Source organism: Pseudomonas sp. 05N433 (assembly GCF_056396925.1).
This window is the reverse complement of the sequence record NZ_JBFTML010000003.1, coordinates 57,672-150,956: the sequence shown is the minus strand read 5'-3', so window position 1 is coordinate 150,956 and position 93,285 is coordinate 57,672. Positions and strand designations below refer to the sequence as shown.

74 protein-coding genes and 1 pseudogene (1 of these 75 cut by a window edge) are annotated in these 93,285 nt (G+C 60.8%); 32 read left to right on the top strand and 43 right to left on the bottom strand.

All coding sequences use genetic code 11. The features are described 5' to 3' along the window. Positions 1-144: 144 nt before the first annotated feature. Positions 145-2,142 (bottom strand): alpha-1,4-glucan--maltose-1-phosphate maltosyltransferase, encoded by a 1,998-nt coding sequence (locus AC1DIS_RS02280; RefSeq protein WP_477743007.1) that lies wholly within the window; start codon positions 2,140-2,142, stop codon positions 145-147. A 278-nt stretch (positions 2,143-2,420) separates the two neighbouring features. Between AC1DIS_RS02280 and AC1DIS_RS02275 the strand changes: the two genes are divergently transcribed. The 3 genes from AC1DIS_RS02275 (at position 2,421) to mapR (ending at position 5,880) form a co-directional block, all read left to right on the top strand. After that, complete coding sequence (locus AC1DIS_RS02275; protein WP_018926132.1) at positions 2,421-2,654, top strand: DUF3203 family protein; 234 nt, start codon at positions 2,421-2,423, stop codon at positions 2,652-2,654. 195 nt (positions 2,655-2,849) lie between these two features. Further along, positions 2,850-4,280 carry a cytochrome c oxidase accessory protein CcoG gene (gene ccoG / locus AC1DIS_RS02270; protein WP_477743006.1) on the top strand — a complete coding sequence of 477 codons (1,431 nt, stop codon included), beginning with the start codon at positions 2,850-2,852 and terminating at the stop codon, positions 4,278-4,280. 190 nt (positions 4,281-4,470) lie between these two features. Next, entirely contained in the window at positions 4,471-5,880 is a 1,410-nt protein-coding gene (gene mapR, locus AC1DIS_RS02265) for a GntR family transcriptional regulator MpaR (protein WP_018926134.1), read from the top strand. Positions 5,881-5,955: 75 nt separating this feature from the next. Here the strand turns inward: mapR and AC1DIS_RS02260 are convergent, their stop codons facing one another. From AC1DIS_RS02260 to AC1DIS_RS02225, 8 genes and pseudogenes are all read right to left on the bottom strand, one after another. After that, positions 5,956-6,702 carry an SDR family oxidoreductase gene (locus AC1DIS_RS02260; protein ID WP_018926135.1) on the bottom strand — a complete coding sequence of 249 codons (747 nt, stop codon included), beginning with the start codon at positions 6,700-6,702 and terminating at the stop codon, positions 5,956-5,958. A 268-nt stretch (positions 6,703-6,970) separates the two neighbouring features. Further along, positions 6,971-9,052: a putative bifunctional diguanylate cyclase/phosphodiesterase gene (locus AC1DIS_RS02255; protein WP_477780739.1), complete on the bottom strand. Its 2,082-nt coding sequence runs from the start codon at positions 9,050-9,052 to the stop codon at positions 6,971-6,973. A 259-nt stretch (positions 9,053-9,311) separates the two neighbouring features. Beyond that, entirely contained in the window at positions 9,312-10,793 is a 1,482-nt protein-coding gene (locus tag AC1DIS_RS02250) for an efflux transporter outer membrane subunit (RefSeq protein ID WP_018926137.1), read from the bottom strand. Beyond that, positions 10,790-13,897, bottom strand: a complete 3,108-nt coding sequence (locus tag AC1DIS_RS02245; protein WP_477780738.1) for an efflux RND transporter permease subunit — start codon at positions 13,895-13,897, stop codon at positions 10,790-10,792. The genes AC1DIS_RS02250 and AC1DIS_RS02245 overlap by 4 nt, the downstream gene beginning before the upstream one ends. Continuing rightward, positions 13,894-16,998 carry an MdtB/MuxB family multidrug efflux RND transporter permease subunit gene (locus tag AC1DIS_RS02240; protein ID WP_477743003.1) on the bottom strand — a complete coding sequence of 1,035 codons (3,105 nt, stop codon included), beginning with the start codon at positions 16,996-16,998 and terminating at the stop codon, positions 13,894-13,896. Before AC1DIS_RS02240 ends, AC1DIS_RS02245 begins: the two co-directional genes overlap by 4 nt. Continuing rightward, positions 16,995-18,311: an MdtA/MuxA family multidrug efflux RND transporter periplasmic adaptor subunit gene (locus AC1DIS_RS02235; protein WP_477780737.1), complete on the bottom strand. Its 1,317-nt coding sequence runs from the start codon at positions 18,309-18,311 to the stop codon at positions 16,995-16,997. The genes AC1DIS_RS02240 and AC1DIS_RS02235 overlap by 4 nt, the downstream gene beginning before the upstream one ends. A gap of 166 nt (positions 18,312-18,477) precedes the next feature. Beyond that, positions 18,478-18,978 carry a thiol peroxidase gene (gene tpx / locus AC1DIS_RS02230; RefSeq protein ID WP_018926141.1) on the bottom strand — a complete coding sequence of 167 codons (501 nt, stop codon included), beginning with the start codon at positions 18,976-18,978 and terminating at the stop codon, positions 18,478-18,480. Positions 18,979-19,127: 149 nt separating this feature from the next. Then, positions 19,128-19,424: pseudogene (locus AC1DIS_RS02225) on the bottom strand (polyketide cyclase); the annotation flags it as partial. Between the two features lie 181 nt (positions 19,425-19,605). On the opposite strand from AC1DIS_RS02225, the gene AC1DIS_RS02220 reads away from it, so the two are divergent. After that, a complete protein-coding gene (locus tag AC1DIS_RS02220) occupies positions 19,606-20,031 on the top strand; it encodes a YciI family protein (RefSeq protein ID WP_192350688.1) in 426 nt (141 codons plus the stop codon). A 258-nt stretch (positions 20,032-20,289) separates the two neighbouring features. Beyond that, positions 20,290-20,427 (top strand): hypothetical protein, encoded by a 138-nt coding sequence (locus AC1DIS_RS02215; RefSeq protein ID WP_018926144.1) that lies wholly within the window; start codon positions 20,290-20,292, stop codon positions 20,425-20,427. A gap of 59 nt (positions 20,428-20,486) precedes the next feature. On the opposite strand, the gene AC1DIS_RS02210 is transcribed toward AC1DIS_RS02215, so the two are convergent. From AC1DIS_RS02210 to AC1DIS_RS02195, 4 genes are all read right to left on the bottom strand, one after another. Next, the gene (locus AC1DIS_RS02210; RefSeq protein WP_019650018.1) at positions 20,487-21,158 is read right to left on the bottom strand and encodes a DUF3313 domain-containing protein; all 672 of its coding nucleotides are present in this window, start codon (positions 21,156-21,158) and stop codon (positions 20,487-20,489) included. A 120-nt stretch (positions 21,159-21,278) separates the two neighbouring features. Further along, positions 21,279-22,247 (bottom strand): hypothetical protein, encoded by a 969-nt coding sequence (locus tag AC1DIS_RS02205; protein WP_477780736.1) that lies wholly within the window; start codon positions 22,245-22,247, stop codon positions 21,279-21,281. Between the two features lie 86 nt (positions 22,248-22,333). Next, a complete protein-coding gene (locus AC1DIS_RS02200; protein ID WP_018926147.1) occupies positions 22,334-22,828 on the bottom strand; it encodes a DUF934 domain-containing protein in 495 nt (164 codons plus the stop codon). Then, positions 22,825-24,498 (bottom strand): nitrite/sulfite reductase, encoded by a 1,674-nt coding sequence (locus AC1DIS_RS02195; protein WP_477743001.1) that lies wholly within the window; start codon positions 24,496-24,498, stop codon positions 22,825-22,827. The genes AC1DIS_RS02200 and AC1DIS_RS02195 overlap by 4 nt, the downstream gene beginning before the upstream one ends. Before the next feature lie 264 nt (positions 24,499-24,762). Here AC1DIS_RS02195 and ccoN point away from each other — a divergent pair, with 264 nt between their 5' ends. Both ccoN and AC1DIS_RS02185 read left to right on the top strand, forming a co-directional pair. After that, positions 24,763-26,190 (top strand): cytochrome-c oxidase, cbb3-type subunit I, encoded by a 1,428-nt coding sequence (gene ccoN / locus AC1DIS_RS02190; RefSeq protein ID WP_477780735.1) that lies wholly within the window; start codon positions 24,763-24,765, stop codon positions 26,188-26,190. Positions 26,191-26,205: 15 nt separating this feature from the next. Next, positions 26,206-26,427 (top strand): hypothetical protein, encoded by a 222-nt coding sequence (locus AC1DIS_RS02185; RefSeq protein WP_064618182.1) that lies wholly within the window; start codon positions 26,206-26,208, stop codon positions 26,425-26,427. 81 nt (positions 26,428-26,508) lie between these two features. Here the strand turns inward: AC1DIS_RS02185 and AC1DIS_RS02180 are convergent, their stop codons facing one another. Continuing rightward, a complete protein-coding gene (locus AC1DIS_RS02180; protein ID WP_064618184.1) occupies positions 26,509-27,003 on the bottom strand; it encodes a hypothetical protein in 495 nt (164 codons plus the stop codon). A gap of 70 nt (positions 27,004-27,073) precedes the next feature. Then, complete coding sequence (locus tag AC1DIS_RS02175) at positions 27,074-27,850, bottom strand: helix-turn-helix domain-containing protein (protein WP_477742999.1); 777 nt, start codon at positions 27,848-27,850, stop codon at positions 27,074-27,076. Between the two features lie 78 nt (positions 27,851-27,928). Here AC1DIS_RS02175 and AC1DIS_RS02170 point away from each other — a divergent pair, with 78 nt between their 5' ends. Then, the gene (locus AC1DIS_RS02170; protein WP_064618188.1) at positions 27,929-28,621 is read left to right on the top strand and encodes an aspartate/glutamate racemase family protein; all 693 of its coding nucleotides are present in this window, start codon (positions 27,929-27,931) and stop codon (positions 28,619-28,621) included. Between the two features lies 1 nt (position 28,622). Here the strand turns inward: AC1DIS_RS02170 and AC1DIS_RS02165 are convergent, their stop codons facing one another. From AC1DIS_RS02165 to AC1DIS_RS02155, 3 genes are all read right to left on the bottom strand, one after another. Continuing rightward, positions 28,623-29,141 carry a GNAT family N-acetyltransferase gene (locus tag AC1DIS_RS02165; RefSeq protein ID WP_018926154.1) on the bottom strand — a complete coding sequence of 173 codons (519 nt, stop codon included), beginning with the start codon at positions 29,139-29,141 and terminating at the stop codon, positions 28,623-28,625. Between the two features lie 106 nt (positions 29,142-29,247). After that, the gene (locus tag AC1DIS_RS02160; RefSeq protein WP_436275417.1) at positions 29,248-30,234 is read right to left on the bottom strand and encodes a LysR substrate-binding domain-containing protein; all 987 of its coding nucleotides are present in this window, start codon (positions 30,232-30,234) and stop codon (positions 29,248-29,250) included. A 92-nt stretch (positions 30,235-30,326) separates the two neighbouring features. Continuing rightward, a complete protein-coding gene (locus AC1DIS_RS02155; protein WP_086946137.1) occupies positions 30,327-30,767 on the bottom strand; it encodes a carboxymuconolactone decarboxylase family protein in 441 nt (146 codons plus the stop codon). A gap of 207 nt (positions 30,768-30,974) precedes the next feature. Between AC1DIS_RS02155 and pdxR the strand changes: the two genes are divergently transcribed. From pdxR to AC1DIS_RS02140, 3 genes are all read left to right on the top strand, one after another. Then, positions 30,975-32,408 carry a MocR-like pyridoxine biosynthesis transcription factor PdxR gene (gene pdxR / locus AC1DIS_RS02150; protein ID WP_018926157.1) on the top strand — a complete coding sequence of 478 codons (1,434 nt, stop codon included), beginning with the start codon at positions 30,975-30,977 and terminating at the stop codon, positions 32,406-32,408. A 123-nt stretch (positions 32,409-32,531) separates the two neighbouring features. Then, positions 32,532-32,825 (top strand): putative quinol monooxygenase, encoded by a 294-nt coding sequence (locus AC1DIS_RS02145; protein ID WP_018926158.1) that lies wholly within the window; start codon positions 32,532-32,534, stop codon positions 32,823-32,825. Positions 32,826-33,110: 285 nt separating this feature from the next. Continuing rightward, complete coding sequence (locus tag AC1DIS_RS02140; RefSeq protein WP_018926159.1) at positions 33,111-33,530, top strand: cupin domain-containing protein; 420 nt, start codon at positions 33,111-33,113, stop codon at positions 33,528-33,530. Positions 33,531-33,631: 101 nt separating this feature from the next. On the opposite strand, the gene AC1DIS_RS02135 is transcribed toward AC1DIS_RS02140, so the two are convergent. After that, on the bottom strand, positions 33,632-38,539 hold the full coding sequence (locus AC1DIS_RS02135) for an NAD-glutamate dehydrogenase (protein ID WP_018926160.1): 4,908 nt from the start codon (positions 38,537-38,539) through the stop codon (positions 33,632-33,634). On the opposite strand from AC1DIS_RS02135, the gene AC1DIS_RS02130 reads away from it, so the two are divergent. From AC1DIS_RS02130 to AC1DIS_RS02080, 11 genes are all read left to right on the top strand, one after another. Next, entirely contained in the window at positions 38,514-38,933 is a 420-nt protein-coding gene (locus AC1DIS_RS02130) for a hypothetical protein (RefSeq protein WP_140393602.1), read from the top strand. The genes AC1DIS_RS02135 and AC1DIS_RS02130 overlap by 26 nt on opposite strands. Positions 38,934-39,054: 121 nt before the next feature. Continuing rightward, complete coding sequence (locus AC1DIS_RS02125) at positions 39,055-39,408, top strand: hypothetical protein (RefSeq protein ID WP_018926161.1); 354 nt, start codon at positions 39,055-39,057, stop codon at positions 39,406-39,408. A gap of 247 nt (positions 39,409-39,655) precedes the next feature. Next, positions 39,656-40,615, top strand: a complete 960-nt coding sequence (locus AC1DIS_RS02120; RefSeq protein WP_007941298.1) for an AAA family ATPase — start codon at positions 39,656-39,658, stop codon at positions 40,613-40,615. Between the two features lie 5 nt (positions 40,616-40,620). Next, positions 40,621-41,565, top strand: coding sequence for a DUF58 domain-containing protein (locus AC1DIS_RS02115; RefSeq protein ID WP_018926162.1), 945 nt, complete (start codon positions 40,621-40,623; stop codon positions 41,563-41,565). Continuing rightward, positions 41,562-42,056: a DUF4381 domain-containing protein gene (locus AC1DIS_RS02110; RefSeq protein ID WP_019579298.1), complete on the top strand. Its 495-nt coding sequence runs from the start codon at positions 41,562-41,564 to the stop codon at positions 42,054-42,056. The genes AC1DIS_RS02115 and AC1DIS_RS02110 overlap by 4 nt, the downstream gene beginning before the upstream one ends. Next, a complete protein-coding gene (locus AC1DIS_RS02105; RefSeq protein WP_064618194.1) occupies positions 42,049-43,143 on the top strand; it encodes a vWA domain-containing protein in 1,095 nt (364 codons plus the stop codon). The genes AC1DIS_RS02110 and AC1DIS_RS02105 overlap by 8 nt, the downstream gene beginning before the upstream one ends. Continuing rightward, positions 43,140-44,876 (top strand): vWA domain-containing protein, encoded by a 1,737-nt coding sequence (locus AC1DIS_RS02100; RefSeq protein ID WP_477742997.1) that lies wholly within the window; start codon positions 43,140-43,142, stop codon positions 44,874-44,876. Before AC1DIS_RS02105 ends, AC1DIS_RS02100 begins: the two co-directional genes overlap by 4 nt. Beyond that, positions 44,873-46,513: a BatD family protein gene (locus AC1DIS_RS02095; RefSeq protein WP_477742996.1), complete on the top strand. Its 1,641-nt coding sequence runs from the start codon at positions 44,873-44,875 to the stop codon at positions 46,511-46,513. Before AC1DIS_RS02100 ends, AC1DIS_RS02095 begins: the two co-directional genes overlap by 4 nt. 274 nt (positions 46,514-46,787) lie before the next feature. Beyond that, positions 46,788-48,032 carry an exonuclease SbcCD subunit D C-terminal domain-containing protein gene (locus tag AC1DIS_RS02090; RefSeq protein ID WP_477742995.1) on the top strand — a complete coding sequence of 415 codons (1,245 nt, stop codon included), beginning with the start codon at positions 46,788-46,790 and terminating at the stop codon, positions 48,030-48,032. Beyond that, the gene (locus AC1DIS_RS02085) at positions 48,029-51,670 is read left to right on the top strand and encodes an AAA family ATPase (RefSeq protein WP_477742994.1); all 3,642 of its coding nucleotides are present in this window, start codon (positions 48,029-48,031) and stop codon (positions 51,668-51,670) included. Before AC1DIS_RS02090 ends, AC1DIS_RS02085 begins: the two co-directional genes overlap by 4 nt. Continuing rightward, positions 51,667-52,272: a glutathione S-transferase gene (locus tag AC1DIS_RS02080; protein ID WP_477742993.1), complete on the top strand. Its 606-nt coding sequence runs from the start codon at positions 51,667-51,669 to the stop codon at positions 52,270-52,272. Before AC1DIS_RS02085 ends, AC1DIS_RS02080 begins: the two co-directional genes overlap by 4 nt. A gap of 161 nt (positions 52,273-52,433) precedes the next feature. On the opposite strand, the gene AC1DIS_RS02075 is transcribed toward AC1DIS_RS02080, so the two are convergent. From AC1DIS_RS02075 to AC1DIS_RS02035, 9 genes are all read right to left on the bottom strand, one after another. After that, complete coding sequence (locus tag AC1DIS_RS02075) at positions 52,434-52,691, bottom strand: hypothetical protein (RefSeq protein ID WP_018926169.1); 258 nt, start codon at positions 52,689-52,691, stop codon at positions 52,434-52,436. After that, the gene (locus AC1DIS_RS02070; RefSeq protein WP_018926170.1) at positions 52,688-52,900 is read right to left on the bottom strand and encodes a hypothetical protein; all 213 of its coding nucleotides are present in this window, start codon (positions 52,898-52,900) and stop codon (positions 52,688-52,690) included. Before AC1DIS_RS02070 ends, AC1DIS_RS02075 begins: the two co-directional genes overlap by 4 nt. Positions 52,901-53,015: 115 nt before the next feature. Next, positions 53,016-53,141: a hypothetical protein gene (locus tag AC1DIS_RS02065; protein WP_007901166.1), complete on the bottom strand. Its 126-nt coding sequence runs from the start codon at positions 53,139-53,141 to the stop codon at positions 53,016-53,018. 205 nt (positions 53,142-53,346) lie between these two features. Continuing rightward, the gene (locus AC1DIS_RS02060) at positions 53,347-53,526 is read right to left on the bottom strand and encodes a hypothetical protein (protein ID WP_018926171.1); all 180 of its coding nucleotides are present in this window, start codon (positions 53,524-53,526) and stop codon (positions 53,347-53,349) included. 155 nt (positions 53,527-53,681) lie between these two features. Then, on the bottom strand, positions 53,682-54,851 hold the full coding sequence (locus AC1DIS_RS02055) for a lactonase family protein (protein ID WP_086946148.1): 1,170 nt from the start codon (positions 54,849-54,851) through the stop codon (positions 53,682-53,684). Then, the gene (locus tag AC1DIS_RS02050; protein WP_018926173.1) at positions 54,844-55,140 is read right to left on the bottom strand and encodes a DUF5629 family protein; all 297 of its coding nucleotides are present in this window, start codon (positions 55,138-55,140) and stop codon (positions 54,844-54,846) included. Before AC1DIS_RS02050 ends, AC1DIS_RS02055 begins: the two co-directional genes overlap by 8 nt. A gap of 186 nt (positions 55,141-55,326) precedes the next feature. Further along, positions 55,327-56,907 carry an aldehyde dehydrogenase (NADP(+)) gene (locus tag AC1DIS_RS02045; RefSeq protein WP_477742992.1) on the bottom strand — a complete coding sequence of 527 codons (1,581 nt, stop codon included), beginning with the start codon at positions 56,905-56,907 and terminating at the stop codon, positions 55,327-55,329. A 10-nt stretch (positions 56,908-56,917) separates the two neighbouring features. Beyond that, on the bottom strand, positions 56,918-57,910 hold the full coding sequence (araD1, locus tag AC1DIS_RS02040; RefSeq protein WP_018926175.1) for an AraD1 family protein: 993 nt from the start codon (positions 57,908-57,910) through the stop codon (positions 56,918-56,920). Between the two features lie 43 nt (positions 57,911-57,953). Then, entirely contained in the window at positions 57,954-59,276 is a 1,323-nt protein-coding gene (locus AC1DIS_RS02035; protein WP_018926176.1) for an MFS transporter, read from the bottom strand. A gap of 193 nt (positions 59,277-59,469) precedes the next feature. Between AC1DIS_RS02035 and AC1DIS_RS02030 the strand changes: the two genes are divergently transcribed. The 3 genes from AC1DIS_RS02030 (at position 59,470) to AC1DIS_RS02020 (ending at position 66,908) form a co-directional block, all read left to right on the top strand. After that, on the top strand, positions 59,470-61,206 hold the full coding sequence (locus tag AC1DIS_RS02030; protein ID WP_018926177.1) for an IlvD/Edd family dehydratase: 1,737 nt from the start codon (positions 59,470-59,472) through the stop codon (positions 61,204-61,206). A 122-nt stretch (positions 61,207-61,328) separates the two neighbouring features. Next, the gene (locus AC1DIS_RS02025) at positions 61,329-62,048 is read left to right on the top strand and encodes a FadR/GntR family transcriptional regulator (protein WP_018926179.1); all 720 of its coding nucleotides are present in this window, start codon (positions 61,329-61,331) and stop codon (positions 62,046-62,048) included. 144 nt (positions 62,049-62,192) lie between these two features. Continuing rightward, positions 62,193-66,908, top strand: a complete 4,716-nt coding sequence (locus tag AC1DIS_RS02020) for a dermonecrotic toxin domain-containing protein (protein WP_477780734.1) — start codon at positions 62,193-62,195, stop codon at positions 66,906-66,908. 111 nt (positions 66,909-67,019) lie between these two features. On the opposite strand, the gene AC1DIS_RS02015 is transcribed toward AC1DIS_RS02020, so the two are convergent. The 8 genes from AC1DIS_RS02015 to AC1DIS_RS01980 form a co-directional block, all read right to left on the bottom strand. After that, positions 67,020-69,404 (bottom strand): efflux RND transporter permease subunit, encoded by a 2,385-nt coding sequence (locus AC1DIS_RS02015; RefSeq protein WP_086946152.1) that lies wholly within the window; start codon positions 69,402-69,404, stop codon positions 67,020-67,022. Positions 69,405-69,432: 28 nt separating this feature from the next. Next, positions 69,433-70,500: a WD40/YVTN/BNR-like repeat-containing protein gene (locus tag AC1DIS_RS02010; RefSeq protein WP_477742990.1), complete on the bottom strand. Its 1,068-nt coding sequence runs from the start codon at positions 70,498-70,500 to the stop codon at positions 69,433-69,435. 1,020 nt (positions 70,501-71,520) lie between these two features. Further along, on the bottom strand, positions 71,521-74,178 hold the full coding sequence (gene pepN / locus AC1DIS_RS02005; RefSeq protein ID WP_477780733.1) for an aminopeptidase N: 2,658 nt from the start codon (positions 74,176-74,178) through the stop codon (positions 71,521-71,523). A 10-nt stretch (positions 74,179-74,188) separates the two neighbouring features. Further along, positions 74,189-75,019, bottom strand: a complete 831-nt coding sequence (locus AC1DIS_RS02000) for a DUF2797 domain-containing protein (protein ID WP_018929611.1) — start codon at positions 75,017-75,019, stop codon at positions 74,189-74,191. Further along, entirely contained in the window at positions 75,016-75,276 is a 261-nt protein-coding gene (locus AC1DIS_RS01995; protein ID WP_007937782.1) for a YeaC family protein, read from the bottom strand. Before AC1DIS_RS01995 ends, AC1DIS_RS02000 begins: the two co-directional genes overlap by 4 nt. A 31-nt stretch (positions 75,277-75,307) precedes the next feature. Then, the gene (locus AC1DIS_RS01990) at positions 75,308-76,177 is read right to left on the bottom strand and encodes a rhomboid family intramembrane serine protease (protein WP_018929612.1); all 870 of its coding nucleotides are present in this window, start codon (positions 76,175-76,177) and stop codon (positions 75,308-75,310) included. Next, positions 76,174-77,148, bottom strand: a complete 975-nt coding sequence (locus AC1DIS_RS01985) for a metallophosphoesterase (protein WP_172901237.1) — start codon at positions 77,146-77,148, stop codon at positions 76,174-76,176. Before AC1DIS_RS01985 ends, AC1DIS_RS01990 begins: the two co-directional genes overlap by 4 nt. Beyond that, positions 77,145-78,035, bottom strand: coding sequence for an NAD(+) kinase (locus tag AC1DIS_RS01980; protein ID WP_007906781.1), 891 nt, complete (start codon positions 78,033-78,035; stop codon positions 77,145-77,147). The genes AC1DIS_RS01985 and AC1DIS_RS01980 overlap by 4 nt, the downstream gene beginning before the upstream one ends. Before the next feature lie 123 nt (positions 78,036-78,158). Here AC1DIS_RS01980 and AC1DIS_RS01975 point away from each other — a divergent pair, with 123 nt between their 5' ends. Further along, positions 78,159-79,109, top strand: a complete 951-nt coding sequence (locus AC1DIS_RS01975) for a DUF1853 family protein (RefSeq protein ID WP_086946064.1) — start codon at positions 78,159-78,161, stop codon at positions 79,107-79,109. A 22-nt stretch (positions 79,110-79,131) separates the two neighbouring features. Here AC1DIS_RS01975 and AC1DIS_RS01970 read toward each other — a convergent pair whose 3' ends face one another. Together AC1DIS_RS01970 and AC1DIS_RS01965 are read right to left on the bottom strand one after the other, a co-directional pair. Beyond that, a complete protein-coding gene (locus AC1DIS_RS01970) occupies positions 79,132-80,415 on the bottom strand; it encodes an arsenic transporter (protein WP_018929615.1) in 1,284 nt (427 codons plus the stop codon). A 144-nt stretch (positions 80,416-80,559) separates the two neighbouring features. Next, positions 80,560-81,120, bottom strand: coding sequence for an NADPH-dependent FMN reductase (locus tag AC1DIS_RS01965; RefSeq protein ID WP_086946062.1), 561 nt, complete (start codon positions 81,118-81,120; stop codon positions 80,560-80,562). Between the two features lie 184 nt (positions 81,121-81,304). On the opposite strand from AC1DIS_RS01965, the gene AC1DIS_RS01960 reads away from it, so the two are divergent. Both AC1DIS_RS01960 and AC1DIS_RS01955 read left to right on the top strand, forming a co-directional pair. Further along, positions 81,305-81,541, top strand: coding sequence for a hypothetical protein (locus tag AC1DIS_RS01960; RefSeq protein ID WP_018929617.1), 237 nt, complete (start codon positions 81,305-81,307; stop codon positions 81,539-81,541). A gap of 88 nt (positions 81,542-81,629) precedes the next feature. Further along, complete coding sequence (locus tag AC1DIS_RS01955; RefSeq protein ID WP_064618218.1) at positions 81,630-82,523, top strand: LysR substrate-binding domain-containing protein; 894 nt, start codon at positions 81,630-81,632, stop codon at positions 82,521-82,523. Here the strand turns inward: AC1DIS_RS01955 and AC1DIS_RS01950 are convergent. From AC1DIS_RS01950 to AC1DIS_RS01930, 5 genes are all read right to left on the bottom strand, one after another. Then, positions 82,489-83,103, bottom strand: a complete 615-nt coding sequence (locus AC1DIS_RS01950; protein WP_477742988.1) for a GNAT family N-acetyltransferase — start codon at positions 83,101-83,103, stop codon at positions 82,489-82,491. The two genes, AC1DIS_RS01955 and AC1DIS_RS01950, sit on opposite strands and share 35 nt — an antisense overlap. A 14-nt stretch (positions 83,104-83,117) precedes the next feature. Further along, positions 83,118-85,373 (bottom strand): Orn/Lys/Arg family decarboxylase, encoded by a 2,256-nt coding sequence (locus tag AC1DIS_RS01945; protein ID WP_477742987.1) that lies wholly within the window; start codon positions 85,371-85,373, stop codon positions 83,118-83,120. Between the two features lie 292 nt (positions 85,374-85,665). Beyond that, entirely contained in the window at positions 85,666-86,424 is a 759-nt protein-coding gene (gene dnaQ / locus AC1DIS_RS01940; protein ID WP_007937771.1) for a DNA polymerase III subunit epsilon, read from the bottom strand. 91 nt (positions 86,425-86,515) lie between these two features. Beyond that, a complete protein-coding gene (gene rnhA / locus AC1DIS_RS01935) occupies positions 86,516-86,968 on the bottom strand; it encodes a ribonuclease HI (RefSeq protein ID WP_003180633.1) in 453 nt (150 codons plus the stop codon). A 93-nt stretch (positions 86,969-87,061) separates the two neighbouring features. Beyond that, entirely contained in the window at positions 87,062-87,820 is a 759-nt protein-coding gene (locus AC1DIS_RS01930) for a methyltransferase domain-containing protein (protein WP_018929621.1), read from the bottom strand. A gap of 65 nt (positions 87,821-87,885) precedes the next feature. Between AC1DIS_RS01930 and gloB the strand changes: the two genes are divergently transcribed. The 4 genes from gloB to AC1DIS_RS01910 form a co-directional block, all read left to right on the top strand. Then, positions 87,886-88,653 (top strand): hydroxyacylglutathione hydrolase, encoded by a 768-nt coding sequence (gloB, locus tag AC1DIS_RS01925; RefSeq protein WP_477742986.1) that lies wholly within the window; start codon positions 87,886-87,888, stop codon positions 88,651-88,653. Between the two features lie 99 nt (positions 88,654-88,752). Continuing rightward, complete coding sequence (locus AC1DIS_RS01920) at positions 88,753-90,207, top strand: transglycosylase SLT domain-containing protein (RefSeq protein WP_019579327.1); 1,455 nt, start codon at positions 88,753-88,755, stop codon at positions 90,205-90,207. A gap of 287 nt (positions 90,208-90,494) precedes the next feature. After that, complete coding sequence (locus AC1DIS_RS01915) at positions 90,495-92,327, top strand: extracellular solute-binding protein (protein ID WP_064618223.1); 1,833 nt, start codon at positions 90,495-90,497, stop codon at positions 92,325-92,327. Next, on the top strand, positions 92,324-93,285 hold the 5' portion of the coding sequence (locus AC1DIS_RS01910) for an extracellular solute-binding protein (protein WP_477742984.1). 880 nt of this gene lie beyond the right edge of the window; only the first 962 of its 1,842 coding nucleotides appear in the window; the start codon lies at positions 92,324-92,326; the stop codon falls past the right edge of the window. The genes AC1DIS_RS01915 and AC1DIS_RS01910 overlap by 4 nt, the downstream gene beginning before the upstream one ends.

Below are 93,285 nucleotides of genomic sequence, written 5' to 3'. Positions count from 1 at the left end.
GACCTGTGGCGAGGGAGCTTGCTCCCGCTCGGCTGCGAAGCAGTCGTAAAACCTGCAAATGAGGTGTGACTGACATATTGTCTGGGGCCGCTGCGCGACCCAGCGGGAGCAAGCTCCCTCGCCACAAAAGCCCCCTCGCCACAGTCAAGAAGCGGTGATCCGCCAAATCCCGAACGGCAGATGCCACGGTTCGATCCGCATGAACTGGTACTTGCCGTGCCAGGTCCAGCGGTGACCGTTCATCAAGTCTTCGCCTTGGGTGCTGGCATCGTCGGGCAGGCCCATTTCCCACAGCGGCAATTCAAAATTCGCTTCCTGGGCGTTATTCGGATCGAGGCTGACGGCCACCAGAATGAAATTGCCGCCATCCTCACTGCGCTTGCCGAAATACAGAATGTTGTCGTTCCAGGCGTTGTAGACCTTCAGGCCCAGATGCGTGTGCAGCGCCGGGTTCTGCCGGCGGATGCGGTTGAGCTGGGCGATTTCGGCAATGATGTTGCCCGGCGCGTTGAAGTCCCGCGGGCGGATCTCGTACTTCTCGGAATTGAGGTACTCCTCCTTGCCCGGCACCGGCGCCGCTTCACACAGCTCGAAGCCCGAATACATGCCCCATAACCCGGAACCCATGGTCGCAAGCGCCGCGCGAATCAGAAAACCGGGGCGCCCGGAGTCATGCAGGAATGCCGGGTTGATGTCCGGCGTATTGACGAAAAAATTCGGCCGGTAGCATTCACGCCATGGCGACTCGTTGAGTTCGGTGAAATAAGTCGCCAGTTCGGTCTTGGTGTTGCGCCAGGTGAAATAGGTGTAGCTCTGGGAGTAACCGACCTTGCCCAGGCGCGCCATCATCGCCGGCGTGGTAAAGGCTTCCGCCAGAAAAATCACCTCGGGGTACAGCGCCCGCACATCGGCGATCAACCACTGCCAGAACGGCAACGGTTTGGTGTGGGGGTTATCAACGCGAAACAGCTTCACGCCCTCTTCGACCCATCCCACCACGATGTCCCGCAATTCAACCCACAGGCTGGGAATCGCATCCACGGCATAGAAATCGACGTTGACGATGTCCTGATATTTCTTCGGCGGGTTCTCGGCGTATTTGATCGTGCCGTCCGGGCGCCAGTTGAACCAGCCCGGATGCTCTTTGAGCCAAGGGTGATCCTGGGAACACTGAATCGCAAAGTCGAGGGCCACTTCCAGCCCATGTTCGGCGGCCGCCGCGACGAGCCGGCGAAAGTCTTCGCGGCTGCCCAGTTCCGAGTGAATCGCCTCATGCCCGCCTTCTTCGCTGCCGATGGCGTAAGGACTGCCCGGGTCGTCGGGGCCGGCGGTCAACGAGTTGTTCGGGCCTTTGCGATAGCTGCGGCCGATCGGGTGGATCGGCGTGAAGTACAGCACGTCGAAGCCCATGTCCTGAATCATCGCTAGCCGCGTATGCACGTCATTAAAGGTGCCATGACGGGCCGGATCATCCGTGATCGAGCGTGGGAACAATTCATACCAACTGGCGAACTGCGCCAACTCCCGCTCCACGTCCACCGGAAATTCAGGACTCAGGCTCACGAAGGGACGATGATCGGCCTGGGCCATCAAGTCCGCGCTGCGTTGGTGCAGAAACAAGGCAACCTGCTCGGTTTCGAGCAGACCGGACAACTCATGGTGCAACGCCGCCAGCTGCTCGCTGAGGAGGCCTTCACTGCGTTCCGCTGCCTGCTTGACGTGCAGGCGCCCTTCCTGCAATTCCAGGCTGACCGACATGCAGGCCCCGTGCTTCTTTTTCAGCTCATAACAAAAACTGGCGTACTGATCGATCCAGGCTTCGATACAGAACGCATAGCGGCCCTGCTTCTTGACACGGAACTGGCCCTGCCAGCCGTTATTGCCCAACTCGACCATCACCTCGCTTTGCCAGGTGTCGTCGCCTTCGGCACGCCAACGGATGCGCACGGCCAGTTTGTCATGACCGTCGGCAAACACTTTGCTGGTCACCACCACGTCCTGATCGACCACGGCTTTAACGGCAAATTGCCCGCCATCGAGGGTCGGCATGGTGTTTTCGATCACGATACGCGGCAGCAGCAACGCCTGGGACAGCGGTATATGCGGGTTGTAGCTTAGTTCTGTGGGTTTTTCAGCGGTCATCGAGCATCTCTCCTTACGCCCCAAGGACGCTCTTGTGCCTGGTCATCACTCACACGAAGCGATCTGCCCCGAGATGAACTCAAGGGTATGAACACACATAAGTTCCGAGCCACAGGCGCCGGCAAAGTTCAGAGGGATTTGCCAGGTCCTTCGAGGAATCAATCCCCTGGGCACGGGTCAACCAACTTAAGCATGACTCACGCCATCTATCGGTTGCACAGAACAATCACCGGCAAATGCGCCCTAACACTTAATGAATCCGCAAAAAGGCCTCCTCCATGACCGTGCGCATCGACAACCAGACCTGCTTCTTCATCACCGAAAACGGCGAAGAAATTCGCCTTTGCCCTGATATCACCATAATCACTGACGAGGAAAAATCCATGTCGGCAGTGGAACTCGACGGCCAGCGCTTCTACATCACCGAAGCAGAAGCCGACGCATTGACCGTAGCAGGTGCTGTGGACGGTCGCCGGCATTTGAAGGCCACGAACAGTGATTCGGTGATTTGACTGACCGGCATCAACACAACCCACCAGCGCCTGACCTAGGTACTTGCAGCCCGCCCTTGCGGGTGCATCAAGTTGTCGCAGGCGGGTGTGGGCAGCCCATCTGATCCGCCTTTTATTGCGCTAGGTGAGTCTGTTATGCAAACAGATCGCTGGTCATAGTGCTCAGGCCTGATGGAGGCTGATGAGCGAAAGACCATGAGCGATAGAATCCCCGTCCGAACCGTTGAACCTGCCTCGTTTATAAAAAACAATGAGCCTTCGCGTCCAAAGATGAAGGCCAAGTCCAGTGACAACCTGATCCACACCCGCAGCTTCACCGGCCTGTTCCGCACCCTGCGCATGAGCGGCGCGGGGTTTCTGTTTCTACTTTTCTTCGGCACGGTGTGGCTGAACTGGGGCGGCCGCCAGGCGGTGCTCTGGGATCTGTCCGAAAGCAAATTCCACATCTTCGGCGCGACCTTCTGGCCGCAGGACTTCATCCTGCTGTCGGCGCTGCTGATCATCGCCGCCTTCGGTTTGTTTGCGATCACCGTGTTCGCAGGCCGGGTCTGGTGCGGTTACACCTGCCCGCAGAGCTCCTGGACCTGGATCTTCATGTGGTGCGAGAAGATCACCGAAGGCGAGCGCAACCAGCGGATCAAGCTGCAAGCCGCGCCCTGGGGCCTGAACAAACTGCTCCGTCGCTCGGCCAAACACACCTTGTGGCTGGCGATCAGCCTGCTCACCGGCCTGACCTTTGTCGGCTACTTCACACCGATCCGGCCCCTGGCCGAAGAGCTGCTGACTTTGCAAATCGGCGGTGTCAGCCTGTTCTGGGTGCTGTTTTTCACCGGTGCCACTTACATCAACGCCGGCTGGCTACGTGAAGCCGTGTGCATGCACATGTGTCCATACGCACGGTTCCAGAGCGTGATGTTCGACAAGGACACCCTGACCATTTCCTACGACGTGGCTCGCGGCGAAAACCGTGGCCCGCGCAAACGTGAAGTGAAACCCGCCGAGGTCGGCCTGGGTGATTGCATCGACTGTCAGGTGTGCGTCCAGGTTTGCCCGACCGGCATCGACATCCGCGATGGCTTGCAGATGGAATGCATCGGTTGCGCCGCGTGCATCGACGCCTGCGATTCGATCATGGACAAAATGGGCTACGCCCGAGGGCTGATCAGCTACACCTCGGAGCATCAATTGCAGGGTGGCAAGACCCACCTGCTGCGCCCGCGCCTGATCGGTTACACCGCGGTGCTGCTGGTGATGATCGGCGCCTTCGCCCTGGCCTTGGTGGAGCGGCCGATGGTGTCGCTGGACGTGAGCAAGGACCGTGGCCTGTTCCGCGAGAACAGTGAAGGTCAGATCGAAAACATCTACAGCCTGAAGGTCATCAACAAGACCCAGCAACGTCAGGAGTACCGTCTGACACTGGTCGACGACGACGGCTTCCAGTTGCAAGGCAAGACCGAACTGAGCCTGGCCGCCGGGGAGATTGTCGATGTGCCGGTGTCGGTGGCGATGACCACGGAACGGCCGAGCAGCAGCTCGCAGACGATCGGCTTCAAGATTGTCGACAGCAATGAGCCGGACATCTATAGCGTGGCCAAGAGCCGGTTTGTTGCACCGATGAACCGTTGAGTCTTTAAGATGCAATCCTTTGTCCTGTGGCGAGGGGGCTTGCCCCCGTTGGGTCGCGAAGCGGCCCCCTACATTATTCAGATATATCGAGCAGTCTGGTTTTACGACTGCTGCGCAGCCGAACGGGGCGATGCGGCGTTCCGACAAGCCCCCTCGCCACAAAATGCACAATTCACTAACCGGGCACTCGATGAAACGCTACGAAAAATTCGCCGACGACATCGCTGAACTGATCCGCTCCGGCGTTCTTGGCCCCGGCCATCGGGTGCCGTCGGTGCGCTACGCCAGCCAGACCTACGGCGTCAGCCCGTCCACGGTGTTCCAGGCCTATTACCTGCTCGAACGTCGCGGCCTGATCCGCGCGCGACCGCGTTCCGGCTACTTCGTCAATGCGCATGCACCAAGCCCGTTCTCGGAGCCGGTGATCAGCAGCCAGGTCAACGAGTCCACCGAAGTCGACGTCAGCGAACTGGTGTTCTCAGTGCTGGACTCGATCAAGGACCCCACCACCGTGCCCTTCGGCTCGGCCTTCCCCAGCCCCACGCTGTTCCCGCTGCAGCGCTTGTCCCGCTCGCTGGCCAGTGCTTCCCGGGAGATGGACCCGCGCATGGTGGTCACCGACATGTCGCCGGGCAACCCGCAACTGCGTCGGCAAATCGCCCTGCGCTACATGGTCGGCGGGCTGATGCTGCCGATGGAGGAACTGCTGATCACCAACGGTGCGCTGGAAGCGCTGAACCTGTGCCTGCAAGCCGTCACCGAGCCTGGCGATCTGGTGGCCATCGAAGCCCCGGCCTTTTACGCCAGCCTGCAAGTGCTGGAACGGCTGAAGCTCAAAGCCGTGGAAATCCCCGTCCACCCGCGAGACGGCATCGACCTCGGCGTACTCGCCCAGACCCTGGAACGGCACCCGATCAAGGCCTGTTGGTGCATGACCAGTTTCCAGAACCCCATGGGCGCGACCATGCCCGAGGCGAAGAAACAGGAACTGGTGGAGTTGTTGCGCAGCCATCAGGTGCCGCTGATCGAGGATGACGTTTACGCCGAGCTCTATTACGGCCAACAGGCGCCGAAACCGGCCAAGGCGTTCGACACCGAAGGGCTGGTGATGCATTGCGGTTCGTTCGCCAAGAGCCTGGCCCCCGGCTACCGCATCGGCTGGGTCGCCGCCGGGCGCTATGCGCAGAAAATCGAACGGCTGAAGCTCATGACCTCGCTATGCGCCTCGATGCCCGCCCAGGCGGCCATCGCCGATTACCTGCAACACGGCGGCTACGATCGGCACCTGCGCAAGCTGCGTTACGCCCTGGAAGAACAGCAAAGTGCCATGCTCGCCGCCATCGCCCGCTACTTCCCGGCCCAAACCCGCGTCAGCCAACCGGCCGGCGGTTACTTCCTGTGGCTGGAACTGCCGCCGCAGATGGATTCGTTGAAGTTGTTTCAGATGGCACTGGCGCAGGGGATCAGCATTGCGCCGGGGCCGATTTTTTCACCGACTCAGCGGTTCAGGAATTGTATTCGGTTGAATTACGGCAGCCCGTGGACCGAGGATTCGGAGAAGGCGATGGAGACGTTGGGGCGGATTGTCAGGTCCTTTTAACAGCAAAAGATCGCGGCGCCCACAGGCGCGTGGGAGCTGCCGAAGGCTGCGATCTTTTGATCTTGCTTCTGATCTTTACCGCCCACCACCAAGATCGACGAAAGTCCCGGTCGCATACGACGCCTTATCCGACAACAACCACACAATCGCCTCCGCCACTTCATCCGGCCGCCCACCGCGGGCCATCGGAATCGCCGATTCCAGCTTGCTGACCCGGTCCGGATCGCCGCTCAATGCATGGAAATCGGTGTAGATGTAACCCGGACGCACCGCATTGACGCGAATCCCCTCGCCCGCCACTTCCTTGGACAGGCCGATGGTGAATGTGTCCAGCGCCCCCTTGGACGCGGCGTAATCCACGTACTCGTTGGGTGAACCCAAACGCGAGGCGACCGAGGAGACGTTGACGATGCTGCCGCCCTGCCCGCCGTGTTTGGGCGACATGCGCAAAATCGCGTGTTTGGCGCAGAGGATCGGCGCCAGGACGTTGGTCTTGAGGATTTTCAGAATGCGGAATTCCGACATTTCGTCGATCCGCGACTTTTGTCCGACGGTGCCGGCGTTGTTCACCAGCGCCGTGACCCGGCCCAGTTCGGTGTCCACCCGATGAAACAGAGCGATCACTTCGTCTTCGATGCTGACGTCGGCACGCACGGCGATGGCTTGGGCACCGCGTGCGCGGACTTGCTCCAGCACACTGAGCGCCGCCTGTTCGTCGGACTGATAATTGATGCAGATCCGATAACCTTGTTCGGCGGCCAACAGGGCCGTGGCGGCGCCGATTCCACGGCTGCCGCCGGTGATGACGATAACTTTGTCCATGCTGGCTTTCCCCCGTTCCTAGCGTAAGCAGTCGGGGCCAAGAATAACCGCCATTGCGCGGTTTTGCATGGACCTGCATCAACCCTGTGATGACAAACCTGTGGCGAGGGAGCTTGCTGTGGTGAGGGGGCTTGCCCCCGTTCGGCTGCGAAGCAGTCGTAAATTCAGGCAACTCGGTGAACATGAAAAATCGAAGAGGGACCGCTTCGCGGTCCAACGGGGGCAAGCCCCCTCACCACAGGCAAGCTCTCCTCACCACAGGGATCAATCAGCCCGTTGCCGATTGCTCCCCGCGGTGTATGTCGACCATGAAGCGATCGGCCGGCAGCGGATGCCCGAGCAGGTAGCCCTGCAACGAGTCGCAGCCCAGCTGGGTCAGGAAGTCTTGCTGGACGCCGGTTTCCACCCCTTCGGCGACGATCCGCAGGCCCAGCGCCTGGCCGAGGGCGACGATGGCCGAGACAATGGCCGCGTCGTCGCTGTCGTGCTCCAGATCGCGGACGAAACCCCGGTCGATCTTCAGTTCATTGGCCGGCAGGCGCTTGAGGTACATCAGGCTCGAATAGCCGGTACCGAAGTCATCGATGGACAGGTCGACGCCCATTTCCGACAGCTCCTGCAACACCGTCATGCTCGCATCGGCGTCGCTCATGGCGGTGGTTTCGGTGATTTCCAGGGTCAGGCTGTTGGCCGGCAGATGATGGGTGGCCAGGGCTCTGGCAACGCTCTGCACCAGCCCCGCGTGGCAGAATTGCAAGGCCGAGAGGTTCACCGCGATACGCCAATCGGTGTAACCGAGCACGTACCACTCGCGCATCTGCCGGCAGGCCTCGTTGAGCACCCACTCGCCAATCGGAATGATCAGCCCGGTCTTCTCTGCAAGGTCAATGAACGTGTCCGGCTGCAGCAGGCCCAGGGTCGGATGCTCCCAGCGCAGCAACGCCTCGGCGCCCACTGGTCGGCCATGACCGGCGTCGAATTTGGGCTGGTAATAAAGTTTGAACTGTTGCTGATCGACGGCACTGCGCAAGTCCTGGAGCAATTGCAGCTGTTTGCGCGCGTTGCTGTTCATCGAGGCGTCGAAGAAGCGATGACCGTTTTTCCCGGCGCCTTTGGCGTGGTACATCGCGGCATCGGCGTTCATCAGCAACTCATCGGCCGTCTGACCGTTGCCTGGATAGAGCGCGATGCCGACACTGGCGGAAATCTGCAAGTCATGTTCGGCGACCCGGAACGAGCGCGCAATCAACCCGACCTGACGCTCCGCCAGGCTCAGCGCATCGTTCGGCTCGTTCAGGCGCACCAGCAACACGAACTCGTCGCCGCCGATCCGCGCCAGGGTGTCCTGGCTACGCAGGTCTTCGCGCAGGCGCAGTGCAACTTCACGCAACAGCTGGTCGCCCATGTGATGGCCGAACGCATCGTTGACCGGTTTGAAGCCGTCCAGATCAATGAACATCAACGCAAAACAGCTGCCCTGCTCCTGCACTTTCGATATGGCCTGATCGATACGGTCGGCCAGCAACATGCGGTTGGGCAAACCGGTCAGGGTGTCGTGCAAGGCCAGTTGAGTGAGTTCACGGTTGGCCACGGTCAGCGAGTGGGCGAGGTCCGCGGTGCGAGCCTCCAGGCGGGCATCGAGGATCGACGTCAGCAAGGCGATGCTCAATATCGCCAAGGTGGTGATCAGCACCAGGCTGTCCAGCCCCTTGCCGTTCAAACCACTGACCGCCGCACCACAGAAACTGCCGGCGGCAAAGCGCGCCGCGGCCATGCCGGTGTAGTGCATGCCGACGATGGCAATGCCCATGATGACTGCAGCACCCGCACGGAACAGGCGAACATGCGGCGTGTGCTGGCGCAGGCGGAAAGCGATCCATAACGCCGCGCCCGACGCGCCGACGGCAATCAGCAACGACGCGCCAAACAGAGTCGGGTCGTAATCGATGCCCGGCTGCATGCGCATGGCGGCCATGCCGGTGTAATGCATGGCGCTGATACCCGCGCCCATGATCAGCGCGCCGAACGCCAGTTGCCAGGCCGGCAGCCGTGGCTGACTGACCAGCCAAAGGGCAAAGCCGCAAGACAGCACCGCGATCAACAGCGACAGTGCCGTGAGGGTGGTGTCGTAGCCCAGGTCGATCGGCAATGTGAACGCAAGCATGCCGATGAAATGCATCGACCACACGCCGATGCCCATCGCAAAAGCGCCGCCCGCCGTCCRTAAATGCACCGCTCGGCCCTTGGCCGTGGCGATGCGTCCGGTGAGGTCAAGCGCGGTATAAGAGGCCAGTATCGCCACGCACAGCGATATGAAAACCAGCGTAAGGGAATAACTACCAATGAGCATGGGATTTCTCGCAACAGCCCCCGCCATACTGTGTTTGTTCTCGGGGAGCAAAGCCGGCGATTGTACTGATTCCGCGGACGAACGCACTCACAAAGTAATCAAAAGGCCATCAAGATGATTGTGGCGAGGGAGCTTGCTCCCGCCGGACGGCGAAGCCGTCCCAAAGATGCTCACGCGTACATTCAGTCAAAACGCATCAATCGGTTTGCGACTGCTTCGCAGCCGAGCGGGAGCAAGCTCCCTCGTCACAGGGATGGGGTTATTGCTTGTCACTCACCTGAAGCTGCCCGTCCCACCCACCGCCCAGCGCGGCAATCAACTGCACGCTGGCAATCAGCCGGCTCTGCAACAGGCTCAGCGCGTTGCGTTCGTTGTTCAACGCCGTAGCCTGAACCACCACCACATCCAGATAAGCGATCAACCCGGCCTTGTACTGATTCCGGGTCAAGCGAAGAGACTCGCGCGCCGCATCCAGAGCTTCCTGGCGCACGACGGCTTCGTCTTCCAGCACCTTGAGCTGCACCAGGTAATTTTCTACCTCGCGAAAACCATCGAGCACGGTCTGGCGGTATTTGGCGACAGTCTCGTCGTAGGCCGCTTCACTGCGATCGACTTCCGCCGAGCGCTGGCCACCGTCGAACAGGGTCATGGCCAGCTGTGGGCCGACCGACCAGAAACGGTTCGGCAGGCTGATCCAGTTGGCGTAAGTGCTACTGCTATAGCCGCCGTTCATGCTCAGGGTCAGGTCCGGGTAGTAGGCCGCCTTCGCCACGCCGATGTTGGCGTTGGCGGCCATCACCGAGCGTTCGGCGGAGGCGATGTCAGGGCGCCGTTCCAGCAACTGCGAAGGCAAGCTCAGCGGCACCTGGGGAAGCGCCGGGATGTCTGGGGTTTCGGCCAGGCTGAATTCGGCCGGTGGCAGGCCGATCAGCACGGCGATGGCGTTCTCGAACTGCGCGCGCTGCCAGATCAGGTCGACCATCTCCGCCTGGGTGGTTTTGAGCTGAGTGGTGGCCTGGGCCACCGCATCCTTGCCGGAAACTCCGGCACGGTATTGGTTTTCGGTCATTTTCAGCGAGCGCTGATAGGCCTCGACTGTCGCTTCCAGCAGGCGTTTCTGCTCATCGATCACCCGCAATTGCAGGTAGTTCTGCACCAGCTCCGATTGCTGGCTCAGGCGCATCGCCGCCAGGTCGGCAAAACTCGCCTGGGCGTTGGCCGTGTCGGCTTCCAGGCCTCGACGCAATTTGCCCCAGATATCGGCTTCCCAACTGACCCCGGCCTGTGCCGAGTAAGTGTCACGGATACCGCTGGACGAACTGCTCAGGCTCGAACTGCTGCTGCCGGTGCCCTGGCTGGAGCGGTTCTTGCTGACGGTCAGGTCCACCGTCGGAAAAAACGCCCCACGGGCACTGCGCACCAAGGCCTGGGCCTGACGGTACTGGGCCTCGGACTGGGCAACGGTCTGATTGGCGCTGTTGAGCTTTTCGATCAGGCCGTTGAGCTGCTGATCGCCATACAGCTCCCACCAGGCACCACGCGCCAACGAATCGCTGGGGTTGGCCTGACGCCAGCCGGCCGCCTCTTTGTACTGCGCAGGTGCGGCGGCTTGCGGGCGCTGGTAATCCGGGCCGATGGCGCAGGCACTGAGCATTGCCACGCACAGCGACAGGCTCAGCAAACGCGAGCCTCGGGCCGTGATCAGCGGTGCAGCCAGGTTGAGAAGCGAACGGTCAGTCATAGCGGAGTTTCCAGAGCAGCATCGGTACGCACCCCACGCCAGCGGTTGAAACGATGGCGCAGTTTGTCGAGATAGAGGTAAACCACCGGGGTGGTGTAAAGGGTCAGCACCTGGCTGAAGACCAGCCCGCCGATGATGGTCAGGCCCAGCGGCTGACGCATTTCCGCCCCTTCGGCGCGGCTCAGCAGCAGCGGCAAGGCACCGAGGATCGCCGCCAGGGTGGTCATCAGAATCGGTCGCAGCCGTTGCAGGCAGGCACTGCGGATCGATTCCAGCGGCTCCAGGCCTTGGTGCCGTTCCAGTTGCAGCGCCAGGTCGATCATCAGAATGGCGTTTTTCTTCACTACACCAATCAACAGGAACAGCCCCAACAAGGAGATCAGGCTGAACTCACCGCCCAGCACATAGATCGACAGCAGCGCGCCGACCCCGGCCGATGGCAAGGTCGAAAGAATGGTCAGCGGATGAATGTAGCTTTCATACAGCACACCCAGCACCAGATACACCGCGACCAGCGCGCCGAGAATCATCCACGGCTGGCTCTTCTGTGCGGCGGCGAAGGCGTCGGCGGTGCCGGCCATTTTCGCGATCACGTCTTCCGGCAGGCCGAGTTTGGCAATCGCCCGCTCGATGGCCGCCGAGCCCTGCTCCACCRTCACCCCTTCGGCCATGTCGAAGGCGATGCTTTCCGAAGCGAACTGGCCTTCGTGGCTGACCCGGTCGTTTTCCAGGCTGCTCTCATAGTGGGCGATGGTCGACAACGGAATTCGCGCGCCGTCGGCAGTGATCACTTTGACCTGGTTCAGGGTGACCGGGTCCTGGGCGTATTTCGGATTGACCTCCATCACCACCTGATACTGGTTGAGGCTGTCGTAGATCGTCGAAATCTGCCGCTGGCTATAGGCGTTGTTCAGCACCGCCGTGACCATGTTCATGTCCACGCCCAGCCGCTTGGCCTGATCGCGATCGACGATCAGCGTCACTTGCTGGGCGCCACGGCCTTCACGGGCGTCAATCGCCGTCAGCTCAGGCAGGGCCTTGAAGGCGGCAACGACTTTCGGATACCACTCGCGTAACGCACCGAGATCGCCACTTTGCAGGATGTAGGAATACTGCGAGGTGGTCTGCTCGCGACCGCCGCCGAATTGCAGGTCCTGGTCGGCCATCAGCATCAGTTGCGCACCGGGCACCTTGGGCATTTCCTTGCGCAAACGCTCGATGACTTTCTGCGCGGACAGGTTGCGTTCCTTGATCGGCTTGAGCCGCACCAGCATGAACGCGTTATTGGTGCCATTGTTGCCACCGATGAACCCTGCAACGCTTTGCACCGCGTTGTCCTTGAGCACGGCGCGGCGGAAGGTTTCCATCTTCGGCTGCATCACGCTGAACGACAGGCCATTATCGCCACGCACGAAACCGATCAGCTGGCCGGTGTCTTGCTGGGGAAGAAAGGTTTTAGGAACAACAACATACAGCGCAATGTTTACGCCAATCGTCACGAACAGACTGAGCAAGGTCAGTCGACGATGACGCAGCACCCAGTCGAGGCTGGTGGCGTATTTGCCGACCATCCACTCATTGGCCCGCTGGCTCCAGCGTTGCAAACGGTTTTCCTGCCCCGGCGTATGCGGCTTCAGCCAGCGCGCACAAAGCATTGGCGTCAGCGTCAGCGACACCAGCAGCGACACCACGATGGCCGCCGCCAGGGTGATGGAAAACTCGCGGAACAGGCTTTCGATGATCCCGCCCATGAACAGGATCGACAGGAACACCGCCACCAGCGAGACGTTCATCGACAGCAGCGTGAAGCCGACTTCCTGCGCCCCGAGGTACGCGGCCTTCATCGGCGGTACGCCCTTGTCGATGTGCCGGGAAATGTTCTCCAGCACCACGATGGCATCGTCCACCACCAGCCCGGTGGCCAGAATCAGCGCCATCAGCGACAGGTTGTTCAGGGAGAAGCCGTAGAGGTACATCACCGCAAACGTGCCCACCAGTGACACCGGCACCGCCAGGGTCGGAATCAAAGAGGCGCGAAAGTTACCGAGGAACAGGAACACCACCAGAATCACCAGCGCCACGGCAATCAACAGGGTCATTTCCGCTTCGTGCAGGGTGGCCTTGATCACCGGCGAACGGTCCATCGCCAGGTTCAGCTTGACGCTGGCCGGCAGCACCGCCTGCAATGCCGGCAACTGCGCCTTGATCTCGTTGACCGTCTCGATGATGTTGGCGCCGGCCTGGCGGTTGATCACCAGCAAGACTGCCGCGTCATCGTTGAAGAACCCGCTGTTGTAGCGGTCCTCGACGCTGTCGCTGACCTTGGCCACATCCTTCAATCGCAGGGCTGCGCCGTCTGCGTAGTGAATGATCAGCGACTCGTAATCCTTGGCCTTTTCCAGTTGATCGTTGGCCTGGACCTGCCACAACCGCTGGCCGTCTTCGACCGAGCCCTTGGGCCGGCGCACGTTGGCGTTGGCGATGGTGGTGCGCACATCGTCCAGTGCCACGCCGTACTGGTTGAGCGCCTGGGGTTCGAGCTCGATGCGCACCGCCGGCAACGAACTGCCGCCGATCTGCACTTCACCTACGCCCTGCACCTGAGACAGGCTCTGGGACAAAATGGTCGAGGCCAAATCGTAGAGCTGGCCTTTTTCCAACACATCCGAGGTCAGCGACAGCACCATGATCGGCGCTTGCGATGGGTTGACCTTCTTGTAAGTCGGCATGCTGCGCATTCCGCTGGGCAGCAGGTTGCGCGAGGCGTTGATCGCCGCCTGCACTTCCCGCGCCGCGCCGTTGATGTCGCGGTCCAGGTCGAACTGCAGAATCACCCGGGTCGAGCCCTGGCTGGAGCGGCTGCTCATGGTGTTGACCCCGGCGATGGTGCCGAAGGAACGCTCCAGCGGCGTGGCCACGGTTGAGGCCATGACCTCCGGGCTCGCACCAGGCAGACTGGCCTGAACCACGATCACCGGGAAATCCATCTGCGGCAGCGGCGATACCGGCAACAGGCCGAAACTCACGCCGCCCAGCAACATGATCGCCAGGCTCAGCAACATCGTCGCGACCGGGCGCTTGATGAAAGGTCCGGACAGGTTCATGGCTGCTCTACCGGTTCCACGGACTCGGGCTTATGGCCCCAGCGCCGCCCGAGGCGGTCGAAGTACAAGTAGATGACAGGCGTGGTGAACAGCGTCAGCACCTGACTCACCAGCAAGCCACCGACCATCACCAGACCCAGCGGCTGGCGCAACTCCGCGCCAGAACCGGTGGCGAGCATCAGCGGCACCGCGCCGAACAATGCCGCCAGGGTGGTCATCAGAATCGGCCGGAAACGCAACAGCGCCGCCTGATAGATCGCAGCCTGCGGGTCCATGCCCTGATTACGTTCAGCCTCGAGGGCGAAGTCGATCATCATGATCGCGTTCTTTTTCACGATACCGATCAGCAAGATGATGCCGATGATCGCGATCATCCCCAGGTCATTACCGCTCAACAGCAGCGCCAGCAAGGCGCCGACCGCCGCCGAGGGCAAGGTCGAGAGGATGGTGATCGGGTGAATGTAGCTCTCGTAGAGCACGCCGAGCACGATGTACATGGTCACCACCGCCGCCAGAATCAGCAGCAAGGTGCTCGACAGCGACGCCTGGAACGCTTCGGCCGCGCCCTGGAACTGGGTCTGCACGCCAATCGGCATACCGATGTCTTTCTGCACCTGATCGATGATCTGCACCGCATGCCCCAACGCCACGCCGGGCGCCAGGTTGAACGACATCATCACCGCCGGGAACTGGCCGATGTGGGTGATCGCCAGCTGCGCCTGACGCTCCTCGACATGCGCCAGGCTGGACAGGCGCACTTGCCCGCCATCGGTGGTCTTGACGTGAATCTGGTTCAGCGCATCGGGGCCGATCTTCTCGCCGGACTGCGATTGCAGCACCACGCGGTACTGGCTGGCCTGGGTGTAAATGGTGGAAATCTGCCGCTGGCCGAAGGCGTCGTAGAGCGCGTCAGTGATGTTCGACACCGATACGCCAACCCGCGACGCCGCATCGCGGTCGATCACCAGATAAACCTGCAAACCCTTGTCCTGCAAATCGCTGGCGACATCGGTCAGTTCCGGCCGTTGCGCCAGGGCTTCGACCAGACGCCCGCTCCACAAGCCAAGCAACTCGGCATCCGGCGACGACATGCTGAACTGGTACTGCGTACGGCTGACCCGATCTTCGATGGTCAGGTCCTGCACCGGCTGCATGAACAGGCGAATGCCGACCAGCTTGTCCAGCTCCGGTTGCAAGCGGGCAATGACTTGGGTGGCGCTCAGGTTGCGGTGGCCGTGGGACTTGAGGTTGATCAGTAACCGGCCGCTGTTGAGCGTCGAGTTATCACCGTCGACGCCAATATAGGACGACAGGCTTTCGACCGCAGGGTCAGCCAGAATCACCTTGGCCAATTCCTGCTGGCGCTCGCTCATCGCCGCGAAGGAAATCGACTGTGGCGCCTCGGAAATCCCCTGGATCACCCCGGTGTCCTGCACCGGGAAGAAACCCTTGGGCACCACCATGTACAGGAATACGGTCAATGCCAGCGTGCCGATGGCAACCAGCAAGGTCAGCGGCTGATGCTTGAGCACCCACTGCAACTTGCGCCCGTAGGCGGCGATCATCCAGTCGATGGTCGCGCCACTGGAGCGGTAGAACCAGCCCTGATCTTTTTCCTTGGGCTCACGCTTGAGCAACCGCGCGCACATCATCGGCGTCAGGGTCAGGGACACCACCAGCGAAATCAGGATCGCCACCGCCAACGTGATCGCGAACTCGCGGAACAAACGCCCCACCACGTCGGCCATGAACAGCAACGGAATCAGCACCGCGATCAACGACAGGGTCAGGGAAATCAGGGTGAAGCCGATCTGCTTGGCACCCTTGAGCGCCGCTTGCAGCGGGCTGTCGCCCTCTTCGATGAAGCGGGAAATGTTCTCCAGCATGACGATCGCATCATCCACCACGAAACCGGTGGCGATGGTCAGCGCCATCAGGGTCAGGTTGTTGACCGAAAACCCGGCGAGGTACATCACGCCGAAGGTGCCGATCAACGACAGCGGCACCGCCACCGACGGAATGATCGTGGCACTGGCCCGCCGCAGGAACAGGAACGTGACCATCACCACCAGGGCGATGGCGATCAGCAGTTCGTGTTGCACGTCGGTGACCGAGGCGCGGATGGTCTGGGTGCGGTCGGTGAGCACCGTGACGTCGAGGCCGGCCGGCAGGTTGTCGGTGATGCTCGGCAGCAAGGCCTTGATCCGGTCGACCACCTCGATGACATTGGCGCCGGGCTGACGCTGGATGTTCAGCAGCACGGCCTGGTTTTCATTGGCCCATGCCGCCAGGCGTTCGTTCTCGGCGCCATCGACGATTTGTGCCACGTCCTTGAGCCGTAACGGCGCGCCGTTTTTATAGGCCAGAATCAGGTTGGCGTAGTCCTTGGGCGACGTCAGCTGGTCGTTGGCGTCGAGCATCGACACCCGGGTCGGGCCGTCGAAATTGCCCTTGGGCTGGTTGACGTTGGAGGCACCGATCAAGGTGCGCACGTCCGACAGGTTCAGGCCGTTGGCCGCCAGGGCCTCGGGGTTGACCTTGATCCGCACCGCCTGACGCTGACCGCCGGCAATGCTGACCATGCCGACGCCGCTGATCTGGGCGATTTTCTGCGCCATACGGGTGTCGACCAAGTCATTGAGCTTGGGCAGCAGCATGGTTTTGGAAGTGATGGCCAGGGTCAGCACCGGGGTATCCGCCGGGTTGACCTTGTTGTACACCGGCGGCGCGGGCAGATCCTTGGGCAGCAAATTGGTCGCGGCGTTGATCGCCGCCTGCACCTGCTGCTCGGCGACATCCATGTTGATGTCGAGGCTGAACCGCAGGGTCAGCACCGAAGCGCCGCCGGAACTGGTCGAAGCCATCTGGGTCAGGCCGGGCATCTGGCCGAACTGACGCTCCAGCGGCGCAGTCACGGCGCTGGTCATGACATCCGGGCTGGCGCCGGGATAGAGCGTCATGACGCGGATGGTCGGGTAATCGACCTGGGGCAATGCCGACACCGGCAGCAGCCGATAAGCGATCACACCGGCCAGGATAATGGCCAGCATGCTCAGGGTCGTGGCGACCGGGCGAAGGATGAACAGCCGCGAGATGTTCATGCGCCGCCCTTTTTCGCCTTGTCGGTGGCCGCCGGCTCGCCTGGGGTCGCCGCCGATTTGCCTTGCAGATGTTCGGTCGGAGTGGTCGGTACATCCTTGCTGTCGTTGACCACCTCCACTTCACTGCCGTCCTTCAGGCGGTCGGTGCCTTCCAGCACCACCCGATCACCGATGGCCAGGCCTTCGGTGATCACGGTGTTTTCCCCGTCACTGGCGCCGACTTTCAACTGGCGGATGGTGACCTTCTTGTCGCCGTCCAGCGCATAGACGAATGTGCCGTTGGTGCCGAACTGGATCGCCGCCGAGGGTGCAAGCACCACATCTTTAAGGGTATCGGCCAGCAGGTGCACGTTGACGAACTGATTGGGGAACAGCGCTTGATCGCGGTTCTCGTAGCGGGCCTTGAATTTCAGGGTGCCGGTGGTGACGTCGATCTGGTTATCGAGGCTSTGCAACACGCCGGTGGCCTGCAATTGGGTGTCGCCGCGGTCCCAGGCTTCGGCGGGCAGCTTGGCGCCGGTGCGATAGCGGGTCAGCACGGTGTCCAGGCTGTTTTCCGGCAAGGTAAAGGCCACGCTGATCGGTTGGGTCTGGGTGATGATCACCAGCGCCGTGGTGTCGTTGGCCGCCACAAGGTTGCCGACGTCCAGCTGCCGCAGACCCACACGCCCGGTGATCGGAGCGCGGATCTTGGTGAATTCGAGATTGAGCTTGGCGTCGTTGACCGCCGCCTGATTGGTCTTGACCGTACCCTGATACTGGGCGACCAGCGCTTCGGCGGTGTCCAGGGTTTGCTTGGCGATACTGTCTTCGCGGTACAGGCCACGATAACGCTCGACGTCGACCTGGGCGTTTTTCAATTGCGCCTGATTCTGCAGCAAGGTGCCTTCGGCCTGGAGCAAGGCATTCTGATAAGGACGTGGATCGATCTCGGCCAGCAGGTCACCCGCCTTGACCATCTGCCCTTCTTCGAAATAGACCTTGACCAGTTCGCCACCGACGCGGCTGCGCACATTGATGGTGTTCAGCGCCGTGACCGTGCCCAGCGCCTTGTAATACAGCGGAAAATCGCCTTTGACCACCGGCGCCACGCGCACCGGAACCGGTCCCGTCGCCCCGCCGAATCCTGGACGCATCCCCCCCGACCGACCGGTATGCCCGGCAACGGCTTTCTGCCCTGCGCCCTCCTTCGGGCTGCTGCCAGCGGGCCAGAACTTCCAGCACAGGCCGACGATGACCAACAGGACAAGCAGGCCGAACAGCCAGCGACGAGGATTGCGGGAAGCGGAGGATTGCATGGAATGATCAACCATTGGGCGCGTGCGCTTTTTTCTACGGGAGGCTGAACGATAAGCACTGGCGGGTATTAAGCAAAGCGCCTTTACCGGCAATTTACCTTTGGCTTACGTAACAGGAAGTTAGGACACAAATGAAAACGGCCTGGACAGGGCCAGGCCGTTAACAATTGTAAAACTTTGCTTACTTCAGAACGGCGAGCGCTGCGTCGTAGTTCGGTTCTTCAGCGATTTCCTTGACCAGTTCGCTGTGCAGGACCTTGTCGTTTTCGTCCAGAACCACGACGGCACGGGCGGTCAGGCCTTTGAGTGGACCATCGGCGATGGCCACGCCGTAGTTTTCCTTGAACTCGGCACCGCGCAGGGTCGACAGGTTCTGCACGTTTTCCAGGCCTTCGGCACCGCAGAAGCGGGCTTGGGCGAACGGCAGGTCAGCCGAGATGCACAGCACCACGGTGTTGGCCACGTCATTGGCCTGGGCATTGAACTTGCGCACGGAGGTGGCGCAGGTCGGGGTGTCGACGCTTGGGAAGATGTTCAACACTTTGCGCTTGCCGGCGAAGCTCGCCAGGGTCACGTCGGACAGATTGCCGGCAACCAGGGAAAAGGCTGGCGCCTGGGAACCGGCTTGTGGCAGTTGGCCGTTGACTTGAACCGGGTTGCCTTTAAGAGTGACTTGAGCCATGAACGGAGTCCTTCTGAACGTTGATGTAGAGAATTTTGACGAGGCCGAAGTTAACCACGAAATGAGCCGGGGACCTATGCAAAAACACAAATTGTCATGAGTGGCGGGAGAGGCAAACCTGCAATTCCACAGGGCTGGATGCACGTGCACTACCCGAGCAACCGCAGCATATTGCGGTGCCGCGCCGCGAAAATCCGCCGCATGCAGGCATTCACCAGCAGCCCTTCAGTCAAAGCACCGCCAATCGCCGCATAGGTCACGCGGTCGGTGTACAGCGTACCGCCCTCTCCCGCCGCCACCCAATGTTCATGACGAAAGGCGCGCAGCGGCCCCTTGAGCATTTCATCGATGAAATGCGTATCGCCGACCTCCCGGATCACCACCGTCCAGTTCGACGGGATCAGGTTGAACATCCAGTGCCTGAAGCGGAACTGGGGGGCACCTTCCGTTGGTCGTTGGATGGGTCTCACAGGAATATTTGATCGCGAGGAGGATGTCGAAAATACATCTGTTCTCTACAACATCGACTAAAACGAAAAGGACAATTTTTGTTTAGGTGCGTTGTCGATTCAAGTCACGCCCATTCGACTATGCAATGAATCACTCAACTTCAACGGAGACAAGACCATGCGATTCATGATCATTGTAAAAGCCAGCCCCGATTCCGAGGCCGGCGTGATGCCCAGCGAAGAACTGATGACCGCAATGGGCAATTACAACGAGGAACTGGCCAAGGCCGGCATCCTCATCGACTGCGATGGCCTGCAGCCCAGCAGTAAAGGTGCCCGTGTGCGCTTCTCGGGAGATAAACGCACAGTGATCGATGGCCCGTTCGCCGAAACCAAAGAGCTGATCGCCGGCTACTGGCTGTGGCAGGTGAAGTCGAAAGAGGAAGCGATCGAGTGGGTCAAGCGCTGCCCCAACCCGATGCCGGGTACAGAGGCCGAGATCGAGATTCGCCAGGTGTTCGAGGCCGAAGATTTCGGTGCCGAGTTCACCCCGGAACTGCGTGAACAGGAAGAGCGCGTGCGGGCACAGGCGAAGAAGCAATGAAGCACACCTACGCGCGACTCAGCATTCAACAGTGATGTTGACTGACAATCCTTCTTCGCGAGCAAGCCCATGCCCACAGGAGATTGTGGTTGGCAAATCAGCCAAGGCTCACTCAATACCTGTGGGAGCGTGGTTTGCCCGCGAATGGATCTTCAATTCAACAAGCAAACCCGTTGACGCGACAACCACCTGCTAGAGTAAAAAAAGCCTTCATGCAGGCCAGACCGAATGTCATCTTCGGAAAATGAGGAAACGTCTATGAAAGGTTTGCTTCGCGTTGCGGGATTCAGCCTGATGGCGCTTTTCGCCAGTTGTGGTGTCGGTGCCCAGACAATGCAAAGTCATGCGGCGCCGGTTGCGCTCACTGTCATACCGGCCGACATCCCGGGGGAATAGCCAAGGGGATTGATCGTTCCCATGCCTGGGAACGATCTTGCGCGAACAATAAACCCGCGTTACTTGGACTTGAATTTTACAAACGACTGATTCATGTCCGAAGCCCAGCCATCGATCACGTTTTTCACGTCATCGGCTTTCATCACCTGAGCTTCGTTTTCCAGCGGTTTGCCGGTGCCCTTGCGCACCACCTGGGCGATGACTTTGTTGGTGCCGCCGTCGAGAAACACCGCTTCGGTGGCCAGATCGGTTTGCTGATCGCGAGCACCGCTGGCGGTGGTGACGGCCGCTGCCACCAGGGCGATCGGGATCACTTCATATGGCTTGAGGCTTTCGGTCTTGCTGCTGACGGCGGTGATCGCCGCACGTACCACGATCACGCCTGGGCCGGGGCCGCTGGCCAGTGGCAGGGATTTACCCAGTTCGCGCTTGAGCGCTTGATCGTAGTAGCTGGTGATGCCGTTCAACGTGGTCTGAGGGATTTTCGCTGTCGGCTGCGGTTTGGGATAGAGCTGAGTCGGCTCGATGTAGGCACTGGTGTATTTGTTGACGTTGAGCTTGGGATCGACCCAGCGCATCACCACGGCGCCCGATGGCGACTTGGCTTCCTTGAGCTGGCTGTAGTCCTTGAGAAAGCCGGAGTACTGGTCTGGCTCGACGACTTTGCTGGCGCAACCCGCCACCCCGAGAGAGGCGATGCACAGTGTGCTCATCATTAACGCAAGCTTCATGCTTTAACTCCTGTCAGAAGGACGGCAACGGTATTGCCTACGAGAGTTACAGGTATAGCTAATGCCCGGCGTTTTTGTATCGAAAATCACAATTTTCAGCTCTCGCCACGGTCGCGGCAATCACCACGAAGACCCGCTTTTCGCTGCCAACTCCCGCCGGCTATTGGCCCGCAYCGCCTTGATCAACGATACCGTGCCCACCAGGATGATCACCGCGCCGAACAGGAAATCGAGGGTGTACAACTGGAAATCGTTCAACGGCCCCACCAGGAACACCCGGATCGCGCCAATACTCACCAGCGTCGCGAGAAAGTCGATGCCCGGCTCGTCGCGATAGAACACGTGCAGCAGCGGCAGGCACATCACCAGCAACAACAGCAACACAATCACCTTGAACGAGCCCTTGCGCTCGACGCTGAACGCGCATTCGTTGGCGCCGTAGGGCTTGTAGTCCTGCTCACTGATCAGCGAATTTTTCTCGTTGATGTACTCGACACGGTTGTACTTCTGGATCGGCGTAAAGGTGTTGGACATCTGCATGCTGGTGGTGACGTTTTTGAAGCGCAGGTCGACGCGCTCATTACCCTTGAGGTAGTACAACACCGGTTTGTAACCGTAGCGGTAGGTGTCGAACGGAAAGTCGGTCGCCCGCCCCTGGACGTCGATGGGCCGGGACTCAAGTTCGGCGTAGGCACTTTTGTTGACCGAAGACAGGTTACGGCTCAGGGGTTTGATCTTGACCTGTTCCATGAAAATCGGCGCAACGCCGTAGGACCACTGTAGCGGCTCCATGCGCAGCCGCAGTTCGTTGCGGCCCAGGTCGTAGCGATCAAAGGTTCGCTCGGAAACGACAACCGCCCCCGAGAGCATGAACTCGCCGCGAACGTTGTTGGTGATGCGCAGCGACAGTTGATCCTTGCCCAACCCGCCGCTATCGCTGGCCGGCGGCGTGCCGCACCAGGCGTAGCTGTCGAACGCATCCCCGAGCTGGCCGTTACGGTTCTCTTTGAACACATAAAAATAACTGCCCCACAGGGCCGCCATCAGCAACAGCGCTATCAACCCTAAAATCTTCTTGCCCGCGCCCAAACCAGACTCCTTTCTTCACCAACTCCTTATGAGACGCGGACTCTATCAAAATGCCATCATTGGCCCAAGCAAAAGATCTCGATGCCCTACCGCCGCCGAAACAACGGCCGCGGCTCGATCACCGAACGCCCATACAACACGCTCATCCCCGCCAGTCCCTTCAGCGCATCTTCGGCAGACTTGTCTTCACGCACGGCAAAGCTGTCGAAACCGCATTGGCGCATGTGGCTGAGTTGATCGCGCAGCACATCGCCAATCGCGCGCAATTCGCCTTGCCATCCGAATCGCGTGCGCAACAGATAGGCCTGGCTGTAGGCACGTCCGTCGCGAAAACTCGGGAAGTCCAGGGCAATCAGCGGCAGGTCGGGGAACCACGGAATCAGATTTGTCACTTCGTCGTCAGGACCGAGCCAGACACCTTCGAGCGCGGTTGTGGTGTCGGCGTTAAGGGCCAGCCACTGGGGTAACGGCAGGATCAGCGGCCCGGCCGGCGGTTCACCGGTCGTTTCACGAATCAACTGCCACGGGTCATCGCGCACCCACTCGGCACCGCCCTCTCGCAAACGCAGCAGATTGTTCATGCCGACACCTCCAGCACCTTTGGATAAACCCGTTCCTTGAATGGCTCCAGACCGATGCGCGCCAGGGTATCGACGAACAGTTCTTCGCTCTCGCGGTAGCGCACGAACGTGCCGATGATCCGTTCAATCACATCGGGCACTTCGGCGGCACTGAAGGACGGGCCGATGACCTTGCCCAACGCGCTGTCCTTGCCCTGGGCGCCGCCGAGGGTGATCTGGTACCACTCGCTGCCGTTCTTGTCGACGCCAAGGATGCCGATGTTGCCGATGTGGTGATGGCCGCAGGCGTTCATGCAGCCGGAGATGTTCAGGCTGATGTCGCCCAGGTCATGCAGGTAGTCCAGATCGTCGAAACGTGCCTGAATCGCTTGCGCGATGGGGATCGACTTGGCGTTGGCCAGGGCGCAGAAGTCGCCGCCGGGGCAAGCGATGATGTCAGTCAGCAAGCCGATGTTGGCACTCCCCAGGCCTTGCTCGCAGGCCAGGCACCACAGCGCATAAAGGTCTGCCTTGGGCACGTCCGGCAGGACGATGTTCTGTTCATGGGCGATGCGGATTTCGCCGAAACCGAATTGCTCGGACCATAGCGCCACCGCTTCCATTTGTTCGGCCGTGACATCCCCCGGCGGCGCGGCGATACCCGGCTTGGTCGACAGCACCACGCTGGCGTAACCCGGCACCTTGTGCGGCTGAACGTTGCGCGCCACCCAACGGGCGAACGCCGAGTGCTCGGCCAGGCGCGTGCCGAAGTCCAGGTCGGTGCCGGCCAGTGAACGGTAATCGGGTGGCACAAAGGCGCTGGCGACACGCTCATACTCGACGTCGGTCAACTGCGCCGGGCCGTCCTTGAGGTGTTGCCACTCCTCCTCCACTTCCTTGGCGAACGCTTCGATCCCCAAGGCCTTGACCAGAATCTTGATCCGCGCCTTGTACTTGTTATCGCGCCGCCCGTGGCGGTTGTAGACCCGCAGCACCGCCTCGACATAAGACAGCAAATGCTGCCACGGCAAGCCTTCGCGAATCTGCAGACCGAGAATCGGCGTACGCCCCAACCCGCCGCCAACGATCACCCGCAAGAGCATTTGCCCGCTGTCGTCGCAATAAAGATAAAGACCGATGTCATGCATCATGATCGCCGCGCGGTCCTGTTTCGCCGAACAGATGGCGATCTTGAACTTGCGCGGCAGGAACAGGAATTCCGGGTTGATGGTCGACCATTGCCGCAGGATCTCCGCCAGCGGACGCGGGTCCATCAGCTCGTCCGCCGCAACGCCGGCGAAGGCTTCGGTGGTGATGTTGCGCACGCAGTTGCCGGAGGTCTGGATCGCGTGCATTTCCACTTGGGCCAGGCGTTCGAGGATGTCCGGGACCTGGGCCAGTTCGATCCAGTTGAACTGCATGTTTTGCCGGGTGGTGAAGTGGCCGTAACCACGATCGTAGTCCCGGGCAATGCTCGCCAGAGTGCGCATTTGCCTGGCGCTCAGGGTGCCGTAAGGAATCGCCACGCGCAGCATGTAGGCGTGTTTTTGCATATACAGGCCATTCTCCAAACGCAGGGGCAGGAACTCTTCTTCGCTCAATTCGCCGGCCATGAAACGTTCGACCTGATCGCGAAACTGCGCAACACGCTCGAACACCAGGGCCCGGTCATAGTCATCGTATTGATACATGTGGCTACCTCATCAGGATTGATCGGGCTCTGCGGCTCGCTCTCGAGGTAGCGACTATGAACCTGCGGCACAGCACGTTACAGATTCAGCTAAACACTAAAAAACCGTATCAGGACGCGACTGATGGCCGCAGGCATGCCCCACATCTGATCCGTATAAATGAAAGTTTCCTGAGACTGTTTTGTTTCCGGCAGGGTTTCTACAGTTCATCGCATGCCAGACCGGGTGGCCTGGCAAGACTTTGCAACCGTGGAAGAACTGACCATGAGCACAGCAACAATCGGACTGGCCTATAACTACAAGGTCGTCCGCCAATTCGTCGTGGCAACCGTGGTATGGGGCGTCGTCGGGATGGCGATGGGGGTATGGATCGCCTCGCAACTGGTATGGCCCGAGATGAACCTCGACCTGCCGTGGACCACCTTCGGCCGCTTGCGCCCGCTGCACACCAGCCTGGTGATTTTCGGCTTTGCCGGCAGTGCGCAATTCGCCGCCAGTTACTACGCCGTGCAGCGCACCTGCCAGGTTCGGCTGTTCTCGGACAAACTCGCTGCATTCACCTTCTGGGGCTGGCAATCGGTGATCGTGGTGATGCTGATCAGCCTGCCGCTGGGCTACACGACCACCAAGGAATACGCCGAGATCGAGTTCTCCGGCGCGGTGTGGATGACGGTGGTCTGGCTCGCCTATGCCATCGTGTTTTTCACCACCGTGGTGCGCCGCAAGACCAAGCATATCTACGTCGGCAACTGGTTCTTCGGCGCGTTCATCGTGGTGATCGCCATGCTGCACGTGGTCAATCACCTGTCGATTCCGGTGGACTGGTTCAAGTCGTATCCGGTGTACTCCGGGGCCACCGACGCCATGGTGCAGTGGTGGTACGGGCACAACGCGGTGGGCTTTTTCCTCACCACCGGGTTCCTCGGGATGATGTATTACTTCGTGCCGAAACAGGTGGGTCGGCCGGTGTATTCCTATCGCTTGTCGATCGTGCACTTCTGGGCGCTGATCACCCTGTACATCTGGGCCGGTCCCCACCACCTGCACTACACCGCACTGCCGGACTGGGCGCAGTCCCTGGGCATGGCGATGTCGCTGATTCTGCTGGCGCCGAGCTGGGGCGGTATGATCAACGGCATGATGACGCTGTCGGGGGCCTGGCATAAGTTGCGTACCGACCCGATCCTGCGCTTCCTCGTGCTGTCCCTGGCCTTCTACGGCATGTCGACTTTCGAAGGGCCGATGATGGCGATCAAGACGGTCAAYGCCCTCTCCCACTACACCGACTGGACCATCGGCCACGTKCACGCCGGCGCSCTCGGYTGGGTGGCRATGATYWCCWTCGGYGCGMTSTAYCACATGRTYCCGAAAGTCTTCGGCCGCACGCAAATGCATAGCGTGCCGCTGATCAACCTGCACTTCTGGCTGGCGACCATCGGCACCGTGCTGTACATCGCGTCCATGTGGGTCAACGGCATCACCCAGGGCTTGATGTGGCGTGCGATCAACGACGACGGCACGCTGACCTACTCGTTCGTCGAGGCGTTGCAGGCCAGTCATCCAGGCTTCATCGTGCGGTTTGTCGGCGGGGTGTTCTTCCTCAGCGGCATGCTGCTGATGGCGTATAACGTGTGGCGTACGGTGCGGGTTGCGGATGTGAAGATGGCCGAACTTGAAGCGCAGTATGCCTGAGGCAAGGAGCCTGACATGATCGAAATGGCATTGAATCTATTGGGCGTGCTGGGGCTTTGGCTGGCGATCGAATACTGCTTGAAACAGCAGACGACCGAGAGCCTGGACGATGCCAGCCTGATTCCGTTTGCCGATGACCCCGAGGTGGCGCGGCGGGTGGAATTGGCTACCGGCAAGAGAGTGAAAGCGGTAGCGCCGCAAGAGTTGAAACCTGGCTGGGGCAACCTCGAAATCTGAGGTACACCCAATTCACTGTGGGAGCGGGCTTGTGGCCACAAAAGCCCGCTCCCACAGGGTTGAGTGTCGATCACATGGACATTAGTTGCGCTCGCGGGGAATCAGGCTCTGCAGTTGCTGCGCCAAAAAGTTTGCATCGAAGGCAAAGGTGTCCGGATCTTTCAGGCCGTTGGTCTTGCGCCATTGCCAGGCGCTGGACGGTGGCAGGCACACCAGCGAAATACTGCCATAGCGCGCCGCGGTCAACCCCATCACGGCAAGGGAAATCTGCCCACCAACGCCCATCACGTCCGGCACAAACTCCACCGGTTTGCCGGCGATAACGACGCTCAGTTTCTCGGTCTTGAACGTCGACGTCTCCACCGGCACACTCGGCCCGGATGCGACATACGCCTCGCGGCTCACTTCCAGCAGGTTCGGTGCCAGGACCGGTGCCAGCCACTGCTGGATCTGATCGAACAACTCCCCGATGCGCGTCGCCCACACGGCCGATTGCGCTTCAAACAGTTGCTTCTTGTGCGCTTCGCTTTCTGCGTAGTGGCGAAGCATCTCGCCCAGTTGCTGTACGTCGTCCATTGCGGTGTTCCTTTGGTTGAAGCGGTGCTGCGGACTTTGAGCATGGCAGATGCGCGCTGCCGGCGTACGACTAAAAGCGCGAGCGGTACTGGCTGGGGGTCATGGCCAGGTATTTGCGAAAGGCACTGCCCATGTGGGACTGATGGGCGAAGCCGACATCCAGAGCGATGCTGGCCAAGGGCAGAGCCGTGCGCTCGATCAGCCTGCGTGCGGCCTGAAGCCGCACTTCAATGAGGTAGGCGTGAGGCGTCAGGCCAATAGCCTGGGTGAAATCGCGCAGAAAGCGCAGTTCGTTGTGCCCATAGGTGACAGCCAATTGTTCCAGCGTCAGGGGGTGCTGGAACTGCTCGACGATCTGTTCCATGACTCGGGCAAAGGCCTTGGGCGTGGCACGCTGCGTTGTATCGGTTATCGAACCCGCGACGCCAACCAGCGCCGCGGCACATTGCTCAAGCGCCAGCGGGTCGGGCTGCGTGGCGAGCAACTGACGACGAATCTCACGTGCGATGGTCAGCGCACGTCGATTGCCGCAAGACTGCACACGGTGGGCGACACTGGGTAATTGTTCGCTGGCGAACTGTTCGTCCAGCCGCATCAGCAGATACTCGCCACCGCTGGCCGATTCGGAAAACACCTCCACGCCGACCGGCGTGTACGCCAATACGCCCGGCCAGGTATCGAAATCCGTCCGCCGGTCAGAATCGATCGCATGCACGCCCTGCTGACGTTCCAGCGTCACTCCGAGGGTTTGTGACTGCGCCGGATCCCGCGCGCTGTACGGCGCACGGGGCAAGAGTTGCAGGCAGAGTCTGCCGCCCAACAGGTTCTCGCTCAGCACACCGGGCATGTGAAATTTCCTGATAGATCGGAACAAGGATCCACTGGACACTCTCTCGCAAGGGTTTGCCATTCACAGGAGCATGACATGCGCACCATCGGCCTTATCGGCGGCATGAGCTGGGAGTCCAGCGCCGAGTATTACCGTCTTATCAACCAGCAGGTACGCGACCGCCTCGGGCCGTTGCGTTCGGCGAAATTGCTAATGTACAGCGTCGACTTCGGCCCTGTCGAACAGGCCCAACATGCCGGGCGCTGGGACGATGCGGCGGCGATTCTGGTGGATGCCGCGCAACGCCTGGAGGCTGGCGGCGCCGACTGCGTGGTGCTGTGTACCAACACCATGCACAAGGTGGCCGGGCAGATTCAGTCTGCGATTGATATTCCGTTCCTGCACATTGCCGACCCGGCCGCTCAGGCGGCGCTGGACGCCGGTGCGCTGCGGGTAGGCCTGCTCGGTACTGCATTCACCATGGAGCAGGACTTTCTCAAGGCACGTCTGACGGCCAAGGGCCTGACGGTGCTGGTGCCGGAGGCTGAAGAGCGACAGGCGGTGCATCGGATCATCTATGACGAGTTGTGCGTCGGGGTCATCAGCGAGGCGTCGCGCCAGGTCTATCAACGGGTGATCGAAGCGCTGACCGAACGCGGCGCCCAGGCGATCATCCTCGGCTGCACCGAGATCGGCCTGCTAATCAAACCCGAGCACAGCGCCCTGCCCTTGTTCGACACCACCGAACTGCATGCGCAGGCGGCGGTGGCGTTTGCCTTGGGCGACTGACTCAACCTTCCTTGGGCGTGCGACGCAAGCGCGCCATGCTCAGGGTATCGACCAAGCGACCGTCACGCACGGCATAGTCGCGGAACAGGCCTTCGGTCTCGAAGCCGAATTTTCGGTACAGGCCGATGGCCGCTTCGTTGTCGGCGTACACCGAGAGTTCGACCCGTTGCAGGTTCATCCAGTTGTCGGCGACATCGAGCGCCGCCGCCAGCAGCTTCGAACCGACACCCTTGCCTTGCCAAGCCACGGCGACACCCATGCCGAAGCTGCCGGCGTGGCTGCGGCGAACTCGCGAAAACTGTTCCAGACCGATGTTGCCGATGACCGTTCCCTGGTGCAGCGCCACCAGTTTCACCGCCCGTTCGTTGTCGGCCATCAGGCGTTGGCGCCAGACCTCGGTGGACTGAAACGGCATCTGCAGCACCTGACGGGCCACAGCCGGGTCGTTGTAGAGGGCGGTGACGCCCTCGATGTGGGATTCGTTGAAGCGTTCGAGGGTAATGACRGAGTCGGCGGGCATGAATGTTTCGTCCTTGATGCGTACATGGCCGCTTACTCTATAACGGCGCAAACCCATGTGGCGAGGGGGCTTGCCCCCTCGCAACAAAGGTGTTCTTGCCAGAAGCTCAGTCAAGCTGCTCGAACCACTCCCGCCGCTCGTTGAAGGTATTGCGGATCAGCTCGACAACTCCCTGCACCTCGGCCTCATTTCGGGAGTCGGCATTGACCGCCATCCACACCTGGCGCTGCATCGGTTGGTTGAACAGCCCGGACAACGCCAGCAGCCCTCGATCGAATCGGCTCATGTAGTGCGGCAGCAAACCGATGCAGGCGCTGCAACGGATCATCTCCAGCATCAACTCATAGGAATGCAACTGCACCACCCCCGCCAGGCGCTGCTCCACCAGACGGTTCCACGGCCCAAAGGTCTCGACCTGGCGGTCGTGCTGCCATTGCACCAGCATGAAGTCGGCCAGGTCACCCAGGCTGTCCGGGCGGGCCGCGACCCGCGAGTAACGTTTGGCAATGTGCGGCAGATAGTCCAGCCGTGCCAGACGCTGGGGCTCGCTGATGGCGAAACTGGGGCCTGGTAGCGGCGAATCAGTGCCCGTCAGCCACACCACCACATCGGCGCTGATCGCCCGCAGGGACAGTTCGCTGTCGAGGGAAATGATGTCCAGGCGCACACTGGCGTTGCGCCGCAGCAGCGAGACCAGGTCGCGACCGAGGATGTCGTGCAGGATCGACTCGGCCACGGCCAGGCGAATCAAGGGCTGTTCGATCACCGGCAAGTCGCGTTCACGGGCCAAGGCCATCAACTGCGCCTGAAGCTGCAACCCGTCACGACTGAGGGCAAAGCCATTGCCCGAATGGCAGAACAACGAGCGCTGCAGTTGTGTTTCAAGTTGCGCCAATTGTTTACGCAACTGGGTCGACTTGATATTGAGACTGCGGGCCGCCTGCATGAAACAGCCACAGCGGGCGCTGACCCTGAAAGACTGCAGCAACACCGGATCGATTCCGGCTATCCGTGAGTGTAAGGCGTTACTGTGTTCTACGGGCGAATGGTACTCGGCCACGCCCTGACGCCCGGCGGATTCCATGAATGACATTGATGACTCCCTGTCGATCTGTCCTTGAGCGTTTCATCCTGCTGATCGTTCATGAACCTGATGTGACAAGCGGGCAAAAACCAAACCAATAATCAACCGCCGGGGGGTTGCCGAAAACTCACCGCCAGGCGATTCCAGCTGTTGATGGCGCTGATGGCCATCGTCAGGTCGACCAATTCCCCTTCACCGAACTGCTCCCGGGCCAGTGCATAAACATCGTCCGGCACATGGCTTTGCGCGAGCAGGGTCACCGCTTCGGTCCAGGCCAGGGCCGCCCGCTCCCGAGGGCTGAAAAAGCCGCTGTCGCGCCAGACCACGATTGCATACAGCCGCCGATCGGTCTCGCCGATACGACGTGCGTCCACCGAGTGCATGTCAGTGCAGAAGGCGCAGCCATTGAGCTGCGAGGCGCGGATCTTGATCAGGTTCAGCAACGCCGGTTCGATGCTCAGATCACGGGTCAAGGCCTCCATGGCGATCATGGCTTTCATCGCCTTGGGCGATGCGCTGTAGTAATCCAGGCGAACGGTCATGGCGGCGGCCTCGTGGCGCGAATCGGTATCTCCACGTTAGGCGCTGATGCACGAGCGTTACAGAGCCAATTCAGCGAAAAAGCCATGGACCGCCCGACAGAAGACCAATCGCCGGTTTTTCACCCACACAACTTCTGTGCAGTCACTCATGCAGGTAATCTGGCGCGACGCACAGTCGCCTCACAATCGCCCAGGAGCCCCGCCGGTATGGAACTTCACGTTGTCATCAACGGCCGCAAGGATCTGGCAGGCCAGCTGTACCGGCAACTGCGCAGCGCCATTGAATCCGGGCGCCTGGCAGCCGGCACGCAGCTGCCGCCCAGCCGTTTGCTGGCCGAACAACTGGGGATTTCGCGCAAGACCATTTCCGACACGTATGCGCAACTGACCTACGAAAACTTCCTCACCGGGGTGATCGGCAAAGGCACCTACGTCAATGCCCGGGCGGCAAAAGTCGTCCGTAAACAGAGCCATTCGGAATTGGCCAGCTTCGATGTCATCGAGAGCTGGCGCAAGTTGCCGACGTTCTTGCGCCACCCGACGCTGGAAGGCTCGCTGCGCTACGACTTTATCGGTGGTGCAACCAGCAAGGGCCAATTTCCGCAGGACGACTGGCGCCGTTGTACCTCCCATGCCTTGCGCCAGATCGCCGGCTCCAAGGGTTTCTACAGCCAGCCCGAAGGCCTGCCGGCGCTGCGCAATGCAATCGCACAGCACATCGCATTTTCCCGCGGGGTCAATTGTCGGGACGAAGACGTTGTGGTGTGCAATGGCGCGCAGCAAGCGCTGGACCTGATTTCCCGGGTGTTGACCCAACCGGGCAGCCTCGTGGCCATGGAGGACCCCGGTTACCCTCCTGCGCGCCTGTTGTTCGGGACTCATGGCGCAACGGTGGTCGGCGTGCCGGTCGATGCGCAAGGCATCCAGGTCGAGCACATTCCCGACGGCACGCGGCTGATTTATGTCACCCCCTCGCACCAGTTCCCCTTGGGCATGCCCATGAGCCACGAGCGTCGGCTGGCGCTGCTGGAGCGGGCCCACGAACTGGGGGCGATCATCATCGAGGACGATTACGACAGCGAGTTCCGCTATGAAGGACGGCCCACCGACTCGCTGCAAAGCCTGGATGAACGCGGCATCGTCGCCTACGTTGGCACCTTCTCGAAGACCCTGTTGCCGGAGTTGCGGCTGGGGTATGCGATTTTGCCGCCAGCGATTCTCGAAGCGGTGATCAGCGCCAAGCAACTCACCGACCGGCACACCTCCACCCTGCCCCAATGGGCGCTGGCCAAGTTCATCGCCGAAGGCTGTTTGCTCAAGCACATCCGGCGTTGCCACACGATTTACGCCGGGCGCCGCGAACGGATCCTGGCGCGGATGGCGGGCGACCTTTCGCCATGGTTCGAAGCGGTGCCGACCACGGCCGGGTTTCACATGGCGGTACTGTGCAAGGTGCCGGTCGATATTCCATTGGTGATCGAGCTCGCGAAAAAAGTCGAAGTGGGGCTCTATACCCTGGACGACTTTTTTTACCAGCAAACGCCACGGGCCGGGCTTTTCCTGGGATTCGGGGCGATCGAAACCCTGGACATCGACATCGCCCTGGACCGTTTGCGGGACATTTTGCAGCAGGTTGGTTGAGGGATTGGTCTGCGGTTTTATCCGGTGATTGGCTATTGGCGGCCCAAGGGGGCAGGCCTATCCTGCATGGGCGTTATCCCTCAATGAGCAGGATTCGTCCGGCCTGATTCAGGAGTGTGAGTAATGTCCAACCAAGTGTTCAACACTGTAAAGATACGAGCTGCCGCCGGTCGCTCGGACGAACTGGGCAAACAACTGCAAAAGATTGTCGACACCCTGCGCGAACTTCCGGGCTGTGACGGCTATATGGTCGACCGCTGCCCCGAAGACGACACCCGCTGGACGGTCAGCGCCCGCTGGCAATCGGAAGCGGCCATGCAAGCGCATTTCAATCGCCCCGAAGTGCAAGGCTTTATCGGCCTGATCGACAGCCGACTGGCCAATGCCGTCGACTTCAACAGCTTTCCTATCGTCTAAAACAAGATCAAAAGATCGCAGCCCCGTAGCAGCTGTCGAGCCTGCGAGGCTGCGTTCGGCTGCGAAGCAGTCGTGAGTCCAGCTGACGCGATCTGTCTGACGCACCGCGAGTTCTGATTTGACGACTGCTTCGCAGCCGAACGCAGCCTCGCAGGCTCGACAGCTGCTACAGGGAACGTAACATCAGTGATTGGTCCCCTCACCTTCCGGAAAATTGGCCGTTTGATTGCCCGACGGCGCGGCTTACCGTGGTCCCTGACGACTCACCACCACAGGTAATCAACCATGAATGCACTTCGTTTTTTTGCCGCCTCTCTCACCGCCCTGGCCCTGAGCGTTTCAGCCTCGGCATTCGCCGACAAAACCGCCGCCCCTTCGGAAAACGTCACCATTCTGCAGGACCAGATGCTAAAAAACGCACCTGGCAAAAAAGCCTTGATGATCGAAGTCGATTACCAGCCGGGCCAATCTTCCATTGCCCATAAACACCAGGGTACGGCCATGGCCTATGTGCTTTCGGGGGAGATCACTTCTCAAGTCAAAGGCGAAAAAGCGATTACCTACAAGGCTGGCGAATTCTGGTATGAGCCGGCCGGTTCGGAACATCTGGTCTCGAAAAATGCCAGCGCCACCCAACCCGCCAAGCTGTTGGTGTTCATGGTGTTGGCCCCGGATGAGAAAGTGTTGATTCCTTTGCAGAACTGATCGCTGAGGCGAAGAGGCCCGACCAGCCCCCCCCAAAAAAACCGTCAGGCAAAAAAAAGCCCCGTCTCTCTCGAGACGGGGCTTTTTCATTCAACGCTCAATCAGGCAGCCGGTTCCAGCTCGGCACCCGCAGTAGCGGTGATAACGGCAGGTACTACCGTTTGACCGCTCAACGCGACATCCAGCAATTCACGGTTGGCCACCGCGTACATGGCGTAATCAGTGCCACTGGCGGCACGGATTTCCACCAGCATGGCGCGCCAGCGTTCGATCATGCCTTCGTTCTGCTCCATCCACAGCTCCAGGCGTGTTTCCACGTCCTGGGTGCCGTCGCCCTGTTGCAGGACCGAGATGGTGATCGCACGTTGTTGCCAGTCGACGTCATCGCGGAACGCTTCACGGGCCAGGGCTTGCCAGTTGTTTTCAACCGGCAGGGCGCTGATCTGTTGCAGGTACCAGGTGATGTCCAGCGCACTGCCCACGGCGAAGTAGGCCTTGGCCACATCTGCTGGATCCTGGCCGGTCACGTCGGAGGCTTCGATGATCGGCAGCAGGGTGTACAGGTGCGTGGTGCCAGCCACCATGCGTGCCAACAACTCCGGCACACCGGCTTCGACGTACGCCTGATAGCGAGCCTGCCAGGTGTCGCGAATCTCGCCACTGAGCAGTTCGTCAAGCTTGAGGCCCAACTCCTTCAGGTGCGGACCGAAATGCGCGACGTCACGGGCGGCGTTCTGCTCGTTGCGGCGGGCACGCAGGAACCAGCGCGTAGCGCGACGGCCCAGACGCATCAGCTCGTCCATCAGCTCCAGTTGTACGTCGGCCGAGACCTGATAATCCAGGGCTTCGATCTGACGGAACCAGTGCGGGAGGTGGAAAATGTCACGCACGATCACATACGCACCGGCCACGTTCGCCGGGCTCATGCCGGTCGACTCTTTGAGCCGTTGAACGAAGGTGATGCCCATGTGGTTGACCAGATCGTTGGCGATCTGGGTGCTGACGATTTCGCGCTTCAGGCGGTGACGGCGCATGGCGGCAGAGAACTTGCTGACCAGCGTCGGCGGGAAAGCGGTTTCCATGTCGCGGGTCAGGTAGTCGTCGTCCGGCACCAGGGAGCCCAGCAACTGCTCCTTGAGGTCGATCTTGCTGTAGGAGATCAGCACCGACAGCTCGGCACGGGTCAGGCCATGGCCTGCCGCGACGCGCTCGTTGATCGCGTCTTCCGACGGCAGGAACTCGATGGCGCGATCCAGCTTGCCACGGGCTTCCAGATCGTTCATCAGGCGCTTGTATTCAGCGATCCGCGGCAAGGCACGACGGGCCGCCAGGGACAGTGCCTGGGTCTGCTTGTAGTTGTTGCCCAACACCAGGCCACCGACTTCGTCGGTCATGCTCGCCAGCAACTGGTTACGTTGCTTGTCGGTCATGTCGCCGGCCTGAACCACTTCGTTCAGCAGGATCTTGATGTTCACTTCGTGGTCGGAGCAGTCCACGCCACCGGCGTTGTCAATGAAGTCGGTGTTGGAACCGCCGCCATTGAGGCCGAACTCGACGCGACCCAGTTGGGTCATGCCCAGGTTACCGCCCTCGCCCACAACCTTGCAGCGCAGTTCGTTACCGTTCACGCGCAGTGCATCGTTGGCCTTGTCGCCGACATCGGCGTGGCTTTCGCTGCTGGCTTTGACGTACGTGCCGATACCGCCATTCCACAACAGGTCTACCGGTGCCTTGAGCAAGGCATTGAGCAGTTCGGTCGGGGTCAGCTTGTCGGCCTGAATGTCGAAGCGCTCTTTCATCTGCTCGGAGATGGCAATGCTCTTCGCGCTACGGGAGAAGATACCGCCGCCTTCGGACATGATGCTGGTGTCGTAATCCGACCAGGCCGAACGCGGCAGGTCGAACAGGCGCTGACGCTCGGCGAAGCTGCTGGCAGGCTCCGGGTTCGGGTCGATGAAGATGTGCAGGTGGTTGAAGGCTGCGACCAGTTGCAGCTTGTCGGACATCAGCAAGCCGTTACCGAACACGTCACCGGCCATGTCGCCGACGCCTACCACGGTGATGCTGTCTTCCTGGACGTTGATACCGCGTTCGCGGAAGTGGCGTTGTACGCCGACCCACGCGCCCTTGGCGGTGATACCCATTTTCTTGTGGTCGTAACCGGCGGAACCGCCAGATGCGAACGCGTCGCCGAGCCAGAAGCCGTAGTCGATGGCGATACCGTTGGCGATGTCGGAGAAGGTCGCAGTGCCCTTGTCCGCCGCCACCACCAGGTACGGGTCATCGTCGTCATGGCGCACGACATTGGCCGGTGGTACCAGCGCACCGTCTTTCAGGTTGTCGGTGATGTCCAACAGGCCCGAGATGAAGATGCGGTAGCAGGCGATGCCCTCGGCCGCGATCTCGTCACGGCTGCCGCCCAGTGGCAGGCGACGCGGCAGGAAGCCACCCTTCGCACCCACCGGCACGATGACCGAGTTCTTCACTTGCTGGGCTTTTACCAGGCCCAGGACTTCGGTGCGGAAGTCTTCTTCACGGTCGGACCAGCGCAGACCGCCGCGAGCCACGTTGCCGAAGCGCAGGTGCACGCCTTCGACGCGCGGCGAGTAAACGAAGATTTCGAACTTCGGAACCGGCTTCGGCAGCTCTGGAATCTGGTGCGGGTTGAACTTGAAGCTGAAGTAGGACTTGTTCTGACCGTGAGCATCGGTCTGGTAGAAGTTGGTCCGCAGGGTCGCCTTGATCAGGTCCAGGTAACGACGCAGGATGCGGTCTTCGTTGAGCACCTGAACATCGTCCAGTGCGCTCAGAATCGCGTGTTCCAGGCGTTGTTGCTTGTCTTCCAGGTCGTCACTGGCCAGCTTGCGCGCCAGGTAGAAACGGGTTTTGAACAACCGGGTCAACTCGCGAGCGATGTCGGTGTGGTTGTTCAGGGTGCTGGCGATGTAACCCAGGTCGAAGCCCAGACGGATCTGCTTCATGTAACGGGCATAGGCGCGCAGCAGCGCCACGTCGCGCCATGGCAGGCCGGCGGTCAGTACCAGACGGTTGAACGCATCGTTCTCGGCATCGCCACGCACGATGTGGACGAAAGCGTCCTGCAAGGTGTCGTTGAGTTGCTGGATGTCGAGTTCCAGGCCTTCGGCAGCCGTGAACGCAAAGTCGTGGATCCAGAACTCGCGACCGCTGTTGTGGCGCAGGCGATACGGGAATTCACCCAGTACACGCAGGCCGAGGTTTTCCAGGATCGGCAACACATCGGACAACGCCAGCGGCGTGTCGGCGTGATACAGCTTGCAGTGCAGCTCACGTTGGCCCGATACCTGACCCAGCGGCTGATAGAAGCTCATCACCAGCGGATTCTTTTCGCTCAGGCTCAGCAGGTGCTGCATGTCGACCACAGCCGAGTGGGCGGCGAAGCGCTCGCGGTAACCGGCCGGGAAGCCTTTCGGGAAGTCGGCCAGCACGTTGGTGCCCTGGGCTTCGCCGAAGCTCTCGACCACCAGGCTGGCGTAGTCGTCCTGCCAGCTGCGGCAGGCCTGCACCACTTCTTTTTCCAGCAGAACCGGGTCGATGTCCAGACGGTTCTTCGGGTCGACCCGCAGAATCAGCTGCACACGGGCCAGCACGGATTCGGAGAAGAAGGTCCAGAACTCGCAGTCAGAGGCTTTCAGACGATCCATCAGCACTTGCTGGATCTTCTGGCGCACTTCGGTGGAGTAGATGTCACGCGGCACATAGGCCAGGCAGTAGCAGAAACGACCGTACGGGTCTTTGCGCAGGAATACACGGATCTTGTTGCGTTCCTGGATCTGCACGATCGACATCACGGTGGCGAACAACTCGTCCACCGGCGTCTGGAACAGGTCATCGCGAGGCAACACTTCAAGTACCTGGGCCAGTTCCTTGCCCAAGTGAGCCTTGGCCTGGAAGCCCGAGCGCTGCTCGATGATCTCGACCTTGCGACGGATGTAAGGAATGACCCGCACGCTTTCGCCATACACCGACGAGGTGTACAGGCCCATGAAGCGGCATTCCTTGATGACCTTGCCGTTGGCATCGATCTGGCGGATCGACACGTAGTCCGGGTAGGCCGGACGGTGGACACGGCTTGGGTGTGCCGCCTTGGCGAACGACAGCGGCGTCGGTTCACGCAGGTAGTTGACGGCGTAGTCTTCGATGCGCAGGTCATCGACGGTCAGGCCGGCGCGCAGCAGCTTGGTCAGGCCGAGGAACGAGCTCTGGTCATAGTCGATGTGACCGCCGTTCTGATCCTCGCCCACCACGAACTCTTCGTAGCCCAGGAAGGTGAAGTGGTTGCCCACCAGCCATTCCAGGAAGCTCTTGATTTCGGATTTTTCTTCGGCGTCGATGGCGAACTGGCTATTGTCGATGCCTTCGATCAGCTCCTGGACCTTGGCTTTCATCGGTTCGAAATCGGCGACCGCAACGCGGACTTCACCGAGAACCTGCTCCAGCTCTTTGGTCAGGACATTCAATTCGGCCGTGTTGGCGCAACGGTCGATTTCCAGGTACATCAGCGATTCTTGCAGAATGCCTTCACCCTGGGTGCCTTTCGGCAGGATTTCCAACAGCTCACCCTTGCTGCCGCGACGCACGCTCAGCACAGTGGTTTGCAGGGTATGAATGCTGTAGCCGCGACGGTTCAGCTCAGTACGCACCGAATCCACCAGGAATGGCAGATCGTGGTGCAGCACTTCGACCGCGGTGTGGGTCGACTGCCAGCCGTGGCGTTCGTAATCGGGGTTGTAGACACGCACTTGCGATTGAGCGTGATCGAAGCGCTCAAGCAGGCGCCATGCAGAAAGGGTGCAACCGGCGAGGTCGGACAACCGACGTTGGGTCAGCTCGTCGAGGGAAATGATGCCGAAAAATTGTTCGGCGAACAGCGCCACTTGTGGCAGTGCCTGTTCACTGATGTGCTGCGCCAGTGCCGCTTGCAGTTGGTGCTGGAAGTCGGCTTTGCTGGCTGCGGTGAAGAACGCCATCTGTGGTACTCCGCTTGGGCTTGTTATTGATGGAAGCGTCGCGTGCAAACCCCTTTCGGGGCAATCCGTCACCCTGTTCCTGATTCTCGGGCAGAGGAAACAGGACGACAGTTGGGTGAAGCTGGACGAGACACTCAGGTCACATTCACCTTCCATTGAATGGGCATCTGCAAAAACGACTGGCGGGGCTACCATCGCAGCCATCGTCAATGCCTTTACGGGTGCTCATCCGTTGCGCAGCTTAACCAGTGCGGCAAGGGCCGTGCTTGCAGCGCTGCGACATATTCGGTCATCGGCACGTAACTCGTGGCATGCGCCTCGAACAACACTAGCAGCCGTGCAGGAAAACGGGCGTTTTATGCCCGGATTTACGGCACCTTCGTACCAGAAATGACTCGAGACGCATCGGATGGTCACAACACATCCTCTGACACTCAGCCAAGCAGAAATTCCCCAGGGCTGGCAGAATTGCCGTTTGTTGTGTTCACAACGCTCGCCGAGCCAGGATTTTTCCCATGCAAATGACAACCGACCTCTTGATCGTCAATCCGTGCGATGACGAGGAAGACAATCTGGCCATGCTCTGCTGCACCAGTGCCGAGGGCGAAATGTTCCTGATGAGCCGCTTTCCGGACGAGGACGAGCTGGAGATCATCTTCCACGACAAGCCTTCGGCCCTGGATGGCGTGAAAGTCACCCTCAGCCCTGACCGTCTGCTGATCGAAATCGCCGCCGTGGACGCCGATGCGCTGGGTGGCAATGATTCGCTGGAAATCCTGCACAGTACCGATGCCAGCGATCTGGCTGAGGTGGAAGAAACCTTGCAGAACATCCTCAATGGGATTGGTACTTACATCAGCGAAATCTGATGGCGGTTTAGTGATCGTTCCCACGCTCTGCGTGGGGATGCAGCCTGTGACGCTCTGCGTCACGATTTTAAAGCGGGACGCAGAGCGTCCGGTGATGCATTCCCACGCAGAGCGTGGGAACGAGCGTTAATCCGCACAATTCTACAAAATGCCGTTAGTCGGCGCCCCCCGCGATGGATTAAAGTAACGCCCCCAGCCCTGGCGTTATTCGAACGTCTTCGGTCACCCTTTCCAGGAACAGTCATCGATGGAACATCGTGAAGCGCTGCTCGCGCTGCGAACCTTTCTTTCAACGCAGATTCTCGGCCAGGAAAAACTCATCGAGCGCTTGCTCATCGCCTTGCTCGCCGACGGTCACATGCTGGTCGAGGGCGCCCCGGGGCTGGCCAAGACCAAGGCCATCAAAGAACTCGCCGAAGGCATCGAAGCACAGTTCCATCGCATCCAGTTCACCCCCGACCTGCTGCCGGCCGACATCACCGGCACGGAAATCTATCGCCCGGAAACCGGCAGCTTCGTGTTCCAGCAAGGCCCGATCTTCCATAACCTGGTGCTGGCGGACGAAATCAACCGTGCCCCGGCCAAGGTCCAGTCGGCCCTGCTCGAAGCCATGGGCGAACGCCAGGTCAGCGTCGGGCGCAGCACCTACGAGCTGTCGCCGCTGTTTCTGGTCATGGCCACGCAAAACCCCATCGAGCAGGAAGGCACCTACCCGTTGCCCGAAGCCCAGCTCGACCGGTTCCTGATGCACGTGAAAATCGGCTTCCCCGACGCCACCGTCGAACGACGGATTCTGCAACAGGCCCGTGGCGAAGCACTGCACGGCGAAACCAAACCTGAACGCCGGGTCAGCCAGCAGGCGATCTTCGCCGCGCGCAAGGAAATCCTCGGCTTGTACATGGCCGACGCCGTGGAGGAATACCTGGTGCAACTGGTCATGGCCACCCGGATCCCGGCCAAGTTCGACCCGGAAATGGCCGAATGGATCGCCTACGGCGCCAGTCCACGCGGCTCCATCGCCCTCGACCGTTGCGCCCGGGCGCATGCCTGGCTGGCCGGTCGCGACTTCGTCAGCCCGGAAGACATTCAGGCGGTGCTGTTCGATGTGTTGCGTCACCGCATCATTCTTTCCTTTGAAGCCGAAGCCGCTGGCATCGACCAGGACCGGGTGGTCCAGCGGATTCTCGACGTCGTAGCCGTCGCTTGACCCCGATGAACACCCTTCTGCCGCCCGAGCCGGGCATCCGCATCAGCCTCGCCGAGCTGATCGAGATGCGCCATCGTGTGCGCGAAGTGCAGCTGTTTTCCACGCCGAGCCAGCGCAGCCCGCTGATCGGCCTGCACCACTCCAAACTGCGCGGGCGCGGGGTGGACTTCGATCAGGTGCGGGTCTATCAGGCCGGCGATGATGTGCGCAGCATCGACTGGCGCGTCACCGCCCGGACCCAGGAACCGCACACCAAGCTGTTCCATGAGGAACGTGAGCGGCCGATATTCATCATGGTCGAACAGAGCCGCCGGCTGTTTTTCGGCTCCGGGTTGATGTTCAAGTCGGTGCTGGCCGCCCAGGCCGCGAGCCTGATTGGCTGGGCCGCGCTGGGGCATAACGACCGGGTCGGCGGGCTGGTGTTCGGCGACAACGAGCATTACGAAATCAAGCCTCGACGCAGTAAGCAGAGCCTGCTGCAACTGCTCAACCGGCTGGTGCGGGTCAATCAATCGCTGCACACCGAGCGCGAACCGGACCGCGATGCCTTCGGCATTGCCCTGCGCCGCGCCCGGGAAGTGCTGCGCCCCGGCAGCCTGGTGATTGTGATCTGCGACGAACGCGCCTTGTCCGACAGTGCCGAGCAGCAACTGAGCCTGTTGTCGCGCCATTGCGACCTGTTGCTGCTGCCGGTGTCCGACCCGCTGGATCACGCCCTGCCCGCCGCCGGCCTGCTTCGTTTTGCCGAACACGGYGCGCAACTGGAACTCGACACCTTGAATTTCGACCTGCGCCAGGCCTATCGCGCCCAAGCGGAAGCACGCATTGACCGCTGGGAGCTGCTGGCGCAGAAGCTGCGGGTGTTGCTGATGCCGTTGAGCACCCAAAGCGAAATGGTCGAGCAATTGCGTGAATACCTGAACCCACAACGTCCGGGGAAAGGTCGATGAGCAGCCTCGATCAACTGCAACCGCTGATTTCCCCGCCACCGATCGGCTTCTGGCCGCCGGCACCGGGCTGGTGGCTGCTGCTGTTGTTGCTGCCGCTGATCGGTTTCGGCGTATGGCAGTTGCGACGCTTCATTCCGGACAAGCGCCCTGTCGTGCGCGCTGAACAACCGCTGGACCCGGTGCGCCTCGCCGCCCTGGCCGAACTCGCGCTGATGCCCAAACCCTACGACGGCGCCCCGGCCGGTGCCTGGCTGCAGCAACTCAACGGTTTGCTCAAACGCCTGTGCCGCAACCATTACCCCTACAGTCAGAGCCACACCCTCAACGGCCGCCAGTGGCTGGCGTTCCTCGACAACCGCTGCCCGGCTGCTGGCCTTACACGCTGGATGGTGCTGGTGGAAGGTGCCTACAAGCCCGAGTGCAAACTCGACGACAAGGCCATCGCCGGCCTGACTCAAGCCGTCGACACCTGGATTCGCAAACATGTTTGAGTTCGCCTGGCCGTGGATTTTCGCCCTGCTGCCGCTACCGTGGCTGATGCGGGTGCTGTTGCCGGTGGCCGACAGTGGCGAACCGGCGCTCAAGGTCAGCTTCCTCAGCGACCTCGAAGGCCTCGCTCGCCGCCGCGCCCGGGCCAACCTGCCGACCTGGCGCCAGCAAGCCCCGTTCATTCTGATGTGGCTGTTGCTGCTGATCGCCGCAGCGCGCCCGCAATGGCTCGGCGAACCGCTACCGATTGCCGCCAGTGGCCGCGATTTGCTGGTGGCGGTGGACGTCTCCGGCTCAATGGACTTCCCCGACATGCAGTGGCAGGACGAAGACGTCAGCCGACTGTCACTGGTGCAGCATTTGCTCGGTGATTTTCTCGAAAGTCGCGATGGCGACCGGGTCGGTTTGATCCTGTTCGGCAGCCAGGCCTATCTGCAAGCGCCGCTGACCTTCGACCGCCATACCGTGCGTGTCTGGCTCGACGAAGCGCGGATCGGCATCGCCGGCAAGAACACCGCCATCGGCGACGCCATCGGCCTGGCCCTCAAACGCCTGCGCCAACGCCCGGCACAAAGCCGCGTGCTGATTCTGGTCACCGACGGCGCCAACAATGGCGGCGAAATCGATCCGCTGACCGCCGCACGTCTGGCGGCGAATGAAGGCGTAAAAATCTACCCGATCGGCATTGGCGCCGACCCGGAACAAAGCGGCACCCTGGGCTTCCTGGGCATCAACCCGAGCCTGGACCTCGACGAGCCGGCCTTGAAAGCCATTGCCCAAGCCACCGGAGGCCAGTATTTCCGCGCCCGCGACGGCCAGGAATTGCAGGCGATCAAGACCACCCTCGACAAACTGGAACCGGTGGCCCAGCAACCTACGCAGGCCCGTCCGGCCCAGGCGTTGTATCACTGGCCTCTGGCGATGGCGCTGCTGTTGAGCATGCTGCTGGTGATCCGTGAGCGCTGGCCGGATAACCCGTTGCAACGTCTATTCACCAAGAAGCTGTTTACCAAAGAGCGGTTTCTGCATACGCAACTGCCCGACTGGCGTCAGCGCCTCAAACGCCTGCGTCTGCGGAGGCGCCGATGATCGCTCTCTGGCCGTACTGGTTCCGCCCTTGGTGGCTGCTATTGCTGCCGTTGCTGGGCTGGTTGCTCTGGCAACTCTGGCACCGGCAGAAGCGCGCGGGTCGCTGGCAAATGATTCTGCCACCGGCCTTCCATGCCGCGTTGCTCAGTGGTGGCAGCGGTCGCGAGAGCAAACTGCCGTGGGTCGCCCTGGGCCTGGCCTGGGTGCTGACCGTGCTGGCCCTGCTGGGGCCGAGCTGGCAACGCGTTGAGCAAACCGGCCAGAAACCCGCTGACCCGCTGGTGGTGCTGCTTGAGTTGACCCCGGAAATGCTTGCCGCAGACGTTGCGCCAAACCGGCTGGAACAGGCCCGGCGCAAACTGCTGGATCTGCTGCAAAACCGCAGCGACGCGCAGACCGCCATCGTCGTCTACGCCGGCAGCGCCCATACGCTGGTGCCACTGTCGGATGACCTGTCGACCAGCCGCAATCTTTTGGATGCGCTCAAGCCGTCGCTGATGCCCCAGGCCGGTCATCGCGCCGATCTGGCGGTGGCCAAGGCCCTGACGCTGCTGGATCAGGGAGCCCTTGGCCAGGGGCGGATCCTGCTGATCGGTTCGTCGCTGACGGAACACGAACGCCAAGGGATTCGTCAGGCGCTGGACGCCAAGTCCACACAATTTCTGATGCTCGGCATCGGTACCGCCGAAGGTGCGCCGGTCGCGCAGGACGACGGCAGTTTCCTCAAGGACGATCAGGGCGCGATTCTGGTGCCGCATCTGGACGGCCCCAGCCTGAAAGCCTTTGCCAATGGCCTGGGTGGAGGTTACGCCCAGGCACGCCTGGACGATGCCGACCTGCGCGACCTCGGCCTGCTCGACGGCCCACGGGACCTGCGCAACGACGGCCAGACGTTGCGCCTCGACACCTGGGCCGATCAAGGCTACTGGCTGCTGCTGCCATTGTTGTTGCTGGCCGCCTGTGCCGGGCGTCGCGGCTGGCTGTTCTGCTTGCCGCTGCTGTTCCTGCTGCCGCAACCGAGTTATGCCTTCGATTTCGAAGACTTGTGGCTGCGGCCCGATCAGCAGGGTTTGCACTTGCTCAAACAAAAGCGCCCTGCCGAAGCCGCGCAGCATTTCGAAGACCCGCAATGGCAAGGTGTGGCGCTCTATGAAGCTGGCGACTACAGTGGCGCCGCCCAGCGGTTTGCCCAAGGCAACGACGCCCACGCCCACTACAATCGGGGTAACGCGCTGGCCAAAAGCGGCGAACTGGAAGCGGCGCTGGATGCTTATGAGCAAGCGCTGGAGCTTCAGCCAGACCTGCGCCCGGCGCTGACCAACAAGGCACTGGTGGAAACGCTGCTCAAGCAGAAAACCGCTACACCGCCCGTCGAGCCGGACAAAACCGCCGAGGGCGAAACCGAAACCATGCCTCAGGAACCGCCACCGGGCAGCGCCACCCAGCCGAGTGATGGCGAGCCGAAAACCGATGCCCAACAGGCCACGCCGGACGCCGAGCAGCCGCCCACGGCACCACCGCAACCGGGCGCCAATGAAGTTCCGGGCAGCGAATTGGGGGATGAACAAAGCACCACGCCACCACGGCGCCCCGCCAGCGACATGCTCGAAGGCGAACAGCAACAGGCGCTGGAGCAATGGTTGCGCAAGATCCCGGATGACCCCGGCGAACTGCTCAGGCGCAAATTCTGGTACGAACAGCAACAACATCAGGATCAGGGAAAAACTCGATGACCCGCTTCACCGCCTTCTTGCTTGCACTGCTTCTCTGCACCGCTCAGGCCCAGGCCGCGGAGCTGGTCGCCAGTGTCGATCGCAGTCGCCTGAATTCCGGGGAGACGGTCGAACTGACTCTGGAATCCAGCGACGTGACCCAGTTCGGCAAACCCGACCTGACTCCGCTGGAGCCGCAGTTCGAGGTGCGCGGTACCCGTCAGGTCAACCAACCGAACACCCTCAACGGCAACACTCAAGCGACCACCCGCTGGATCATCACCCTGCTGCCCCGGCAGAACGGCAGTGTGGTAATTCCGTCACTGCAACTGGGCGAGGCGCAGAGCCAACCGATTACCGTGCAGGTGATCGAAAGCGAAACCCAGGACAGCAGCAACACGCTAGCGCCGGTGTTCATCGAAGCCAGCCTCGACCAGAACAGCGTCTATGTGCAGGCTCAGGCGATCCTGACCTTGCGCATTTATCATTCGGTGTCGCTGTACGACGACAGCAGCCTGACCCCGTTGCAGATTCCCGATGCGCGCATCGAACAACTGGGCGAGTCGCGCACCTACGAGAAAGCCATCAACGGTTTGCGCCACGGCGTGATCGAAATGCGCTACGCGATCTACCCACAGCACAGCGGTGTATTGACCATTCCGGCGCAAGTGTTCAGTGCCACACTGGTCGATGCCCAACCGTCCCAGGACGGATCGCCCCAGGGGCCAAAACCGGGCAAATTGATGCGCGTCAGTTCCACAGAGATTCCGCTGACGGTCAAGGCCAAGCCCGGCAGTTATCCAGCCGATGTTCCCTGGCTACCGGCCCGCAGCCTGAGCCTGAGTGAAAGCTGGAGCCCGGAACCGGATCATGCGCAGGTCGGCGACTCGCTGACCCGCAGCCTGACCTTGAGCGCCGAAGGCCTCGCCAGCTCTCAACTGCCACCGTTGCCCGCCACCGAGATCAACGGCCTGCGGCGCTACCCGGATCAACCGGTGCTGAGCAACCAGAGCGGAGAGCGTGGCTTGGTCGGCAGTCGCGAGGACCGTGAAGCCCTGGTGCCGACCCGCACCGGCGACATCGACTTGCCGAGCGTTGAAGTGATCTGGTGGAACACCTTCGAGGATCATCTGGAACACACCAGCCTGCCGGCCCGCACGCTGCAAGTGGCGAGCAATCCGAGCCTGATCGTCGACACCCCGGCGAGCAGCCCGCTGGTGATGTCCGGCGCCAGCAACGAAGCCCTTTGGTGGTGGAAACTCAGTACGGCAATTCTGGCCTGCACCACCCTGCTAGGCTTCGGCCTCTGGTGGCGCGCCCGCTCGCAACCGGCAGTCCTGCGGGCAGCGCAGACCGGCCCGAGCCCACGCACGCTGCTCGACGACCTCAAACGCGCCTGCCAGGCCAACGACACCCACGCCACCCGCCAGGCCCTCGACGCCTGGGCCCGGCAACAACCGGAAACCCTGGCCGACATGGCTGCCCGCTTCGTGCCACTGTCCGATGCCCTCGACGGCCTGAACGGCGCGCTCTACAGCGAGACCGGGCAGTATTGGCAAGGTGAAGAACTCTGGCGCGCCATCCGGGCGATCCCGACGGCCGAAGGGTTTCAAGGCGTGGTCGGCGACAGCGGGTTGCCGCCGCTTTATCCTAAATAGTCCCGACCAATGGGATGAAGGGGCTTTTTGTCGCAAGGGGCAAATCGTACACGTAGGAGCCAGGCTTGCCGGCGAAGGCGTCCTTAAGAGCGCYTTCGCCGGCAAGCCTGGCTCCTACGAAAAGCGGCTCGTTTCACAGACTGACATTCGGGCAATCCCCTCACCTCAAAATCAGTGCCTGACCACATCCCATGTGTTTGCCAGTAAACTCTCCCCTCTTTAGCCGCCATCATTTCCCCCGCGGCCATCACCTTATTTTGTTGCGGAGTACGCCTTGCGTCTGTTCCACACCTCCGACTGGCACCTTGGGCAGAACCTGCACGGCCAGGAACGCGATTTCGAGCACGCCTGTTTTCTCGACTGGCTGCTGCGTCAGCTGAAGCTGGACCAGCCTGATGTGCTGCTGATTGCCGGCGATATCTTCGACACGGTCAACCCGCCGGTCAAAGCCCAGGAACGCCTCTACGATTTCATCGTCAGCGCCCACGAGCAGCAGCCCTTGCTGACCATCGTGATGATCGCCGGCAACCACGACTCCGGCTCGCGCATCGAACTGCCCGCGCCGTTGATGCGCCGCTTGCGCACTCACGCCCTGGGGCGCGTGCTGTGGCTGGATGACGGCCAACTGGATGCCGAACGCCTGTTGCTGCCGTTGCCGGATGCCAGCGGCGCAATCGCTGCCTGGTGCCTGGCGCTTCCGTTCCTGCGCCCCGCCGAAGTGACCGGCGCGCAGCTGGGTGACAACTATTTGCGCGGCATCGGCCAGGTTCACGAATGGCTGATTGAAGCGGCGAACGCCAAGCGCAAGCCGGGTCAGGCGCTGATCGCTATCAGCCATGCGCACATGGCCGGCGGTTCGGTGTCCGAGGACTCCGAGCGCAGCCTGATCATCGGCAACGCTGAAGCCCTGCCTGCCAGCCTGTTCGGGCCGAGCATCAGCTATGTCGCCCTCGGGCATTTGCACAAGCCGCAGAAGGTCAACGGCGAAGAACGCATCCGCTACAGCGGCTCRCCGATTCCGTTGTCATTCTCCGAGATCGGTTATCAGCATCAGATTCTCGACATCAAACTGGATGGCGAAACCCTGCTCAGCGTCGAACCGAAGCTCATTCCCCGACCAGTGAACCTGCAACGCCTCGGCCCCGCGCCGCTGGCGGAGATCCTGCTGCAACTGGCCGACCTGCCCAACATCGACCTGCTCGCCGACATCCAGCGCCAGCCGTGGCTGGAAGTGCGGGTGCGCCTCGATGAACCGCAACCGGACCTGCGCCATCAAGTGGAAACAGCCCTGCAAGGCAAAGCGGTACGGCTGGTGCGGATTGCCGCCGAATACGCCGGCAACGGCAACCGCGACGGCGTCGAGGACGGCGCCACCTTGATCGAACTGGACCAACTGACGCCGCAGGAACTGTTCAGCCGCGCCTGGCAGGACAACTACGGCAGCGAGGTCGACGAGCAAACGCTCAGGGACTTCGCCGAGCTGCTGCAAGATGTGCAGATGGAGAGCGAACAGCCATGAAAATCCTCGCGATCCGCTTGAAAAACCTCGCCTCCCTGGCCGGGCCATTTGAAATCGACTTCACCGCCGAACCCTTGGCCAGTGCCGGCCTGTTTGCGATTACCGGGCCGACCGGCGCCGGCAAAAGCACCCTGCTCGATGCGCTGTGCCTGGCGCTGTTTGGCGCCGTGCCGCGGCTGAACAATACCGGCCGCGATGCCAAGGTTCCGGACGCTGATGGCGAAATCGGCACCGGCGACCCGCGGACCCTGCTGCGTCGTGGCACCGGCGAAGGTTATGCCGAAGTGGATTTCGTCGGCATCGACGGTCGCCGCTATCGCGCGCGCTGGGAGGCCAATCGCGCTCGGGAAAAGGCCGGCGGCAAGCTGCAAGCCAGTCGCCAGAGCCTGCGCGACATCGATCAGGATCAACTGCTGGCCAGCCAGAAAGGCGAATACAAGACCCAGCTCGAAACGGCGCTGGGCCTGAACTTCGAACAATTCACCCGCGCCGTGTTGTTGGCCCAGAGCGAGTTCAGTGCGTTCCTCAAAGCGGACGACAACGACCGTAGCGAACTGCTGGAAAAGCTCACCGACACCGCGCTCTACACCCGCCTCGGTCGCCGCGCCTTCGACAAGACCAAAGAAGCGCGCGAAGCCCACAAGCTGTTGCAGGACCAGGCCACCGGGGTCACGCCACTGTCGCCTGAAGCCCGGGCCGAGCTTGATGAGCGCTTCAATGACGCGCAGCAGCAACTCAAGACCCAGCAGGCGCAGCTCAAGCAATTGGAGCTGCAACACACCTGGCTCAAGGACCTGCGCCAGTTGCAGGACGCGCAACAGAGCGCCACCGAGCAACTGCAATCCGCCCAACAACACTGGGACAGCCTGGCCAGCGAGCGCTTGAAGCTGACCCGTCTGGAGCAACTGGCCCCGCAACGGCACCAATTCGCGCGAAAGACCGAATTGACCACCCAGCTCACACCGCTGGCGGCACAGATTCAGCAGCATACCCAACAGCAAACCGAACTGAACGTGCGTCAGGCTCAGCTCGAACACAGCCTGAGCGCGGCGCAAACGGCACTGGCCGCCGCACAAAGCCAACACAGCACCAGCGCGCCGCTGCTGCGTCAGGCCTTCGAAGAGCAAAGCACCCTCGCCCGCCTGGTCAAGGACGCCAGCCTCAGTGCCGACCTCAAGCAGCAGGCAGAACTGGCCAGCACTCAGGGCCAAAGTACGATTCAGGGCTTGCTTGACCAGCAGAAACAGGTCGCAGAACGGTTGCAGCGTATCGCCGGTGAGCTTGAGCAGAGCACTCATCTGGCGCCACTGAGCGACGCCTGGAACGCCTACCGCGATCGTCTGCAACAACTGATGCTGATCGGCAATCGCCTGAACAAGGGCCAGTCCGAACTGGCCGGCCTGGAGCAAAACGCCACCCGCGCCGCCGAGGATCTGGCATCCCAGCGCCAGAGCCTTGAGCTGCTGTACAAAGAGGCCGGCGCCGAACCTGAAGCGGTGGCCGAGCAGATTCAGATCCTCGGCAGCCTGCTACAGGACAACCGCAAGCAACTGCGGGCCATTGAAGAGCTGACGCGGCTGTGGGCCAACCAGCAGGAACTGGACAAACGCGGCGCCGAGTTGCAGCAGCGCCAACTCGCCGCTCAGCAAGAGCGTGATCGTCTGACTCAGGACGGCGTGAAAACCAAAGCCGAATTGACCGTTGCCGAACAGACCCTGACCGTCACCCGCGAACTGCTGGAACGTCAGCGCCTGGCACGCAGTGCCAGCGTCGAAGAGCTGCGTGCACAACTGCTGGACGATCAGCCGTGCCCGGTTTGTGGCAGCCCGGACCATCCTTATCATCAGCCCGAAGCCTTGCTGCAAAGCCTCGGTCGGCACGATGAAAACGAACAGGCCAACGCCCAGAAAGCCGTTGACCTGCTCAAGGAAAAACTCACCGATCTGCGCGCCGAAGTCGGTGGCCTGATTGCTCAGCAAAAGGAATTGCTGCAACAGCAAGAACAACTCGCCACTCAGCAACAGAGCCTGGCACCGAGCCTGGAAGCGCACCCTCTGTCTGCTCAACTGTTGGCCCAGGACGCAGACAAACGCGATGCCTGGCTGACCCAACAAAGCAGCCAGTTGAACCAGAGCATCACCCAGGACGAACAGCGGCAAACCGCCCTGCTCACCCTGCAACAGGATGCCGCGCGACTGGCGCAACAACTGCGCAGCGCCGAAGCGGCGAACCAACAGGCGACACAACACCTGCTCAACCAGCAACGGGAGTTGAGCAGCGATCGCCAACGCCTGGACGAAGAACTGAGCGCGTTCAGCAGCCTGCTGCCAGCCCAGACGCTGGAAGCGCTGCGCAATGAACCCGCCGCGACTTTCATGCAGCTCGACCAGCAGATCGCCCAGCGCCTGCAACAACTCGAACAGCAGCGCGATGAACTCGCTGAACAGCAACAACGCCAGCAGACGCTGGACAAAGAACAAGACCGCCAGCAGACCCGCACCCAGCAACTGGACGTCGCGCAGCAGCAGTTCAGCGCGCTGGCCGGGCAAAAACAGGCTTGCCAGGAAAAACTGACGCAACTGCTGGGCGAACACGCCAGCGCCGAACAATGGCAACAGCAACTGGATCAGGCCGTCGAGCAGGCACGCAATGCCGAAGCGACGGCCAATCAGGAACTGCAAAGCGTGCGCACGGGCCTGGTGCAACTGGCCGCCGAACTCAAGGCGCAACAGGAACGTGCGCAAGCCCTGGAAAGCGAAGACCGCGAGCTCAGCAGCAAGATCGCCGACTGGCGCGCGCAGCATCCAGAACTGGACGACGGTGGGCTGGAAGCGCTGCTCGGTGTCAACGACCAACAGCTCAGCGAGCTGCGTCAACGATTGCAGCAAAGCGAACAAGACATCGCGCAAGCCAAGGTGCTGTTGCAGGAGCGGGATCAGCGCTTGCGCGATCATCAGGCGCAGCACAACGGCAACCTGGACGCCGGACAACTGGCCACTGCACTGGCCGAGCTGCAAAACCTGTTCGCCGCCAGCGAGCATCGCTGCGCCGAATTGCGTGCTGAACAAACCGAAGATCAGCGTCGACAAAACGCCAATCAGGCGCTGGCGCAGCAGATCGCCGACGCCTACGCCGAGTACCAGCGCTGGGCGCGCTTGAGTGCGCTGATCGGTTCGGCCACCGGCGACACCTTCCGCAAAATCGCCCAGGCCTACAACCTCGACCTGCTGGTGCATCACGCCAACGTTCAGTTGCGGCAACTGGTGCGGCGCTATCGCCTGAAACGGGGCGGCAGCATGCTCGGGTTATTGGTGATGGACACCGAGATGGGCGATGAACTGCGCTCGGTGCATTCGCTGTCCGGCGGCGAGACGTTCCTGGTGTCGCTGGCGCTGGCGCTCGGTTTGGCATCGATGGCATCGAGCACGCTGAAAATCGAATCGCTGTTCATCGACGAAGGCTTCGGCAGCCTCGACCCCGAATCCCTGCAACTGGCCATGGACGCCCTCGACGGCCTGCAAGCGCAGGGACGCAAGGTCGCGGTGATTTCCCACGTACAGGAAATGCATGAACGGATTCCGGTGCAGATCCAGGTCCACCGCCAGGGCAACGGCCTGAGTACCCTGGAGGTGAAATGATCACGCTGTATTCGTTCCGCCGCTGCCCCTACGCCATGCGCGCTCGCATCGCCCTGCGTTATTCGGGGGTTGCGGTGAATATCGTCGAGGTCAGCCTCAAGGCCAAACCGGCCGAAATGCTCGCGCTGTCGAGCAAAGGCACGGTACCGGTGCTTAGCGTGGACGGCCGGGTGATCGATGAAAGCCTGGAAATCATGCGCTGGGCGCTGGCGCAGAACGATCCGCAGGACTGGCTTCTCAACGATGACCCTGTCGGGCAGCAATACATCGCCGGGCTGATCGAAGAAAACGATCAGGTGTTCAAGGTGCACCTCAATCGCTACAAATACGCCGAGCGTTATCCCGAGCAACCAATGACGTTTTATCGCGCCGAGGGCGAGGTGTTCTTGCGCAAGCTGGATCAGTTGCTGGAGGGGCGCGCCTACTTGCTGAGCGAGCACCCGAGCCTGGCCGATGTCGCCTTGATGCCGTTCGTGCGGCAATTCGCCCATGTGGATCGCGAGTGGTTCGGGCAGACACCTTATGTGCGATTGCAGGGCTGGTTGCAGCGCTTTCTGGAATCGGATCTGTTCACCGGTGTGATGCAGAAGCAGCCTTTGTAGCAGCTGCCGAGCGTGCGAGGCTGCGTTCGGCTGCGTAGCAGTCGTAAACTCGGCTGATGCGGTCTGACTGATGCACCGCAAGCTCTGGTTTTACGACTGCTTCGCAGCCGAACGCAGCCTTCGGCAGCTGCTACAGGTGTGGGTGTGTGCAGGTAAGGGAATCAAGCCAACACTTCACACATCCCCAGCGCCGAGCAATCCACCTGGAATGGCCCGAAAAATTCGCCATTGGATTTGCTCGGCGGATTACCCACCAGCAACTCCAGCGCTTTGGCGGTCTGGATGTTGTGGGCGATGTTGTGGTTGCATTCGATGGCCCGTGCCACCGAGCCCGCCGAGCCCTGCCCGATCCCCAACAACGAAGCGCCATTGGTCATGAACGCCAGAAAGGCGATGACCCAGAGTCTGCGTCCTTTCATGCCCCTGCCACCCCCGCCAAGTCGACGTCATCAACCACCGCATGTTGAGCGCGGTGTTCGAACTGGATGCCGGGATAAGCGACCTGAATCGGTGCTTGAAGGCTGTGTTGCGATTGAGCCGAAAGGCTGACGACCAACACCATGGCCACGTAAAGACCAATGGCCAGGTAGGCGCCGTGTTTGGCAGAAGTGAGGATGGTGCTGGCCATGGTGATCTCCGTGGGCATGTTTCAGTGCCCACAGAATCGATCAAAAAACAGAAGATAACTAGCGACCTTTATGCATAGTAGCTATCAGTTTTATTGATCTTTAACCCAGCGTGTTTCAGTCCTCGATAAAACTCATCAAGCGCTCACGGGCCGCGTCCGGCTCGTTGGGAACGGGCTGGGCAGCCGACAGAATCGGGGTGGAATAGAGAAACAGGAGAACCACTGCCAGACGCATCGCCATGCTGTCGATCCTTTTAGAGAAGGAGTCAAAAAATCAGCGTCAAATTTAAACACATGGCCATGTGATATCAAGCAATACATTGATGGCAATATGATGCTGTCGTAAATGCGTTATGCAGGAGCGACATCACTTCGGGGCTTTTCGACGCCTGTGGGCCGATCGGCAAGTGACTTCGCTCCTGCATAAAGGGTGCAGGGCTGACATTTCAGTGTTGGTTTTTGTGATCCAGCGCGGCGTAGAAGTTGGCGCTCTGTTGCAGGTATTTCTGGGTGTAGCTTTGGGTGTGGGATTTTTTGTCGCTGATTTCAACGTTGGCGCTGGCAGGCAGAGCAACAGTGGCGGAAATAGCGGAAGCGGCGATAACAGAGAAGAGATTGAAGTTCATGGCGGTATTCCTCGATTCAGTTGGCTTGCTTGCCCGGTTGGGCTGTGAAGCAAACTTAACTCCCGAGGGTCGGCGCCTTGAAATGCTTTGTAGCATTAGCCGATATCAGTCTCATTAATAGAAGGTTGCAGGCCCCATCAACCGGGGCCTGCGGCCTATTGACGCAGCAGGAACTTGAGATCGCTCGGGGCATCCATTGGCAGTTTTTGCACGGTTTTGCCCAACAGACCGGTCTTGGCGTCACGCTCGATGACGACAATCTGGTTGCTCTTCTGGTTGGCAATCAGCACGAATTTGCCGCTCGGGTCGAGACTGAACTCGCGCGGGTGATCGCCGTCCACTGAGCGACGCTGAAGCTCCTTGAGGTGGCCGGTTGCCGGGTCGATGGCGAACACCAGCAACTGATTGGCGGTGCCACGGTTGCTGACGTAAAGGAACTTGCCATCGGCCGAGGCGTGAAGCGCAGCCGCGGCCTTGCCCGATGTGGGCAGYCCCGCCGCCAGATCGACCAACTGCGTTTGTTCGAGTTGGCCGTCCTTGTAATCGAACACCGCCACCTGCGCGCTCATTTCCATGGTCAGCCAGGCGTGCTTGCCATCGGCGCTGAACAGTAAATGTCGCGGCCCGCTGCCGGGGGGCAACGGGACGGACGCGGGTTTGGCGGCAGTCAACGGCAGTTCCGGATTGGCCTTGGGGTCGAAGCGATAGATAAAGATCTTGTCCGCGCCCAGGTCATTGGAAAACACGTATTGACCATCCGGCGAAGAGATCGCCGAATGCACGTGCGCCGACATCTGCCGCACGGGGTCGATCCGGCTGGACGGATGACCGCTCATCTGCACGACGGGTTTCAGCTTGCCATCGGGGCTCACCGGTAACACCGCCAGGGTGCCGCCCGGGTCTTCAGCCACCGAGTAGTTGCTGACAAACAGATGGCTGGCATCACCGCTGATGCTCGAATGGGTCGGCTCGTTGCCCAGGGTTTGCACCTGGTTGATCAGGCTCAGCTCATGGGTTTTCGGATCGATTGCGTAACTGCTGACGCGCCCTACCGGATCGGCCTGCCCCGGGCCGTTTTCGTTGACCGCGAACAAGCGACGTTGATCCTTGGACACGGTCAGCCAGGACGGGTTGGCGCTCTTCACCACTTGCAGCGGCTTGGCATCGATCTGCCCGGTGCGGCTGTCGAAGTTCAGGCGATAAATCCCCTGGCTCTGGCCGGCGGTGTACGACCCCACCAGTAATTCGTAGTTGTCGACCGGCGCCGCCTGCACGCCCATCGCGCCGACGCTGCCGGCGATCAACAGTGGCCAGAAGTTACGCATCCTCATTCGTTTCGTCCTCGTCATCCTGACCACCAAACGCTTCCATAGGCACCAGCCGGTGTTCACCGGAATCACCGGTGATGATCCAGCTCTTCAAATCGGGATCGAAAGTCGCTGCCTTGATCTGCGCCATGCTGAACTCCCAGCGCTTGAGCGCCCGACCGTCCATGCATTCGATGTGCAGGTTATCGTCTTCATCGAGAGAGAAGTCGAAAGCGTGCAGCCCGTCGATCTCCAGCATGTCGCAATGTTCGAGGGCGTTGAGCAAGGTGTCGTTTACGGCAGTCATGGCAGTCAATCTTTGAATGGGAAAGACGCAATGATAGCTCAATGCGGGAACGGACTGTGGCGAGGGGGCTTGCCCCCGTTTGAGTGCGTAGCACTCACAAAATCTTTGGTACATCAGCGATTTTGGGGCTGCTTTGCAGCCCAACGGGGCGGTGCGGCGTTCCGACAAGCCCCCTCGCCACAGCCGTTAGAGCGCTTCTCGTGATGGTTTGCCATCGACCAAACGTTGGATGCGCAACGGATTGCCATTCTTCAACGCGTCCGGCAGCAGGCTGTCGGGGTAGTTCTGGAAGCACACCGGGCGCAGGAAACGGTCGATGGCCAGGGTGCCCACCGAAGTGCCGCGCGCATCGGAAGTCGCTGGATACGGTCCGCCATGGACCATCGAATCGCAGACTTCCACACCCGTCGGATAACCGTTGAGCAAGATCCGCCCGACCTTCTGCTCCAACAAGGGCGTCAGCTCACCGAAGCGTTCGAAGTCCGCCGGCTCACCGATAATCGTTGCCGTCAGTTGCCCGTGCAGGCCGTTCAGCGCAGCACTGAGTTGCGCCTGATCCGCCACTTCAACAAACACCGTGGTCGGGCCGAACACTTCCTCTTGCAGCACTTCATCGCCATCGAGCAACAGACTCACATCCGCCTTGAACAATTGCGGCTGCGCCTGATTGCCTTGTTGCGGATTACCGGCCAAGTGCTCGATTTTCGGATGCGAAAGAAGCTTGTGCAGGCCTTTGCCATAGCTGCTCAAGGTGCCGGCGTTGAGCATGGTTTGCGCCGGCTGATCGCCGATCAGCCCGGCCACCTGCTGCACGAACGCACTGAACTGCGGCGAACGAATGCCGATCACCAGCCCCGGATTGGTACAGAACTGCCCGCAGCCCTGCACCACTGAAGCCGTGAGGTCACGGGCGATGCTTTCAGCACGAGTATCCAGCGCCTGCGGTAACACGATCACCGGGTTGATGCTCGACATCTCGGCGAACACCGGAATCGGCTGCGGCCGTGCCGCGGCCATGTCGCACAGCGCCCGACCGCCTTTCAGTGAACCGGTAAAACCGACCGCCTGAATCGCCGGGTGCTTGACCAGCGCTTCCCCTACTCCACCACCGTAGATCATGTTGAACACACCGGCCGGCATGGCGGTTTTTTCAGCGGCGCGAATCACCGCGTCGGCCACCCATTCAGCGGTTGCCATGTGGCCGCTGTGGGCCTTGAACACCACCGGGCAGCCGGCGGCCAAGGCCGAAGCGGTGTCACCGCCAGCCGTGGAAAACGCCAACGGAAAGTTACTCGCGCCAAACACCGCCACCGGCCCCAGGCCAATGCGGTACTGACGCAGGTCCGGACGCGGCAGTGGCTGGCGTTCCGGCAGCGCCAGATCGATCCGCGCGCCATAGAAATCACCACGCCGCAGCACCTTGGCGAACAGACGCATCTGGCCGCTGGTGCGCCCACGCTCACCTTGAATCCGCGCCGCCGGCAACGCGGTTTCGCGGCAGACCACGGCCACGAACTCATCGCCAAGGGCGTCCAGTTCATCGGCAATCGTGTCCAGAAATTGCGCACGGCGCTCGGCGCTCAGGCTGCGATAGGCCGGGTAAGCGGCGGCAGCAGCCTTCGCGGCGGCGTCGACCTCTGCAACGGTGGCCTGGTAGAAATCGTGGGGCAAGGCCTCGCCAGTGCTGGCATCGACGCTCTGCAGTTTGACGGTGCCGACAGCACTACGCTGGCCGCCGATGTAGTTGTGACCAAGAATCCGGGTCATGGGTGTCTCCTTAAAGTGTGCCGACGGTGCCGGGTTCGAACGCTGCTTCAACCGGAGCGATGCCGTTGATCAAGGGTGCGCCGAACTCAGCCTGGCTGATCTCGAACACATCACCCGGCCGGGTACGGATGCCATCGGCGAAGGACAGGGTCGCGGTGCCGAAGAAGTGGATGTGCACATCGCCGGGGCGCAGGAACTGGCTGTACTTGAAATGGTGATACTCGAGGTTTTCCAGGCTGTGGCACATGTTGGCTTCGCCACTGAGGAACTCGTTCTGCCAGAGCACTTCGCCGTCGCGCAGGATGCGACTGGTGCCCGCCAGGTGTTGCGGCAATTCGCCGACCCGAAGCTCCGGGCCATAGCTGCAACTGCGCAGTTTCGAATGGGCCAGGTAAAGGTAATTCTTGCGTTCCATCACGTGATCGGAGAACTCGTTACCCACCGCAAAACCGAGGCGATACGGTTTGCCGTCGTGGCCGATGACATAGAGGCCGCTGAGTTCGGGCTCTTCCCCGGCATCTTCAGCAAAGGGTGGTAGCGGGAAAGGCTTGCCCGGTCGCACGACGATGCTGCCATCGCCCTTGTAGAACCATTCCGGTTGCACGCCGGCCTGGCCGGCTGCAGGTTTACCGCCCTCCACACCCCACTTGAAGATGCGCATGGTGTCGGTCATCGCCGCTTCATCGCCGGCCTGCTGATGCATTTTGTCCCGAGCCGAGGCGCTGCCCAAATGGGTCAGGCCGGTGCCGCTGACCAGCATATGCGCCGGGTCCGGGTGATCCAGCGGCGGCAGGATGCGCAGCTTGGCCAGCAATTCGGCATAGTTGTGGCTGATGCCCAGCCCCAGGGTTTGAACCTGTCGCTCAAGAGTGGTGCCCGCCTCGATCGCCGCCAGCGCCAGATCCCGCACCGTGTGCGCATCCTGCACTTCACGCACCAGACCGTCTTCGACCACGCCGACGCGGCGTTCGCCATTACTCAATTCGAACTGAACTAAACGCATGAACCTTCTCCTGTTAATGCAAAACTTGTTGGCCAATCTCGCGTCAGGTACGGGTAGCACCGCGGGCACTTGCCGCGAACTGGTCGGCCGGCAGCACATGCTTGCGTTCCAGCAGGCGATACACCACGCCGGTCAGGACCAGGCCGAACACCATCACGCAGGACAGGAAATACAGCCCCGACGCCAGGTTGCCGGTGTACTCCTTCAGCGCACCAATCACGAACGGGCCGATGTAGCCGCCGAGGTTGCCCACCGAATTGATCAACGCGATTCCTGCCGCCGCACTGGCGCCGGCGAAGAAGCGCCCCGGCAAGGTCCAGAACACCGCCGTGCAGGAAAACAGCGCGAACGCCACCAGGCACAGCGCCGCCAGTTGCAGCACCGGTACCGACAGCCAGGCGCTGAGGAACAGGCCGATGGCACCCAACACATACAGCACCGCCAGATGACCGTAGCGATCATTCAGGCGGTCGGAACTGCGCGGAATGATCAGCAAACCGATGATTCCGAAGATGTACGGCACCGATGACACGAACCCGGTCACCAGGTCCGTGCCACCGAACTGCTTGATCAGCGTCGGCAGCCACAAACCGAGGCCATAGATGCTCAAGGTCACCGGCAGATAGAACAGCGCCAGCAGCAACACCCGTTTGTCCTTCAGTGCATGCAACGGATTGCCGTGGCAGGTCTGGCCATACTCGGCGAGGTCTTTTTTCAGTTCCCCGGTCAGCCAGTCTTTCTCGGATTGATCCAGCCATTTCACTTGGTCCGGGCCGTCCGGCAAGTAGCGCAGCACCGGCCAGGTCAGCAGGATCGCTGGCGTACCGATAACGATGAACAGCCACTGCCAGCCGTGCAGGCCAAGCGTGCCGTCCATACCGAGCAAACCGCCGGACACCGGGCCGGTGATCATCATGGCGATGGGTTGGGAAAGGATGAACAGCCCGAGGATCTTGCCGCGATGGCGAATCGGGAACCATTGGGTGATGTAGTACAGCACGCCTGGAAAGAACCCGGCTTCGGCCGCGCCGAGCAGAAAACGCATCACATAGAAGCTGTTCGGGCCCTGGACGAACGCCATGCCGATGGTGATAGCGCCCCAGGTGACCATGATCCGCGCGAACCAGCGTCGAGCGCCGAAGCGGTCGAGCATCAGGTTGCTGGGGATCTCCAGCAGAAAGTAGCCAATGAAGAAAAGCCCGGCACCAAATCCGTAAGCCGCATCACCGATGCCGACGTCGGCGCCCATGTGCAGCTTGGCGAACCCCACGGCGGAGCGATCCACATAGGCGATCAGGTACAGCAGGATCAGGAAGGGAATCAGTTTCAACGTGATGCGACGGATAAGCCGCAATTCCTGGCTCATGAGTTCGGTCTCCGATTGTTGTTGTTATAGAACCTCGGGGGACGCCTCTCGCGGAAAACCATCAGGGCCATCCCTCCGTTGAAAACGACTATATAGTATTACTATTTAACCAACAACACTTCCAAACAGCCGAAATTGCGCTTATGTTACGCCACAACTCGAACAATATAGTCATACAATAAGAGAACCGATCATGACTGATAAGAAACCCACCCTGCGCTCCGCCCAATGGTTTGGCACTGCCGACAAGAACGGCTTCATGTACCGCAGCTGGATGAAGAATCAGGGCATCGCCGACCATCAGTTCCACGGCAAGCCGATCATCGGCATTTGCAACACCTGGTCGGAACTGACTCCGTGCAACGCGCATTTCCGCCAGATCGCGGAGCACGTCAAACGCGGGGTGATCGAAGCCGGTGGCTTTCCTGTGGAATTCCCGGTGTTCTCCAACGGCGAATCGAACCTGCGCCCCACCGCCATGCTCACCCGTAACCTGGCGAGCATGGACGTCGAGGAAGCCATTCGCGGCAACCCGATCGATGGCGTGGTACTGCTCACCGGTTGCGACAAAACCACTCCGGCGCTGCTGATGGGCGCGGCCAGTTGCGACGTGCCGGCGATCGTCGTCACCGGTGGGCCGATGCTCAACGGCAAGCACAAGGGCCAGGACATTGGTTCAGGCACGGTGGTGTGGCAGCTCAGCGAACAGGTCAAGGCTGGCACGATCACCCTTGATGATTTCCTCGCGGCCGAGGGTGGCATGTCCCGTTCCGCCGGGACCTGCAACACCATGGGCACCGCCTCGACCATGGCTTGCATGGCCGAAGCGCTGGGCACGTCCCTGCCCCACAACGCGGCGATTCCGGCAGTCGATGCGCGCCGTTATGTGTTGGCGCACATGTCGGGTATGCGTGCGGTGGAGATGGTTCGCGAGGATTTGAAGCTGTCGAAAATCCTCACCAAGGAAGCCTTCGAAAACGCCATCCGGGTGAACGCTGCCATCGGCGGTTCGACCAACGCGGTGATCCACCTGAAAGCCATCGCCGGACGCATCGGTGTCGAACTGGACCTGGATGACTGGACCCGCATCGGTCGCGGCATGCCGACCATTGTCGACCTGCAACCGTCCGGGCGCTTCCTGATGGAAGAGTTCTACTACGCCGGTGGCTTGCCTGCGGTGCTGCGTCGCCTGGGCGAAGCCAACCTGATTCCGAACCCGAACGCCCTCACCGTCAACGGCAAAACCCTCGGCGAGAACACCAAGGACGCGCCGATCTATGGTCAGGACGAAGTGATCCGCACCCTCGACAACCCGATCCGCGCCGACGGCGGCATCTGCGTGTTGCGCGGCAACCTGGCGCCACTGGGTGCGGTGCTCAAGCCCTCTGCGGCGAGTGCCGAGCTGATGCAACATCGCGGGCGCGCGGTGGTGTTCGAGAATTTCGACATGTACAAGGCGCGGATCAACGATCCGGAACTGGACGTGGACGCCAACTCGATTCTGGTGATGAAAAACTGCGGGCCGAAGGGTTATCCGGGCATGGCCGAAGTCGGCAACATGGGCTTGCCGGCCAAGCTGCTGGCCCAGGGTGTGACGGATATGGTACGGATTTCCGACGCACGCATGAGCGGCACGGCGTACGGAACCGTGGTCTTGCATGTGGCACCGGAAGCCGCCGCCGGCGGGCCTTTGGCGGCAGTGAAGGAAGGCGACTGGATCGAGCTCGATTGCGCCAGTGGACGTTTGCATCTGGACATTCCGGATGCCGAACTGGCCGCGCGCATGGCCGATCTGCAACCGCCACAACAGTTGCTGGTGGGCGGCTATCGCCAGCTGTACATCGACCATGTGCTGCAGGCGGATCAGGGCTGCGACTTCGACTTCCTCGTCGGTTGTCGTGGAGCCGAGGTGCCGCGTCACTCTCACTGACCCTCTGGATTCTGTAACCACAGTAGAACCTGTGGCGAGGGAGCTCCCTCGCCACAATGATTGTGCCCGCCACGCCTGCTATCATGCGCAGCACCCCATCGCACAGGACCGCGCCGTTCCCCATGGATTACCGCAAACCCTCCGACCGCAAAAGCATGCACTCGCGCATCGTCCAGGAATTGGGCATGCAGATTGTCTCGGGACGCTTCAAACCGGACGACAAACTGCCCGCCGAAGCCCTGTTGTGTGAGGAATACGCGGTCAGCCGGCCAGTCCTGCGCGAAGCGACCCGAGTGCTGGTTGCCAAGGGCCTCGTGTATTCCCGACCGCGGGTCGGCACCGTGGTCAAGCCGCGCCGGGAGTGGCACATGCTCGACCCGGACGTGCTGCACTGGCTGATGCAAAGCAGCCCGCAGAATGAGTTCTTCAGCCTGCTGACCAGCGTGCGCAGCATCATCGAACCGGCCGCTGCAGCCCTGGCCGCGCAGTTCGCCACCGACGCAGACATCGCCTCCATCGGTGAAGCCTACCAACGCATGGAGTCAGCACCGACGCCTGAAGCCTTGTTGCAGCCGGACCTGGATTTCCACAGCCGCATCGCCGACGCGACCCACAACGACCTGCTGGCGAACCTGTGCAACATGTTGTCGGTGGCGATTGCCGAAGCCTTGAAGCACTCCAACCAACGGCCGAACCTGCATGAACTGGCGTTGCCTCGGCATAAGGCGATTCTCACGGCTATCGAGAATCGCGATGCGCTGGGTGCGCGGCATGCGACGTTGGTGCAACTGGACGATGCGCGTAACGCGCTGAATGTGGTGCTCGGCACCGATCCCGCATAACCACCACAATTCCCCTGGGCTCATTGCCACCACGTAGTCATCCCTTAGATCATCGAATTGTCGGATCTGCGGTATCCCGTTACCGCACATCCATTCCGGCCTCGCCTTACTTTGCGTGACTCAACCCATGCAAAGGATTGCATCATGCCGATACCTGCATCCCCCCCTGCCACGGCGGACATGACCGATATCATCGCGCACGCCGTCAGCGCCCGCTTCAGCTCCCGCCCCACCCTGCGCTCGGAAACCGCTCGCCTGCTCAAGGACGGCGTACTGGAAAAGTACCCGCAACTGGACTTCGACCCTGAGCGAACCAAAATCGCGCAGCCGATTCCCAACGGGGCCTGGCGCCTCACGTTACTGCTGGACTTGGTACTGGATTATCTGGCCAGCGGCACACCTGTCGATTTCAGCGAGCGGTTCGGTCGTGCCTGCTTTCTGACCAACCGTGCGCCCGCGCAACTGACTGTCGGCAAAACCACATCACGCCTGCCTGATCTCCAGGTGATTGCGGGGGTCATCCTTGAGCTGCCCGACTTGCTGCACATCGGGCTCCAGGAATCGCTGACCCTTTACTGGAACCAAAAGGACGAGGCCGGCGTCAGCCGCTGGCAATGGCTGGGAAACTTGCTGGCCGGCGTCCTGCAGACATCCGCGACCCGCCTGTCGAAAAGCAACCCGGTGCAGGCCGGGATTCTCGCGGAGCTGGCCAGCCACCCGGACAACCTGCAGCGTCTCCAGCAATCCTGGTCAAAAGGCCCCATACAAGCCTGCACCCTACAAACCACCCTGACCAACGGTGACGTCTCCATTACGCTGCAGGCCTCCGAGCTCCTGGTGACTTGTGGTGAAACCCATTTGTTGTGCAGCGTGACCGGCAAAATCGAGCCCTTCGCTTCCCTGGAAGCTTTCGGCCTGGCTTGGGGCGCACGGTTTCAGCGGGCATACAAAGCCGATGCCATCACCTGGAAGCGGTTTGAGCCGGACGGCAACATCTTTGACATTCAGGCTGCCCTGCTCCTGAACCGGCAGCTGGAAAATCTGGCTGAGCTCAAACTGCCTGCCAGCCAGGGCCTGGGCGAGTTGGTGAAACACGTTGACGCGATCACCGAAGTCGCCACGCTGTTCATCGACAGCCAACCGGACGAGGCCGCTTTTCAACCGATACAGGCGTCGATTCCCTGGTGGTTGCAAGCGGCGACACCCACTGACCGCATGGCCTATCGCAAGCACGTCCTGGCCATGGCCAGCGTCAAGCAACAGACCCAGGGGCGCACCTTCAACGATGGCATCGACGACCTTCGTACGTTTGCCCGAAAAGCCTTGCACAAGCAGATGCAGGAAGATTATCCGCTGGCGCCCGGTTACAACTCCGACGAGCTGGAACTGACTTTTCATGTACCCGTCGGTGACCTCGGCAGCGGCTACATCGAAACCGTCAAAATCACCCTGACCGAGCTGGCGATCAACAATCTCGCCGCAAAACCCAAGGGCCGCATGACTGTCCGTCACACCGGAGACCAACTGATTCAGCAGTGGACTACCGACGCCTATCTGCTGGACCTGGTGAGCCGGGTCAATGTCGGCCAGCACTATCCCGAACTGATCGAAACCTTGCTGCTCGGCGAGACCGACGACGCACGGGAGCGGGAACGATTGTTCGCGCTGGAACTGTCGGTTCATCTCCCCCTGCTGGCCCTCGAACATTCGATCAAGGGTGAGCACGGGTTCACCCATCTGGGGTATCGCTATGTCGATGCGTTGATGAATCGCACCGCCGCCGAACGGGTCGTCAACGAACAGGCCGTGGTCATCCGGCCCCTGGCGTTCCAACGCAAGGACGGCGCCGACTGTGATGTGGCCGCCAACATGTTCATCATCGAGCCCAAAGACTTGCAGGCCTCTGGCCCGCATATCCTCTATCGCCCGTTGTACACCCCGTCACTGCAGCAATACGCCGCTCGCAGCGACTTGCTCAAAGCGATCGCGCAACAGGGCGCGCTGCAAACCAGCGTGCTGACCTGGCTCCCGGACCGCGCACGTCCGGTTTACGACAACAACGGTTTCAACGAACCGCATATCAACCACTTTCACATCGGCGACGAGTTCTCACCGCCCGACAAGCCGAAACCGGCGATTCTGGCAGGCGACGAAGCTGCGGCCCGGTGGCTCAGTGCAGTGGAGGAAGGTCGATTGCCGGCCAGCCTGTTCGCCAGCAACGCCCGGGCGCTGGCCGATCTGGCTGACAGGCAATCGGTGTCCAATGCCGAAAGCCGTTGGGCGATCATCCTTGAGGGTGGCTGGCTGGTCTTTAACAACCTGGTACTGCCACTGTTGCGCGGCCCGGCAATGCTGGTGGGCTGGATGCTGCAAATCACCCATAGCCTGATCAACGACCTGCCCGCACTGGACAGTGATGACCCAACTACCCGGAATCTGGCCTGGATCGATGTGCTCTTGAACATCGGCCTGCTCCTTTTGCATGTCGCACGAACTCAAGGTGAACGGCCTGCACTCGCGCCAGAGCGCATGGGCGAAGACGCTCCGGTGACCCTCGATCCGCTGCGCCGTCTGTTGCCACTGGACTTGCTGCATCCCGAGACAACCATCACTCAAGAAACACCCGGACTGCCCTCCGAACCGCCGGGCAGTGGCAATACGTTGCTGGATTTCAACCTGTCGACCGCTCGGGACTCGACCTCGGCGCGGCTGTTCAACAAGCTGCAGGCGGTCAAGGTTGCATGGCCCGCGTCTCTGCCAGAGCCTGTTGCAACCGGTCCGTTCAAGGGGCTGTACCGGATCGACAACAAATGGCACGTCACGGTCGCCGGCCTGCTGTTTCGCGTGAGTGTCGTGCCCGGTTTCGGTGAGGCCTACCTGGTGCATCCCGAGCATCCCGACCATCCGGGAATCAAGCTCAAAACCGATGGATACGGCCGGTGGACGCTGGATCAAGGGCTGAAACTGCTCGGCGGARGACGTAACGCCAGGCGGGATGCCCTGCGCGAGAGCAAACAACAACGCATCAGCCTGCTGGAACTGAACCACCAGGAATTTTTGCAGCAACAGACGCAGGTGCAAAAACGCGTTGATATCGCGGAAAAGCTGATGGAGCTGAAAACAAACGACCCCGCCAGCAGCGAGCAGGATCGCACCACTTTTCGCCAACGGTTCGCAGACGAGCTGGACAAACAGAGCGAAACCTATGTCACGGCGCTTGCCGAAATCCGCGAAAAAAGCGCTCTGAGCAAAACTGATCCCGATCCAAACCTGCAGCGCAACCTGCTGGAGAATCTCATCAACAACACGCGCAAACGTGTGGTCATCGCTGACCGGGAACGGGAAGCCACCAATCGAACTTACGCGGACTTGACCCGCGGTATCGAACACTTGCGCGAAGCAATCAAGGACAAGGGCAACGTCGTACTGGATCGATACTTCGAATTCATGCGCAGGACCTCCGAAGTCAACGAAACCATGATCAGGTTCTACGAAGAAACAGAGAGCCGACTTGCGGAGCTTAAACACCTGTCTCGCTTGGGCTTGGAGGACTGGAAACGGTTGACCGACAATCGCTCCGAGAATGAATTGACCGCTTTGCGAGTCAAATCCTACCAACTGAGCATCTTGCGTATTCTCAGCCTGAAGGAACTGGGTAGCGCCACCATGGCCCCACTCGAACGCGCACTCGATCCCCTGATGTTGCTGTCTCGCTCCCATTCCGAACTGCAAACTTCTCGCACTTATAACAATAGCGATCGGATCGCCGTTCTGGACAACCTGGTCGATCACTACCGCAAAGCACTGGATGGGCTTGAAAGTATCGGCATCTTCAATGCCGAAGAATTACAGCCGGCGGCCTTCAATCGCCTGCGAGAGATCATCGGTGAACTGCGCCTCGATGCCGAGCGACGTCTGGCCGATGACCTTCAAAATCTCCCGCAACCTTCGGTCTCCGAGCCCGGTCCGTCTTCACCCGGAGCCAGCAAGCCCCCGATCCAGCGCCCCTCTTCATGGGCCAGTCGCAAGCGGGTCATCAAAACCGCCAAGGGCACTCTGATCGGCGATATTCGCCCCCGCGTGGCTAACCAGGGCGGAGACATTGTTGATATCAACGGTCCACTCGAAGATGCACCACTGGCTTCGTTCCATGAACATGAACCGAATGTCTGGGTAGAAATGATCGAGGTCAGGCAGCCCGCACCCAAGGCCTCCGCGCACTCCTACGCACAGCTCAAAGGGGATGCCCGCAAGGCCATCGCCAATGTCGACAAGCAGGTAAGGAAAATCGAGGGTTACGCGCAACGCGCAAGCTCACCCAAGGAAATTGAAGAACAATTGCAACGCGAAGCACAAAAGCTGACCGGGTATGCCGAGGGTCTGGAACACCATGAGGCCCCCTCGCCAAACCGGGAACAAGATGCCTCGTTAATCCGCGATTTACGCGATCACGCGCGAGCCCTCGACAGTAAGGCATCGGAACTGCGCATCCGCATGACACTGGCCCAGCCCCCCAGCAGTGAGGGTGTGGAGTTTCTGTTACGGTGCAAGGAGGTTTACCCACGCATGATCGGTAATCGCGTACAACTGAAAACCGGACGTAAAGACTTCATGCAGGAGTACGTCCTGTTGAACAAAGACGATCAACCCTGGGGGTACGCGCATTTCCACTATGAGCGCTTCGATGATGCCAAGACGCAATATACCCAGGCCCATCTGAAAACCAGGGAACAACGCTTCGAAACCTACGAATCGGCGATGGCCAAGGCTACAGATCCGAAACAGAAAATCGATATCCACCGCGGGATCATCAGCAAGGAACTGGCCAACAGTGCATTCCTGACGCTACAACCACGCTGAGTGATTCGGTCCCTGTCTAGTCCTGAAACAGGTGTAAACCTTATTCAGGACTAGACACCCCCATAAAAAAAGCCGCAACCTGAGTTGCGGCTTTTTGGGTCAGGCTGACGCCTAGTGAGCAAACAGCGAGTTGCCCTTCTGCCCCGCCAGTTTCTCTGGCTTGATCAGGAACCGTGCCAGCGCCGGCAACAGCCACAACGCGCCAAACATGTTCCAGAGCAGCATGAAGGTCAGCATCAGGCCCATGTCGGCCTGGAACTTGATCGCCGAGAAGATCCAGGTGCACACGCCGATTGCCAGGCACAGACCGGTGAACAACACAGCTTTACCGGTGGATTTCAGCGTCTGGTAGTACGCCTCTTGCAGCGACAGACCGGCACGCAGGAAGCTTTCCAGGCGACTGTAGATGTAGATCCCGTAATCCACGCCGATCCCCACCCCGAGTGCCACCACTGGCAAGGTCGCCACTTTCACACCGATGCCCATGAACGCCATCAGTGCGTTGCCGAGCACCGAGGTCAGCACCAGCGGCAGCACGATGCACAAGGTCGCCGCCCAGGAACGGAAGGTGATCATGCACATGGTCGCGACGCAGATATACACCAGCACCAGAATCGTCAGTTCGGAACGCTTGATCACTTCGTTGGTGGCGGCCTCGATCCCGGCGTTACCGGCCGCGAGGAGGAATTCCAGGCCTTCCTTGTTGTTGTCCTTGGCGAAGTCCTGCACCGCATGAACCGCGCGATCCAGGGTTTCGGCCTTGTGATCGTTGAGGAACACCAGCACCGGCGCCAAAGAGCAATTGTTGTTGTACAGACCATCGGCACGGGCGATGGAGTTGTTCAGCACGTCCGGATTGCGCGACAGGGTTTCCCATTTCAGGTTGCCCTCGTTCATGCCCTTGATCATTTGCTTGGACACGGTCACCAGCGAGATCGCCGACTGCACGCCCTCGGTGTTCTGCATCTTCCACATCAGCTCGTCGATCGGTGCCATGGCTTCATAGCGCGAGCACCCTTCAGGCTTGGTCTTGACCATTACCACCAGCACGTCGGAACTGGTGGAGTAGTTGTTGATGATGAAGCTGTTGTCCTTGTTGTAACGCGAGTCCGGACGCAGTTCCGGCGCGCCCTGGTCGAGGTCGCCGATTTTCAGGTTCTGGCTGTACCAAAGGCCACCGCCAAAGGCGATCAGCGCCAGGAGAATGGAGACCGGTGCGACTTTCGGGCTGGCAAAGTTCGCCAGCAGGCGCCAGAAGGGATGCTCGCGGTGCGCGTCTTTCTTGCTGCGGTCGACGGCGCGTTTGCTGATACCCACGTAGGAAATAGCTACCGGCAGCAGGATCAGGTTGGTGAATACGATCACCGCCACGCCGATGGACGCGCCGATGGCCAGTTCACGAATCACGCCGATGTCGATGATCAACAGCGTGATAAAGCCCACCGCATCCGCGAGGATCGCGATCATCCCCGGCAGGAACAACTGACGGAATGTTCGCCGCGCCGCAGTCAGTGCGTTGTCCGCCTCGCTGGACTGCAAGGCGATACCGTTGATTTTCTGCACGCCGTGGGAAATCCCGATGGCGAAGATCAGGAACGGCACCAGCATCGAGTACGGATCCAGCCCGAAGCCGAAAAAGTGCATCAAGCCGAGCTGCCAGACCACCGCCACCAGCGTCGTACTCAGTACTGCCACGGTGCTGCGCATGCAGTTGGTGAACCAGTACAGCAGGATCAGGGTGATGACGAAGGCGACGCCGAAGAACATCACCACCATGACCAGCCCATCGATCAGGTCGCCGACTTTCTTGGCGAACCCGACAATGTGGATCTTCACGTTAGGGTTCTGGGTTTCGAACTTGTTGCGGATCTTGTCTTCAAGTTCATGCGAGAACTTGCGGTAGTCCAGTACCAGCAACTTGCCCTGGTCTTGCGGGTCCGGGTAGGACTCCAGCAGCGGGATGTCGACGATGCTCGACTTGAAGTCGTTGGCCACCAGCCGCCCGACTTGCCCGGACTTGAGCACGTTGTTGCGCAGCAGGTCGAGGCTCTGCTGGGAGCCGTTATAGCTCTGGGGAATCACCTCACCACCGGCGAAGCCCTCCTCCGTCACCTCGGTCCAGCGCACGCTCGGGCTCCACAGCGACTTGAGGCCGGAACGGTCGACGCCGGAGATGTAGAACACCTCGTCGTTGATCTGGCGCAGAGTCTCCATGTACTCCTTGGAGAAGATGTCGCCATCGGTGGCTTCAACGGAAATCCGTACGGTGTTGCCCAGGTTCGCCAGATCGTTGCGGTGCTCCATCATCTTTTCAATGAACGGATGCTCGAGCGGGATCATTTTTTCGAAACTGGTGGACGGCCGGATCAGCGTCGCCTGCCAGAACAGGAAAATACTGACCAGCAGGCAGATGACGATCACCGCCGGGCGGTTGTTGAAGATCAGGCGCTCAAGAAACGTCGCCTTGTCCTGATGAGGAGTGCTTAAGGATGTCATAGACCCGCCTTCTTATTATTTGCCCGGCTCATTTGGACGACCCGTTTGTGCCATTCTCTGCGCCCGTTGGCGAGGTGACGCGCACGCCGCCCTGGCCTGCCAGAATCAGATTACCGTTACCCGCCGCCGTGACCGACGAGACGGAAATGCGATCGGGACGGTTGAACACGCTGAAGGTTTCGCCGTCGTCGCTGCTGCGAATGACACTGCCACCATTGCCGACGATCACGATGGAACCGTCGTCGAGCAATGTGGCGCCGGACAGGCCGAATTCCAGCGCACCCCGTGCAGCCTTGAGTTCGACCTGCTCCCAGGTGGTGCCGAAATCCGTGGAGCGGTAGAGATTGCCCCTCAAGCCGTAGACCAGCAGCGTGGCCGGTTGCGCGGTGCCGATGACGCCGAACAGCGAGCCCTCGTAGGGGCCTTCAAGCTTTTCCCAGGTCTGCCCTTCATCGGCGGAACGGAACATGCTGCCCTGCTCGCCGACGATGAAAATGCCGGAATCCTTGACTGCAGCTATGGCGTTGAGGTGGTACTGGTCTTCGTTGGCCAGGCGATCGCTGACGTCTTCCCAGTTTTTGCCACCGTCGGTGGTTTCCAGCAAGGCACCGTAGGCGCCCACGGCATAGCCGCTGTTGACGTCCTTGAACCAGACGTCGAGCAGCGGCGATTCGCGGCGCAGGTCTTCGAATTGCTTGGTCCAGGTGACACCGCCGTCTTCACTGGCGAGGATCTGCGCGTCATGGCCGACGGCCCAACCGTGCTTGTCATCGACAAAAAATACCGCTGTCAGCAGTTGCCGGGTCGGCACCTTGGCTTGGGTCCAGGTTGCGCCCTGGTCATCGGAATAAAGAATGTGCCCGCGATCGCCGACCGCCACCAGGCGTTTGCCGGCATGCACGACATCGAGCATCAGGCCTTTGCTGGCCTTGGCGGATTCAATGGAATAAACCACGTCGGTGGTCGGCGCGGCAGCGGCCAGCACAGGAGCCGACAACACGGCACAACCCAACAGCGAGAGCGCTGTAGCCAGCAACGCGAACCTGCGTAACGCCGGCGGGCGGCAAATACTCACACCCATGACAGGCTCACTCATAGACCTTCCCCCATTATTATTGTTAGGTCATTCAACCTTTCAGGGCGCCGTAAGGGGGTGCTCACCGGGACTGCCCTATTCCAGAGCATAGTCCTGAAACCCGCAATCCAGAGCCCCTTCGGAAGCTGGGCTTATCCTATCGGGGTTTGGAAAGGTCTGACAATCGACGCCACGTTATGTTTTGTTAACCGGGGGGATATGCGCAGAGACTGAATGGAGGGACATTCGCAGAGGTGATCGGGGTCTGGGGTACATATCCGTTTCTGCGGTAACGGCGGCTGGCGGTTTCGCTCTTACAGCGAGTCACTTTCGAAAAGCGCGAAAGTAACCAAAGCGCTCTTGCCCCTGTCGTTCGGCCCTTCGCCTAGGCTCAGGGTGCCCTCGTTCCGGTCCTGCTCCGTGGGCCCGCCGCCATCGGCCATCCATGGCCGGGGGCGGCTAACCCGGCATCCATGCCGGGTTGCCCACTACGCAGAACCTCCACTCGGCCTCTCGAGGGGGCGGTGCGTCAAAATCAAAAACAAGGCGGCCTACCGGCCGGCCTGATCTCAAGCGGACGCATTTCCCTGTAGGAGATGTCGAGCGAAGCGAGGCTGCGATCTTTTGATCTTGCATTTGCTTTGCTTTGGCTTTTGATCTTGATCTTGATCTACCCGCCCCTTCGGGAGGCTGAGCGCAGGTGTTCATCTGGGGATTGGCGCGCAGCGCCGTTCGACGCAGTCGAACCCATCGCATGTAGGTCGTAGCGAAGCAGACCGTAGGGCGATGCCCCCAGATGGATACCGGAGCGAAGGAACGCCGAGCCTCAGCGAGGGGCCGGACGCTTGGGGCGAGACCTTTTGGGTACTTTTGGGGCGTTTGCCAAAAGTGCCTCGCCGTAAGGGCGAAACCCTAAGTAGCCGTTACCGCAGAAATGGATATGTACTCCATCAAAAATCCCGGTCGGCTATCAGGCCGCCATCGCGAGCAAGCCCGCCCCCACAAGGTCCGAGTGAACACTTGAGAGAGCAGGCAACCAGATCAGGCCAGGCTTTTGCTGACCACTTCGTACACGTCGCTGGACAGCTGCCCCGAAGCGAGAATCCGCTCCAGTTCGCCTTTCATCAACGCCTGACGGGCGCTGTCGTACTTACGCCAGCGCGTCAGCGGCGCCAGTTGGCGAGAAGCAATCTGCGGATTGAAGCCGTTGAGCTCAATCACCAGATCCGCCAGGAACCGATACCCGGAACCATCCGCCGCGTGGAAGTTGATCAGGTTCTGCCCGGCAAACGCGCCGACCAGTGCCCGCACCTTGTTCGGATTCTTGATGTTGAACGCCGGGTGTTGCATCAAGGCTTTGACCCGCGCCAGACCGCCTGGCAATACACTGCCGGCCTGAACGCTGAACCACTGATCCATGACCAGCGGATTGTCCTTGAAGTGCTCGGCGAAGCTCGCCAGTGCCTTGGCTTTCTGCGTTTCGAACGGCGAATTCACCAACACGGCCAACGCGGTCAGGCGCTCGGTCATGTTGTCGCAGCTGTCGAACTGCTCAAGGGTTGCCGCCAATACTTCTGGCTTGTCGCTGAGCATCAGGTAGGACAACGCAATGTTCTGCAGTGCGCGGCGGGCGAAGTGCTCGGCCTCGGCCACATACGGAGTCTTCTTCGACAGATCGCGATTGGCCTGATAACGCAGCCACAGCGCTTCGAACAGCGTGTCCGCCAGTTGCTTGCGCGCAAATTCGCGAGCGGTGTGGATCGCTTCCACATCAGCCACTTCGCTGATTTCGGTCAGGTATGCCTCGCTTGGCAGCGAGAGCATTTCAGCGACCATCGCCTGATCCAGCGTCTCGTCGGACAGCACGGTACGCAGGGCTGCAACCAGACGCTGATCCAGCACCAGCGCCTCGCCCTTCTGCTGCTGGGCGATCAACTCTTGCAGCACCTGCACCGACAACTGCTGGCCGGCATCCCAACGGTTGAAACCGTCGCTGTCATGCTGCATCAGGAACATCAGTTGATCGCGGTCGTACGGGAAGCTCAGTTTCACCGGCGCCGAGAAGCCGCGCAGCAACGACGGCAGTGGTTTTTCAGCAATGTCGACGAAAGTGAAAGTCTGCTCGGCTTCAGTCACCGAGATCACCCGCGAAGTGCCTTGAGCACTGGCTTCACCGGACAGACGCAATGCAATTGCCGCGCCTTTCGAATCAAGCAGACCCAGCTCCACCGGAATCACGAACGGCAGCTTCTCAACCTTGTCCGGGGTTTCCGGGCAGCTCTGGCGGAAGGTCAGGCTGTAGGTTTTCGCCGTGGCGTCGTAGGACTCGCTCACCGCCAGACGCGGTGTGCCGGCCTGGCTGTACCAGCGCTTGAACTGGGTCAGGTCGACGCCATTGGCATCTTCCATGGCCTTGATGAAGTCGTCGCAGGTCACGGCCTGGCCGTCATGGCGTTCGAAGTACAGGTCGCTGCCTTTGCGGAAGCCATCGGCCCCGAGCAAGGTGTGGATCATGCCGACCACTTCCGAACCCTTTTCGTACACGGTCAGGGTGTAGAAGTTGGAAATCTCGATGAAGCTGTCCGGGCGTACGGCGTGAGCCATGGGGCCGGCGTCTTCGGCGAACTGGTGGGTGCGCAGGTACGCCACGTCCTGGATGCGCTTGACCGTGGCCGAGTTCATGTCGGCCGAGAACTCCGAATCGCGGAACACGGTGAAGCCTTCCTTGAGCGACAGCTGGAACCAGTCGCGGCAGGTCACGCGGTTGCCCGACCAGTTGTGGAAGTATTCGTGGGCGACGATCGCTTCGACCCGCTGGTGCGCGGCGTCGGTAGYGGTTTCGGCACGGGCCAGCACGGCGCTGGAGTTGAAGATGTTGAGGCCCTTGTTCTCCATGGCGCCCATGTTGAAGTCGTTGACCGCGACGATCATGAAGATGTCCAGGTCGTACTCGCGACCGTAGACTTCTTCGTCCCAACGCATGGACTTCTTCAGGCTGTTCATGGCGTGCTGGCACTTGTCGATGTTTTCTGGCTCGACATAAATGCGCAGCGCCACGGAGCGCTCGGTCATGGTGGTGAAAGTGTCTTCGACACACCACAAGTCACCGGCCACCAACGCGAACAGGTAGGCAGGCTTCTTGAATGGGTCTTCCCAGGTCGCCCAGTGGCGGCCGTCTTCGCCGGGACCGGAGGCAATCGGGTTGCCGTTGGACAGCAGCACCGGATAGCTGTGCTGCTCGGCGACCACCGTGGTGGTGAACGTGCTCATCACGTCCGGGCGGTCGAGGTAATAGGTGATCTTGCGGAAACCTTCGGCCTCGCACTGGGTGCAGAACATCGTGCCGGATTTGTACAGGCCTTCCAGGGCGGTGTTGGTTTCCGGGTGGATCCGGACGCTGGTGTCGACCGTGAAGCTTGTTGCGGTCGGGTGCAGGGTCAGATGGTTCTCGGTCAGTTGGTAGTCGGTGGCGCTCAGCTCCTGGTCGGCCAGGGTCACCGACAGCAGCTCGAGTTGCTGGCCGTCGAGCACCAATGGCGGCAGGCCCGGGCCACGCTCAGGGTTGCGGCGCATCACCAGTTGCGCATGGACCAGGCTGTGGTCCTCGAACAACTCGAAGGTCAGGTGCGTCTCGTCGATCAGGTACTCGGGCGCCTGATAGTCCTTCAGGTAAATCATCTTCGGTTGTTCGGTGCGCATGCTTGAGTCCTTACTGATGCACGGCGAGCTGGTAGGCCGTGTATTTACGAATATTGATCACGCCGGTGTCGAAAATCAGGTATTGACCCTTGATCCCCAACAGCGTGCCTTCGGCAATCGGGTTCTTGTCCAGGTTGAAGCTGACGATTTTGGCCGGGTACTGCTCGACCGGATAGCGGATTTCGAGCGGTTCGACATCGGTAATTGTCTGGATTGCTTGTAGGCCGAATCGTTCCTGCAAACTGTGCAAACCTTCGGCACAGCTTTCAAACAGCTGATCGCGAACCTGCGCCAGGTCCACCGACACCGCATCGCCCTTGAGCAAAGCACGCCAGTTGGTCTTGTCAGCGACTTGACTGCGGAACAGGTCTTCGACGAAGCCCGACTGCTGGCGGGTCGAGACGCGCACGATCGGCAAGGCCTGGCTGGCACCCTGATCGAGCCAACGGGTCGGCAGTTGGGTGGCGCGGGTAATGCCGACCTTGATCCCCGACGAATTGGCCAGGTAAACCACATGGTCGGTCATGCAGAACTTCTCGCCCCACTCAGGCTCCCGGCAAGTGCCGGCATCGTAGTGGCAACGCTCCGGGCTCATGATGCAGATGTCACACTGCGCCAGTTTGGTCATGCACGGGTAGCAGTAACCCTGGCTGAAACTGGTTTTGGTCTTGCGTCCGCAATGGGTGCAGTGGATCGCCCCCAGGTACTCCAGGCGCACCGTGGTGCCGATCAACGGATTGACCGGTACCTCGGCGTCGCCCAGACGAAAAGCGTACTGCACGTTCGGCCCGTCAAGGCGCGCCGACATTTTGCTGATTGCACCGCGGCCAATCTCGATCAATGGATGGCATCCGACTTGAACAGAATATTCGGCACTTCGATCGACTTCGACGCGCACTCCTGCGGGCCCATGTAGCCGGTGCGCTGTTCCTCGGGCAGGTTCTGGATTTCCCAGGCGATCATCGCTTGCAGGGACAGTTCGCGCTGCTCGGCGGTGAGTTTGCCACCGTCGGACCATTTGCCGATTTCCACCGCCAGTTTCAGGCTCTGGTAGATATCCGGGGTAATGTTTTTGATCATTTCGTTGAAAGAGGACATCAAGGGCTCCGCGCTCTTCATTCATAACTGATTAGACGGCCAGTTTACGGCGGTTGTACAAACCGCCCAACAAACCGGTGAAGCATCCGATGAGTAACCCGCCGACGTGGGCCGCGTTGGCAATTTCGCCGAAACCGATCATCGAGACCAGCCCCGACAGGCACAACAACAGCCACACCAGCATCATCACCAACACCCCACGAGGCAGGCGATAAGCAGGGTTCGGCGACAACAACTGGAAGATCCAGCAATGCCCGAGCAGGCCGTACAGCACCCCGGACAACCCGCCAAACAGGGTCGGGCCGCTGAAAAAAAACTGGGCATAGTTGGATACCAGGCTGAACAGCAACGTCAGGCCGATCAGGTTGATGCTGCCCTGACGCGACTCGATGCGCCGCCCCAGCTCCCAATACCACATGCCGTTCATGGCCAGGTGCAGGATGCCGAAGTGGATCAGCATCGGCGTCACCAGACGCCACCACTGCCCCGCCGCCAGGCTGTCGGCCAGTGGCGTGAAATGGATGTAGTCGCCGACCACGCGGAAATCGAGGAAGGTCAGCCAGCGCATCGTCTCGAGGTTTTCGCCCAGCAGCGTCACCACGCCGACGATCAGGCTCAGCAACAGCACGAACGCCGTGGCCTTGCTGTGGCGCAATTGCTCGACAAAACCCGGACGTTGCAGGGTCGGCGCCACCGGGATATCCAGTTGCTGATCGGGGTCGCCGGCCGGAAAGCGTTCGTACAACGAGCGCACGTCTTCGCTGATGCTGGCCGGTACCCACAGTACCTGCTCGCCCGCCTCTTCGCTGACCCGATGGGGCACTTGCATGCGCTGCAGCAGTTTGACGAACCCGCTCAAATCTACCGCCAGTGGTAGACGCAATACCGCCACCGCCGTCATTGCAACACCTCCGGCCGCTCGACATCGACCCAGACAAATTTATGCGGGTCGAGACGGGTTTCCTGATCCAGACGATAAGCGACCAGTTTGCCGTAGAGCACCGCGCTGTAATCCAGGCACGCCAGGTTCGGGCGGATCGGCGCCGGTTTGCCGCTGCGCCAGTAGTGGCCGACGAACAGCATCGGCTCATCGATGCCGTAGCGCAGCAAGTTGTCTTTTTCACTGGACGACAGCGGTGTGCGGGCCACCGGCTCGGGCAAGGCGTCGGGCTGGAACACGATGTCTCCGTAGGTTTGCGGGTCGTCTTCCCAGAATTTAGTGCGGAAAAACGAGCGCGTCAGGCCGTCGCCGCTGGTCATGGTCAAACCGTGGGGCAAGCGCATGTCGGTGCCGCGCAGCAGGCGATCGAACACGGTGCAGGCGAAACTGCCGGGCACTGCGGAGGCCTGGAGGAAATGCTCGTCGATGCAACCGTCGGGGAACAACCCGCGCAACGGCTCGATCAGGCTGGCATCCCAACAGGCATGCACCACGCGGAAACGCTCGGCATCGACGAACAATGGCAGCTTGTAGAACCATTGCAGGAAGTCGTGCCAATCCTGGGGATGATCTTCGAACTGGGTCAGGGTTTCCTGAAGCAGGCGGGCGTGGCGCGGGGTGTGCTCGCGCACGAACTGTTTGCCGCTGCCCGGCAGCGCCGGCGTGCTCCAGCCGAGGGCGTTGAACTCATGGTTGCCCATGATGCACAGCGCCTGGCCGGCCTCGACCATGTCGTGGACGATGTGCAGCGCCTCGCGAATCCGCGGGCCGCGGTCGATGATGTCGCCGAGGAACACCGCCATGCGCGACGGATGCCGCCAGACACCTGCCTGTTTGTGGTAACCGAGCCGGTCGAGCAAGTGCTCAAGGGTCAGAGCGCAACCGTGCACGTCACCGATCAGGTCGTAGCTACGCGCGGGATCGAGCATCAGTCGCCTCCACCACCCAACTTGCTGCCCCAGCCGAGCTTGGTCCGGCAGACTTCGTAGTAGTTGTGGTCGAGTGGGTGAATCAGCCGCAGCTTCTGCGCTTTCTTGCTGATGGTGATGGTGTCACCGGGCGCGCAGGTGAAGTGGTTCTGCCCATCACAGGAGACTTGCGGGTAAATCTGCATATCTTTGGACACGACGATTTTCAGCTCACTGTTGCCATCGACCACAATCGGCCTACCCGACAAGGTATGGGGGTACATCGGCACAATCACAATAGCGTCGAGCTTGGGATGCATGATCGGGCCGCCCGCAGACAGCGCGTAAGCGGTCGAACCGGTCGGCGTGGCAACGATCAGGCCGTCGGCCTTCTGGCTGCAGACGAACTGGCCGTCGATGTACAGCTCGAACTCGATCATTCGCGTCGACTTGCCGGGGTGCAGCACTACATCGTTCAGCGCATCGCCCTGGCCGATGGCCTCGGCGTGGCGCCGGACTTCGGCTTGCAACAGGAAGCGGTTTTCCACCAGGTAATGGCCGTCGAGCACTTCGGCGACTTTGACTTCCAGTTCATCGGGGCGAATATCGGTGAGGAATCCCAGGCTGCCACGGTTGATACCGAGCACCGGGATGTTGTGCCGGGCCAGCGCCCGGGCAGCGCCCAGCAGGCTGCCGTCACCACCGACCACAATCACCATGTCACAGACTTCACCGAGCATCTTGCGCGACGAAGTTTGCAGGCCATGGCCCGGCAGGACTTCGGCGATAGTGTCTTCGAGGATCACGTGCAGGTGACGATCGAGCAGAAACCGTTTCAGTCGGCGGACGGTATCCAGCACCTGAGAACTGCCCAGGCGACCGATGATGCCGATATTACGAAATTGCTCCATGGGGCTCCTATTGGGACGCGGCGGCCTGCGACGGCGAAAAACACGATTATGGGCGAAAGCGCGGCGTAGACAAAACCCTTTCAGCCACAACGGTGTGCTCTAGTTTCGGGCTATGCTCGCAAGATGATCCTATTTCCAGACTTGCTCCAGTTACCTCACCAGTTGCGCCACCCTGAAGTGCGCGACCTGGCTTGGGTCATCCTCGCGCCGCCGATGCTCGACGCCACCCCGTGGCCGCAGCGTCATCCCCTGGCCGGCAGCGATTGGGTGCAGGCGCCGGAGCGCCTGGAACACTGGCTCAGGCATCTGGATCGTGACAGTTACGATTTGCTGCACTGGCTGGCCCAGGCCAGGACCCGGCGCCTGGGTTTGTACTACGAACGGCTGTGGCAGTACGCCGTGCGGCACGCGCCGGGGATCGAGCTGATCGCCGCCAACATGCCGATCCGTCGCGAAGGCCATACCCTCGGCGAGTTGGACATGCTGCTGCGCGATCGCGATGGTGTGCATCACCTGGAACTGGCGATCAAGCTCTATCTCGGCCCGCAGAACGGTGACGGCCGTGACACCGCGCAATGGCTTGGACCGGGTTGCCATGATCGGCTGGACCGCAAACTGGAACACCTGAGCCGGCATCAACTGCCGATTTCCGCACGGGCGGAAAGCCGTGAGGTGCTGGCGTCGCTGGATATCCAGCAGTTCAGCGCGCATCTATGGCTGGGCGGTTATCTGCTCTATCCGTGGCCTGGGCAGGCCGAACCACCGAGTGGCGCACACCCTCAGCATTTACGCGGTAGCTGGCTGCACCAGAAGGATTGGGCGGAGTTTGTCGTGCAGCGTCCGTTCGGTCGCTGGCAACCCCTGCCCCGCCATGCCTGGCTGGCGCCGGCGCACTATCCCGAGGAGCAGACCTGGAGCGCTGAACAGCTGAAGGCGTGGCTGAGTGATCTGGACCCGCTGGCACCGGCGCAATTGATGGTGCGGCTGACAGAGAATGCCAAAGGGGATTGGGAAGAGGCCGAGCGGCTGTTTCTGGTGTCCGATCTTTGGCCGAATGTGCCGGGCAGTGGTTGAGCGTTTGCAGTGCCCGCCCGGTCTAGATGGATAACCGCAACGCCAAGGCCGCCAACGTCACCAACAACACCGGCACCGTCAGCACAACCCCGACCTTGAAGTAGTAGCCCCAGCCAATCCGGATATTCTTGCGCTGCAGCACATGCAGCCACAGCAAGGTCGCCAGACTGCCGATCGGGGTGATTTTCGGCCCCAGGTCGCTGCCGATGACGTTGGCGTAGATCATCGCCTCTTTCGCCACGCCGGTCGCCTGACTGGCATCGATCGAGAGCAAGCCGATCAGCACGGTCGGCAGATTGTTCATCACCGACGACAGCAACGCCGTCAGCACCCCGGTGCCCATGGCCGCGCCCCACACGCCGTAACCGGCGAAGCCATCCAGCCAACCGGCCAGATACCCGGTTAGCCCGGCGTTGCGCAGGCCATACACCACGAGGTACATCCCTAAGGAAAAAATCACGATCTGCCACGGCGCTTCTTTCATCACCTTACGCGTGGAAATCTTGTGGCCACGGGCGGCAATGGCCAGCAGCAATGCAGCGCACACCGCGGAGATCGCGCTGATCGGAATGCCCAACGGCTCAAGGGCAAAGCAGCCGAGCAGCAGAATCACCAACACCACCCAACCGGCATAAAACGTTGCAGTGTCGTGAATCGCGGTGGCCGGGTCTGCCAACTGCTCGGGATGGTAATCACGGGGGATGTCGCGACGGAAAAACACCATCAACATTGCCAGGGTCGCCGCCACGCTTACCAGATTGACCGGAATCATCACCGCGGCGTAGCGGTTGAAACTGATCTTGAAGAAGTCAGCCGAAACAATGTTCACAAGGTTCGACACCACCAGCGGCAGGCTCGCGGTGTCGGCGATGAAACCGGCGCCCATCACGAACGCCAGGGTCGCCGCCGGGGAAAAACGCAACGCCAGCAGCATGGAAATCACGATCGGTGTAAGAATCAGCGCCGCGCCGTCATTGGCGAACAACGCCGACACCAGTGCGCCGAGCAACACCATATAAGCAAAGAGCTTGCGCCCGCTGCCCCGCCCCCAACGGGCCACATGCAACGCGGCCCAGGCAAAGAACCCCGCCTCATCCAGCAGCAGGCTGATGATAATCAGCGCAACGAAGGTGCCAGTGGCATTCCAGATGATCTGCCATACCAGCGGAATATCGCTCAGGTGCACCACCCCGGACAGCAGTGCCAGCACCGCGCCGAATACCGCACTCCAGCCGACGCCCAGGCCTTTGGGTTGCCAGATCACCAGGGTGATGGTCAGCAAAAAAATCAACGATGCGATGAGCATATAAACCCGGTTCCAGCCCGACGGAAAAACGAAGCGCGGAATATAGGGAGGTTTGAATAGGCCGTAAAGTGAAGGTGGGATGAAATGCCTGATGTAGCAGCTGCCGAGCCTGCGAGGCAGCTGCTACGAGCTAAAAGGGAGTGGTCATGGCTTTTTATGCTGCTCGACCCACTGCCCATACGCATTGATGAATTTCTGCAGGAACGGCTTGAGCGACTCCGACAACTTGCCCGCCTCGTCGAACGCTGAACCCATACCGCCCAGATAAGCTTCCGGCTGCTGCATGCACGGCACATTGAGAAACACCATCGACTGGCGCACATTGTGGTTGGCGCCAAATCCGCCGACGGCGCCCGGTGAAGCGCTGATCACCGCACCCGGCTTGCCGTCCCAGACACTCTGGCCATAGGGACGCGAACCGACGTCAATCGCATTCTTCAACGGCGCCGGCACCGAACGGTTGTATTCCGGGGTCACGAACAGCACCGCGTCGGATGAGCGCACTTGTTGTCGGAAAGTGCTGTAGGCTGCCGGCGGTGAATCGCCATCGATGTCTTCGTTGTACAGCGGCAAATCGCCGATTTCGACGATCGTCAGCTTCAGATTGGCAGGCGCCAGCTCGGCCAGCGCCAGCGCGACCTTGCGGTTGATCGATGCTTTTCTCAGGCTGCCGACCAGAACGGCGATCTCGTAGACGTTGCTCATGGAAGATACTCGACTGTTCGATGGAAAGAGCTTCTAGTTATAGATGATCAAATGACGATTCAACCAGCGGGCGACGGAAAATCGCCGCCCCTGACTATTTTTTTCCTGTAGGAAAACTTACCTCGCCCAACCACGGTCTACAGAACCGCAAATTGAGTGATTTATCTCCAGAGGTTCTAAGCAGATGGCAGCAGTACTCGTCGGTCAGTTCCATGCAAGAGACGCGGAAGGCCGTGTTTATTCCGTGCATGAGTTCCAGGAATCCACCCTGTCGCACGACGGCCTCGCCGGCTCTGCGCCTGTCACCACCTATAAACTGGCCATTGGCGATCGGGTCAACAAACTCGACGACAACGCGTTTGTGCTGGTGCAAACCGGTGTCACCCTCATTCGCGAGCCTGAAACGAACGTCGCTTCATAACCCGCTGTTATGAGCAGAAGTCATATGCGCGCACTTGAGTTAGGATTCAGTCACTGACTCCCTCACCTGCTGAACATGGACTTCACGCATGCGTTTACGTCATATCGAAGTGATCCAGGCGCTCCTGCAGACCGGTCACCTGGGCACCGCGGCCGAATGGTTGCAGTTGCCCGTGACCGAGGTTGAACGCACGTTGCGCGATGCCGAGGATCAGTTGGGTTTCATGCTGTTTGCCAGCGTGCGTGGCCGTCTGCAAGCCACGCGCGAGGCGCGGGAGTTGCAGGTCGAGATCGCCCGCGTCTACGAGGCCCTTGAGCCGGTCCAGCGACTGGCCAGCAGCCTCAAGCAATATCTGGCCCCGCCCCTGCGAATCATCTGCACCCCGCCGCTGGCGCAACAACTGTTGCCGCAGAGCATCGCGGCGCTGCGCCGACGCCTCCCCGATGCACCTTGCACCCTCCTGAGCCAACCGACCCGCGAGATTGTCAGAAGCCTGCTGCTGCGCGAAAGCGATCTGGGCCTGAGCCTGCACGACCCGGACCATGCCGATATCGATTGCCAGATCATCGCCCAGGGCAAGCTCCAGCTATTGGCACCCCATGGCTGGTTGCAACCGAAACAGAAGTACATCTCGCTGCAAGACTTGGCCGGCCAGTCAATGGTCGGCCTGGAAGGTCACGACCCGCTCAGCCCGGCGCTGGACAACAAGCTGCATGCGCTGCGCCCTGCCCCGGTCATCCAGACCCGGGTGCAGACGCATCAAATGATGCGCAGCATGGTCGAGGCCGGTGAAGGCCTGGCGATTGTCGATCCGTTTACCGCCCTTGGCGCCAAATCGGCCGGGCTCGATGCCTGCCCGCTGGCGCCTGCGGTACCGGTCAGCGTCTACGCTCTGCGCCTGAAAAACGCCGAGCCCTCTCCGGCGGTTCAGACGCTGCTGGACATCATCACGGAACAAGCCGTGGCGATGCTGGCGAGCTGATCGGTTTTTCCAGCGGGTTCTCGAACAATCGATACCAGAACAATGCGACTTCGGCGGTGTTCGGGTCGATCCCGCGATAACGCAGATGATCGATCCCGCCAACCACGTAGCCACAGCGTTCATACAGCCGGCAGGCCCCAAGATTATTGTTCTGGGTTTCCAGCATGATGCCCGGCAGCTTTTTCTTGCGGCTCCAGAACTGCGCTACGTCCAGCAACGCCTTGGCCACGCCATGGCGACGCGCCGGTGCATGCACCGCCAATTCATCGATATGGGCGAAACCGTTCCAGTTGGTGCTGACCACCAGGTGGCCCACCGGCTCATCATCCAGATAGGCCATGAAAATCGCACTGTCGGCGGCGTCGCGAAAGCTGCTGAACTCTTCGGGATCGATGCCGTAGCACTTGCGATACGGGGTGATTGGCGTCACCGGCCACTGCGCCACCGGCTTGCCGATTTCTGCTGCGCCATAGGCGGCGACTTCAAAACTGAAATCACTGCCCCAGATATAAGCCGCAAAACCCTCATCGGCGACACGCACCGAGAGGCCCGGGTATTTGGGATTCATGACGGGCTGCATACTCGCAAAGGTCCTCATTCCTTGATGCAATCGACGGTGTAGTGCCGTCCATTGCCCTCGTCTTCATGTTGCAAGCCATGCACATCGACGACAAACCCGGGGAAGCTGCTGTCGAACGCCCGGGCAAACTTCAGGTAATCGATGATCGAGCGGGTCGACTCGGTGAAACGCTCGCCGGGCATGATCAACGGGATCCCCGGCGGGTATGGCACCAGCATCACTGCCGCGATCCGCCCGTCCAGGGCATCGATCGAAACGGCCTCCACTTCCCCGCGTACCAATTGATCATAGGCGTCCGCTGGCTTCATCGCGACTTCCGGCAACACCGTGTACATGCGTTTGAGGTGTTTGGCCGTGGCGTTGCTGCGATAACAGGCGTGCAATTGATCGCACAGATCGCGCAACCCCATGCCTTGATAACGGGCCATGTTCTGTTGCGCCACGCACGGCAGGCAGGTGGCCAGGCTGACGTTGGCGTCGTAGCTGCGCTTGAACTCCAGTAACTCGGTCAGCAGCGTGCTCCATTTGCCCTTGGTAATGCCCATCGAGAACAGCACCAGGAATGAATACAGCCCAGTCTTTTCCACGACCAGCCCGCGTTCCCAGAGGAACTTGCTGACTACCGCCGCCGGAATCCCCCGCGCACTCAGCGCGCCGCCCGCCGTCAGCCCCGGCATCACCAGCGTGACCTTAATCGGATCGAGCAGCACATAGTCGTCAGTCACGCCGCCAAAGCCGTGCCAATCGGCGTCGGGTTGCAGCAGCCAGGCTTCGGCGGCCACCTGCTCGATGGCTTCGACCGAGGGCGGCTGCCAGATGGAAAACCACCAGTCATCGGCGGCGATATGCTGGCGCAGATTGGCCAGCGCCCGGCGAAAACTCAGGGCTTCGTCGAACATTTCCTGTAGCAACGAACGACCGGCCGGCCCTTCCATCATCGCCGAGGCCACGTCCAGCGAGGCGATGATGCTGTACTGCGGCGAGGTCGAGATGTGCATCATGAACGCTTCGTTGAAACGGTCGCGATCCAGCTGCCGTGCACCGCCGTCCTGCACGTGAATCATCGACGCCTGGCTGAACGCCGCCAGCAGTTTGTGTGTGGAGTGAGTGGTGAACACCAAGGGGCTGTCTTCGCTGCGGGACGTGCCCATGCCATAACGGCCGGCGAAGAACTCGTGGAATGCCGCGTAGGCGAACCAGGCCTCGTCGAAATGCAGCACCTCGACGCTGTTGCCCAGGCTCTGTTTGATCAGTTCGGCGTTGTAACAGAGGCCGTCATAAGTCGAGTTGGTCACCACCGCCAACTTGACCTTGGGCTCGCGGCCCTGGGTCAGTGGGCTCGCGTCGATCTTGGCCTGGATTGATTCGCGGCTGAACTCACTCAACGGAATCGGGCCAATGATCCCCAGCTCATTGCGCTCCGGGCACAGGTACAGCGGAATCGCGCCGGTCATGATGATCGCGTGCAACACTGACTTGTGGCAGTTGCGATCCACCAGCACCAGATCATCGCGTGCCACCATGGAATGCCAGACGATCTTGTTGGCGGTCGAGGTGCCATTGATCACGAAAAAGGTGTGATCGGCGCCGAAGTTGCGAGCCGCTCGCGCTTCCGCCTCAGCCAGCGGGCCAGTGTGATCGAGCAGCGAACCGAGTTCCGGCACCGACACCGACAAATCCGAACGCAGGGTATTTTCCCCGAAAAACTGGTGAAACGCCTGCCCTACCGGGCTCTTGTGATACGCCACGCCGCCGCCATGCCCCGGCGTGTGCCAGGAATAATTGGAGTCTGCGGTGTGCTGCACCAACGCCTTGAAGAACGGCGGCAACAGGCCGTCCAGGTACTTGCGCGCCGCGCGGGCAACCTGACGGGCAAGGAATGGCACGGTGTCTTCGAACAAATAGAGAATGCCGCGCAGCTGATTGAGCTCGGCCATGGCGTCGGCCGGGGCGTTTTCCAGGGTGACTTGCTCGCCCAGGGCGAAAATCGGCAGCTCCGGCGCCCGAACCCGCGCCAGGCGAATCAGTTCGGCCATGTTGTGCAGAAGATGCGCGTGGGTGCTGGCGTCTTCGGCGGCAATCAACATGCAGGCAAGGCCGTGATGGGTCGAGGCGACCAGACGCCCCTCGGTGTAATCGACCGCCGAAACGATACTGAAACCTTCCTGCTCCAGCTCCCGGGCAATGCCACGCACACGATCACCGGCAACGGTGTCGGCCTTGATGTCGCGGTGGACGATCAGGACCGGGAATTTCAAATCTTTATACATGAGGCTCGGCGTCCTGAGGCGGCAGACCGTGGCCTGCCAATCACCTCAGGGTAGAGGGTTGGAGCGCATGTGGCGAGGGGGATGCCCTGAAGTGGGCCGGCCGGCGCACCATCATGTGGCCAGCAAACTCGGTGTCGAGAAAGATACCTGTGGCGAGGGAGCTTGCTCCCGTTGGGCTGCGAAGCGCCCCCCCCTGCATTCGCTCGGAACCATATTGGCAGGATTTGCGACTGCTGCGCAGTCGAGCGGGAGCAAGCTCCCTCGCCACAAAAAACCTTCCGCTCGAAGGGACTCAGGCCTGAGCCTTGGCCTCGGCCAATTGCTGCCACAGCGACGGCGCGCCGGCGGATTTGGCGATGGCTTCCAGGCGCGCAACGTGTTGGGCCAGATCCTCTTCACTGGCGCGGATGATCCGGGTCGGCTGACGATCGGCCGGCAGACGACGGATTTCCGTGGCGGAATTATCGGCGCCTTCGCCCGAACCGTTGCCATCGGACGCGTTACCGGCCAGCGACAGGCTGGTCTGGCCGCCGGTCATGGTCAGGTAAACGTCGGCGAGAATCTCGGAGTCGAGCAAGGCGCCGTGCAGTTCACGGCCGGAGTTGTCGACGCCATAGCGTTTGCACAAGGCGTCGAGGCTGTTGCGCTGCCCCGGGTGACGTTCCCGGGCCATTATCAGGGTGTCGAGGATCGTGCAGTGTTGTGTGATGTCCGCGCGATCGTGCTGGCCCATCAGGGCAAATTCGTTGTTGATAAAGCCAACGTCGAACGCCGCGTTATGGATGATCAGCTGTGCGCCCTTGATGAACTCGAAAAATTCATCGGCCACTTCAGTGAAACGCGGCTTGCCCACCAGAAATTCGTTAGTGATGCCGTGGACGCCGATGGCGCCTTCGTCACTCTCGCGATCCGGTTGCAGGTAAACGTGGAAATGCCGGCCGGTCAGGCGCCGACCGATCAACTCGACACAACCGATTTCGATAATCCGGTGGCCGTCGGTCACCGGCATGCCGGTGGTTTCGGTATCGAGTACAACGGATCTGGTGGCCATCAGTGCTCAGCTCTCAACGGGTCAATCGTGCAAAAGCGGCGATGTTAACACGCTCGCGGGGGTCTTTCAGATAGACCGTGTTACGCCGGAATCAAGCCTGTTTGTACCCGCGCACTTCATCCACGCCACGGTTGGCCAGTTGGTCGGCCCGTTCGTTGCCATGATGGCCGATGTGCCCGCGCACCCATTTCCAGGTGACGTTGTGGCGGTTGACCTGCTCGTCGAGCAGTTTCCACAGGTCGGCGTTTTTCACTGGTTCCTTCGCGGCGGTTTTCCAGCCGCGTTTCTTCCAGTTGGCCATCCACTCGTTGATGCCTTTCATCACGTACTGGGAGTCGGTCACCAGCAGCACGTCGCAAGAACGCTTGAGCTCTTCCAGGCCACGGATCGCCCCCATCAGCTCCATGCGGTTGTTGGTGGTGTTGGCTTCGCCGCCCCAGAGTTCTTTTTCAACGCCCTTGCACACCAGCAACGCGCCCCAGCCGCCTGGGCCAGGGTTGCCCTTGCAGGCGCCATCGGTGAAGAGTTCTACGCTATCGCTCATGCCAATCTATCCAGAAAATGCGCTGGCTCGCCGATCGGTGACCGACGATGCCCGAGGCCGGGGCATACCCGGCCGGGAATATAAAAAAGTGTATTACGGTTCGATGTGACGACGATTGACCTTGGCCATCGGCAACGGAATCAGCTTGCCCATCGGCTCGCGCCGTACCTGGCGCACCGGCCGCAGCCCCACCACGATCTTGCGCGCGACTAATAAATAGAAGCCGCCACCCGACAATTGCCAGTCACCGGCCTTGCGCTCCCAACCGGCCAGACGAGCTTGCCAGGCAGGTGACGCAAGCGGCGGACGATAGCACCCGAAGCGGCGTTTCTCCAGCGCGAAGCCCAGCAGGTTCAGCCAGTCGCTGACCCGCGACGGCGAAATGCAGCGCGCCTTGCGCAAGGCGTCATGGGCAAACACATGACGCAGGCCCCAACTGCTCCAGGGGTTGATCCCGATAATCAGCAGATGCCCGCCGGGGCGCACACTGCTCGCCGCTTCGCGCAACAAGCCGTGTGGCGACAGGCAGAAATCCAGCCCATGCTGCAACACCACCACATCGGCGGCATGCTCGCTCAAGGGCCAGGCCTGCTCTTCGCAGACGATCTCGACCCCCGGCAACGGCGCGCCGAGTCGCACATTGCGCTGCACCTGCGGCGCCGCCGGTGGCGTCTGTGCCGAGGGGCCGTAATGCACCAGATAGCCGCCGAAGAAGCGCCCCAACTCGTCTTCGAGCATGCGTCGTTCTTCGTCCAGCAAAAATTGCCCGATGGGGCCGGACAGCCAGTCACGGGCCGCGCTGATCAATGCCAGCCAGTCAGGATCAGCCTGAGCGAACGCTTTATCGGTCATTGCATTCTCCAACGCGCCAGGAAGCTCTAAGATGCGCCAATGTTTTCCGCTTGGCGAATCCGACGATGATACAGATCAGTGCCCTGCCCGCCTTCACCGACAACTACATCTGGTTGTTACAAGACCACAGCACCCAGCGCTGCGCCGTAGTCGATCCGGGCGATGCCGCGCCCGTAGAGGCGTGGCTCGCGGCGCACCCGGGTTGGGTGCTAAGCGATATTCTGATCACTCATCACCATCATGACCATGTCGGCGGCGTCGAGCGGCTGAAAAAAGCGACAGACGCAACCGTCCATGGCCCGGCCAGCGAGACCATCCCGGCACGGGACGTGGCCCTCAAGGACAGCGACCGGATCACCGTGCTGGGTTGGGACTTCGATGTCATCACAGTACCGGGCCATACCCTCGGGCATATCGCCTATTACCACCGCGGTCATCTGTTTTGCGGCGACACCCTGTTCGCTGCCGGTTGCGGACGCTTGTTCGAAGGCACGCCCGAGCAAATGCATCACTCGCTGAGCCGCCTCGCGGCGCTTCCCGAAGACACGCTGGTCTACTGCACCCACGAGTACACCCTGAGCAATCTGAAGTTTGCCGTGGCGGTCGAACCGGGCAATCCCGACACCCTCGAACGACTGGCCAAAGTCACCCGTCAACGGGAAGCCGGAATCATGACGCTGCCTTCGACCCTGGCGCTGGAAAAGCTCACCAATCCGTTTTTGCGTACCGGCGAAACATCCGTTAAAGAAAAAGTGGACGAACGGAATGGAACCGAAAACCGGGCGCCGAGTGCGGTCTTTGCTGCATTGCGGGCTTGGAAAGATACGTTCTAAGCTGCCTGCGCAATGGTACAAAAATTCTGAATGGTTGACCGCAGGGGGTGTGCTTTCTAGAATCGCCCGACATTTTCGCCCGGAACTTACTTCCAGCCAATGTCGTCACCTATTCGTAAAGCCACCAATTCAGACGCATTGACCCGCTTGGCTCAAGCCATCGCGGTGGCTGTGTCCGCCACTTTGGCGGGCTGTTCAAGCCATGTGCCGCAGACCGAAGCGACACACACACCGAATATCGCCGCGCGAGCCAAGCAAAAACCGATCTGGCTCAGCGAAAAACCAACACCGCAAGTTCCCCAGGACGTTTGGGAGCGCATGCGCCAGGGCTTCCAGTTGCAGGACAACCTGGGCGTCAACCCGCGCATCGAGCAGCAGCGCCTGTGGTTCGCCAGTAACCCGTCCTTCCTCGAAAACGCCGGCGAACGCGGCAGCCTCTACATTCACTACATCGTCGAACGCCTTGAAGAGCGCAACATGCCGCTGGAACTGGCGCTGTTGCCAGTGATTGAAAGCGCCTACAACCCGATGGCCTATTCCCGGGCCGACGCGGTGGGCCTTTGGCAATTCATTCCTTCCACCGGGCGTTACTTCAACCTGCGTCAAACCCGTTTCTATGATGGCCGTCGCGATATCACTGCCTCGACCACCGCGGCCATGGATTACCTGACCCGCCTGCACGACATGTTCAACGGTGACTGGCTATTGGCCCTGGCGGCCTACAACGCCGGCGAAGGCACGGTCAGCCGGGCCATCGAGCGCAACGAGAAGCTCGGCCTTCCAACCGATTATTGGAACCTGCCGCTGCCAGCGGAAACCCAGGCCTATGTGCCGAAGCTGCTGGCGCTGTCGCAAGTGGTGTTGGCGCCCGATGCCTATGGCGTGAACCTCAAGTCGATCGCCAACGAACCGTACTTCCAGGTCGTCGAAATCAACCAGCGCATGGACCTGTCCAAGGTTGCCGCGGTGGCCAACATCGACGAAGACGAGCTGTTCCAGCTCAACCCGGCCTTCAAGCAACGCACTACCATCGACGGTCCCCAGCATCTGCTGGTGCCGACGTCCAAGGCGCAACTGCTGACTGCCAGCCTGTCGACCATGCGTCCTGAAGAGCTGATCAGCCAGCGGCCGCTCAAGCCGGTGTTCGAAGGTGCCGACGACAGCGAAATCGCCAGCATCAAGCGCGCCTACCGGGTCAAGCGCGGAGAAAATCTGGCCTCCATTGCCAGGGCCAACAAGGTCGACGTCAAGGACCTGCAACGCTGGAACAAGCTGAACGGCAAGAACCTCAAGGTCGGCCAGACCCTTGTGATGCAGGACACCACCAAGCGCAGCGGCGGTCGCATCAACACTGTCGTGGCGGCGAACAGCAAAACCAGCGGCAAGTCAGACAAACAGAAACCGCAGACCCAGTACAAGGTCCAGCAAGGCGACTCGTTGTACATGGTTGCCAAACGTTTCAATGTCGAAATGCAACACCTCAAGCGCTGGAACCCTCGGGTAGGCCAGGCGCTGAAACCGGGTCAGATGCTGACGGTTTCTTCCCCGCATTAATCAGCACGCCCTGCCTAGGGGCTTTTGTGGCGAGGGGGCTTGCCCCCGCTCGGCTGCGAAGCAGTCGTAAACCCAAGTACGCGGCGTGTCAGAAGTTACCGGATTTCAGGTTTTGGGGCTGCTTCGCAACCCAGCGGGAGCAAGCTCCCTCGCCACAGGTTCTGCGATCCGCAGGGCTATCGAGGCAGCGGTTAACAATGCATTAAGCCCCCCCGTCTTTTTCCTGTCGATACAAGCTGTTACTGTACGGCCCACAAAGCCCAAGCCGCCTGGATCGGATCTCTGACTTGAAGCGTCCCCTCCTCCTGCTCCTGATCAGCCTGGCCTTGAGCTCCCCCGCAAGCGCGACGATCAGCGAAAGCCACGGTTATGCGCAGTTCGGCACGCTCAAGTACCCGGCCAGATTTACCCACTTCGACTGGGTCAACCCGCAAGCGCCCAAGGGCGGTACGTTGCGGGTGATGGCGTTTGGCACCTTCGATACGCTCAACCCTTACACCTTCAAAGGTTCGAGCCCGGTTTCCACGCCCAACTTCCTGCAATACGGCATCAACGAACTCAACGAACCGCTGATGGTCGGCACCGGCCAGTACGCGCCGTCGGGCGATGAGCCGACGTCCAGTTATGGCCTGATCGCCCAATCGGTGGAATACAGCGAAGACCGCAGCTGGGTGGTGTTCAACCTGCGCCCCGAAGCGCGCTTCCACGATGGCACGCCGATCACCGCTTACGATGTCGCGTTTTCTTACCGTCTGCTGCTCAAGGAAGGTCATCCGCAATACCGCACCAACCTGCAGGAAGTGTCGCGGGTCGACATCCTCAACCCGCAGCGCATTCGCTTCGTCTTCAAGCGCTCCGGTAATCCGTTGCTGATCCTGCGCCTGGGCGAGTTGCCGGTGTTGCCCCAGCATTACTGGAAAGATCGCGACTTCAAGGCCACCACCTTCGAGCCGCCATTGGGCAGTGGGCCGTATCGCATCACTTCGGTAACCCCCGGGCGGCAGATCGTCTTCGAACGGGTCAAGGATTACTGGGGCAAGGACCTGCCGGTCAATCGCGGCAAGTACAACGTCGATCGCATGGAAGTCGAGTTCTACCGTGACAGCGACGTGGCCTTCGAAGCGTTCAAGGCCGGCGAGTTCGACATCTACATCGAGCATCAGGCGAAAAACTGGGACAACGGCTACGACTTCCCGGCCGTGCGCCGTGGCGAGGTGATCAAGGCGCAGATCCCGCACCAGATCCCGACCCAGAGCCAGGGCCTGTTCATGAACACTCGGCGGTCGACCTTCGCCCAGATCAAGGTCCGTGAAGCGCTGGGACTGATGTTCGATTTCGAGTGGACCAACCGCACGCTGTTCAGCGGCGCCTACACACGCGCCATGAGTTACTACCCCAACAGCGAGTTCTCTGCCACGGGACTGCCGGTCGGCCACGAGTGGCTGTTGCTCAAGCCCTATCGCGATCAGTTGCCCGCCAAGCTGCTCACCGAGCCGTTCAGCCTGCCGCAGACCGAAGGCCGCGGCATTCCGCGCGAAACCATGCGCAAGGCCTTGGGCCTGCTCGCCGAAGCCGGCTGGAAGCTCAATGGCCAGCGGCTGCAGAACAGCATCGGCCAACCGCTACGCTTCGAGATCCTTCTGGTCAACCCGAACCTGGAGCGGATCCTTCAGCCCTACGTCGAGAACCTCGCCAGCATCGGTATCGACGCACGGCTGCGCACGGTCGATCGCGCCCAGTACAAACAGCGCCTCGATCAATTCGATTTCGACATGATCCTGATGACCCTCAACCAGACCCTCAGCCCCGGCCTGGAACAATGGCAGTACTTCCACTCCAGCCAGGTCGGGATCAAGGGCAGCAAGAACTACGCAGGCATCGCCGACCCGGTGGTCGACCATTTGCTCGAACAACTGCTCGGCGCCCAGACCCGGGATGAACAAGTCGCCGCCGGCAAGGCGCTCGACCGGGTGCTGCTATGGCAGCACTACATCATTCCCAACTGGTACCTCAATTATCACCGCTTGGCCTACCGCAACCGGTTCGCCTTCGTCACCACGCCGCCCTACACCCTGGGCCTGAGCGCTTGGTGGCTGAAATCTTCGGAGAAAGATCAATGACTCCCTTACGCGCCCTGCTCTTGCAGGCCAGCGGTCTGTTGTTCGCCGGGCTGGCCTGCGCCGCCCCGCAACACGCCTTGACCCTGTACAACGAGCCGCCGAAATACCCGGCCGACTTCAAGCACTTCGATTACGTAAACCCCGACGCGCCGAAGGGCGGAATCTTCCGTCAGGCCGGGTTCGGTGGCTTCGACAGCCTCAATCCGTTCATCAGCAAAGGCGTGCCGGCCGACGACATCAGCATGATCTACGACACCCTGGCCAAACAGGGTCTCGATGAGCCGTTCACTCAATATGGCTTGATCGCAGGCAAAATCGAAAAAGCCCCGGACAACACCTGGGTGCGCTTCTATCTGCGCCCCGATGCACGTTTCCACGACGGCCACCCTGTGCGCGCCGAAGACGTGGTGTTCAGCTTCCAGACCCTGATCAAGGAAGGTGCCCCGCTCTACCACGGCTATTACAGCGACGTGGAGGAAGCGATCGCCGAAGACCCGCTCAAAGTGCTGTTCAAGTTCAAGCACAACAACAACCGCGAATTGCCAATGATCCTCTGCCAGTTGCCGGTGCTGCCCAAACATTGGTGGGCCACCCGTGACTTCAATAAGGGCAACCTGGAACTACCGCTGGGCAGCGGCCCGTACAAAGTCACCGAAGTGAAGGCCGGGCGCTCCGTGCGATATGAACGGGTCAAGGATTACTGGGGCAAGGACCTGCCGGTCAATCGCGGGTTCTACAACTTCGACGTGATGACCACTGACTATTACCGCGACAACACCGTCGCACTGGAAGCACTCAAGGCCGGTCAGTTCGACTACTGGCTGGAAATATCCGCGAAAAACTGGGCCAAGGCCTACAACATTCCGGCGGTGACCGAAGGGCGGCTGATCAAGGAAGAAATCCCCAACGGCAACCCCACCGGCATGCAAGGCTTCGTGTTCAACCTGCGTCGTCCGGT

Bases quoted from the DNA above. Each gene is read 5' to 3' on its own strand.
- AC1DIS_RS02060 (WP_018926171.1), bottom strand. From the start codon at position 53,526: ATGAACTTCAATCTCTTCTCTGTTATCGCCGCTTCCGCTATTTCCGCC.
- AC1DIS_RS02170 (WP_064618188.1), top strand. From the start codon at position 27,929: ATGCGCACCATCGGCCTTATCGGCGGCATGAGCTGGGAGTCCAGCGCC.
- araD1 (WP_018926175.1), bottom strand. From the start codon at position 57,910: ATGCGTTTAGTTCAGTTCGAATTGAGTAATGGCGAACGCCGCGTCGGC.
- AC1DIS_RS02215 (WP_018926144.1), top strand. From the start codon at position 20,290: ATGAAAGGTTTGCTTCGCGTTGCGGGATTCAGCCTGATGGCGCTTTTC.
- AC1DIS_RS01975 (WP_086946064.1), top strand. From the start codon at position 78,159: ATGATCCTATTTCCAGACTTGCTCCAGTTACCTCACCAGTTGCGCCAC.
- AC1DIS_RS01970 (WP_018929615.1), bottom strand. From the start codon at position 80,415: ATGCTCATCGCATCGTTGATTTTTTTGCTGACCATCACCCTGGTGATC.
- ccoG (WP_477743006.1), top strand. From the start codon at position 2,850: ATGAGCGATAGAATCCCCGTCCGAACCGTTGAACCTGCCTCGTTTATA.
- AC1DIS_RS02210 (WP_019650018.1), bottom strand. From the start codon at position 21,158: ATGAAGCTTGCGTTAATGATGAGCACACTGTGCATCGCCTCTCTCGGG.
- AC1DIS_RS02120 (WP_007941298.1), top strand. From the start codon at position 39,656: ATGGAACATCGTGAAGCGCTGCTCGCGCTGCGAACCTTTCTTTCAACG.
- AC1DIS_RS01965 (WP_086946062.1), bottom strand. From the start codon at position 81,120: ATGAGCAACGTCTACGAGATCGCCGTTCTGGTCGGCAGCCTGAGAAAA.
- AC1DIS_RS02160 (WP_436275417.1), bottom strand. From the start codon at position 30,234: ATGTCATTCATGGAATCCGCCGGGCGTCAGGGCGTGGCCGAGTACCAT.
- AC1DIS_RS02025 (WP_018926179.1), top strand. From the start codon at position 61,329: ATGGATTACCGCAAACCCTCCGACCGCAAAAGCATGCACTCGCGCATC.
- mapR (WP_018926134.1), top strand. From the start codon at position 4,471: ATGAAACGCTACGAAAAATTCGCCGACGACATCGCTGAACTGATCCGC.
- AC1DIS_RS02110 (WP_019579298.1), top strand. From the start codon at position 41,562: ATGAGCAGCCTCGATCAACTGCAACCGCTGATTTCCCCGCCACCGATC.
- AC1DIS_RS02035 (WP_018926176.1), bottom strand. From the start codon at position 59,276: ATGAGCCAGGAATTGCGGCTTATCCGTCGCATCACGTTGAAACTGATT.
- AC1DIS_RS02105 (WP_064618194.1), top strand. From the start codon at position 42,049: ATGTTTGAGTTCGCCTGGCCGTGGATTTTCGCCCTGCTGCCGCTACCG.
- AC1DIS_RS01980 (WP_007906781.1), bottom strand. From the start codon at position 78,035: ATGGAGCAATTTCGTAATATCGGCATCATCGGTCGCCTGGGCAGTTCT.
- AC1DIS_RS02070 (WP_018926170.1), bottom strand. From the start codon at position 52,900: ATGGCCAGCACCATCCTCACTTCTGCCAAACACGGCGCCTACCTGGCC.
- AC1DIS_RS02080 (WP_477742993.1), top strand. From the start codon at position 51,667: ATGATCACGCTGTATTCGTTCCGCCGCTGCCCCTACGCCATGCGCGCT.
- AC1DIS_RS02275 (WP_018926132.1), top strand. From the start codon at position 2,421: ATGACCGTGCGCATCGACAACCAGACCTGCTTCTTCATCACCGAAAAC.
- AC1DIS_RS01945 (WP_477742987.1), bottom strand. From the start codon at position 85,373: ATGTATAAAGATTTGAAATTCCCGGTCCTGATCGTCCACCGCGACATC.
- AC1DIS_RS02085 (WP_477742994.1), top strand. From the start codon at position 48,029: ATGAAAATCCTCGCGATCCGCTTGAAAAACCTCGCCTCCCTGGCCGGG.
- AC1DIS_RS02145 (WP_018926158.1), top strand. From the start codon at position 32,532: ATGTCCAACCAAGTGTTCAACACTGTAAAGATACGAGCTGCCGCCGGT.
- AC1DIS_RS02220 (WP_192350688.1), top strand. From the start codon at position 19,606: ATGCGATTCATGATCATTGTAAAAGCCAGCCCCGATTCCGAGGCCGGC.
- AC1DIS_RS01920 (WP_019579327.1), top strand. From the start codon at position 88,753: ATGTCGTCACCTATTCGTAAAGCCACCAATTCAGACGCATTGACCCGC.
- AC1DIS_RS02010 (WP_477742990.1), bottom strand. From the start codon at position 70,500: ATGAGTGAGCCTGTCATGGGTGTGAGTATTTGCCGCCCGCCGGCGTTA.
- AC1DIS_RS02260 (WP_018926135.1), bottom strand. From the start codon at position 6,702: ATGGACAAAGTTATCGTCATCACCGGCGGCAGCCGTGGAATCGGCGCC.
- AC1DIS_RS01950 (WP_477742988.1), bottom strand. From the start codon at position 83,103: ATGCAGCCCGTCATGAATCCCAAATACCCGGGCCTCTCGGTGCGTGTC.
- rnhA (WP_003180633.1), bottom strand. From the start codon at position 86,968: ATGAGCGATAGCGTAGAACTCTTCACCGATGGCGCCTGCAAGGGCAAC.
- AC1DIS_RS02075 (WP_018926169.1), bottom strand. From the start codon at position 52,691: ATGAAAGGACGCAGACTCTGGGTCATCGCCTTTCTGGCGTTCATGACC.
- AC1DIS_RS02155 (WP_086946137.1), bottom strand. From the start codon at position 30,767: ATGACCGTTCGCCTGGATTACTACAGCGCATCGCCCAAGGCGATGAAA.
- dnaQ (WP_007937771.1), bottom strand. From the start codon at position 86,424: ATGGCCACCAGATCCGTTGTACTCGATACCGAAACCACCGGCATGCCG.
- AC1DIS_RS02240 (WP_477743003.1), bottom strand. From the start codon at position 16,998: ATGAACATCTCGCGGCTGTTCATCCTTCGCCCGGTCGCCACGACCCTG.
- AC1DIS_RS02050 (WP_018926173.1), bottom strand. From the start codon at position 55,140: ATGACTGCCGTAAACGACACCTTGCTCAACGCCCTCGAACATTGCGAC.
- AC1DIS_RS02250 (WP_018926137.1), bottom strand. From the start codon at position 10,793: ATGACTGACCGTTCGCTTCTCAACCTGGCTGCACCGCTGATCACGGCC.
- AC1DIS_RS01960 (WP_018929617.1), top strand. From the start codon at position 81,305: ATGGCAGCAGTACTCGTCGGTCAGTTCCATGCAAGAGACGCGGAAGGC.
- AC1DIS_RS02280 (WP_477743007.1), bottom strand. From the start codon at position 2,142: ATGACCGCTGAAAAACCCACAGAACTAAGCTACAACCCGCATATACCG.
- AC1DIS_RS02125 (WP_018926161.1), top strand. From the start codon at position 39,055: ATGCAAATGACAACCGACCTCTTGATCGTCAATCCGTGCGATGACGAG.
- AC1DIS_RS02180 (WP_064618184.1), bottom strand. From the start codon at position 27,003: ATGGACGACGTACAGCAACTGGGCGAGATGCTTCGCCACTACGCAGAA.
- AC1DIS_RS02015 (WP_086946152.1), bottom strand. From the start codon at position 69,404: ATGACATCCTTAAGCACTCCTCATCAGGACAAGGCGACGTTTCTTGAG.
- AC1DIS_RS02140 (WP_018926159.1), top strand. From the start codon at position 33,111: ATGAATGCACTTCGTTTTTTTGCCGCCTCTCTCACCGCCCTGGCCCTG.
- AC1DIS_RS02175 (WP_477742999.1), bottom strand. From the start codon at position 27,850: ATGCCCGGTGTGCTGAGCGAGAACCTGTTGGGCGGCAGACTCTGCCTG.
- AC1DIS_RS01955 (WP_064618218.1), top strand. From the start codon at position 81,630: ATGCGTTTACGTCATATCGAAGTGATCCAGGCGCTCCTGCAGACCGGT.
- AC1DIS_RS02045 (WP_477742992.1), bottom strand. From the start codon at position 56,907: ATGACCCGGATTCTTGGTCACAACTACATCGGCGGCCAGCGTAGTGCT.
- AC1DIS_RS02195 (WP_477743001.1), bottom strand. From the start codon at position 24,498: ATGTATCAATACGATGACTATGACCGGGCCCTGGTGTTCGAGCGTGTT.
- AC1DIS_RS02135 (WP_018926160.1), bottom strand. From the start codon at position 38,539: ATGGCGTTCTTCACCGCAGCCAGCAAAGCCGACTTCCAGCACCAACTG.
- AC1DIS_RS02185 (WP_064618182.1), top strand. From the start codon at position 26,206: ATGATCGAAATGGCATTGAATCTATTGGGCGTGCTGGGGCTTTGGCTG.
- AC1DIS_RS01990 (WP_018929612.1), bottom strand. From the start codon at position 76,177: ATGACGGCGGTGGCGGTATTGCGTCTACCACTGGCGGTAGATTTGAGC.
- AC1DIS_RS02200 (WP_018926147.1), bottom strand. From the start codon at position 22,828: ATGAACAATCTGCTGCGTTTGCGAGAGGGCGGTGCCGAGTGGGTGCGC.
- AC1DIS_RS01995 (WP_007937782.1), bottom strand. From the start codon at position 75,276: ATGTCCTCTTTCAACGAAATGATCAAAAACATTACCCCGGATATCTAC.
- AC1DIS_RS02065 (WP_007901166.1), bottom strand. From the start codon at position 53,141: ATGGCGATGCGTCTGGCAGTGGTTCTCCTGTTTCTCTATTCCACCCCG.
- AC1DIS_RS02095 (WP_477742996.1), top strand. From the start codon at position 44,873: ATGACCCGCTTCACCGCCTTCTTGCTTGCACTGCTTCTCTGCACCGCT.
- AC1DIS_RS02100 (WP_477742997.1), top strand. From the start codon at position 43,140: ATGATCGCTCTCTGGCCGTACTGGTTCCGCCCTTGGTGGCTGCTATTG.
- AC1DIS_RS02030 (WP_018926177.1), top strand. From the start codon at position 59,470: ATGACTGATAAGAAACCCACCCTGCGCTCCGCCCAATGGTTTGGCACT.
- AC1DIS_RS01930 (WP_018929621.1), bottom strand. From the start codon at position 87,820: ATGACCGATAAAGCGTTCGCTCAGGCTGATCCTGACTGGCTGGCATTG.
- gloB (WP_477742986.1), top strand. From the start codon at position 87,886: ATGATACAGATCAGTGCCCTGCCCGCCTTCACCGACAACTACATCTGG.
- pdxR (WP_018926157.1), top strand. From the start codon at position 30,975: ATGGAACTTCACGTTGTCATCAACGGCCGCAAGGATCTGGCAGGCCAG.
- tpx (WP_018926141.1), bottom strand. From the start codon at position 18,978: ATGGCTCAAGTCACTCTTAAAGGCAACCCGGTTCAAGTCAACGGCCAA.